98 protein-coding genes and 1 riboswitch (1 of these 99 running past the window's edge) are annotated in these 115343 nt (G+C 64.8%); of the genes, 42 read left to right on the forward strand and 56 right to left on the reverse strand.

The window, feature by feature from the left end:
* Positions 1-313: 313 nt before the first annotated feature.
* The 4 genes from DK366_RS09640 to DK366_RS09655 form a co-directional block, all read right to left on the reverse strand.
* Positions 314-1489, reverse strand: a complete 1176-nt coding sequence (locus tag DK366_RS09640) for a class I SAM-dependent rRNA methyltransferase (protein ID WP_109125341.1) — start codon at positions 1487-1489, stop codon at positions 314-316.
* A gap of 139 nt (positions 1490-1628) precedes the next feature.
* The gene (locus tag DK366_RS09645; protein ID WP_109125342.1) at positions 1629-2063 is read right to left on the reverse strand and encodes a hypothetical protein; all 435 of its coding nucleotides are present in this window, start codon (positions 2061-2063) and stop codon (positions 1629-1631) included.
* A 205-nt stretch (positions 2064-2268) separates the two neighbouring features.
* The gene (locus DK366_RS09650; RefSeq protein ID WP_109125343.1) at positions 2269-3216 is read right to left on the reverse strand and encodes a serine/threonine protein kinase; all 948 of its coding nucleotides are present in this window, start codon (positions 3214-3216) and stop codon (positions 2269-2271) included.
* Positions 3213-3653 carry a hotdog fold thioesterase gene (locus DK366_RS09655; protein ID WP_109125344.1) on the reverse strand — a complete coding sequence of 147 codons (441 nt, stop codon included), beginning with the start codon at positions 3651-3653 and terminating at the stop codon, positions 3213-3215. Before DK366_RS09655 ends, DK366_RS09650 begins: the two co-directional genes overlap by 4 nt.
* Positions 3654-3734: 81 nt before the next feature.
* Here DK366_RS09655 and DK366_RS09660 point away from each other — a divergent pair, with 81 nt between their 5' ends.
* A complete protein-coding gene (locus DK366_RS09660; RefSeq protein ID WP_109125426.1) occupies positions 3735-4793 on the forward strand; it encodes a 2Fe-2S iron-sulfur cluster-binding protein in 1059 nt (352 codons plus the stop codon).
* Positions 4794-4845: 52 nt separating this feature from the next.
* Here the strand turns inward: DK366_RS09660 and DK366_RS09665 are convergent, their stop codons facing one another.
* The 3 genes from DK366_RS09665 to DK366_RS09675 form a co-directional block, all read right to left on the reverse strand.
* A complete protein-coding gene (locus DK366_RS09665) occupies positions 4846-5298 on the reverse strand; it encodes a rhodanese-like domain-containing protein (protein WP_109125345.1) in 453 nt (150 codons plus the stop codon).
* A 153-nt stretch (positions 5299-5451) separates the two neighbouring features.
* Positions 5452-5865 carry a hypothetical protein gene (locus DK366_RS09670; protein ID WP_109125346.1) on the reverse strand — a complete coding sequence of 138 codons (414 nt, stop codon included), beginning with the start codon at positions 5863-5865 and terminating at the stop codon, positions 5452-5454.
* A 52-nt stretch (positions 5866-5917) separates the two neighbouring features.
* Positions 5918-6400, reverse strand: a complete 483-nt coding sequence (locus tag DK366_RS09675) for a YiiD C-terminal domain-containing protein (RefSeq protein WP_109125347.1) — start codon at positions 6398-6400, stop codon at positions 5918-5920.
* A 117-nt stretch (positions 6401-6517) separates the two neighbouring features.
* Here DK366_RS09675 and DK366_RS09680 point away from each other — a divergent pair, with 117 nt between their 5' ends.
* The 3 genes from DK366_RS09680 (at position 6518) to DK366_RS09690 (ending at position 9711) form a co-directional block, all read left to right on the forward strand.
* A complete protein-coding gene (locus DK366_RS09680; protein ID WP_109125348.1) occupies positions 6518-7285 on the forward strand; it encodes a uroporphyrinogen-III synthase in 768 nt (255 codons plus the stop codon).
* 72 nt (positions 7286-7357) lie between these two features.
* The gene (locus DK366_RS09685) at positions 7358-8458 is read left to right on the forward strand and encodes a uroporphyrinogen-III C-methyltransferase (RefSeq protein ID WP_109125427.1); all 1101 of its coding nucleotides are present in this window, start codon (positions 7358-7360) and stop codon (positions 8456-8458) included.
* Positions 8455-9711, forward strand: coding sequence for a heme biosynthesis HemY N-terminal domain-containing protein (locus tag DK366_RS09690; protein WP_109125349.1), 1257 nt, complete (start codon positions 8455-8457; stop codon positions 9709-9711). Before DK366_RS09685 ends, DK366_RS09690 begins: the two co-directional genes overlap by 4 nt.
* Before the next feature lie 43 nt (positions 9712-9754).
* Here the strand turns inward: DK366_RS09690 and DK366_RS09695 are convergent, their stop codons facing one another.
* From DK366_RS09695 to DK366_RS09725, 7 genes are all read right to left on the reverse strand, one after another.
* Complete coding sequence (locus tag DK366_RS09695; protein WP_109125350.1) at positions 9755-10105, reverse strand: hypothetical protein; 351 nt, start codon at positions 10103-10105, stop codon at positions 9755-9757.
* 111 nt (positions 10106-10216) lie between these two features.
* Positions 10217-10786: an FUSC family protein gene (locus DK366_RS09700; protein ID WP_109125351.1), complete on the reverse strand. Its 570-nt coding sequence runs from the start codon at positions 10784-10786 to the stop codon at positions 10217-10219.
* 7 nt (positions 10787-10793) lie between these two features.
* A complete protein-coding gene (uvrD, locus tag DK366_RS09705) occupies positions 10794-12989 on the reverse strand; it encodes a DNA helicase II (RefSeq protein ID WP_109125352.1) in 2196 nt (731 codons plus the stop codon).
* Positions 12990-13146: 157 nt separating this feature from the next.
* Positions 13147-15099 carry a serine hydrolase domain-containing protein gene (locus tag DK366_RS09710; protein WP_109125353.1) on the reverse strand — a complete coding sequence of 651 codons (1953 nt, stop codon included), beginning with the start codon at positions 15097-15099 and terminating at the stop codon, positions 13147-13149.
* 99 nt (positions 15100-15198) lie between these two features.
* Positions 15199-16383, reverse strand: a complete 1185-nt coding sequence (locus DK366_RS09715) for an FAD-dependent oxidoreductase (protein WP_109125354.1) — start codon at positions 16381-16383, stop codon at positions 15199-15201.
* Positions 16384-16474: 91 nt separating this feature from the next.
* Entirely contained in the window at positions 16475-16693 is a 219-nt protein-coding gene (locus tag DK366_RS09720; RefSeq protein WP_109125355.1) for a hypothetical protein, read from the reverse strand.
* Positions 16694-16859: 166 nt separating this feature from the next.
* Positions 16860-18473 (reverse strand): alpha-glucosidase family protein, encoded by a 1614-nt coding sequence (locus DK366_RS09725; protein ID WP_109125356.1) that lies wholly within the window; start codon positions 18471-18473, stop codon positions 16860-16862.
* Between the two features lie 508 nt (positions 18474-18981).
* Here DK366_RS09725 and DK366_RS09730 point away from each other — a divergent pair.
* From DK366_RS09730 to DK366_RS09750, 5 genes are all read left to right on the forward strand, one after another.
* Positions 18982-21870 carry a TonB-dependent receptor gene (locus DK366_RS09730; RefSeq protein WP_157956491.1) on the forward strand — a complete coding sequence of 963 codons (2889 nt, stop codon included), beginning with the start codon at positions 18982-18984 and terminating at the stop codon, positions 21868-21870.
* Positions 21871-22047: 177 nt separating this feature from the next.
* Positions 22048-23619 (forward strand): alpha-amylase family glycosyl hydrolase, encoded by a 1572-nt coding sequence (locus DK366_RS09735; protein WP_109125358.1) that lies wholly within the window; start codon positions 22048-22050, stop codon positions 23617-23619.
* Positions 23619-25976 (forward strand): TIM-barrel domain-containing protein, encoded by a 2358-nt coding sequence (locus tag DK366_RS09740; RefSeq protein ID WP_109125359.1) that lies wholly within the window; start codon positions 23619-23621, stop codon positions 25974-25976. Before DK366_RS09735 ends, DK366_RS09740 begins: the two co-directional genes overlap by 1 nt.
* On the forward strand, positions 25973-28177 hold the full coding sequence (locus DK366_RS09745) for a Six-hairpin glycosidase-like protein (protein ID WP_109125360.1): 2205 nt from the start codon (positions 25973-25975) through the stop codon (positions 28175-28177). Before DK366_RS09740 ends, DK366_RS09745 begins: the two co-directional genes overlap by 4 nt.
* Positions 28174-29661, forward strand: a complete 1488-nt coding sequence (locus DK366_RS09750) for an MFS transporter (protein ID WP_109125361.1) — start codon at positions 28174-28176, stop codon at positions 29659-29661. Before DK366_RS09745 ends, DK366_RS09750 begins: the two co-directional genes overlap by 4 nt.
* 149 nt (positions 29662-29810) lie before the next feature.
* On the opposite strand, the gene DK366_RS09755 is transcribed toward DK366_RS09750, so the two are convergent.
* Together DK366_RS09755 and polA are read right to left on the reverse strand one after the other, a co-directional pair.
* Entirely contained in the window at positions 29811-30836 is a 1026-nt protein-coding gene (locus DK366_RS09755) for a LacI family DNA-binding transcriptional regulator (protein ID WP_109125428.1), read from the reverse strand.
* A 458-nt stretch (positions 30837-31294) separates the two neighbouring features.
* Complete coding sequence (gene polA, locus DK366_RS09760) at positions 31295-34075, reverse strand: DNA polymerase I (protein WP_109125429.1); 2781 nt, start codon at positions 34073-34075, stop codon at positions 31295-31297.
* A gap of 170 nt (positions 34076-34245) precedes the next feature.
* Here polA and DK366_RS09765 point away from each other — a divergent pair, with 170 nt between their 5' ends.
* Both DK366_RS09765 and DK366_RS09770 read left to right on the forward strand, forming a co-directional pair.
* The gene (locus tag DK366_RS09765) at positions 34246-34782 is read left to right on the forward strand and encodes a DUF2782 domain-containing protein (protein ID WP_109125430.1); all 537 of its coding nucleotides are present in this window, start codon (positions 34246-34248) and stop codon (positions 34780-34782) included.
* Positions 34783-34812: 30 nt separating this feature from the next.
* Positions 34813-35244, forward strand: a complete 432-nt coding sequence (locus DK366_RS09770; RefSeq protein ID WP_109125362.1) for an EamA family transporter — start codon at positions 34813-34815, stop codon at positions 35242-35244.
* Here the strand turns inward: DK366_RS09770 and DK366_RS09775 are convergent.
* Positions 35228-35968, reverse strand: coding sequence for a glutathione S-transferase (locus DK366_RS09775; protein WP_109125363.1), 741 nt, complete (start codon positions 35966-35968; stop codon positions 35228-35230). The two genes, DK366_RS09770 and DK366_RS09775, sit on opposite strands and share 17 nt — an antisense overlap.
* Before the next feature lie 245 nt (positions 35969-36213).
* Positions 36214-37095, reverse strand: a complete 882-nt coding sequence (locus tag DK366_RS09780) for a LysR family transcriptional regulator (RefSeq protein WP_109125364.1) — start codon at positions 37093-37095, stop codon at positions 36214-36216.
* A gap of 96 nt (positions 37096-37191) precedes the next feature.
* Here DK366_RS09780 and DK366_RS09785 point away from each other — a divergent pair, with 96 nt between their 5' ends.
* A complete protein-coding gene (locus tag DK366_RS09785; RefSeq protein WP_109125365.1) occupies positions 37192-38202 on the forward strand; it encodes a bile acid:sodium symporter family protein in 1011 nt (336 codons plus the stop codon).
* 188 nt (positions 38203-38390) lie between these two features.
* Here DK366_RS09785 and purH read toward each other — a convergent pair whose 3' ends face one another.
* The 13 genes from purH to DK366_RS09850 form a co-directional block, all read right to left on the reverse strand.
* Complete coding sequence (purH, locus tag DK366_RS09790) at positions 38391-40001, reverse strand: bifunctional phosphoribosylaminoimidazolecarboxamide formyltransferase/IMP cyclohydrolase (protein ID WP_109125366.1); 1611 nt, start codon at positions 39999-40001, stop codon at positions 38391-38393.
* A 68-nt stretch (positions 40002-40069) separates the two neighbouring features.
* Positions 40070-40522 (reverse strand): GNAT family N-acetyltransferase, encoded by a 453-nt coding sequence (locus tag DK366_RS09795; protein ID WP_109125367.1) that lies wholly within the window; start codon positions 40520-40522, stop codon positions 40070-40072.
* Positions 40523-40571: 49 nt separating this feature from the next.
* Positions 40572-40859, reverse strand: a complete 288-nt coding sequence (locus DK366_RS09800; RefSeq protein ID WP_046970233.1) for a helix-turn-helix domain-containing protein — start codon at positions 40857-40859, stop codon at positions 40572-40574.
* A gap of 289 nt (positions 40860-41148) precedes the next feature.
* Positions 41149-41934, reverse strand: coding sequence for a zinc-ribbon and DUF3426 domain-containing protein (locus DK366_RS09805; protein ID WP_109125368.1), 786 nt, complete (start codon positions 41932-41934; stop codon positions 41149-41151).
* A gap of 87 nt (positions 41935-42021) precedes the next feature.
* On the reverse strand, positions 42022-42969 hold the full coding sequence (gene prmA, locus DK366_RS09810) for a 50S ribosomal protein L11 methyltransferase (RefSeq protein ID WP_109125369.1): 948 nt from the start codon (positions 42967-42969) through the stop codon (positions 42022-42024).
* A 245-nt stretch (positions 42970-43214) separates the two neighbouring features.
* Positions 43215-43580 carry a hypothetical protein gene (locus tag DK366_RS09815; RefSeq protein WP_109125370.1) on the reverse strand — a complete coding sequence of 122 codons (366 nt, stop codon included), beginning with the start codon at positions 43578-43580 and terminating at the stop codon, positions 43215-43217.
* 48 nt (positions 43581-43628) lie between these two features.
* Positions 43629-44996, reverse strand: a complete 1368-nt coding sequence (gene accC / locus DK366_RS09820; RefSeq protein ID WP_109125431.1) for an acetyl-CoA carboxylase biotin carboxylase subunit — start codon at positions 44994-44996, stop codon at positions 43629-43631.
* Between the two features lie 18 nt (positions 44997-45014).
* The gene (gene accB, locus DK366_RS09825; RefSeq protein WP_109125371.1) at positions 45015-45476 is read right to left on the reverse strand and encodes an acetyl-CoA carboxylase biotin carboxyl carrier protein; all 462 of its coding nucleotides are present in this window, start codon (positions 45474-45476) and stop codon (positions 45015-45017) included.
* Positions 45477-45544: 68 nt separating this feature from the next.
* On the reverse strand, positions 45545-46003 hold the full coding sequence (gene aroQ, locus DK366_RS09830; RefSeq protein ID WP_109125372.1) for a type II 3-dehydroquinate dehydratase: 459 nt from the start codon (positions 46001-46003) through the stop codon (positions 45545-45547).
* A 150-nt stretch (positions 46004-46153) separates the two neighbouring features.
* Positions 46154-46708: a TlpA disulfide reductase family protein gene (locus DK366_RS09835; protein WP_109125373.1), complete on the reverse strand. Its 555-nt coding sequence runs from the start codon at positions 46706-46708 to the stop codon at positions 46154-46156.
* Complete coding sequence (locus DK366_RS09840) at positions 46705-48915, reverse strand: protein-disulfide reductase DsbD (RefSeq protein WP_109125374.1); 2211 nt, start codon at positions 48913-48915, stop codon at positions 46705-46707. Before DK366_RS09840 ends, DK366_RS09835 begins: the two co-directional genes overlap by 4 nt.
* Before the next feature lie 100 nt (positions 48916-49015).
* Positions 49016-49930, reverse strand: a complete 915-nt coding sequence (locus DK366_RS09845) for a DMT family transporter (RefSeq protein WP_109125375.1) — start codon at positions 49928-49930, stop codon at positions 49016-49018.
* Between the two features lie 185 nt (positions 49931-50115).
* A complete protein-coding gene (locus tag DK366_RS09850) occupies positions 50116-50814 on the reverse strand; it encodes a glutathione binding-like protein (RefSeq protein ID WP_109125376.1) in 699 nt (232 codons plus the stop codon).
* Between the two features lie 64 nt (positions 50815-50878).
* Between DK366_RS09850 and DK366_RS09855 the strand changes: the two genes are divergently transcribed.
* Entirely contained in the window at positions 50879-52228 is a 1350-nt protein-coding gene (locus DK366_RS09855) for a PLP-dependent aminotransferase family protein (protein WP_232820993.1), read from the forward strand.
* Here DK366_RS09855 and DK366_RS09860 read toward each other — a convergent pair whose 3' ends face one another.
* The 3 genes from DK366_RS09860 to DK366_RS09870 form a co-directional block, all read right to left on the reverse strand.
* Positions 52229-54247: a tetratricopeptide repeat-containing sulfotransferase family protein gene (locus tag DK366_RS09860; protein ID WP_232820994.1), complete on the reverse strand. Its 2019-nt coding sequence runs from the start codon at positions 54245-54247 to the stop codon at positions 52229-52231.
* Between the two features lie 147 nt (positions 54248-54394).
* Positions 54395-57079 carry a TonB-dependent receptor gene (locus DK366_RS09865; RefSeq protein ID WP_109125377.1) on the reverse strand — a complete coding sequence of 895 codons (2685 nt, stop codon included), beginning with the start codon at positions 57077-57079 and terminating at the stop codon, positions 54395-54397.
* A gap of 197 nt (positions 57080-57276) precedes the next feature.
* The gene (locus DK366_RS09870; RefSeq protein ID WP_343125621.1) at positions 57277-58458 is read right to left on the reverse strand and encodes an alpha-D-ribose 1-methylphosphonate 5-triphosphate diphosphatase; all 1182 of its coding nucleotides are present in this window, start codon (positions 58456-58458) and stop codon (positions 57277-57279) included.
* 55 nt (positions 58459-58513) lie between these two features.
* Between DK366_RS09870 and phnF the strand changes: the two genes are divergently transcribed.
* Positions 58514-59263 carry a phosphonate metabolism transcriptional regulator PhnF gene (phnF, locus tag DK366_RS09875; protein WP_157956492.1) on the forward strand — a complete coding sequence of 250 codons (750 nt, stop codon included), beginning with the start codon at positions 58514-58516 and terminating at the stop codon, positions 59261-59263.
* Between the two features lie 3 nt (positions 59264-59266).
* On the opposite strand, the gene DK366_RS09880 is transcribed toward phnF, so the two are convergent.
* The 5 genes from DK366_RS09880 to DK366_RS09900 form a co-directional block, all read right to left on the reverse strand.
* Entirely contained in the window at positions 59267-60448 is a 1182-nt protein-coding gene (locus DK366_RS09880; protein WP_109125379.1) for a TIGR03364 family FAD-dependent oxidoreductase, read from the reverse strand.
* A complete protein-coding gene (locus tag DK366_RS09885) occupies positions 60445-61770 on the reverse strand; it encodes a DUF5690 family protein (protein ID WP_109125380.1) in 1326 nt (441 codons plus the stop codon). Before DK366_RS09885 ends, DK366_RS09880 begins: the two co-directional genes overlap by 4 nt.
* Before the next feature lie 7 nt (positions 61771-61777).
* Complete coding sequence (locus DK366_RS09890; protein ID WP_109125381.1) at positions 61778-62476, reverse strand: HAD family hydrolase; 699 nt, start codon at positions 62474-62476, stop codon at positions 61778-61780.
* A gap of 129 nt (positions 62477-62605) precedes the next feature.
* Entirely contained in the window at positions 62606-62923 is a 318-nt protein-coding gene (gene cutA / locus DK366_RS09895) for a divalent-cation tolerance protein CutA (protein ID WP_109125382.1), read from the reverse strand.
* Complete coding sequence (locus DK366_RS09900) at positions 62923-63570, reverse strand: class II aldolase/adducin family protein (protein ID WP_109125383.1); 648 nt, start codon at positions 63568-63570, stop codon at positions 62923-62925. The genes cutA and DK366_RS09900 overlap by 1 nt, the downstream gene beginning before the upstream one ends.
* Before the next feature lie 272 nt (positions 63571-63842).
* Here DK366_RS09900 and groES point away from each other — a divergent pair, with 272 nt between their 5' ends.
* The 6 genes from groES to DK366_RS09930 all read left to right on the forward strand — a co-directional run bounded on the left by groES (position 63843) and on the right by DK366_RS09930 (position 71239).
* Positions 63843-64136, forward strand: coding sequence for a co-chaperone GroES (groES, locus tag DK366_RS09905; RefSeq protein ID WP_038623202.1), 294 nt, complete (start codon positions 63843-63845; stop codon positions 64134-64136).
* Between the two features lie 105 nt (positions 64137-64241).
* Positions 64242-65885 carry a chaperonin GroEL gene (gene groL, locus DK366_RS09910; RefSeq protein ID WP_109125384.1) on the forward strand — a complete coding sequence of 548 codons (1644 nt, stop codon included), beginning with the start codon at positions 64242-64244 and terminating at the stop codon, positions 65883-65885.
* 391 nt (positions 65886-66276) lie between these two features.
* Positions 66277-67182 (forward strand): DUF535 family protein, encoded by a 906-nt coding sequence (locus tag DK366_RS09915; RefSeq protein WP_157956493.1) that lies wholly within the window; start codon positions 66277-66279, stop codon positions 67180-67182.
* The gene (locus tag DK366_RS09920; protein ID WP_232820996.1) at positions 67182-67736 is read left to right on the forward strand and encodes a sigma-70 family RNA polymerase sigma factor; all 555 of its coding nucleotides are present in this window, start codon (positions 67182-67184) and stop codon (positions 67734-67736) included. The genes DK366_RS09915 and DK366_RS09920 overlap by 1 nt, the downstream gene beginning before the upstream one ends.
* Complete coding sequence (locus DK366_RS09925) at positions 67733-68719, forward strand: FecR domain-containing protein (protein WP_109125386.1); 987 nt, start codon at positions 67733-67735, stop codon at positions 68717-68719. The genes DK366_RS09920 and DK366_RS09925 overlap by 4 nt, the downstream gene beginning before the upstream one ends.
* A gap of 117 nt (positions 68720-68836) precedes the next feature.
* Complete coding sequence (locus DK366_RS09930; RefSeq protein WP_232820997.1) at positions 68837-71239, forward strand: TonB-dependent receptor; 2403 nt, start codon at positions 68837-68839, stop codon at positions 71237-71239.
* Between the two features lie 62 nt (positions 71240-71301).
* On the opposite strand, the gene DK366_RS09935 is transcribed toward DK366_RS09930, so the two are convergent.
* Together DK366_RS09935 and DK366_RS09940 are read right to left on the reverse strand one after the other, a co-directional pair.
* Positions 71302-71595 (reverse strand): hypothetical protein, encoded by a 294-nt coding sequence (locus DK366_RS09935; protein ID WP_109125387.1) that lies wholly within the window; start codon positions 71593-71595, stop codon positions 71302-71304.
* Between the two features lie 243 nt (positions 71596-71838).
* A complete protein-coding gene (locus DK366_RS09940) occupies positions 71839-73695 on the reverse strand; it encodes an LTA synthase family protein (RefSeq protein ID WP_109125388.1) in 1857 nt (618 codons plus the stop codon).
* A 299-nt stretch (positions 73696-73994) separates the two neighbouring features.
* Between DK366_RS09940 and glnE the strand changes: the two genes are divergently transcribed.
* The gene (gene glnE / locus DK366_RS09945) at positions 73995-76847 is read left to right on the forward strand and encodes a bifunctional [glutamate--ammonia ligase]-adenylyl-L-tyrosine phosphorylase/[glutamate--ammonia-ligase] adenylyltransferase (RefSeq protein WP_109125389.1); all 2853 of its coding nucleotides are present in this window, start codon (positions 73995-73997) and stop codon (positions 76845-76847) included.
* 6 nt (positions 76848-76853) lie between these two features.
* Here glnE and DK366_RS09950 read toward each other — a convergent pair whose 3' ends face one another.
* A complete protein-coding gene (locus DK366_RS09950) occupies positions 76854-77834 on the reverse strand; it encodes a mitochondrial fission ELM1 family protein (RefSeq protein ID WP_109125390.1) in 981 nt (326 codons plus the stop codon).
* Positions 77835-77965: 131 nt separating this feature from the next.
* On the opposite strand from DK366_RS09950, the gene DK366_RS09955 reads away from it, so the two are divergent.
* The gene (locus DK366_RS09955; protein WP_109125391.1) at positions 77966-78559 is read left to right on the forward strand and encodes a malonic semialdehyde reductase; all 594 of its coding nucleotides are present in this window, start codon (positions 77966-77968) and stop codon (positions 78557-78559) included.
* A 46-nt stretch (positions 78560-78605) separates the two neighbouring features.
* Positions 78606-79199 (forward strand): YceI family protein, encoded by a 594-nt coding sequence (locus DK366_RS09960; RefSeq protein WP_109125392.1) that lies wholly within the window; start codon positions 78606-78608, stop codon positions 79197-79199.
* Between the two features lie 63 nt (positions 79200-79262).
* Here the strand turns inward: DK366_RS09960 and DK366_RS09965 are convergent, their stop codons facing one another.
* The gene (locus DK366_RS09965) at positions 79263-80519 is read right to left on the reverse strand and encodes a Yip1 family protein (protein WP_109125393.1); all 1257 of its coding nucleotides are present in this window, start codon (positions 80517-80519) and stop codon (positions 79263-79265) included.
* 233 nt (positions 80520-80752) lie between these two features.
* Here DK366_RS09965 and DK366_RS09970 point away from each other — a divergent pair, with 233 nt between their 5' ends.
* The 5 genes from DK366_RS09970 (at position 80753) to DK366_RS09990 (ending at position 87110) form a co-directional block, all read left to right on the forward strand.
* Entirely contained in the window at positions 80753-80959 is a 207-nt protein-coding gene (locus DK366_RS09970) for a zinc-finger domain-containing protein (RefSeq protein WP_109125394.1), read from the forward strand.
* Between the two features lie 97 nt (positions 80960-81056).
* A complete protein-coding gene (locus DK366_RS09975; protein WP_109125437.1) occupies positions 81057-82184 on the forward strand; it encodes a glycosyltransferase in 1128 nt (375 codons plus the stop codon).
* A gap of 60 nt (positions 82185-82244) precedes the next feature.
* Complete coding sequence (locus DK366_RS09980; RefSeq protein ID WP_109125395.1) at positions 82245-83513, forward strand: O-antigen ligase family protein; 1269 nt, start codon at positions 82245-82247, stop codon at positions 83511-83513.
* Positions 83510-84289, forward strand: coding sequence for a glycosyltransferase family 2 protein (locus DK366_RS09985; protein WP_109125396.1), 780 nt, complete (start codon positions 83510-83512; stop codon positions 84287-84289). The genes DK366_RS09980 and DK366_RS09985 overlap by 4 nt, the downstream gene beginning before the upstream one ends.
* Positions 84290-84821: 532 nt before the next feature.
* Complete coding sequence (locus DK366_RS09990) at positions 84822-87110, forward strand: S53 family peptidase (RefSeq protein ID WP_198651498.1); 2289 nt, start codon at positions 84822-84824, stop codon at positions 87108-87110.
* A 51-nt stretch (positions 87111-87161) separates the two neighbouring features.
* On the opposite strand, the gene DK366_RS09995 is transcribed toward DK366_RS09990, so the two are convergent.
* On the reverse strand, positions 87162-88079 hold the full coding sequence (locus DK366_RS09995) for a DUF535 family protein (RefSeq protein ID WP_109125398.1): 918 nt from the start codon (positions 88077-88079) through the stop codon (positions 87162-87164).
* Positions 88080-88171: 92 nt separating this feature from the next.
* The gene (gene lpxL, locus DK366_RS10000) at positions 88172-89089 is read right to left on the reverse strand and encodes an LpxL/LpxP family Kdo(2)-lipid IV(A) lauroyl/palmitoleoyl acyltransferase (RefSeq protein WP_232820998.1); all 918 of its coding nucleotides are present in this window, start codon (positions 89087-89089) and stop codon (positions 88172-88174) included.
* A 126-nt stretch (positions 89090-89215) separates the two neighbouring features.
* Here lpxL and waaA point away from each other — a divergent pair, with 126 nt between their 5' ends.
* Complete coding sequence (gene waaA / locus DK366_RS10005; RefSeq protein ID WP_198651499.1) at positions 89216-90493, forward strand: lipid IV(A) 3-deoxy-D-manno-octulosonic acid transferase; 1278 nt, start codon at positions 89216-89218, stop codon at positions 90491-90493.
* Between the two features lie 81 nt (positions 90494-90574).
* On the opposite strand, the gene DK366_RS10010 is transcribed toward waaA, so the two are convergent.
* The 3 genes from DK366_RS10010 to DK366_RS10020 all read right to left on the reverse strand — a co-directional run bounded on the left by DK366_RS10010 (position 90575) and on the right by DK366_RS10020 (position 93133).
* Positions 90575-91924 carry a TolC family outer membrane protein gene (locus tag DK366_RS10010; protein WP_109125400.1) on the reverse strand — a complete coding sequence of 450 codons (1350 nt, stop codon included), beginning with the start codon at positions 91922-91924 and terminating at the stop codon, positions 90575-90577.
* Between the two features lie 29 nt (positions 91925-91953).
* A complete protein-coding gene (locus tag DK366_RS10015) occupies positions 91954-92613 on the reverse strand; it encodes a protein-L-isoaspartate O-methyltransferase (protein WP_109125439.1) in 660 nt (219 codons plus the stop codon).
* Positions 92614-92797: 184 nt separating this feature from the next.
* A complete protein-coding gene (locus tag DK366_RS10020) occupies positions 92798-93133 on the reverse strand; it encodes a hypothetical protein (protein ID WP_109125401.1) in 336 nt (111 codons plus the stop codon).
* Positions 93134-93231: 98 nt separating this feature from the next.
* On the opposite strand from DK366_RS10020, the gene DK366_RS10025 reads away from it, so the two are divergent.
* Together DK366_RS10025 and thiC are read left to right on the forward strand one after the other, a co-directional pair.
* Complete coding sequence (locus DK366_RS10025) at positions 93232-93882, forward strand: TetR/AcrR family transcriptional regulator (RefSeq protein WP_109125402.1); 651 nt, start codon at positions 93232-93234, stop codon at positions 93880-93882.
* 55 nt (positions 93883-93937) lie between these two features.
* A riboswitch (TPP riboswitch) is annotated at positions 93938-94030 on the forward strand.
* A gap of 134 nt (positions 94031-94164) precedes the next feature.
* Positions 94165-96042 carry a phosphomethylpyrimidine synthase ThiC gene (thiC, locus tag DK366_RS10030; protein ID WP_109125403.1) on the forward strand — a complete coding sequence of 626 codons (1878 nt, stop codon included), beginning with the start codon at positions 94165-94167 and terminating at the stop codon, positions 96040-96042.
* Positions 96043-96292: 250 nt separating this feature from the next.
* Here thiC and DK366_RS10035 read toward each other — a convergent pair whose 3' ends face one another.
* Complete coding sequence (locus DK366_RS10035; RefSeq protein ID WP_109125404.1) at positions 96293-96763, reverse strand: GNAT family N-acetyltransferase; 471 nt, start codon at positions 96761-96763, stop codon at positions 96293-96295.
* A 221-nt stretch (positions 96764-96984) separates the two neighbouring features.
* On the opposite strand from DK366_RS10035, the gene DK366_RS10040 reads away from it, so the two are divergent.
* Both DK366_RS10040 and DK366_RS21195 read left to right on the forward strand, forming a co-directional pair.
* Positions 96985-97572, forward strand: coding sequence for a DUF892 family protein (locus DK366_RS10040; RefSeq protein WP_109125405.1), 588 nt, complete (start codon positions 96985-96987; stop codon positions 97570-97572).
* 64 nt (positions 97573-97636) lie between these two features.
* Complete coding sequence (locus DK366_RS21195) at positions 97637-97813, forward strand: hypothetical protein (RefSeq protein WP_157956494.1); 177 nt, start codon at positions 97637-97639, stop codon at positions 97811-97813.
* A gap of 60 nt (positions 97814-97873) precedes the next feature.
* Here the strand turns inward: DK366_RS21195 and ppa are convergent, their stop codons facing one another.
* The 5 genes from ppa to DK366_RS10065 form a co-directional block, all read right to left on the reverse strand.
* Positions 97874-98413 (reverse strand): inorganic diphosphatase, encoded by a 540-nt coding sequence (gene ppa, locus DK366_RS10045; protein WP_109125406.1) that lies wholly within the window; start codon positions 98411-98413, stop codon positions 97874-97876.
* Between the two features lie 127 nt (positions 98414-98540).
* Positions 98541-99377, reverse strand: a complete 837-nt coding sequence (locus tag DK366_RS10050; RefSeq protein ID WP_109125407.1) for a 2OG-Fe(II) oxygenase — start codon at positions 99375-99377, stop codon at positions 98541-98543.
* 57 nt (positions 99378-99434) lie between these two features.
* Positions 99435-101486 (reverse strand): prolyl oligopeptidase family serine peptidase, encoded by a 2052-nt coding sequence (locus DK366_RS10055; RefSeq protein ID WP_109125440.1) that lies wholly within the window; start codon positions 101484-101486, stop codon positions 99435-99437.
* Between the two features lie 334 nt (positions 101487-101820).
* Positions 101821-103869, reverse strand: a complete 2049-nt coding sequence (locus DK366_RS10060) for a sodium-translocating pyrophosphatase (protein ID WP_109125408.1) — start codon at positions 103867-103869, stop codon at positions 101821-101823.
* Between the two features lie 190 nt (positions 103870-104059).
* Entirely contained in the window at positions 104060-104449 is a 390-nt protein-coding gene (locus DK366_RS10065; RefSeq protein ID WP_109125409.1) for an RcnB family protein, read from the reverse strand.
* A gap of 173 nt (positions 104450-104622) precedes the next feature.
* On the opposite strand from DK366_RS10065, the gene DK366_RS10070 reads away from it, so the two are divergent.
* Positions 104623-105390 (forward strand): alpha/beta hydrolase, encoded by a 768-nt coding sequence (locus DK366_RS10070; RefSeq protein ID WP_232820999.1) that lies wholly within the window; start codon positions 104623-104625, stop codon positions 105388-105390.
* Between the two features lie 3 nt (positions 105391-105393).
* Here DK366_RS10070 and DK366_RS10075 read toward each other — a convergent pair whose 3' ends face one another.
* Both DK366_RS10075 and DK366_RS10080 read right to left on the reverse strand, forming a co-directional pair.
* Positions 105394-106662 (reverse strand): 6-phosphofructokinase, encoded by a 1269-nt coding sequence (locus tag DK366_RS10075; protein ID WP_109125410.1) that lies wholly within the window; start codon positions 106660-106662, stop codon positions 105394-105396.
* A gap of 7 nt (positions 106663-106669) precedes the next feature.
* The gene (locus DK366_RS10080; protein ID WP_109125442.1) at positions 106670-107098 is read right to left on the reverse strand and encodes a VOC family protein; all 429 of its coding nucleotides are present in this window, start codon (positions 107096-107098) and stop codon (positions 106670-106672) included.
* 223 nt (positions 107099-107321) lie between these two features.
* Between DK366_RS10080 and DK366_RS10085 the strand changes: the two genes are divergently transcribed.
* From DK366_RS10085 to DK366_RS10120, 8 genes are all read left to right on the forward strand, one after another.
* The gene (locus DK366_RS10085; protein WP_109125411.1) at positions 107322-107906 is read left to right on the forward strand and encodes an adenylate kinase; all 585 of its coding nucleotides are present in this window, start codon (positions 107322-107324) and stop codon (positions 107904-107906) included.
* A gap of 77 nt (positions 107907-107983) precedes the next feature.
* Positions 107984-109336 (forward strand): UDP-N-acetylmuramate:L-alanyl-gamma-D-glutamyl-meso-diaminopimelate ligase, encoded by a 1353-nt coding sequence (mpl, locus tag DK366_RS10090; RefSeq protein ID WP_109125412.1) that lies wholly within the window; start codon positions 107984-107986, stop codon positions 109334-109336.
* A gap of 44 nt (positions 109337-109380) precedes the next feature.
* Positions 109381-109983, forward strand: a complete 603-nt coding sequence (locus tag DK366_RS10095) for an LON peptidase substrate-binding domain-containing protein (protein WP_109125413.1) — start codon at positions 109381-109383, stop codon at positions 109981-109983.
* A gap of 103 nt (positions 109984-110086) precedes the next feature.
* Positions 110087-110905 carry an NAD(P)-dependent oxidoreductase gene (locus tag DK366_RS10100; RefSeq protein ID WP_109125414.1) on the forward strand — a complete coding sequence of 273 codons (819 nt, stop codon included), beginning with the start codon at positions 110087-110089 and terminating at the stop codon, positions 110903-110905.
* Complete coding sequence (locus DK366_RS10105) at positions 110905-111366, forward strand: HIT family protein (RefSeq protein WP_109125415.1); 462 nt, start codon at positions 110905-110907, stop codon at positions 111364-111366. The genes DK366_RS10100 and DK366_RS10105 overlap by 1 nt, the downstream gene beginning before the upstream one ends.
* The gene (locus tag DK366_RS10110) at positions 111363-111782 is read left to right on the forward strand and encodes a VOC family protein (RefSeq protein ID WP_109125416.1); all 420 of its coding nucleotides are present in this window, start codon (positions 111363-111365) and stop codon (positions 111780-111782) included. The genes DK366_RS10105 and DK366_RS10110 overlap by 4 nt, the downstream gene beginning before the upstream one ends.
* A 293-nt stretch (positions 111783-112075) precedes the next feature.
* On the forward strand, positions 112076-113416 hold the full coding sequence (locus tag DK366_RS10115; protein ID WP_109125417.1) for a sigma-54 dependent transcriptional regulator: 1341 nt from the start codon (positions 112076-112078) through the stop codon (positions 113414-113416).
* Positions 113417-114316: 900 nt separating this feature from the next.
* Positions 114317-115343, forward strand: the 5' portion of a protein-coding gene (locus DK366_RS10120; RefSeq protein ID WP_109125418.1) for an acetylornithine transaminase. 209 nt of this gene lie beyond the right edge of the window; the window shows 1027 of its 1236 coding nt (coding positions 1-1027); its start codon is at positions 114317-114319; the stop codon falls past the right edge of the window.

Raw genomic sequence — 115343 nt, forward strand, 5'->3', positions numbered from 1 at the left:
GGCATCACCCAGCGGTACAAGGTGCCAAGTGTACGCGCTGGCGTCTCAGGTGCTGGGATCGCGTGGCTTGGTGGGCTTACAGGTCCCGCCGCAAGGTTCGTTCGCCCTCACCGTCATTCCCGCGAAGGCGGGAGGCGCTTTTCAACGGCCGAAGGGCCGGTCATCCAGCGCCTTTCGCCTTTCGCTCTAAGCGCGTGCATGGAAGAGCAAAGTCACTGGATTCCCGCTTTCGCGGGAATGACGGTGAGGAATTAAGGGGCCGCTCCTGCGATCTTGTGAGGCTCTTACGTCATCCAGCGGACTTGAACGGCTCTTACATCACCCGGCAGAACACCGCCTTCAGGTAACGCCCTTCCGGCACATCGCTGCGGAACGGGTGGTCAGCCCCCGCACCGGCCGTGTGCAGCACCTGGATTTCACGCCCGGCGTTGAGCGCCACGCGGCGCAGCATCTCCAGGAAATCCTCTTCGCTCACCAGGCCCGTGCACGAGCAGGTGAGCAGCAGGCCGCCGGGCGGAATCACGTCCAGCGCGAGGCGGTTCATGGCGAAGTATTTCTTCAGCGCATCGACCACCTTGTTGCGGTCGCGCGTGAGCTTGGCGGGGTCAAGGATCACCGCGTCGTACTGCTCGCCACGTGCGATCGCCCCACGCAGCCAGTCGAAGATGTCGGCGGCTTCGAATTTCACCGGCACATCGTTGGCGGCGGCGTTGGCGCGGGCGATTTCCAGGATGCCCGGGTCCATGTCCACGCCGGTGGCCGACTCCGCACCGGCCGCGAGGGCGTGCACCGCGAAACCACCAGCGTTGCAGCACAGGTCGAGCACGCGACGGCCCTTGGCCAGGCGAGCGAAGTGATGACGGTTTTCGCGCTGGTCGGCAAAGAAACCGGTCTTGTGGCCATAGCCCGGCGCGGCGTGGAAGCGCAGGCCGTGCTCATGCACTTCGACCGGTGCCGGCGCCTCGGGCGAGCGGCAGTCGAAGGATTCCTGCTTCTGCACGTGGTTCTCGGCGAACCAGTACAGGCGCGCTCCCGGGAAATGACGCAGCAGCGCCGCGTGGATCGCTTCGCGAAAGCGCCACATGCCCGCGGCGAAGTATTCAATGACGATGATGTCGGCGTAGCGGTCCACCACCAGGCCCGAGAGTCCGTCGCCTTCGCTGTGCACCACGCGCCACGCGTCACTGACGCGGTCCAGCTGCAGCAGATCGCTGCGCAACGCGACGGCGCGGTCGATGCGGGCGGCGATCCAGTCGGCGTCGATGGCCTCGTCCGGATCGTTGGTCAGCAGGCGCAGCGCGATGCGCGCGTGGCCGTTCCAGAAGGCGCGGCCGACGAAGCGGCCCTTGGCATCCTCCACATCGACCACGCTGCCGGGCGGCACGCGGGTCTCCGGCTTGTGCACCTGTGCGGACCACACCCAGGGGTGGCCGGGCGTGCGATCGGACTTGAGGCGGATGACGGGGAGGGGAGAGGCGGGGGTATTCATCCGCCCATGATACCCGGTGAAACCCGCGCCCCGGCCCATTTTCTGCGGGGCGCGGGCTGCACGTGGCTTGCCGCGTGAGGGGCGGGCTACGTCGCGTCGCCCACAGGGTGCGCTCTCACAAGTCCAGATCCGGGCTTTTTTACCGGATGCGAAGCGCCAGCCAGGAACGCAGGGCCAGCAGGTTGATGCCGATGCGGGACAGCGATGGACCCGCAACGGCCAACACGAAACCTTCGCTCGCCACGTGCCAGTCCAGGCCCAGCTGGGCCGGCAAGTGCAGGGTGGCCCACACGTTCACGAAGGCACCGCAATGAAAGCCGTAGCTGAAGACCGGCGTGGCAATCAGTGGCAGCTGCAGCAGCTGGGCCCAGCCGGAGAACGTCACGCCGCGTTCGCTGTTTTCCAGCAGCAGCACGCCGGCAATCAGCACGAACGCATAGAACGCCAGCCCGATCACGGCCACGATGGAATCGTGCGAGCCGAACGGCAGCAATCGCCGCAGCATGCTCACCATGCCGAAGAAGCCGCCGGCGACTTCAAGGATGCCGATCAATCGGAAAAGGAAATTGCGCACGAGCGATGCCCTGGGTCGAAAGCCGCGAGCTTAGCCGATCGTGATGGCGGCGTTGCTGGTGCGGGTTGGCGGTTTGTGCCTGCGGTTGGCGGCCGGTCAGCGTGGTGCAGGAATCTACAAGCCCACGGTGCCAGTCACTGTAGGAGCGCACTTGTGCGCGACCGTTTCGTTGCAGCGATGTCGCCGGCCGCGCACGAGTGCGCTCCTACAAAAGGTCTTCGGCCATTTCGTGCAGGTCGGTGATGTGCTGTTCCCACCAGCGCGGTTCCGCCGCGAACGGGAAGGCGATGGGAAACGCCGGATCGTGCCAGCGCGCGGCGATCCAGCCGGCGTAATGCAGCTGGCGCATGGCGCGCAATGCCGGCACCAGCGCGAGCTCGCTGAAGTCGAAGTCGCGCATCTGCTGGTAGCCATCCAGCAATGCCGTCATCGACTTGTCGTCGTTGGCGAGCATCCACAGGTCCTGCACCGCAGGGCCCATGCGCGCGTCGTCGAGGTCCACGAAATGCGGGCCGGCGTCGGTCCAGAGCACGTTGCCGGGATGGCAATCGCCATGCAGGCGCAGCTGTCGCACCGGGCCTACAGCGTCGAAGCGATTGGCCACGGCTTGGTCCACGCGTTCGGCGGCCGAGCGATAGGACGCATGCAGCGATGGCGGCAGCAACGATGACGACAGCACCGCGCCCATCGGCTGTTCGATCAATGTTGCGCGATCAATGCGGCCACGATGTTCAAACGATGCACGTGCGCCCACGGCATGGATGCGGGCGATCAAACGCCCCAGCCATTCCAGCTGTTCCTTCGATTCCAGCGAAGGAGCGCGCCCACCGCGACGCGACGTGAGCGCGTAACGGAAACCATCGTGATGAAGCAGCGTGCGCCCGCCGAAAACCAGCGGCGCCACGAGCGGCACTTCCGCATCGGCCAGTTCCTGCGCGAATGCGTGCTCCTCGAGAATCGCTGCATCGCTCCAGCGGTGTGGTCGATAGAACTTGGCGATGACGGGTGAAGCATCTTCGATACCTACCTGCCATACGCGATTTTCATAGCTGTTGAGTGCGAGCAGGCGACCATCGGGCCAGAGCCCGCACGCGGTTACAGCGTCGAGCACGCGATCGGGGTCAAGCGATGCGTAGGGGGCGTCGATACTCAACGCGGCGCAACCACGCGTGCGGGAATCACCGCCATGGTGATGCGCGAGATGCACACCAGTTCGCCGGCCTCCGTTTCGATGCGGATTTCCCACACCTGCGTGGTGCGGCCGATATGCACCATGCGCGCCGTGCCCGTGACAATGCCGCTGCGCGCACCGCGGATGTGGTTGGCGTTGATGTCCAGGCCCACGGCGACTTCCTGTGCGGGATCGAGCGTGAGCATGGCCGCGGTGCTGCCAAGCGTTTCGGCCAACGCCACGGAGGCGCCGCCGTGCAGCAGGCCGTACGGCTGGTGCGTGCGGTGGTCCACCGGCATGGTGCCGCGAATCCAGTCATCGCCGAATTCGGTGATGCGGATGCCCAGTGTCTCCATCATGGTGTTGGCGCTCCAGCCGTTGATGCGCTCAAGCGAGATGTCCTGTTTCCAGATGGCCATGGCCGTGTTCTCCGCGAAAACTTGTGATTGGGCGAGGGGGCCCTCATTGTCGACTCACGCTTCCCCCGCGACAATGTGCCCGTGTTCAAAGTCACCATCTCCTCCACCGGCCGCCATTTTCCGGTAGCGCCGGGCGAAACCGTGCTGGAAGCCGCGCAGCGGGCCGGCATCGCGTTGCCGTATTCGTGCCGCGCCGGCGTGTGCGGCAGCTGCAAGGCCACGCTCATCAACGGCCATTGCGACTACCCGCGCAATCCGCCGGTGGCGCTGGCGGGCACGTCGCCCGCGCAGCACGCCATCCTGCTTTGCCAGGCGGTACCGCGCAGCGACCTGCTCATCGAGGCGCGCGAAGTCACGTCGGTGGAAGACATCGCCAGGCGACAGGTGGACGTGGTGGCATCGCGCAAGTGGATGCTCGCACCCGATGTGATCGGCCTGCACCTGAAGCCGGTATCGGCAGATGCGCGGCTCAACTGGCTGCCGGGGCAGTACCTCGATGTGCTGCTGGACGATGGGCGTCGTCGTCCGTTCTCCATCGCCAACCATCCCGAGGCGGACGGCACCATCGAACTGCATGTGCGCCATGTGGCGGGTGGTGGCTTCACGTCGTGGGTCAGCGACACGCTGAAAGTGGGCGATGCGATGCGTATCGAAGGCCCGCTCGGCACCTTTGTGCCGCGCGAGGATTCGGAACGCCCGATGATCTTCATGGCAGGCGGCACGGGTTTCGCGCCGGTCAAGGCCATCGTGGAGCACTTCATTGCGTTGGGTACGCGTCGACCCATGCATGTGTATTGGGGCGCGCGCCAGGCAGCGGACCTGTACATGCGCGAACAGGCGCAGCAATGGACCGCGAAGGCGCACGATCTTCGCTTCCACGCCGTGATTTCCGATGCGGAGCAGGCACTGGCCAGCGGCATTCGCATGGGCCTGGTGCATGAAGCCCTGCTTGCCGATCACCCCGACCTGAGCGGCTACGACGTCTACATGAGCGGTCCGCCGGCCATGATCGATGCCGGGCGCCAGTTGTTCCTTGGCGCGGGCCTGCCGGAAGACCGGCTTTACTACGATTCGTTCGACTACGCGCCGGATGTGCTGGCGCAGATCCTGGGTAATCGCGCAGGGATCGTGGGGCTTTGAGCCTGCGTGGATGCAGGGCAGGCGAGGGCGTTGCGCCCTCGCCTTGAAACGATCAGCCCGGGTTCTTGCCCTTGGCCACCGGCAGCTGCGCACCCTGCCAGCCCAGTACGCCGCCACCGAGGGTGTACACCTTGGCGAAGCCGGCCTTCACCAGACGCTGGGCAGCCTTTTCGCTGGCACCGCGGCCGTCCTTGTCGATCAGCACGACCGGCACGTCCTTCGCCTTGGCGATGTCCTTGTGCTCGGGGTCGAACTGGCTCATGGCGACGTGGCGCGAGCCCGGCACGTGGGCCTTTTCGTAGTCCGCGTACGCGGAAAGGTCGATCAGCAGCGGACCTTCGCGGTTGATCAGCAAGGTGAGCCCGGCCGGCGTCAGTTCCTTGTACTTGCGCAGCAGCATCAGCAGCTGCGTGCCGATCAGGCCCAGCAGCAGGACCAGGAACAGGGCGGCGAGCGCCAGGTGGTTGCCGAAGAATTCCGGCAGCTTGTGCAGTACATCGCTCATTCGTAGGGCTTCCGCAGGCGCGGCGCAGGGGCCGCGCGGATTGAAGAGAACGGGCGATTATAGGGGATAGGGGTCAGGGGCGAGGGTTTACGGACAAGCGTGCCTGCACAAGGCACCAGCTCGCCATTCATCCCTGGCCCCATGCCCCTCGAATCACTGCTGGCTGATGTCCGGCAGGCCGCTTTCCAGGTACCAGTGCTTGGACTGCTCGTCGTAGCGCCAAGTCTGGTGGTCCGTCACGGTACGCTCGGACTGCGTGTTCACGTTCACCATGTTGATCTTCACCGTCTGGTGCACTTCGAACTGGCCAGCCGGTACCGGGCCGTTACCCTCGTCATAGCCGCTGACCTTGTATTGCTGGTAGCGGGACATTTCCAGCGGGGCGATGGGGTGTTCCTCGCGCACTTTCGGGTCCACGAACTCCAGCGCCGACTTGAAATCGCCCCAGCGCACCGTGCTGGCGTAGGCATTCAACGTGGTGGTGAGCGAGTCGTCGCGCTGGCTGGTGGCACAACCACCGAGCGCGAGCACGGACACCGTGACGAGCGGGATCAGGATGCGGCGCATGAAGCTTTCCCCTTGGGCAGTGCCGGCATTGTGCCCAAGGAACGCCGCGTTTTCATACGGCGTCGGGTGAGCGCTTCTTGGCCACGAAACGGGCTTCCAGCGTGGCGGCCGGCTTCTCGCCGGTACCCGGCACGCGGCAGGCCACCTCGACGCGGGCGCGGCCGCGCGCATCGAGCGTGTCGAAAAAGGTGACCCAGTCCGCACCTTCGGCCAGCTGGGCTTCGCTGAGGAAATCGCCCCACACCGGCTCCAGGTAGCGCACGGTGGATTCACCCACGAACACATCGCACTCGATGCCGCGCATGCGCAGTTCCAGTTCCACCAGTCCCCAGCCATTGAGTGTCATCACGCTCACCAGGCTGCCACCGAAGGCGCAGCCCTTGTCGTTGATGTTCGGTCCCAGCGGGGCGGCCAGGGACAGTCGTCCTTCATCGCAGTCGTGCAGGGCCAGGTCCATGGTCTGCGCCAGGGGGATTTCATCGCGCATGAAGGTGACCATCTTGCGCGCGAGGGTATGCCGTTCGGTGGTGCTCATCGTGGTGGGGTAGTCGAGGTGGGGTAAACGAGGGGGAAAGCGTAGTTTACGCACCCGGCGGGGACACGACCCGTTTTGTCCGGGCCGCTACACTCCTTGCGGTTCCCGGAGAGGCCCATGACCACGCGATCCCCGACCCCTGACGAGCCAGCGCTGCACGGACGCGTGGTGGTCATCACGCGCCCGGCCGGCACCGGCTCGCCGCTGGCGCGGCAGGTGCGGCGCCGGGGTGGCGAGCCCCTGCTGTTGCCCGGGCTGGCGCTGCACGGCGTGGAAAGCGCGGACACCGTCGCATCGCTGCGGGCGGCGCTGGATGACGACCTGCTCATTTTCACCAGCCCCGCGGCCGTTCGTTTCGCCGCGCGACAGGTGCCGCTGCAAACCCGCGCCACCGTGCTCGGCGTGGGGCAGGGAACGGCGCGGTCGTTGAAGCGGCACGGTGTGTCGGCGCTGGCGCCAGTGCAACGGCAGGACAGCGAAGGGGTGCTTGAACACCCGGCGCTGGCGCCATTGCAGGGGCGTCGCGTCGCCCTCATCGGCGCACCTGGCGGCCGTGGCGTGCTTCGTGACGCATTGGCGGAGCGCGGCGCGGCGTTGCGCGAGGTCCATGTCTACCGGCGCGGCGAGCCACGCTGGCAGCGTCGCCAGATCGACGCTGTCATGCGGTTGTCTTCCGATGCACGTGTGCTGTTGTCCAGCGCCGAGGCTTTGGAAAACCTCCGGCTGCGCCTGCCGGTGGACGCCTTCGCGCGACTGCACCATGCCGTCGCCGTGGTCAGCAGCGAGCGCCTTGCCGCCGCCGCGCGTGACGCGGGCTTCGAGCGCATCGAGGTCGCATCGTCTGCGCTGTCTGCCCACTTGCTGTCCGCCGCCGAACGCCTGTAGCCACGGTCTCGAGGCGCTCCTTCACGCCTGTTTGATGCGAGCCCCCTGCCACGGGCTGCTAGCATGTCGCGCATGAGCCAAGACGACTCCTTCCTTGATAGCGGCGCACCTGCGGGTGCGCGTCCCGAGACCTCTGCGCGCGCGCCGCGGAGCACGCCGCCGGCACGCCGTGGCAGTGGCACCCTGGGCGTGGCCCTGCTGCTGTCATTGGTCGCCATCGGTGGCGCCGGCTACGTGGGCTGGCAGCAGTGGCAACAGGAACAAGGCAATGCGGCAGGCAGCGCCGCACTGAACACCTTGCAGCAACGCGTGGACACGCTGGAAAGCGGCATCCGCGCCAGCGACAGCGAACGCAACCTGCTGCGTCAACGCCTGGGCGACGCCGACCAGGTCAACCGTTCCCTGCGCGAAGAAGTACTGAGCCAGGCCGAGCGCACGCGCAACCTCGAAGACGCGGTGGCCAAGCTGTCGGAGAAAACGCTTTCCGGCCACGACGCCATGCTGCTCGACGAAACCGAATCGCTGCTGCGCATGGCCAAGGAACGCTACGACCTGTTCCACGATGCGCAAGGCGCCATGGCCGCCTATGGCCTGGCCGACCAGGCATTGGCTGCCGTGAACGACGGCGCGTTTTCCGGCCTGCGCCAGAGCATTGGCGCGGAACGCGAAGCGCTGGGCAAGAGCCAGACGGTGAATCTGGATACCTCGCTGACCACGCTGAGCAACCTGCGTGCGTCGATGATGGAACTGCCGCTCAAGCCGCTGGACTCCGCAACCACCGGCGCCGTTTCCAGTGGCTGGTCGCGCATCACCAGCGCACTCAACGACGTGGTGAAGGTGCAACGCACGAATGGCGCACCGCTGTCCGTGGCCGACGCGCGCTTTGCGCGTGAGCTGGCATCGATCGACCTTGCACAGGCACAGGCTGCCTTGCTTGCCTCGGATCGCGATGCCTACATCGCCGCGCTCAAGCGCGCCGATGCCGGTGTGGCTGCGCAGTTCGACACCAACGCTGCGCCCGTACAGCAGGTGCGCGCGCAGCTCGCCACGTTGATGACCCATTCGCCGGGTGAAGCCGTGCAGTTGGGTGCCGCGCTCAGCGAACTGCGCAACCTGCGCGCCGTGCATGCGCTCAAGCCCGCTTCCGCCAGCACGGCCGGAGCCAAGCCATGAAGTTGTGGCGCTGGATTCTGTTGCTGGTGATCGTCGCGGCACTGGCCGCGTTCGGCTGGCACTGGGTTGCTGAAGACCCGGGCTACGTGATGGTGCAACTGCGTGGCTGGCAGGCCGAGACCACGGTGGTTGCCGCACTCGTCATCCTGTTGCTGGCCTGGGCGGTGCTCAGTGCCGTGTGGTTCGCGGTGCGCTGGCCGTTTGGTGCGCTCACGCGCCGTCACCGTCGGCTGAGCCGCAAGAAGATGGGCGAAGGTCTGCTGGCGCTGATGGAAGGTCGGCACGGCGACGCCGAGCGCGATCTGCATCGCGCATCGCGCCTTGATGCCCTGCGCGGTCCGGCATTACTGGCCGCGGCGGAGGCCGCGTCCCGTCGCGGTGAAAACAGCCGGGCGCTTACCACGCTCGACGAAGCCGCCCAGGTGGCACCGCGTCCCGCGCGTGTCTTGCGCGCACGCGTGCTGCGCCGCGAAGGTCGTCCGTCCGAAGCGGTCAACCTGCTCGCCGCCGATGCCGATGCCGGCAACCTCACGCCCGGTGGCTGGCGCGAACTGGCGCTTGCAGGGCTCGCCAGCGGCGACACGCGCCGTGCGCGGCAGTCGCTGGAACCCCTTCAGAAAAGCGGTGCGCTGGGCTCGAAAAGTTTCGCTGCCCTGGAAGCACAGGTGCTCGCCGCGTCGCTGCGCAGCGCACCGGATGCCGCCGCGCTCAACACGCTGTGGTCGCAATTGCCCAAGACCCAACGCCGGGTTCCGGCGGCCATCGACGCGTACGCACGACAGGCCGCCGCCTTCGGCATGGTGTTGCCGGCCATGGACGAAGTGGAATCGGCGGTACGCCGCGAATGGTCGCCACTGCTGGTCGAAACCTACGGCGCGCTCGGCGGCGAAGACATCGAAGCGCGGCTGCGTCGTGCCGAGTCGTGGCTGGACGCGCATCCCAACGATGCCGCGCTGCTGTTGACGCTCGGTCGCATGTGCGTGCGGCAGGGCTTGTGGGGCAAGGCCGCGCAATACCTGGAACGTTCGCTGGCGCTCGTGCCCAGCAGCGGCGCGTGGGAAGCGTTGGGCGATGTGCATGCCGGTCAGGGCGACGCCGCGCTGGCCCAGCGTTGCTATCGCAATGCGCTGGCGCTTGCACGCGGCGAGGCCGTCGAACCGCTGCCGCAGAACGCGCGTTCCACGCGCCTGGATACGCGTCCCATCGCCGTGGAAGAGCGCAGCGAGCACGGCGTGCCGCGCCTGCCGGAATAAAGCCGCGCTCCCGCCATCCCCGGCGCCTTGGCCGGGGTGGCGATCAGCTGGCCGATATCGCCCAGGTGATGAATCCGGCATTGACCGCCGTGAACACCAGCGACACCAGGAAGATGGCGTCGGCGGTTCGTTCCAGCCGGTGATTGCGCTTCTGGTTGCGTGTGCGCAAGGCCCAGTAGGAAAGCAGGCAGGAAGCCAGATACAGCATGGAGTTGACGGCCAGCAGGTCGTCGCCCAGCAAATCCTCCTTGCGCAGCGAGATCACCACGCGAAGGATGCCGATGACGGTGAGGCATACGCCCACCATCGCGGCCGACGCGGTGAAGATGTGCACGCAGATGTCGTGGTCCAGGCGCGCGCGGCTGTTGGTTTCGGTGGTGGTGTCGGTCGTCATGACTGAAGGCCTGCATCGAAAGCCGTTGGATGGCTGAAGATTGGGAGAACCCTGCGAAGCCGCTGGTTCCCGTCGAACCTTCCTGCGTTTAGCGGCCAGATGATAAGCGGCTCAGTCCGTCGGCCGCACCCACCAGCGCTGCACGCGCTCGGCGGCGACGACCACCACCAGTGCGCAAGCGATGCCCAGCGCCACCTGGCCCACGCGTTCCAGCGCAATCAGCCAGAACGAGCCCGCGTGCGGAACCAGCATGATGATGGTGGTGGTGACGCCGCTCAGTCGCGCAGCCACGCCCAGCCCAACGGCCCAGCAGACCGTGACGGCCACGACGATGGCGATTGCATACGAACCGTATTGTTCGCCCAGTGCCAGGGTGGCGCTGAAGCCGGCGACGCTGCCGACGAACGCGCCGATGATCTGGTCGCGTGATGAAGTGCGTGTATCCAGATAGCTCTGTTGCGTCACCGCGATGGCGGTAAGCGCGGCCCAGAAGGCTTGCTGCGCGTGCAGCAGCAGCCCCAGGCCGTAAGCGGCGCTGGCGGCGATGAGCGCCAACGACGCCAGCCACAACCCCTGCATCAATCGATGCGTCAAGGGCAGCTGGCGATACATCGTGGCCAGCCCCTGCTGCACGTCGAGCAATCGACGCAGATTTTCGCGCAGGGACGGCCGTTCGCTCATGGTCGGCTCACAACGGTGTCAGGTTGGCATACGCGTAAACCAGCCACTTGCTGCCGCTGCTGGAGAAGTTCACCTGGATGCGCATGTGCGCACCGCTGCCTTCCGCACTCACCACCGTGCCTTCGCCGAAACTCGGGTGGCTTACGCGCTGGCCAAGCTTCAACGGCATGCTTTCTTCCAGCGAGATCGAGCCGCTGTTCGGGCGTGCGCCGTACAGCGGTCGGCTCACCTGCACGCGCGGGCGGACTTCGTCGATGAGTTCCGGGGGAATTTCCGCCAGGAATCGCGACGGCCGCGCCAGCATTTCCACGCCGTGCATGCGGCGCGATTCGGCGTGGGTAATGAACAGGCGTTCGCGCGCACGCGTGATGCCCACATAGGCAAGGCGACGCTCTTCTTCCAGGCGGCCTTCGTCTTCCACGGAGCGCTGGCTCGGGAACAGGCCTTCTTCCATGCCCACCAGGAACACCACCGGGAATTCCAGGCCCTTGGCCGAGTGCAGCGTCATCAACTGCACGCAGTCGTCCCAGGCTTCGCCCTGGCCTTCGCCGGCTTCCAGCGCGGCGTGCGAAAGGAACGCCGCCAGTTCGCTCAAGCCCGCTTCTTCGTCATCGGGCGTCAGCTCGAAACGGCTGGCCACGTTGACCAGTTCGTCCAGGTTTTCCACGCGCGATTCGGCGTTGCCGCGGCTGTCCTTCTCGTAGAAGTCGCGCAGGCCCGTGTGGCTGATGGCGTGGTCGATCTGTTCGGCCAGGGCCAGTGCATCGCCCACGCCCGTGCCGGCAAAGGCGCGCGCCATGTCCTCGATCATGGTGAGGAAGGCCTTTACCGCGTTCTTTGCGCGGCCGGCCAGTTCACTGCCACCGCTAAGTTCGCTCAGCGCCGCTTCCCACATCGAGCTGCTTTCGGCGCGCGCGCGACGACGCAGCACGTCGAGCGTGCGGTCGCCGATGCCGCGCGGTGGCGTGTTCACGGCGCGCTCGAACGCGGCATCGTCCTGGCGGTTGGACGAGAGGCGCAGATACGCCAGCGCATCCTTGATTTCCGCGCGATCGAAGAAGCGCTGTCCGCCGTACACGCGAAAGCGGATGTCCCGCTGCATCAGCTGTTCTTCGAAGTTGCGCGACTGCGCGTTGGAGCGATAGAGAATGGCGATGTCGCGCGCTTCGCCATGTTCGGCGACGTACTCGCGGATGCGTTCCACCACGAAACGCGCTTCGTCCTGCTCGTTGTACGCGGCGTACAGCGCGATGCGCTCGCCTTCGCCGCCATCGGTCCACAACTGTTTGCCCAGGCGTCCGCCGTTGCGCGCGATCACGCTGTTGGCGGCCTTGAGGATGGTCGAAGTGGAGCGGTAGTTCTGTTCCAGCTTGATGGTCTTGGCGCCCGGGAAATCGCGCAGGAACTGCTGCACGTTTTCCACTTTTGCGCCGCGCCAGCCGTAGATGGCCTGGTCGTCGTCGCCCACCACGAACACCTGGCCGGTCTGGCCGGCGAGCACGCGAATCCACGCGTACTGCAACGTGTTGGTGTCCTGGAACTCGTCGATCAGCAGGTAGCGCCAGCGGTCGCGGTAGTGCTCGAGAATCGCCGGGTTGTGCAGCCACAGTTCGTGCGCGCGCAGCAGCAGTTCGGCGAAGTCGACCAGGCCCGCGCGGCGGCAGGCTTCTTCATACGCCTGGTAGATCTGCACCATGGTGCGCGTCATCGGATGATCGCGATGCTCGATGCTGTCCGCGCGCTTGCCTTCATCCTTCCACTGGTTGATCTGCCAGGTGGCCTGGCGCGGCGGAAAGCGCGCTTCGTCCAGGCCGAGGCCGGCGATTACGCGCTTGATGATGCGCTGCTGGTCGTCGGCATCGAGAATCTGGAACGCTTCCGGCAGGCCGGCTTCACGCCAGTGACGACGCAGCAGGCGATGCGCGATGCCGTGGAACGTGCCCACGGTCAGGCCTTGCGTGCCGCCGGGAATCAGCTGGTCCAGTCGCGCGCGCATTTCGCCCGCGGCCTTGTTGGTGAAGGTGACGGCGAGAATCGACCATGGCGACAGGCCCATGACCTGCGTGAGCCAGCCGATGCGGTGGGTGAGGACGCGCGTCTTGCCGGAGCCGGCGCCTGCGAGCACGAGGTAGTTGCCGGGCGGGGCGCAGACGGCTTCGCGCTGCGCGTCGTTGAGCTTGTCGATCAGGTGGGAGACATCCATCCTGCCTATTGTAGCGGGCAGGGCTGTGCAGGTCCTGAGACCCGCCGCATCCCCTGTAGGAGCGCACTTGTGCGCGACCACTGCGCCACGGTGGTGCCAAGGCCCGCTCGCCTTGCCGGTCGCGCACAAGTGCGCTCCTACAGGGTCCTGGTGGTGGCTAGTAGTGGAGTCCGGGGCTCAACAGGTGCCAGCAGGCGATGAACGCGATGGCCAAAAGGCACGCCAGCAACAGGATCGAACCGCTGAGGCGGCGCCACCAGCTGCCACTGCGCCATGCCCGCCAGGTTTCCACGGCCACGGCCACCGAGCCCAGTACGGCGAGGATGCCGATCAGGTGCAGCAGGCGCAGGCGCGTATCCAACTCAGGCATGCCCAGGCGCGGCAGCATCAGGCACCAGCCACCGGCAAACATCAGGAACAGCACCGCCGTAAGGCGACTCAGGCGATACCAGCGTGCTTCCGCGTCGACCAGCGCTGGCGATGCGGGGCGGCGCTGCAGCAACGCAACGATGGGCCACGACAACGCGATCAGCGCGAACACCACCAGCAGTGCGAGCACGAACGTGCCGATCTGGGCGGGCGTCCAACCGGTCGCGGGCAGGTAGACGCGCACAGGCGCCAGCGCGTCGGTGGACAGCATGCTCACCTTGCCGTCGTGCACGACGGCGCCAAGCTGGCGGCCGGTGGCGTCGTCGAGCCACACGTACGGCTTGATCTCGCGCCAGTGCGCCGCGCCGAACATCGGCGTGACCAGTGAACCGTCGGCAGCCATGCTGATGGACGAGGTCGCCAGCGCGTCGCGCAGGGCAAGCACATTGCTGCGCGAGGTGACGCTGGGCATATAGCGGCCAACGAGTTGCGCGGAGTGCGCCTTGTCCGTGGCCAGCGTTGCCGGCTTCAGCTGCGGCAGCGGCGGAAAATAGCGATCCGCAAAGCCCGTCACGATGGTCCGCAACAGCGGCGAAGCGTTGCCACCGCCCGTGGCGATGAAGATGCCGGTGTGATGATCGGGGAAGAGCGCAAGCAGACTGTGGAAGCCGTCGATGTCGCCGCCGTGGCCTAGGATCGGCTGACCGTTCCAGTCCATGCGCACAAAGCCCAGCGCCATGCCCGGCAACCCGGGAATGATGGCCCGCTGGTAGTCCTGCATCTGCTTCACCGTGGCCTGTTCAAGCAATTGCGCATTGCCCGATCGCCCGTACTGCAGATGCGCCACCATGAAACGCGCCATGTCCTCGCCACTGCTCGACAACGCGCCTGCGGGCACCGCGGTGCGCAGCTCGAAAGCATGCGGTGGCGTGCCGGGCTTGCCGTAGAAAGGCATCACGTCGGCTTGTAGCGTTGATGGCAGCGGCTGGCGGAAGCTGGCGTGCTTCATCTCCAGCGGTTCAAGGATGTGCCGCGCCATGTAGTCGTTGAATGGCTGTCCGGATACGCGCTGCACGATGTAACCCGCCAACGCCGCGCCGTAACTGGAATACGCGGGCACGGTGCCTGCCGGATAGATGCGCTCCGGCACCCACGACTTCACCCAGGCGTCGTACGGCATCAATCCGGCGGGCGAGAGTGCGTAGCGGTTCTTCTCCACGTCTTCAAAGCCCGCGGTGTGCGTCATCAGGTCACGCAGCGTCACCGGCTTGCCGTCACGTGGTGGCACGATGAAGTCGAGATAGCGGTTGATGTCCGCATCAAGGTCAAGCTTGTGCTTCTCGACCAGCTGCATCACCGCCGTCCAGGTGAATAGCTTGGAGATGGAGGCCACGCGGAACAGGGTGGTGGCGGGAGCGACCGGCTTCTTCGCCTCCGCATCGGCGTAGCCGTAGCCTTTGGACAGCACGATCTCACCGTCCTTCACCACCACCACGACGGCTCCGGTCACGGCGCCCTTCTGCATCACGCCGCCCATCTCGCCATCGAGCCACGTTTGCACGTCGCTGGCGCTGAGGTCAGCAGCACCGAGTTGGGTGACCGTCGCGTGCTTGGTTTCCGGCAGCGGCTTGATCTCAATGGGCGCCTGCGCCCAAAGCAGGGCGGGAAGCAGCATCAAGGCAACGGTCGCTGCGCGAATACGCCATGGGAACCGGCTCGCGTTGGATGCGGCGGCAAGCATGCAGAACTCCTTGAAGCAGTGACAGCGTGGCGGACGACAAGTATGACGCGCGCCACTTTGCCCGGCGTCTGCGTCGCGTCAACGCGCGTCAGGTGCCTTTCAGCTCGAACCGTGGGTTGCGTCGCGTTTCATCCGGGCCATCACGTCCGCCAGCTCACGCACGGCAGCCTCGGAAACCTCGCGGTGTGGCGTGACGTCGGCATTGTTGAAATTGCCGGGATCGCCGGTGACCTGCACCATGATGCCGTCGCTACGCGGCACCACGCTCAGGTTGTCCAGGCGCAATCCATAGGTGACTTCCGGCTGCGGGATCAGCCGTGCCGTCTGGCCGCGCACGGGAATCACCGACTCGTCGCCGAACAACGCACGTGAGCCGTAACCGGTGGCATTGACCAGCGTGTGTTCGGGCAATTGTTGCAGTTGCTCGACGTGCTCGAACTCGCGGATGTCGATCTTGCCGCCCGCCGCCTGATACTCGTTCATCAGGTAATTGGCGTAGCTGGAAATGTTGAACATCAGCGTGGTGTAGCGGCGCACATGCGGCTCGGGGAACGGATGATTGCCCGGCGACAGCTCCACCGGGCGCGGCGTGAGATCGCGCACGCGGCTGGCAAAGTCGCCGTATTCGGGTTCATCCGGCACATCGCCGTGGAACTTGCCGAAAGGCATGTCCGACAGCGAATAGCCGTCGATCCATTCGATCGGTTGCCCCGGCAGGCCGAGCAGGCTCTGGTAACGCGCGTAGGAAATGCGCGTCATCATTTCCCAGCGGTCGGCGAGCGCCGGTGCATGGGCGGCATCGCAGATGCGCGAGTCGGGCGTCCACAGTCCGGACGCACGCATGGAGAACACATCCGGCGGCAGCGCCTTGGCGTAGATGCGGGTCTGCAAGCCGGCGCGTTGCGCCAGCAGCGCCGTGGTGAGGCCGATGGCACCGCAGCCGATCACGCCGAGGTCTTTGGCGCCTGATGCTTGCACCATCTGCAGCGCCAGCGTTCCCGAACCCCACGACAGCGACCAGCCGCTGCCACCGTGCCCGTAGTTGTGCACGATGGTCTTGTTGCCGAGCTTCTGCGTTTCGATGCGCGGGCCTTCCGCGCGGAACGGACGCGTGCACACGTACACGCCGGTGATGCGGTCGGTGCTGGCGCGGATGGGCGCCAGCGACAACCCCTGCGTCGCCGTCGCCGTCCGTGGCGGTTGCGCCGCGCATCCGGCAAGCCCTGCGGTGGAGGCCACGGCGAGCGTGGCACCAGCCTGGCGCAGGAATTGGCGTCGTTCCATGGTGATCCCGGGGAAGGGTGAGGCCCGGGAAGCTTACACGCTCGTCATTCCTGCTCGTCACTCCGGCCAGCGCCGGAATGACGAAAGGGCATCAGCCCTTCTTGAGGAATCCACCCAGTGCCAGCAGCGCGCCGACCACCACGCCGGCAATACCCACCCACTGCGGCAACGCCTTGTCGTGCGTGGCGCTGACCTTGGCCGAGCCGATCTGCACGAGGGTGTCGGTGGTCTGGTAGCTGCCATGGCCTGCCAGCACGTAGATGCCGCCGGCCAGCAGAAGGACACCGAGAATGATCAGCACTGCACGCATGGAAAGCTCCTTGGATGAATGGACAGGGCGAAGAATCGCAGGGACGCGTCACGCCGTTGTGAAATCGCGCCAAGTCATTGACGCGCCATCATGGGAGCAGGGGTAAAGAAAAGTCGACGGCGGCGCGAGGGGAGTGCGACCGCCGTCGAGGGAGATAACCGGGAATTCAGTCCACGCGCGCGAACAGCGCGCCGTGGCCGGGCAGTTGGATGCCTGAATCGGTGGCGGAGCCCTGGCTCAGGCCGTGGCCATTCACCAGCGTGAGCTTGCCCGTGGCCAGCGGCAGTTCCACCGCCTGCCTGGACAGGTTGAACGCCACCAGCAAGGTGTCGTCGCCATGCTTGCGGGTGAAGGCGAGCACGGGTTCGGGCGTGTCGATGAACTGGATGTCGCCCCAGCGCAGCGCCGGCTGCGTCTTGCGCCAGGCCATGAAGTGGCGGAAGCCATTGAGCGCGGAATCGGGCGTGGCGTCCTGCAGGGTCACAGCCAGTGCGCGGTGTTCCGCAGGTACGGGAAGCCACGGTTCGCCCACGCTGAAGCCGGCGTTGATGCCGCCGCTCCAGGGCATCGGCGTGCGGCATCCGTCGCGACCCTTGAAGGTCGGCCAGAAGGTGATGCCGTACGGATCCTGCAGCGATTCGAACGGCACGTCCGCTTCGGTGAGGCCCAGTTCTTCGCCCTGGTACACGCACACGGAACCACGCAGCGAGCACACCATCGCGCTCAGCAGGTTGGCCAGCTTGCCCGACGCATCGCCATTGCCCCAGCGGGTGAGCACCCGCGACACGTCGTGATTGGAAATGGCCCAGCACGGCCAGCCTTCCAGCATCTGCGCTTCAAGGTTGCGCACCGTGCCGCGGATGTAGTCCGCGCTGAAATCGTCGGTGAGCAGCTCGAAGCTGTAGCCCATGTGCAGGCGGCCGTGCTGCGTGTATTCGGCCGTGGTGGCAAGCGAGTCTTCCGACGAGATTTCGCCGATGGCAGCGACGTCTTCGTACTGGTCCATCAACGCACGCAGGTCTTCCAGGAACGCGATGTTCTCGGGCTGCGTGTTGTTGTAGTAGTGGTACTGGAACGCGTACGGATTGTCCGGGCTGAAGCCGCGACCCACGCGCTTGTCTTCCGGCTTGGGCGGGTTGTCGCGCAGCTGAAGGTCGTGGAAACAGAAGTTGATGGCGTCCAGGCGCAGGCCGTTGACGCCCTTGTCCAGCCAGAACTTCACCTCGTCGAGCACCGCACGGCGCACGTCGGGGTTGTGATAGTTCAGATCCGGCTGCGAGGTCAGGAAGTTGTGCAGGTAGTACTGGCCGCGGCGCGGCTCCCACTGCCACGCGCAACCGCCGAACAGCGACAGCCAATTGTTGGGCGGCGTGCCGTCGTCCTTGGCGTCGGCCCACACGTACCAGTCGGCCTTGGGATTGTCGCGGCTCTCGCGGCTTTCCTTGAACCATGCGTGCTCCACCGAGGTGTGGCTGAGCACCTGGTCGATCATTACCTTCAGCCCAAGCTTGTGAGCCTTGGCCAGCAGGCGGTCGAAATCGTCGTTGGTGCCGAACATGGGGTCGACTTCGCGGTAATCCGCAATGTCGTAACCGAAGTCGGCCATGGGCGAGCGGAAGAACGGCGAGATCCAGATGGCGTCCACGCCCAGGCTCGAGACGTAGTCGAGCCTGTCCACGATGCCCGGCAGGTCACCGACGCCATCGCCATTGGTGTCCATGAAGCTGCGTGGATAGATCTGGTAGGTGACGGCTCCGCGCCACCACGGTGCTTCACTCATTTGCTCGATTCCCGTTCCCGCCCGTTATGCGCACGCGTCGAAGGCTCAAGGCCGAGCAAAGCGCGGGGGCAGCTTAAAGGCAGAGTGCGAAGCGGACGCTTCGTTTGCATACGTATTCAAAAAATCGCGATATTGCGATGCAGCAGCGCGCAGGAACACTCGTTTGCCACGAGGGAAACTTGCGGCGCACAACCTGCGTCGATGGGTGGAAAACCGCGACGCCATCCGCTTTCCCCTGAAAAAGGCGCGCAGCCGGCATGCGGATGCGATACGAAGCCGTGAGACGCGCACCCATTAGAATTTTGTCAAAGGTGCACAAAAAAACGCCCCTATGAATACGTATGCATAGGCGTGTCCGGCATTTTTTGCAGCCCTACCATGGCCGCCACGCGACGGGGCCCTCCGAACTATTCGGCTTGCACTGGCGCGTAGCCCGCAGCGTCTGTGGGGACGACTGCGGCAACTACAAAACCAAAGATGAAGTGCAAACCCGTGGGAGGGGAAGACGGTGGAACTGAAACGTAATGTGCTGGCCTTGGCGCTGGCTTCCGGTCTGTGTTTCACGGCCGGTATTCAAGCGATGCCGACCGATGCGGGCGCGAACGCGAACGCCACGCCTGCCACCGCCGACGGCGCTGCGCAGGACACGACTGCCCAGCAGGCGCAGCCGACCGACGCGAACGGCAAGCCCAAGCAGACGCAGGATCAGCAGCTGGCCAAGAGCCTCTCCACCATCACGGTGACGGGCTACAACCAGAGCGTGGAAAAGTCGGTTGACTACCAGCGCTACTCGGACACCATCACCAACGTCATCACCTCCGCTGATATCGGCGGCCTGCCGGACCAGTCCATCGCCGACGCGCTGACGCGTCTGCCGGGCGTGTCGGCCGAGCGCATCGCCGGTCAGGCGTCGCAGATCAACATCCGCGGCCTCTCGGGCAACTTCATCCAGACGACCCTCGACGGTCGTGAGCAGCCGTCCACCAGCGGCAGCAACTACATCCAGTTCGACCAGTACCCGTCCGAGCTGATCAACATGGCGACGGTGTACAAGTCGTCCCAGGCGTCCTTGGTCACCGGCGGCGTGGGCGGCACCATCGCGATGGAAACGGCGAATCCGCTGAACGCGCCGAAGGACCAGAACCTCAATATCGACGCGCGCGGCAGCTACGACGGCCAGGCGCACGACGTGAGCGGCGCCAATGCACTGGGCTACCGCCTGAGCGCGGCCTACCAGGGCAAGTTCCTCGACAACACGCTGGGCATCGGCCTGGGCGTGGCGCAGATGTACCAGCCGCATGTGTCCGAGCAGTTCGTGGGCGAAGCCTCCGACGGCAACCTGTACACGGTTGCCAACGGCCAGCAGGGTTACCTGCCGGAAGGCATCCAGCTGCAGCAGAACGGCGGTGAAGAACGTCGCACCGGCGAGATCGCCACCATCGTGTGGAAGCCGACCGACGAACTGCAGATCACTGGCGACGGTTTCTACTCGAAGTTCAAGAACGAGTCGTTCGGCTACGGCTTCCGCTCGCAGAACATGTATGGCAACCAGGCCACCATCACCAATCCGGTGTGGAGTTCGCTGGGCACGCTGATCGGCGGTACGGTGAGCGGCGATGGCACCACGCAGTTCTCCAACGAAACCACGGCCGACAACTACTCCACCACCACCAGCATTTTCTCCGGTGGCCTGAACGCCAAGTGGAACCACGACAACTGGCACGTCGAGGCCGACGCCTCGCTGTCGCACGCTTCCAGCAACGAGATCAACGTGGACACCACGGCTGATCCGTACACGGGTCTTGGCACGGCCAACCCGCAGCTGATGGCGCAGTCGATGAATTTCCAGCTGCGCGGCACGCAGATCGGTACGGCGCAGTTCGCCAACCCGGGCCTGTACACCAACCTCAACGACATGGGCCTGTCGCGCTACGGTGTGTATCCGTACATCTACCACGACAAGATGAAGGCCTTCCGTACCAGCGTGAAGTACGACCTGCCCAACAGCTCGTGGCTGTCGGCGATCGAAGCTGGTTTCTACATGAACAACCACACGTACAACGCCGATCGCGAGGCGTACGTGTACGGTTCGGAGTGGAACACCTCGCCGGTCGCGGGCGAGCCGCCGCTGTCCATCCCGGCCAGCGCCGCCAAGGTCACATGCTGGAAGGGCAAGTTCTCCGGCTTCCCGTGCTTCCTGACGCTCAATGGTCCGGCCATCCTGGCGGCCCATGGCATTACCGCCAACCCGGTGAAGAACATCACCGACCAGAGCTGGACGTACATCCAGAGCGGCGAAGTCGACGAGAAGACGCGTGACATCTTCCTGATGGGCGATATCGACGCGCAGAACGTGTTCGGTCACGAACTGACCGGCAACTTCGGCATCCGCGTGTCGCACCAGTCGCAGTACAGCACGGGCCTGCAGCAGGTCGGCAACGGTGCGGGCATCCCGATCACCGACGGCAACGGCAACACCAGCTCCGACTACGCGCCGCAGACCATCGGCAAGACCTACACCGACTACCTGCCGTCGGTGAACCTGGTCTATCACCTGACCGATGACGACCAGATGCGCTTCTCGGCCGCCAAGGTGCTGTCGCGTCCGCCGATCGACAAGATGCTCGCGGGCTCCGGCTCGTGGGTGTCCGACGGCCAGTACAACGTGTGGGGCGGTACCAGCCCGCTGCTCGATCCGCTGCGCGCCACGCAGTACGACCTGGACTACGAACACTACTTCGACGATTCCACCGGTGCCCTCACGGCCGGCGTGTTCTTCAAGGACGTGAAGTCGTTCATCCAGCAGGTGACGTACAACAACTACGACTTCGCCAACGCCGGCATCACGGTGCCGATCGATCCGACCACCGGCAAGCCGTACCTCAACGGCGAATTCCAGACGGCGTACAACGCCAAGGGTGGCCTGGTGAAGGGCCTGGAACTGTCCGGCACGAAGACCAAGTTCCTGCCGGGCATCTGGTCGGGCCTGGGCGTGCAGGCGAACTTCGCGCTGACCGACAGCACCGTGCGCAACCCGACCAACCTCGGTGGCCCGACCACCTATGTCGGCCTGCCGGGCTTGTCCAAGCGGGTGGCCAGTGCGGCCGTGTTCTACGACTACGGTCCGTTCTCGGCACGTCTGTCGGGCAACTACCGCTCGTCGTTCCTGTCCGACACGCAGATCGCCGTATCGAACCAGCTGGTGACGTTCGCCGCCGAAACGGTGTACGACTTCCAGGCTTCGTACAACATCACCGATCAGTTCAAGGTGGTGTACCAGATGCTCAACCTGACGAACCAGCCGACCAAGACGTACTTCGGCGGTAACCCGCAGCAGACCGGTACGATCCAGTACTTCGGACGCACCAGCTACCTCGGCGTCGAGTTCAAGCTGTAAACCACGAATCGCGCCGGCTTCCGCAAGGAGCCGGCGCGATGCTTTTGGGTGTCGCGCTTTCCGCGTGACGCTCGCACACCGCGAGGCCCGGCGTGGCGGTCACCGGTCCGAAGCGATGTCCGCATCATTCGGTGTACCGTCTCCACCTGGGTCTTGCGCCCCTGCATGGAGAACGGCATGTCGCGGAACCGTCTGTTCAAACCCCTCACTCTTCTTGTCGCCCTGGCCCTGGGCACCAGCACGATCGCTGACGCGCGCGCAGACGCCGCAGCGGCTGCTCCCGTTGCACCGCAGTCCTCGGGCGTCTACTACGAAATCTTCGTGCGCGCCTGGTACGACACCAACGGCGACGGCATCGGCGATCTCAACGGCGTCATCGCCAAGCTCGATTATCTGAAGCAGCTGGGCATCAGCGGCATCTGGCTGATGCCGATCAACAGCTCGCCGAGCTACCACGGCTACGACATTACCGATTACTACGGCATCAATCCGCAGTACGGCACCACGGCGGATCTCGAAAAGCTTGTTGCCGAAGCGCACAAGCGAGGCATCGCCGTGACCATGGACATGGTGATCAACCACACCGCCAAGGAACACCCGTGGTTTGAGGCCGCGCAGAACCCCAGCGACGCGCATCGCGACTGGTACACCTGGACGTCCAGACAGCCGAACCTCAAGACGCTGAGCGCCACCGACACACCCGTGTGGCATGCCGGCAACGAGGGTTGGTACATCGGCGTGTTCGGGGGGCACATGCCCGATCTCAATTACGATAATCCCGCCGTGCGCGAGGAGATGATCAAGGTGGGGCAGTACTGGCTGGACAAGGGCGTGGATGGTTTCCGCCTGGATGCGGCCAAGCACATCTACGTCGACTTCCAGACCGACGTGCACAACCCCAAGGCGCTGGCGAAGAACGTGGCGTGGTGGGCGCAATACCACGATGCGCTGGCCAAGACGCATCCCAACGTCACGCTGGTGGGCGAGGTGAGCGCGACCTCGCCGACGGAGCTTGCGCCGTATCTCAAGCCGCTGGGTTCGATCTTCGATTTCCCGCTGGCCGAACAGATGATCCTCAGCGCGAAGAGCGAGAACGCCACGCCGCTGGCGAAGCTGCTCAAGGCCACGGTCGATGCGTACAAGGTGGCGGGCGATACGCCGCACATCGATTCCACGTTCCTGTCCAATCACGATCAGGAACGCGTGATGAGCCGCTTGAACGGCAATCTCGATCACATGCGCGTGGCGGCGGCCATGCTGCTGACGCTGCCCGGTCGCCCGTACATCTACTACGGCGAAGAACTGGGCATGGAAGGCAAGAAGCCCGATGAAAACCTGCGCGAGCCGATGCGCTGGACACGCGAGGCCGGCCCGGGCGAATCGCGCTGGAAGCCGTCCAGCGTGAACCAGGGTCAGGCGGTTTCGGTGCAGGCCGAACAGGACGATCCGAATTCGCTGTACAACACCTATCGCACGCTGATCGGCTGGCGCGCGCAGAACGGCGCGCTGCGCGACGGGGACCTCACGGTGCTCGCTACTGGCAGGCCTGGCCTGCTCGCCTATTGGCGCAACGACGGTAAACAGAGGGTTCTGGTGGTGCACAACCTTTCCGGCAAGGACGCAGTGTGGAAACCTAAGGGGGATCTCCTTCCCAAGGACGCCGCCGTGCTGATGACCACCAAGACGCAAGCCACGCTGGATAAGGGCAGCCTCAAGCTTCCCGCCTACGGCACCGTGGTGATCCGCTGATGCGTGCAAGGCTGCTTGCGATGGCCATTCTTGGCGCCATGGCGACCACGCCAACCGCCAACTTTGCGGCGCCCGTCAGCCCGGCGCACAGCGATGCCGGCGCCGATCGCATGGAACTGGTATTGCCCAAGGGCAAGCTGGAACTGCGGCTGCTGGAGACGGGTGTCATCCAGCTCCGCACGGAAGGCACCCACGAACCCGCCACGCCGGTCATCGACGATCAGGCCCATTTCGGTCCGGTCGACGTGAGCCGCTACACGCAGGGCGCGGATCAGGTGATGCGTTCCAGCGGACTCATCGTCCGCTGGAATCCTGCAACGCATTCGCTGCGCGTGGATGATCCCTCCGAGCATCAGCTGATGGAGGTCGATCTTTCCCAGGCGCTTGATGGTCGCTGGACCGTTCGCCACGCCAAGGACGATCCGCAGTACGGCGTCGGCGGCCTGAATGCATTCGATGCGAAGACCGGCAACCTGTTGCGCCAGGGCAAGCAGGTCGCCACGGCCGGCAACCAGGGTCATACCGGTGCGCCGTTCGTGTGGAGTACCGCGGGCTACGGCGTGCTGGCCGATGCCGAACCCGCGCGTTTCGATCTTTCCGCTACGGATATTCGCGTCCAGGCAACGCCGAATGCGGTGCGCACGCTATACCTGTTCGTGGGATCGCCGGCCGATGTGTTTGGCCAGCTGCACGACATCAGCGGTGCCTCGCCGATGTTCCCCAAATGGGCCATGGGCTTCACCAACAGCCAGTGGGGCATCGACCAGAAGGAAGCGCTGACGCTGGTGGATACCTACCGTGCCAAGCACATCCCCATCGACAACTTCACCTTCGACTTCGACTGGAAGGCGTGGGGCGAGGACATGGGCGAGTTCCGCTGGAACACCGACAAATTCCCGGACGGTCCGGACGGCAAGCTGAAGCAGCAGATGGACCAGCGCGGCATGCACATGACCGGCATCATGAAGCCGCGCGTGCACGTGAACACCGTGGAAGGCCGCGAAGCCACCGAGCGCGGCTACTGGCTGGCCCAGTCGAAAGAGGCGCCGGACTATTTCTCGCACAAGCCCGTGCGTGACGTGGACTTCGACAAGCCCGAAGTGCGCGCGTGGTTCTTCAACGATGCATTGAAGCATTCGTACGAAACAGGCATCGTGGGCTGGTGGAACGACGAAGCCGATGACAGCGGCGTCGACACGCAATTCCTAAACATGCAGCGCGCCCTGTACGACGGCCAGCGCGGCATCAGCGACCAGCGCGTGTGGTCGATCAACCGCAATTTCTACCTGGGTTCGCAGCGCTACGCCTACGGCGTGTGGTCGGGCGACATCCAGAGCGGCTTCGCCAGCATGGCGGCGCAGCGCCAGCGTATGCTTGCCGCGTTCGACGTGGGTGCCATGCACTGGGGCATGGACGGCGGCGGCTTCAAGGCGCCCATGCCGGTGCCGGAAAACTACGCGCGATGGATCCAGTTCGGCGCTTTCACGCCGGTGTTCCGCGTGCACGCGGACTTTGGCCAGAAGCGTCAGCCGTGGGTCTACGGGCCCATTGCCGAGAAGGCCGCGACCGATGCGATTCGCCTGCGCTACTCGCTGATTCCGTACATCTACAGCTACGAGAACTTCGCGCACAGGTACGGTGTGGGCCTAGTGCGTCCGCTGCAGTTCGTTTATCCGAACGATCCGGCGCAGCGCGACCGTATCGATGCGTGGATGTTCGGCGACTACCTGCTGGTGTCGCCCATCGTGGACCAGGGCCAGACGGTGAAGCATCTTCAGCTGCCGAAGGGGCGCTGGATCAATTGGTTCGATGGCAAGGTTTACGACGGCGATCGCGAGATCACCCTCAACGTCGATGCGGCCAACTGGAGCGACATTCCCCTGTTCGTCCGCGAGGGCGCCATCATTCCGCAGCAGGCGGTGATGGATTTCGTCAGTCAGCATCCGGTGACGACGCTGGACGTCCAGGTGTTTCCGTCCGCTTCGCTGACCACGTTCAATGTCTACGATGACGACGGCGAAACCTACGCTTACGAGAAGGGCGCCTTTTTCCAGCAGATGCTTTCCACAAGGCGCGATGGAAATGGCGTGACGCTGGGCCTCGGCGCCGCGGTGCAGGGCTTCAAGCCGGCGTTGCACGACTACGTGTTCGCCATCCACGGCGACGCCGGCAAGGCCGTGACGGAGCTGCATGGCAAGCCGCTGCAGGATCTGGGCACCATCGACGCCTTGCGCGCTTCCCCGTCGGAAGGATGGGCGCGCGGGCATGATCGTTTTGGAGAGGTGACGTACGTGAAGCTGCTGCTATCGGGTCCGGCCAGGGAATTCCACATCGATACTGCGACGGTGACGCCATGAGTGCGCGCAAGCGGTTGGCGTTCGCCTGCGCCTTGCTGCTGGCGGGCGGTGCGCAAGCCAGCGCAATTGGTGCGCACGACGACATCCAATGGAACGGCCGCTCGGCCAGCATGAGTGCGCAAGGCGACGGCGGTTTCGTGCTGCATTCACCGTCAGGTGATCGCGCCATCGCTGCGCAGCCGCTAACCGTGCATACCGCGAGCCCGCTGTTCGATGGCCTGTTCGCCATGGCGCAGGACGACCTGGGCCACGATGCCGTGTCCGCCATCAAGGACGGCGCTTACGACCACGGGCAGGAGATTCCCTGCGTCTGCTACGCCACGGGCGAGAAATGGCCTTACGTGTGGACACGCGACGTGTCGTACTCCATCGACCTGGCGCTGGCGCGCGTCGATGCCGACCGCGCGCGCAACACGCTGCGTTTCAAGCTGTCCGGCGTGCGCGAACCCTCCGTGCCGCAGGGCCTGTATGTGATGCAGGACACCGGTTCGGGCGGCAGCTGGCCGATCAGTACCGACCGCGTGGTGTGGTTCCTCGCTGCGCGCCACCTGCTGGACGACAAGGCCTTCGCCGACGACACGTGGAAGGCGGTGAAGGACACGCTGGCCCAGGATCGCCTGTACGTGTTCGACAGTCACCTTGGACTTTATCGTGGCGAGACCTCGTTCCTCGACTGGCGCGAGCAGACCTATCCCGCGTGGACGGAAAAGGACGTGCGCTACATCGGCGAAACGTTCGCGCTGTCCACCAATGTGCTGCACTATCAGGCGCTGACGTTGGCCGCGGAACTGGCTGACAAGAAGCACGATGCCTCCGCCAAGGATTTCCACGTGCAGGCTGAGGCCTTGAAGCAGGCGATCAACGCGCATTTCTGGCGCGCCGATCGCGGCATGTACATGAGTTATGTCGGTCCGCATGCGATGCCCATCGACAGCTATGACTTGCTGGGCATCGCGCTTGCCGTGACGACAGGCGTGGCGGATACGGCGAAGGCGAAGCAGTCGCTGGCGAGTTATCCCACGTGGGACGCCGGCAGTCCGGTGATCTGGCCTGAGCGCAAGGATCAGCCGATCTACCACAACCGCGCGATCTGGCCGTTTGTCAGCGCCTATTCGCTGCGCGCCGCGCGCGTGGTGAACGATGCGCCGCGCATCGCGCACGAGATGGATTCCATCCTGCGTGGTGCCGCGCTGGCGTCCTCCAACATGGAAAACTACGAGCTGGTCTCGCAGGCGGTGCATGTCGACGAAGGCAAGCTCAGCGGGCCTGTGGTGAATTCACCGCGCCAGTTGTGGTCGGTCGCGGGTTATCTCGACATGGTCATCAGCGGCGTGTTCGGTGTGACCGACGACGGCAGTATCGATCCGAAGCTGCCTGCCACCTGGGTGAAACCGCTGTTTGGCGATACGCAGCAGATCACGCTGGATTTGAAGGGCCAGCACGTCACCCTCGTGCGCCCGGCGAACATCGATGGCGATCTGCTCGTGGCGCAGTCCCAGCGTCGCGACGGCGAAACCACCGTTGTCCAGTTGAAGGCCATCCACTCCGGCGCCAAGGCGCTGCGCATGGATGTACCGCAGTTCGGTCCGGAGATGCCGGATGCGCCCACGGTTGTCGACGCCCCCAAGGGTTGGCAGGTGAGTGCTGCGGCGAAGGGCGTGCTGTATCTGGACGGCCATCGCATCGGCCCGATCGAAGGCAGCCTGGTGGTGCCGAAAGGCCATACGCGCCAGTGCTTCCAGCTCACGCGTGTGGATGGTGCCCTGGAGTCCCTGCCGAGCCTGCCCACGTGCAAGGGCGAGGAAGCCCGGATCAGCGGTGGTGGCCCGTGGGAGTGGAAGTCGACGAAGGCCGGCAGTTACGACGTTTCGTTTGACTACGTGAATAACCACGGCCCGATCAACACCGGCGTCACTGCCGCGGTGAAGCTGCTCGATGTGTCCTGCGATGGTGCAGCGCCACAGCGCGTGCCCGTGGTGATGCCGCATAGTCTGGGCACGCAGCGCTCCACCACGGTCGCATTCACGGCACCGGCGGGGGCGACGTGTCGCTTCCGCATGGACCAGGGGTTCAACATGAGTGACCTGAGCCACAACGCGCATTACACGGGCGAGCAGGGCGGCGCGAGCGGCCCGGTGAACGATGCCGGTGTCCAGGCCATGCTGGTGTCGCCGTCGCCGCGCGGAACGTCCGCACCATGACGCGCAAGCCCGAACTGTCGTTCTGGCAGATCTGGAACATGTGCTTTGGATTCCTGGGCATCCAGTTCGGCTTTGCGCTGCAGAACGCCAACGTCAGCCGCATCTTCCAGACGCTGGGCGCCGACGTGGGTGATATCCCGGCGTTGTGGATCGCAGCTCCGTTCTCCGGCCTGCTGGTGCAGCCGATCATCGGCTACCTGTCCGATCGCACGTGGACACGGCTGGGGCGCCGTCGCCCGTACTTCCTGGTCGGCGCGGTGCTCACCACGCTGGCCTTGCTGTGCATGCCCAATTCGCCGGTGTTGTGGGTGGCAGCGGGCCTGCTGTGGATCATGGACGCGTCCATCAATATTTCGATGGAGCCGTTCCGCGCGTTCGTCGGCGATCAGTTGCCGCCGCGTCAGCGTCCGCAGGGCTACGCCAGGCAGAGCTTCTTCATCGGCGTGGGCTCGGTGGTGGCGTCGTTGTTGCCCTGGTTGCTCGCCAAGCTGGGCGTGAGCAACGTGGCTGGCGAGGGTGCCATTCCCGATACGGTGAAATACGCGTTCTACCTCGGCGGCGTGGTGTTGCTGGTTTCGGTGCTATGGACCGTGCTGAGCACGCGCGAATACCCGCCGGCTGAACTGGAAGCCTTCACCGACAATCCCGTGGAAGTCAGCGAAACGGATGCGTCGGGCGCCTGGCGTTTCGGCGTGGTGCTGATCGTGGCGGGCGCTGCGCTGCTGGTGGCCATCGGCCACTACGCACTGGAAAAGGAGCTGTACCTGCTTGCCGGTGGCCTGGTGCTGTTTGGCGCGTTGTTCTCGTGGTTATCGCTGACCCGCACGCGCGGCATGTTGCGTCAGGTGATGGGCGCTCTCTACGGCATGCCCGAATCCATGCGCCGGCTGGCGGGGGTGCAGTTCTTCTCATGGTTTGCGTTGTTCGCGCTGTGGATCTACACCACGGCGTCCGTGACGTCGGTGCACTACGGCACCACCGACACGCATTCGGCCGCCTATAACGATGGCGCGAATTGGGTGGGCGTGCTGTTCGCCGCCTACAACGCCTTTGCCGCGATTGCCGCGGCGACCATTCCTTGGATGGTCCGTCGGTGGGGCTTGCGCGCCAGCCATCTGGTCAATTGCTGCCTGGGTGGCGCGGGTTTGCTGTCGTTCCTGGTCATTCGCGATCCGCAATGGCTGCTGCTGTCGATGGTGGGCGTGGGTTTTGCGTGGGCATCGATCTTGTCGCTGCCGTACGCGCTGCTGTCGGACAACCTGCCGGCGACGAAGATGGGCGTCTACATGGGCATCTTCAATTTCTTCATCGTCATCCCGCAGCTGTTGGCGGCCAGCGTGCTCGGCTTGCTGTTGCGCCTGTTCTTCCACGGCCAGCCGATCTGGGCGCTGGCGATGGGCGGCGCGAGCCTGGTGATCGCGGGGCTGTGCACGCTGCGCGTGGCGGAGCCGTCCGCGGGGCTGATGGCAGCAGAAGCACGGTGATGACCCGCCGCTTTTGTGGGAGCGCACCCTGTGCGCGACCGCGGAGCGGAGGGTCGCCTCTTCGTTGGGTTGTCGCGCACAGGGTGCGCTCCCACAAAAAAGCGACTCGGCAGCGCACAAGTGCGCTCCTACAGGAATGACGGCCCGTTTCAGCGGCGGACGCTGGATTTCCGCACGATCAGTTTCGCCGGCATCATCGCGCTTTCCGCCGGTTCGCCGCGAATCAGCGCAAGCAGGTTGTCCACCAGGATCTCGCCCGCCAGCTTGGTGTCCTGCAGGACGGTGGTCAGCGGCGGGTTCATGAAGCTGGCCATGGGAATGTCGTCGAAGCCGGCAAGGGCAACATCGTCGGGAACGCGTAGCCCGTGGTCGGCGAGGGCGCGCATGGCGCCGATGGCGATGAGATCACTGGCGGCGAACACGGCATCGAACATCACGCCGCGCGCCAGCAGCGTTTCCAGCGCGTCGTAACCCGACTGCTCGGTGCTTTCGGCGTTCACCTGCAGCAACGGTTCCGCATCGAGGCTGGCATCGGCCAGGGCACGCGAATAGCCGCGGTAGCGGTCGAAGAATTCCGGGTAATGACTGGACGCGTCGCCGAGGAAGGCGATGCGCTGGCAGCCCTGCGCCAGCAGGTGCGCCGTCACCTCACGACCGCCGCTGACGTTGTCGCAGCCCACCGAGACATCGGGCTGGTCGGGCAGCACGGCGCCCCAGCGCACGCAGCGCGTGCCCTGGTCCACCAGCTTCTGCAACTTGTCGCGCGTGGCCAGGTAATCGCCGTAGCCGAGCAGGATGATGCCGTCGGCCTTCTTGCTGTCCGCGTAGTCGGCGTGCCAGTCGCGCGAGAACTGCTGGAAGGAAATCAGCAGGTCGTAGCCGCGCTGGGCGCTGGCGCGCGTGATCGATCCCAGCATGGAAAGGAAGAACGGATTGATGTGCGACTCGTCGGCCGTCGGATCCTCGAACAGCAGCAATGCCAGCGGGCCCGTGTGCTTGGCGCGCAGTCCGGAGGCGTTCTTGTCGACCTTGTAGTTCAGCTCGTCAACCGCAGCCTGGATGCGCCGCCGTGTCTCCTCGTTGACCAGCTTGCTGCCGCGCAAGGCGCGCGACACCGTCGACTGGGAGACCCCGGCCAGGTGAGCGATGTCGAACGAAGTGACTTTTCCCTTGATCTGCACGCAGCGATGACCCGCGCCGGTTGGTAGGCGCAAATCCTAGCGGCTTGAGTGCTCGCTGTCCTTTCCTGACGAAACCCGCATGCCGGGCATAAAAAAGCCCCGAGGATTAGGGGGGAATCCTCGGGGCCGGGGTGGCAGCGAAGCCCAGGGGAGAGGTTCGCTGACCAGGTGGGTTCGTCCAGGGAGGTGGCGAACCCCTGGATGCCGTTGCGTGCACCCGAGGATTAAGAACGCGCCAGCACGGAAAAGTTGCACCGCCGCATTTGATTTTGGTCAGGGGACGTTCATTTGACAAAAAATCAAACGTTTAGCCGTGACTGCGCCGCAATGTGGGAGCCCCCCCTGAGCGACGCGGATCCAGGACGGCTTCCGTCAGGATGACCCGTCGTCGCGCACTGGGTGCGCGCCCCCACAGTCATTCCCTTACGAGTGGGCCCTGAGGGATCTCAGCCTCAGTGCGCCTCGCCCCAGTTCTTGCCCACGCCGGCTTCGACCAGCAGCGGCACGGAAAGCGTCGCCGCGCCGGACATGCGTTCGACCACGCCGGCACGCACGTCGTCCACCACGTCCTTGCGCACCTCGAACACCAGTTCGTCGTGCACCTGCATGAGCATGTGCGCGTCGTCCTGGCGTTCCAGCAGCCAGGCGTGCACGGCGATCATGGCGCGCTTGATGATGTCGGCCGCCGTGCCCTGCATGGGGGCGTTCACGGCCGCGCGCTCCGCGCCCGCCCGCAGCGCCTGGGTTCGCGATTGCAGGTTTTCCAGGTACAGGCGTCGGCCGAACAGCGTTTCCACGTAACCATCGCGGTGCGCCTGCTGGCGCGTGGCTTCCATGAAGGCGTGCACGCCGGGATACCGGGCGAAGTAGCGGGCCATGTAGTCGCTGGCTTCGCCGCGATCCACGCCCAGCTGTCGGGCAAGGCCGAACGCGCTCATGCCGTACATCAGGCCAAAGTTGATCGCCTTCGCCGCGCGGCGCTGGTTGGCGCTCACCTCTTCAGGCTTGAGGCCGAACACTTCCGCCGCCGTGGCGCGATGCACGTCGCCGCCTTCCTGGAACGCCTTTACCAGGCCCTCGTCGCCGGACAGGTGCGCCATGATGCGCAGCTCGATCTGCGAGTAGTCCGCCGCAAGTACCACCCAGCCTTCCGGTGCCACGAACGCCTCGCGGATGCGCCGGCCTTCCTCGGTGCGGATGGGGATGTTCTGCAGGTTCGGATCGGACGACGACACGCGCCCCGTGGCCACCGAGCCCTGGTGATAGCTGGTGTGCACGCGGCCGGTGCGCGGATTCACCATCTCCGCGAGTTTGTCCGTGTAGGTGGAGCGCAGCTTGGCCAGGCCGCGGTAGTCGAGGATGAGTCGCGGCAGGGCGTGATCATCCGCGATGGCTTCCAGTGCCTCTTCGTTGGTCGAAGGCTGGCCCGTCGGCGTCTTCACCTTGATCGGCAGGCCCAGTTCGTCGAACAGCACGGCCTGCAACTGCTTGGGCGAATCGAGGTTGAACTCGTGGCCTGCGCCTTTCCAGGCTTGCTGCTGCAATTCCAGCATGCGCTTGCCCAGCTGCTGGCTCTGCATGCGCAGCTCGCTGACGTCGATGAGCACGCCGCGCTGTTCCATGGATGCCAGCACGGGAATCAGCGGAATTTCGATGTTCTCGTAGACGGAGCGCAGCGATGCTTCGCTTTCCAGCTTTGGCCAAAGCGCGTGATGCAGGCGCAACGTGATGTCGGCATCTTCCGCGGCGTAACGGCACGCGGTATCCAGGTCCACGTGCGAGAACGGAATCTGTTTCGCGCCTTTGCCGGCTACCTGTTCGTACTTGATGGTGTCGACGTCGAGGTATTTCTTCGCCAGCGAATCCATGTCGTGACGCGTGGCCGTGGCGTTCCACACGTATGACTCGAGCATGGAATCGTGCTTCAGTCCCTGCAGGTGGATGCCGTAGTTCGACAGGATGTTGATGTCGTACTTGGCGTGCTGGCCCATCTTCGGACGGCTGGCGTCTTCGAAGAACGGCTTGAGCGTGGCCAGCACCTGGTCACGGTTGAGCTGTGCGGGAGCGCCGGGATAATCGTGTGCGAGCGGCACGTAGCAGGCATAGCCGGGTTCCACCGACAGGCTCAGGCCCACGATATCCGCCTGCATCGAGTCGATGGAGGTGGTCTCGGTATCGAACGAAACGAGTGGCGCGGTGGCGATCTTCGCCAGCCAGCCGTCGAACTGTTCCTGCGTGGTGACCAGTTCATAGTGGCCGGCCATGGACAGGTCCCGACCTGCGTGCGCCTCACCCTGTGGGAGCGCACCCTGTGCGCGACTGGGCGTGGACTCACCGCCCGGCATCTGCGCGTCGCGCACAAGGTGCGCTCCCACAGCAGCGGCGCCGGTTTCGGCATCGAGATCTTTCAGCGCCGCCTTGAACTCATAGCGCACGTACAACTCGCGCAGCTGTTCGATATGGCGTTCGCGCATCTTCAGATGATCGACGGGCTCATCCAGCGGCACGTCGAGCTTGATGGTCACCAGGTCGCGTGACAGCGGCAGCTGGGGCAGCGCGGCGCGCAGGCTCTCGCCGATCTTGCCGCCTACCTTGTCCGCGTTCGCCATCAGGTTGTCGAGCGAACCGTATTCGGCCAGCCATTTGGCGGCGGTCTTCGGGCCGCACTTGGGCACGCCGGGCACGTTGTCGACCGTGTCGCCAGTGAGCGAGAGGAAGTCGACGATCTGCGACGGCTCGACGCCAAATTTTTCCATCACGCCCGCGCTGTCGGTCGTGGTGTTGGTCATGGTGTTGACCAGGGTCACGCCGGGTCGCACCAGCTGGGCGAGGTCCTTGTCGCCGGTGGAAATCTCCACCTCGATGCCTTGCGCGTGCGCCTGCTCGGTAAGCGTGCCGATCACGTCGTCCGCTTCCACCCCGCTAACGCGCAGGATCGGGAAACCCAGCGCGCCGACGATGGCGAGCATGGGGTCCACCTGTGCACGCAAGTCGTCCGGCATCGGCGGCCGGTTGGCCTTGTACTGGTCGTAGAGCTGGTTGCGGAAGGTGGGGCCCGGCGCATCGCTCACGAACGCCACGTAATCAGGCTTCGCCTTGATGGTGGCGCGCAGCATGTTCACCACGCCGAACAGGGCGCCGGTGGGTTCGCCGTGCGAATTGGTAAGCGGAGGAAGCGCGTGGAAAGCGCGGTAGAGGTAGGAGGAACCGTCAATCAGGATGAGCTTGGCCATGCCCGCCATTGTCGCATGGGGTCGTGAAAGGTTTGGGTTCGCCGCGGGAGAAAAGGGCGGCCACCGGCAAGGCTCGCGCGGTGCCTTGCGACACCGTTTTCGCCCGGCTTCATTCACGAGGTGCATGGCGGCCCGCTGCTATGCTCAACGCCCCACAGGAGGCCATCATCATGAAACCCGTTGCCCTGCTTGCCGTTCTTGGTGTGGCCATGGCGTCGAGTGCGTTTGCGCAGACGTCAGCCAGTCAGTTTCCGCCGGCCCCGCCGCCGCCGGGCATGAACGATCCGGGCGTCAAGGCCACCCCGGTGCCGGCACCCGCGCCAGCGCCGAAAGCGACCACCAAATCCTCCGGTGCGTCCTCGTCGAAATCCGGCCAGGTGTCTGCCGATACCGAAGCGACGCTGAGCCAGCCGGCCACCTCCACGCCGGCCACGTCCGACGCCCAGCCACGCGATGCGAACGGCAACACGCCGCCGCAGGTGAAGGTGGTGACGCAGGGCGACCAGACCATCCAGGAATACAGCCGCAGCGGCCAGGTCTACATGGTGGTGGTGACGCCGAAGGGCGGCATCCCGCAGACCTACATGGTCGACCAGAAGGGCGCCTGGTCCAATCAGGCGGGCGAACCGGTGAAGCCGGTGATGTACAAGGTCATGTCGTGGGGCAACAGCAAGTCGGCCCAGGACCAGGACAACGGCGGCCAGTAAGTCCGTGCCCTCATCACGAACGAGGCAGCCATGAATTTTCGCGAAAGCTGGCTGCTCTTCGCGCTGGGCTCGGCGTTTTTTGCAGCGCTGACGGCGCTGTTCGGCAAGCTGGGCGTGGCGGGCATCAATTCCAATCTCGCCACGTTCATTCGCACCATCGTGATCCTGCTGGTGACGGCCGGCATCCTCAGCCTTCGCCATGAATGGGCGCGTCCCTCGGGCTTGCCCGCGAGCAGTTGGGTCTTTCTTGTCCTGTCAGGCGTCGCCACGGGCTTGTCGTGGCTTTGCTATTACCGCGCGCTGCAACTGGGCCCGGTGAGCAAGGTGGCTCCCATCGACAAGCTCAGCGTGGCTATCGCCATCGCGCTTGGCGTACTGCTGCTGGGCGAACAGGTGAGCTGGTCGCTGGCGATTGGTGGCGGGCTGATCGTGGCCGGCGCCATCGTCATCGCGATTTTCTGAGCATCCGCGTCGCCTGGCTTTCGTCCAGTTCCGGGTAGTGGCGGAAGATGCCGTCTTCGTTGAATGGGATGCGCCGCCCGGAGGCGAGATAAGCGGCGATGTTGGGGCGTTCTGCCACGCGGTCGCGCAACGCGCGCAAGTGCGGGGTTCGGCGCTGCACCTTCTTCAGGGTTTTGGGAAAGGCGTAATCAAGCCCGGACATCAGCTGGAACAGCGACAGGTCCACGTACGAATGTCGCCGTCCCACGGCATGCCTGCCGTCGCCATGCTCAAGCACGTGCTCAAAGTAATCGAGGAATTTCGGGATGCGTTGCTCGCAAAAAGCCTTTGAGCGCTTACGCGCCTCGGGGCGTTGATCCTCGAAATACAGGTCATTCGAAATCGGATGATGCGTGTCGTGCACCTCCGCGACGATGTCGGTGATGGTCAGCTGCAGCTGCATGGCATACAGGCGACCGGCCTCCGATGCCGGTGCCAGCCCGTGGCGAGGTCCGAGAAACGCGAGGATGTTCGCCACTTGTGCCACCACCAGTCGCCCCGCGCGCAGGAATGGCGGTGCGAACGGTCGCGCGCCGGAACGTTCGCCACGCAGGAAGGGCATCATCACCTGGTCGCCTTCGACGCGCGCGACGTCGATGTAAGTGGCGCCCGCGTCTTCCAGTGCAAGGCGCACGAATTCGCCGCGGCCCTGGATGCCGGTCCAGTAATAGAGCTCGTAGCGCATAAGAGAAGCCTTTGGCGAGAATGAAGCCGAGGCTAGGTGTCGGGTGTTCTACAAGGTGTGAGTGCGGCATGCGGGTGGCCGTCACCACTGTGTTGCCTCTTGCCTGTGGGAGCGCACCCTGTGCGCGACTGGGTTTGCGTCAGTGTCACCGATATGGCGAAGAACCTTGGTGTTCCATGAGCCGTTGCGGCCAAGTCGCGCACAGGGTGCGCTCCCACACACAACACTTCGTTGGCGGCTTGTGGCTACATGCCGCGGGTCAGCTCACGCAGTTGATCCCACACCAGCGTGGCCAGTGGCGATAGCGAGCGCTGTTTGCGCTTGATCAACACCACGTCGCGACTTTCCTGCGGCGTCAGCGGACGCGTCACGAGCGTGGGTGGCGGTGGCGACAACGCGGGACTCACGCTGATGCCCAGCCCTGCCTCCACCATGCGGAACGTGGTGAATGTGTGCCCCGTCTGTTGCACGATATTCGCCTCGATGGTTCGACTGGCGAGCGCGTGATCGATCAGGCGCCGGCTGCCTGAGGAATAGTCGAGCAGGATCAGTGGCTCGCCCTGCAGCTTGCGCCACGGCACACGGTCAAGCCGCGCCAGCGGATGGTCGGGGCGACACACCAGCACGAAGGGGTCGCGCAACAGCAGCTCGCTGTCGAATTCGCCCGTGAGTGGCGGATCGATGGCCACGCCGAAATCCACCTCGCCGCCACGCACGCTGTCCAGCACCATCGTCTGCGCCTGATCATGCAGCTGGATGGTGAGTTCCGGATAACGCGCGGCGCAGTTGGCGATGCATTGAGGCATCAAACCGGCGGACAGCGTGGGCACCGCGGCCACGTGCACCTTGCCGCGCTTGCGCTCGCTTTCGGAGTGCACGTGCGACAGCACGCCTTCCAGCTCATCGAGCACGCGGCCGATGGCGCTTTCCAGGTAGCGACCGGCGTCCGTGGGCACGACTTCCCGCGTGGTGCGATCGAACAGGCGAATGCCAAGCTCGGCTTCGAGGTCGGCGATGTAGCGACTCACCGCGGGCTGACTCAGGTGCAGGCTTTCCGCCGCCCGGCGGAAATGCTGCTGGCGGGCTACGGCAAGGAAGGCGCGAAGCTGGCGCAGGCTGATATTCATGTCAATACTGTATCAGTAGATAAGATAAAACGATTTGATTAATCAATAGGATGGCAGTCCAATAGCGCCATTCCCCGACAGACGTTGCCCCCGGCCATGTTCCTGCGTCGCTTCCTGCCCGACCGTTTTACCTGCGCCCTGATCGTCACCGTGACGCTGGCCAGCCTGTTGCCGTGCCGCGGCACCACCGCCAGCGTGTTCAACGTGCTGACCGATCTGGCCATTGGACTATTGTTCTTCCTGCATGGCGCCAAGCTCTCGCGCGAGGCCGTGGTGGCCGGCATGACGCATTGGCGGCTGCATCTGACCGTGCTGGCCAGCACTTTCGTGCTGTTCCCGGTGCTGGGTCTGCTGCTGCGCCCCGTGCTGTCACCGCTGGTGACGCCGTCGCTGTATCTGGGTGTGCTGTTTCTTTGCACCTTGCCGTCCACCGTGCAGTCGTCGATCGCCTTCACCTCGATGGCGCGCGGCAACGTGCCGGCCGCGATCTGCTCGGCCTCCGCCTCCAGCCTGCTCGGCATCTTCATCACCCCGCTGCTGGTGGGGGTAATGCTGGAGTCGCACGGGCAGGGCGGCATGAATTGGGATTCCATCGGCGCCATCGTGCTGCAGCTGCTGGTGCCGTTCGTGGCTGGCCAGGTGGCGCAGCGCTGGATTGGCCGCTGGGTGGAACGCAACCGCGCGCTGCTGTCATACGTAGACCAGGGCTCGATCCTGCTGGTGGTCTATACGGCCTTCAGTGCTGCCGTGCTGCAGGGACTGTGGAAACAGATTCCGCTGCCCGTGCTGGGCGGCCTGCTGGTGGTCAACGCGGTGCTGCTGGCCATCGCACTGCTGATCACGCGCTACGGTGCACGTGCACTGGGCTTCAATCGCGAAGACGAAATCACCATCGTGTTCTGCGGCTCCAAGAAGAGCCTCGCCAGTGGCGTGCCGATGGCGAAGGTGCTTTTTGCAGGGCACCCGTTGGGCACGATCGTGTTGCCGATCATGCTGTTTCATCAGATCCAGCTGATGACGTGCGCGGTGTTGGCGAAGAAGTATGCGGCACGGCCGGTGGAGCACCGCAGCGCAAATGCGGCTGAGGCAACACAAGCACTGCGCTGACCTCTGGCTCGTCATTCCGGCGCAGGCCGGAATCCAGATGCGACAAGATTCGACTGTCGCGGAAGAGCTGATCAGCGTTCTCACGAGAACCTGTCGCCGTCGCCACTGGATTCCGGCCTGCGCCGGAATGACGAGCAAAGAAAAAGGCGCCCCAACGGGCGCCTTTTTTCCGGGCGTTGATGGCCAGCTCAATGCCTGAAATGGCGAATGCCCGTGAACACCATCGCGATGTCGTGCTCATCCGCCGCAGCGATCACTTCCGCATCGCGCATCGAGCCGCCCGGCTGGATCACCGCGCTGATACCGGCGGCAGCGGCGGCATCGATGCCATCGCGGAACGGGAAGAACGCATCCGATGCCATCACCGAGCCGGCCACTTCCAGCTTTTCATCGGCAGCCTTGATGCCGGCGATCTTCGCGCTGTACACGCGGCTCATCTGGCCGGCGCCCACGCCGATGGTCTGGCGGTTCTTCGCGTACACGATGGCATTGCTCTTGACGTACTTAGCCACCTTCCACGCGAAGATCAGGTCGTCGATCTGCGCCGGCGTCGGCGCGCGCTTGGTGACGATCTTCAGGTCTTCCGGCTTCACCATCGCGCGGTCGGCGGTCTGGATCAGCAGGCCCGAGCCCACGCGGCGCGAATCGTTGCCCGGATGCGCCTTGGTCAGGTCGCCATCGGCCGGCGGCGGAATTTCCAGCACGCGGACGTTGGTCTTCTTGGCGAACACCTTGAGCGCGTCATCCTCGTAGCCCGGTGCCAGCACCACTTCCACGAACTGGCGGTCCACGATGGCCTTGGCCGTCGCGGCATCCACGATGCGGTTGAAGGCGATGATGCCGCCGAAGGCCGAGGTGGGGTCGGTCTGGTAGGCCAGGTCATACGCGCGACCGATGCCGTCCAGGCTCACGGCGACGCCGCACGGATTGGCGTGCTTCACGATCACGCAGGCCGGCTTGGTGAAGCTGCGCACGCATTCCCACGCGGCGTCCGAATCGGCGATGTTGTTGAACGACAGTTCCTTGCCCTGCAGCTGGCGGAACGTGGCCAGCGTGCCCGGCGCCGGGTACAGGTCGCGGTAGAACGCGGCCTGCTGGTGCGGATTTTCGCCGTAGCGAAGATCCATCAGCTTCACGAAGCGGCCGTTCGCCTGCGCGGGGAAGGCGTCGTGCCCGGCGATGGCGGTGTAGTCGTCGTTGAGCTTCAGCGCGGACAGGTAATCGCTGATCGCGCCGTCGTAGTTGGACACGCGATTGAACGCGGCGACAGCGAGCTTGAAGCGCGTGGCGCGCGACAGGCCGCCGTGTGCTTCGATTTCCGCCAGCGCTTCCTCGTACTGGTCCGGCGAGGTGAGCACGCCGACATCGTTCCAGTTCTTGGCCGCCGAACGCAGCATGGCCGGGCCGCCGATGTCGATGTTCTCGATGGCGTCTTCCAGCGTGCAGTCGGCGCGCGCCACGGTCTGCTCGAACGGGTACAGGTTGAGCACCAGCAGGTCAATCGGCGCGATGTCGAGCTCGGTCATCACCGCCGCATCGGTGCCGCGGCGACCCAGCAGGCCACCATGCACTTTCGGGTGCAGCGTCTTGACGCGGCCGTCCATGATTTCCGGAAAGCCGGTGAGTTCGCTCACGTCCTTGACCGGAATGCCTGCGTCGCGCAGCGCCTTGGCGCTACCACCCGTGGAAAGCAGCTCCACGCCCTTGGCGGACAGGCGGCGGGCGAGATCGAGCAAGCCCTGTTTATCGGAGACGCTAAGCAAGGCACGGCGGACCGGTGCCGGGGAGGCGGCGGACATGAGGCAAATTCCTTGGGGGAAAGGATCAATTATAGACCCTGTCGCCCGACGGCGTGGTTTGGCCGTCTTTAAGCCCGTAATACCAGGTGCAGCAAGGGGAAGGGGCGTCCGCTGGCGTCGCGTTCGGAGCGGCCCATGTCCACGAAGCCGTAGCGCCGGTAAAAGCGCACGGCCTGCGGGTTTTGCTCATTCACGTCCGTGGTCCAGGCGGGGTGCGAGGGCGCCTCGTTGATCACTTCGTCGAGCAGGCGCCGGCCCAGGCCCTGGCCGTGCAGCGCGGGGTTCACGAACAACGCCTCCACGTGATGTGCCTGGGTGGCGATGAAACCTTCCACGCGTCCATCGCGTTCGATGACGCGCACGTTTAGCCGTCCAAACACGCTCGGCAGGAATGAACGGAAGAAGACGATGTCTTTTTCGGCAAGGAAATGATGCGTGGCGCGGACCGCGGCTTCCCACACTTCCGTCATGCGGGGTTCGTCGGCCGTGGTGGCGGCGCGAATCGAAGCAGGCGAGGTCATGACATTCCATCCCGTCGCGCGAATCCTTGCGCGAACGTGCGGTGTTTCCTCAGAGCAGGCCGTGGGCGGCGAGCTTCTTGCGCAGCGTGGCGCGATTGATGCCGAGCACGGCCGCGGCACGGCTCTGGTTGCCGTCGTGCCAGGCCAGCACTTCGCGCAGGAGGGGGCCTTCGACTTCGCGAATGACGAGCGCGTGCAAACCTTCGTCGCACTCCGTATCGCCGATGTCGGCGAGGTAGCGGCGTACGGTGCGGCTGACGCATTCGCTCAAGGCGCTCTGCGACGAGGTCTCTTTCGGAGACTCGCTGGCAGGCAGTCTTACGGCGTTCACGGGCATTTCCCCTCACGTTCTAACGCGGCGGCTACGTGGGCCGCTGCAATGTTTATGGCAATACCGCGGGCGGCGGCTCGCATGGAACGCCGGGTGCAGCAGAGACGAAGGAGCGAGTTTACCCTCGCGTGCCGAGAATTTTAAGTACCCGATACGTAAGAAGGTCTTTAGGCCACGAAACCAAAATGTCCTATGGACATTCACTTGCATTGGTGGCACGACCTGTGCCTGCGTCAGTGCGGCGCTAGCGGCAAAGACCGCACCTGCCTGCCCGTGACCCTCATCAAATAGACGTCTATTCGAAACCGAACTCGAACGCCACGGCCTTGCCGCCCGGGTCTTCCACTTCAAGCATCAGTGCAGCGCTGCCGCCGGCGGCGATGCCTTTTTGCATGGTGGCGTTGTCGCCGAGGTATTCGCTGGGGCGCAGGCGCCGCATGGCAAGCTTGTTGCCGTTGGCGTCGGAGAGCGTGATCGATACCACGGGATAAGGCTGCGCGAACGAAGCGTCGTTGCGCAGGTTGGCCGTGATCAGCAGCGCGCCCGGTACCGAGGGATGGGCCTGCACGTCGCGCGCCACCAGGGTCAGGCGCGAAATATCCTGCACCAGCGGCAACTGGCAACCCAGGGTGGCGCACGCGTCGCGCAGCACCGGGCCCAGCGTATCGTCGGCGATCAGTGCGTCGCGCTTGGCCCAGGCCACCTGGGCGCCGAGTCCAAGCAACAGCAGCGTGCACGCGGTAATCCACGGCCAGCGGTGCTTCTTTTCCGGTTGTCGGGCAAAGCGTGGCGCGATCACCAGGTCGGCGAATTCGTCGAGTACATCGCGCTGCGTCGGGCCTTCGGCAACGGCGGGCATCTCGGCCGGCGGGCGATAGACCGCCGAGTCCAGCCGTGGCGGCAGATCCGTCTTGCGAGGCGGCAGATGCTGGAAAGGCTCAGGCGGCAGCTGGTCGCTGAGGCTGGCCAGGGCGTCGAACACGTTGTCGCAATGCCCGCACACGACTTCGCCCCGCGCCAGCGCGAGGATGTCCGTGTTCAACGAAAACACGGTGAGGCAGTCGGGACATTGGGCGTACATGCGGACCGTGGTGGCCAGTTCAGGGCAAGCCTAGTGCAGCGCGCGGTACAAATCACCCGCGCACGGGCTGATACCGTGAACCGCCACTCAGCTCCGGCGCTTGCCGCTGATGCGCACCCAGTCTTCCAGCGTGTCCACGCGCAGTTCGTCGAACCACTCGGCATAGCGCGCCAGCAGTTCGTCTTCCTGGCCCTGCAGGATGCCGGAGATGGCAAACGGCGCGCCGGGCTTGGCGGCAGCCGCGAACGTGGGCGCCAGTTCGCCGAGCGGGCCGGCCAGGATGTTGGCGATGAAGACATCGGCAGGCGACGCGCATGGATGCGCCAGTGCCGCCGGCGCAGGATGCGCAGGAGCGGCCGAGGCAAACTCTTCCGGCAGATAGACCGTGAGGCGATCGGCCACTTGGTTGCGCTCGGCGTTATCCGCCGATGCGGTGAGTGCCTGCGGATCGTTGTCCACGCCCACCGCGCTCGCCGCACCGAGCTTGAGCGCGGCGATGGCGAGGATGCCGGAGCCGCAGCCGAAGTCGGTCACGGTCTTGCCTTTCAGGTCCAGGCTGTCGAGCCAGGCCAGGCAAAGCGCCGTGGTGGGATGCGTGCCGCTGCCGAAGGCGAGGCCGGGATCGAGGCGAACGACCACGATGTCCTCGTCGGCCGGCGGTTCGATGTTCCACGGATAGATCCACAGCCGGCGACCGAACGGCATCGGCTTGAACTGGTCCATCCACGCGCGCTCCCAGTCCTCGTCGGCCACGTCGCGGAACTGGATCTGGTCGGGCTCCAGCCAGGGCAGCAGGTCACCCAGGGCTTCCGCCAGGCCGCGCCGGTCGGTATCGGCCTCGAACAGCGCGTTGAGTGTGATCGTCGGCCACAACGGCAGCTCGCCCACACCGGGCTCGAAGATGGCCTGCTCATCCGGCGTTTCCGCATCGGCGTCCTGCAGCGTCACGGAGAGTGAGCCCAGGTCGTCCAGCGCTTCTTCGACGCGCGGCTGCTGCTCGGCGCGGATGGTGAGGGAAAGTTCGAGCCAGGGCATGGGGTGGTCCTGCGGAATCAGGTTGGTATTGTCGCCGATGTGGGGTGTGTGTGCGGACGCGCACGCCAGCGAATGATGTGGGAGCGCACCCTGTGCGCGACCGCGGCCTGTCAGCCGGACTCATGACGTGGTTGTCGCGTGTTGTCGATCCAGGTGCGACAACCTGTTTCTGATCGCGGAGGGTCGGGCAAATGTCGCGCACAGGGTGCGCTCCCACAGTGTCTGCGGGGCGGCAGCCAGCCTGCTTACGGCGTCTCGATCGGCACGCCGAGGAAACTGTCGTGCTTGCGGTAATGGTCGAGCGCGCGGGCGAAGTGTTCCAGCGTCGAGGTGGGATGGCGCCGCCGCTGCACGAACACCACTTCGGCGAAATCCGCCGCTTCCAGGAAATGGCGCAGGTCGTGCTGCGCGGCAAACTCGGGCAACGCTTCGCCATGGTCGGCGATCAATGCATCGTCTTCGTCGGCCACATGCGAGAGATACAGCCGGCACGATGGCTCGGTGATCCGGCCACGGATATAGACCCAGCTGTAGCGATCCCAGCCGTCGCCTTCGTCGAACGCCGCGGTGATGGCGTCGATGGCTTCTTCAAGTGTGATCAGGTCGGACATCGTCAAAAGCAAACCGGCGAGCCGCGTGGCGACTCGCCGGTGTATGCATCAGCCGCCGTGGGCGGCCTTTTCCTTCTGCTCGGCCATGCGCTTTTCCAGGTAGTGGATGTTCTGTCCACCATGCTGGAAGCCGGCGTCGGCCATGATGCGCTGCTGCAGCGGAATGTTGCACTTCACGCCTTCGATCACCGTTTCGGCGAGTGCCAGGCGCATGCGCGCAATGGCGGTTTCGCGATCCGGGCCGTGCACGATCAGCTTGCCGATCATCGAGTCGTAGTTCGGCGGAATGCGGTAGCCGTCGTACAGGTGCGTGTCCACGCGCACGCCCGGGCCACCCGGCGCCTCGAAGCGCTTCACCGTACCCGGCGAAGGCAGGAAGGAATCGGGATCTTCCGCGTTGATGCGGCACTCGATGGCGTGGCCGTTGATCTTGATGTCCGACTGCTTGATCGAGAGCTTCTCGCCGCCGGCGATCAGCAACTGCTCGCGCACAAGGTCGATGCCGGTGATCAGCTCGGTTACCGGATGCTCCACCTGGATGCGGGTGTTCATCTCGATGAAGTAGAAGCGGCCGTCTTCGAACAGGAATTCGAAGGTGCCGGCACCGCGATAGCCGATGCGGATGCACGCGTCCACGCAGACCTTGCCGATCTGCTCGCGCAGTTCCGGCGTGATGCCCGGCGCGGGCGCTTCTTCCACCACCTTCTGGTGACGGCGCTGCATGGAGCAGTCGCGCTCGCCGAGATGGATGGCGTTGCCCTGGCCATCGGCCAGCACCTGGATTTCCACGTGGCGCGGATTTTCCAGGAACTTCTCCATGTACACCTGATCGTTGCCGAAAGCGGATTTCGCTTCCTGCTTGGTCATGGTGATGGCGTTGCCCAGATGCGCCTCGGTGCGCACCACGCGCATGCCGCGACCACCACCGCCACCGGCGGCCTTGATGATCACCGGGTAGCCGATGTCACGCGCAATGCGGATGTTTTCCTCGACGTTGTCGCCGAGCGGACCACCCGAACCCGGCACGCACGGCACGCCGGCAGCCTTCATGGCGCGAATGGCTTCCACCTTGTCGCCCATCAGGCGGATCACGTCCGCGGTCGGGCCGATGAAGATGAAGCCCGACTGCTCCACCTGTTCGGCGAAGTCGGCGCGCTCGGAGAGGAAGCCGTAACCCGGGTGGATGGCCTGGGCGTCGGTGATTTCCGCCGCGGCGATGATGCGCGGGATATTGAGGTAGCTGTCGACCGACGGCGCAGGGCCGATGCAGATCGCCTCGTCGGCCAGGCCGACGTGCTTGAGGTTGCGGTCGGCGGTGGAGTGCACCGCCACGGTTTTAATGCCAAGGCTGTGGCAGGCGCGCAGCACGCGCAGCGCGATCTCACCACGGTTGGCAATGACGACTTTTTCTAGCATGGGCATGGGAGTCGGCCTTTAGCCGATCACGAACATCGGCTGGTCGAATTCCACCGGCTGGCCGTTCTCGAGCAGGATGGCCTTCACGGTGCCGGCTACGTCGGCCTCGATCTGGTTGAACATCTTCATCGCTTCGATGATGCCCAGCGTCTCGCCGGCCTTGACCTGCTGGCCGACCTTGACGAACGCGGCAGCGCCCGGGCTGGCCGAGGCGTAGAAGGTGCCGACCATCGGCGCCTTCACCACATGGCCCGGCGGCAGCGCGGATTCGGCCGGAGCAGCTTCAGCGGGGGCGGCAGCGGCAGCCACCGGAGCGGCGGCGACCGGAGCGGCCTGCACGGCCATCGGCTGCGCAACGGTGACGGTACCCTTGGGCACGCGCGACAGGCGAACGACTTCTTCGCCTTCCTTGATCTCAAGTTCCGCGAGGTTGGATTCCTCGAGCAGGTCGATGAGCTTCTTGATCTTGCGCAGGTCCATGTTTCAAACCTTTTCGTTGGGGTCGCCACGGCGACCGAAATGGAAATATGTGGGCACAGGCCCGGAATTCAGGAGGCGGACGCGCCAGCGCGGTCCAGCCGGGTCAAGGCGGCATCCAATGCCAGACGGTAGCTGTCTGCGCCGAAGCCGCAGATCACGCCTGTCGCGATGTCCGAGAGGTACGAATGCCGGCGGAACGCCTCGCGGGCGTGCACGTTCGACAGGTGCAGCTCGATGAACGGGATCGCCACGCCTGCCAGCGCGTCGCGCAGGGCGATGCTGGTGTGGGTGAAGGCGCCCGGATTGATCAGGATGATGGCCGTGCCGTCCAGGCGTGCCTGGTGGATGCGGTCGATCAGCGCGTGCTCGGCGTTCGACTGGAACGCCTCCAGCGTGTGGCCCACGGCCTGCGCGCGCTGCGCGAGGAGGGCGTCGATGTCGGCCAGCGTGTCGCGGCCGTAGACGTCCGGCTCGCGTGTGCCCAGCAGATTGAGATTGGGTCCGTTGAGGACCAGGATCTTCGCCACGCTGCTACCTGGATTGGGCCGGCAGGGGCCGGCGTCCGGCGCGGAGTGTGCGCGCCCTGGCGGATGTTGTCCAGTTCGACGCAGTTCGGCGATGTTTGAAGGAGAAGTTACGCGTTAACCGTGCGCCGACGTATGGCGGCGCAAACCGCATCAGGGCGCGGCTGGCGACGACCAGGCCTTCAGGTCATCGGCATCCAGCACGCCGCGACGGCTGAACACGACGCGGCCGTTCTCGTCCAGAAGCACGCTGTATGGCAGCACTTCGCCGACGTTCCCCAGCCGAAGCGAGGTACTGGGGCTGTCCAGGCTACCCAGCAGGATCGGGTAGTTCACCGGGTGCGCCGCCCGGAAGGCCCGAACCTGGGCCGGGTCGTCCATCGCCACGCCGACGATGAGGGGCCCGGCGTTGCCGGCGTGTTCGCCGACGTTGGCCTGCGCCTGCACCAGCGAGGGCATTTCCTTGAGGCAGGGCCCGCACCAGCTCGCCCAGAAATTGAGCAGCACCCGCCGGCCCCGGTAGTCCGACAGGCGATGTTCCTTGCCGTCCAGTCCGGCCAGGGCCAGATCGGGGACGATGTCGCCCTTTTCCGCGATCTGCAGGCCAGCCGGCACGCGGGCGCGCTGGCTGGCGTGTTGCAGCCAGCCGCCACCGGCAGCGGCGAGTACGGCGGCGCCGAGGATGATCCAGTTGCTGCGGCTCATCATGGGTTGCGCGCAACCTGCGTGCCGGCCGCCTTGGTCAGGGCATCTTCCACCAGGGAAGATGTGAGCACGGTTGGCAGCTTCTGGCCGTCGCCGCCATCCTTCGGGAACACCACGTAGAGCGGCACGCCCGGCGAGTGGTACTGCTGCAGGAACTCGGAAATGGTCGGGTTCACGTCGGTCCAGTCGCCTTTCATGTAGACGGCACCGGTCTTCTTGAGCAGCTCGCGGAAGGCATCGGTGTCGAGCACGGCGTGTTCGTTGGCCTTGCAGGTGACGCACCAGTCGGCCGTCATGTCCACGAACACCGGCGTGCCGGCCTTGCGCAATTCGGCGAGCTTCTCCGGCGAATAGGCCACCACGCCATCCGTGGCCAGCACGGCCTGCGTTGGCGCCTGCACCTTCGACAGGTAATAGAGCGGCACGATGGTGAGCGCGGCCAGCAGCACCACGAACACGCGGCTCACCGCGCCCCGCGAGCGGCTGCGCTCGAACCACCACAGCGTGGCGGCCAGCAGCACGGCGGCCACCAGCACCAGGCCCACGGCATCGGCGCCACGCTGGTGCGCCAGCACCCACACCAGCCACACGGCGGTGAGGTACATCGGGAAGGCCAGCACCTGCTTGAGCGTTTCCATCCACGCACCCGGGCGCGGCAGGCGACGGGCCAGCGCCGGTATGAAGCCCACCAGCAGGAACGGCAGCGCCAGGCCAATGCCCAGCATCAGGAACACCAGCAGCGCATTGATCATCGGCGCGGCGAAGGCATAAGCCAGCGCGCTGCCCATGAACGGCGCGGTGCACGGGCTGGCGACGGCGACAGCCAGCACGCCGGTGAAGAAATCACCGGCGTGGCCCGAACGCGAAGCGAGACCCGAGCCGACGTTGCCCAGCGAGGTGCCGAACTGCACCACGCCCGACATGGAAAGGCCCACCGCCAGCATCACGCAGGCCAGCACGCCCACCACCACCGGCTGCTGCAGCTGCGCGCCCCAGCCCAGCGCATGGCCGGCCGAGCGCAGTGCGACGATGGCGATGCCGATAAGCGCAAACGTGCTCAGCACGCCGGCCGTATAGAAGAGCGCATGCGAACGCGCCTTGGCGTGGCTCTCGCCACTTTCCAGCAGGCCGATGGCCTTGATGGAAAGCACCGGCAGCACGCAGGGCATCAGGTTCAACACCAGGCCGCCGCCCAAGGCCAGCAGCAGTGCGGTGAGCAGGCTCACTTCCAGCGGGCCCTGGCCGAGGTTGGCCGGTGGCATTTCCGGCGCGGGTTCGGCGGCCGAACCACTGGTCGGCGCCGCACTGGCCAAGTCAATGGTGAGCGCACGCGTCATCAGCGGGTAGCACAGGCCGTTGTCCTGGCAGCCCTGGAAGCTGGCCTCCAGGTTCACGCTGCTGCGGCCCGTGGTGTCGCCCTGGATGGCCACCGGCAGTTCCACCTGGTCGAAGTAGACGGTGGTCTTGCCGAAGTGCGCATCGTCGTGTTCCACGCCGGCCGGCCACTCGGGCTGGGCCAGCGACAGGCCATCGGCGCCGTTGAGCTTCAGCGCGGTCTGGTCCTTGTAGAGGTAGTAGCCCTTGGGCATGGTCCAGCGCAGCAGCAGGTGCTGACGGTCCTTGGCGAGGGCTTCGAGCTTGAACGCCTGCTCGGCCGGCAGCGCGGCGCCGTCGCTGCTGCGGTTGGAGCCCAGCTTGCCCAGCGCGGCGCCCAGCGAATCGCCGTTGCCGGCGGATGCGCCGCCAGCGCCGGCCGGCATCGGCAGCGACAGCTGCTCGGTATGCGGTGGATAGCAGATCTTGGGCGTCACTTCGTGGCAGCCCTGGTACTGCACGCTGAGCTTCAGCTCGGTCGTACCTGCGGCCACGGTGTAGGGAACGGTGGCGTCGATGCTGTGGTGGTACGTCTCCACATCGCCCAGGTATTCGTCGTGGTGCTTCTCGCCATCCGGCAGCTGCGCGTCGCCCAGCGTCACCCCGTCGCCGGCCTTGAACTTCATGCGGCCGCGATAGAGGTAGTAATCAGGCGCGATGGTCCAGTGCAGCTTCACCACGCCGGGCGTGGAGGCATCGGCGGTGAGCTTGTAGGCCTCGGTAACCGGCAGCAGGCCGTCGAGATCGTCCTGCGCCATCGCGGGAAGCGCGCCCAGGAACAGGCAGAGCAGGGTGAGGAAACGTGCGGCCACACGGCCGGGATGGATCAGACGCATTTCGGCTCCAGCAAGGAGAAACCCACGCCAAGGCGCGGGTGAACCGGGATTATCGCTCAGCTTGACGATCCGGGGCCGATTCCAGGGGAGACGCGCGGATTCAAGGCTGTTCGGTAATGACTTCGCCCAAGGCCGCGTTGCGGTTACGCATGCGCAGCAGGCCCGTGGTGAGTGCCACGCCGAACAGGAGCACGATGCATCCGCCCGCCCTCGCCAGCGTCGCCGGTTCATGCAGGAACCCCAGGCCCCACAGCACCCCGAAGACCGGGATAAGGAACATCACCACCATGCTGCGCGAAGGACCCACGCGGGCCATCAGGCCATAGAACAGCACGTAGGCGAGCGAGGTGCACAGGGCGGCCAGGCCGAGCACGGCCAGCCACGACGTCCAGCCCGGCGTGTGCGTGGGCCACATCCAGACCGTGAAAGGCAGCAACAGCACCGCGGCGGCCAGCTGGCTGCCGGTGGCGACGCTGAGCGGCGTGACGCCACTGCGCAGGCGGCGATGGCTGTAGTGGGCACCGAAGGCGTAGCAGATGTTGGCGCCCAGGCAAGCGGCCATGGCCCAGCCCGCCGCATGCGCACCGCCGCTGAAACCCACCGTGCCGGCCACCAGCCACACTACGCCGGTGAAACCGACCACCAGGCCACTGGCCTGCGTGGCGCTCAGCTTCTCGCCCAGCAGCATCCAGCCCGACAGCGCCACCAGCAGCGGCGCGATGGCATCGGAAATGGCCGAGACACCCGCCGGCAGGGTCTTCGCCGCGAAGGAGAACAGCACGAAGGGCAGCGCCGAATTGGCGATGCCGACGATGGCGATATCGCGCCAATGCGTGCGCATCTCCGTCAGTCGCGCGCGCGTCAGCAACGGGATCGAGCAGATCGCCGCGCCAATGGCACGCATGCCCGCCAGCGCCATGCCGCCGAACTCATCCGCACCCATGCGCATGAACAGGACCGAGGCGCCCCAGATGGCTCCCAGCAACAGCAATGCGGTGATGTCGGAGGTTTTCATGGCGTTTGTTCTTGGCTTTTGCCCGTCATTCCTGCGTAGGCAGGAATCCAGTGACTTTGCTCTTGGTGCGATGAGGGCACTCGAAAAGGTCCTGGATCCCTGCCTGCGCCGGAATGACGGAAGCAGGAGGTGGCTGTCGATATGGAAGGCTAGCCGCCCATAGTGTCAGAACCTGTCAGCAGACTTCACTCTTTCGATTTCGTGTTCTGGCCAAACAACACCCGGCGTTCCTCGTCGGAAAGCGGCTGCTTGGGCTGGTAGGCGTTCTCCACGCCTTCATAGGTCTTGATCGTGGCGGGCCGCTGCGAGATGGCGATGAACCAGCGTTCCAGGTTCGGGAAATCGGCAAGGTTCTGGCCGTGCGCCTCGTGCGGAACGATCCACGGATAGCAGGCGATGTCCGCGATGGAAAACTCCCCCGCGATGAACTCGCGCCCCGCCAGCCGGCGATCGAGCACGCCATACAGACGTGCCACTTCGTGCGTGTAGCGTTCGATGGCGTAGGGCACCTTCTCCGGCGCATACACCAGGAAATGCCCGGCCTGCCCGGCCATCGGGCCCAGCCCCGCCACCTGCCAGAACAGCCATTCCAGCGCTTCCACCCGTGCGGTGGTGTCCTTGGGGATGAGGCGGCCGATCTTCTCGGCGAGGTAAAGCATGATCGCGCCCGATTCGAACACCGGTAACGGCGCACCGCCGCCGGCCGGCGCGTGGTCCACGATGGCCGGGATCTTGTTGTTCGGCGACACCGCCAGGAACGCCGGCTTGAACTGCTCGCCCTTGCTCAGGGCCACCGGGGTGATGAAGTAGGGCAGGCCGGCTTCTTCGAGGAACAGCTTGAGCTTCAGTCCGTTCGGCGTGGCGGCGAAATACAGCTCGATCATGGCGGTTCTCCGGGGTGATGGGTGTAGTGTGCGGTGCTCACTGGTCTTGAAAAAGAACCAGATCATGGGAATTCTTCAGTACCAGTTGACCGGCTCGGACACCGTGATGGACCAACCGCTGGCCTTCCCGTTGAATATTCCCCTGCGCGGCCGGTTGCAGGCCCTGCATGGGCAATTGCGGGCCGCGATTCTTGACGGACGGCTGCGCAACGGTGTGACGTTGCCTTCCACCCGCATGCTGGCCACGTCGCTGGGCATCTCGCGCAACACCGTCGTGGCGGCATACGACCTGCTGCTCAGTGAAGGGTACGTGGTGTCCCGCCAGGGGGCGGGGTACGTCGTGGCGCACGCCGGCCCGACCACGCCAGGCACACCCAGGACCGTGGCTGGCGGCGACATGCGGTTGCAACCGCGATGGCGTGATGCCACGTCGCCATCCCCCGTGATCGCATTGCCACCCGCACGCTACGACTTCCGCGTAGGGCTGCCCGACGCCTCGCGCTTCCCGTTCGAGGCATGGCGAAAACTGTCCGCCCGCGCGCTGCGAGCATTCACGCGTGTGCCGCTGGCCTACGAGCCGGTGGCGGGGCGCGACGCGTTGCGCGAGGCCATTGCGGGGCACGTGTCGTTCACGCGTGCGGTCATCTGCAGCGCTTCCGACATCATGGTCACGGGTGGTGCGCAACAGGCTTTCGATCTGCTGGCACGCATCCTGGTCAGGCCGGGCCGCATCTACACGACACCCTCGCATCAGTTTCCCGCCGGCATGGCGATGTCGCACGCGCGTCGCGTCGCGCTGCTCGCGTTTGCGCGCGAGCACGGTGCGGTGATCATCGAAGACGACTACGACGGCGAGTTTCGCTACGGCGGCCGTCCGCTCGATGCACTGCAGACGCTGGATCGCGACGGTTCGGTGTTCTATGTCGGCACTTTTTCCAAGAGCCTGTTTCCCGCGTTACGGCTGGGCTATCTGGTCGCGCCCGTCTGGGCGATGCCGGCACTGAGCCGCGTGCGCGAGCTGGGCGACCGGCACAGCGACTTGCTGGCGCAGGACACGCTGGCGTTGTTCATCGCCGAAGGACATCTCGCACGACACGTGCGCAAGATGCGACGCATCTATGCGGAGCGTCGCGACGCGCTGCTGGAAGGCTTGTCGCGCCACGCAGGGGAGGCTTTGCAGCCCGTGGCTTCCGATGCCGGCCTGCATCTTGCCGTGCGTCTTCGCCTGTCGGTTGCTGCCAGCCGGCTGGTCGAAGAAGCTGCGGCCAAGGACATGCGCATCGAAGCGCTGGACGGCTATGCCATCGGTGCGGATAGACCCAACGGACTCGTGTTCGGTCTTGGCGGCACGCCCGCCACGCGCATGGATGAAGCCGCGCGCGTGCTGGCCGCGTTGCTTGAGCCGTACCGATGATCAGTGGTTCGTGCGGTAACGCACCAGCGCATCACCCAGCTGTTCGCGCAGCGGTGCCAGGTGCATCGCGTAATGCGTCCACTGGTCGATACCGTCGCGGAAGATCGGCTGCCGCACCTGTTCGGAGCTGGCCGTGCGCACGCTTCGGCGCGTTTCGTGGAACGCCAGGCAGGCGGCGTCGAACGGCAACCCACAGAAATCCAGGATGCGCCGCACATTGCCTTCCAGGTCATCCACCACGTCTTCGTGATGCACGCGCAGGATGCGGCCCGGCAGTACGCGATCCCAGTGTTCCATCACATCGAGATAGGTGCGGTAGTAACGCGCAATGTCCTCGATGCTGTACGTGAACTCCTGGCCCGACGCAAAAAGCTGCTTGAGGTTGCTGAAACAGCACGCCATGGGCTCGCGCCGTGCGTCGATGATCTTCGCGTTGGGAAACATCAGGTGGATCAAGCCAAGATGCCGGAAATTGTTGGGCATCTTGTCGATGAAATACGGCGCCGTGCCGCGGAAGCTGTGGGTGTCGCGCAGGTAACGCTCGCCCAGGGCGCGGAAATCCTCGGTCGCCATCTGGGTGAGGATGCGCGGATAGCGTGGATCGTCAAGGTTGGGTTCGCGACCCTGCAGTTCGAGCACGATGCGCGGAATGTCGGCCAGTTCCTGCGTGCCGTCCACCAGCGGATGCGAGGCCAGGATCTGTTCGAGCAGCGTGGAGCCCGAACGTGGCAGGCCCACGATGAAGATGGGGTCCGGGCGCGGATCACCCGCATCGGCGCGTTCGGCAAAAAACTCTCGGGTGCAGGTCTCGATCTGCAGGCGCGTGTTGGTTTCGATGATCTCGGGCCGGTAACGGCTTTCCTCGCGCTTGAGCGCGTTGCCTCCGGCGTAATGGCGCCACGAGCCGGCGTAGTCGCCGCGATCTTCGAACGCTTTGCCCAATGCAAAGTTGAGGTGATAGCGATCGACCAGTGAGGTGGCGGGCATCGCTTCGTGCGCGAGCATGCCGGCGATTTCCTCGTTGGTGAACCGATAGGTCTTGAGGTTCGCCATGCTCCAGTACGCATCGCCGAAATCGGGGCGGGCAGCGACGGCGGCACGGTAGGCGTCGATGGATTCGCCCTGGCGACCTTGCGTCTTCAGCGAGTGCGCGAGCGAAAGGTGCAGGTCGGCCGCGTGAGGCACGTCGCGCAGAAGATCTCGATACAGATCGATGGCACGGTCATGTTCACCCAGCCCCACGCAGGCACTCGCGTACAACGCGCGGTAGTCGGGATGCTGCGGGTCGATGGCCAGCAGTCGCTCCATCTGCTCGCGCGCTTCCTTGTACTTGTGGCGATCGAACAACACCTTGGCATGGTCGAAACGGGCGGCGTGATGATCGGGCGCGAGCTGGAGCACGGCTGCCAGCAGGATGTCCGCGTCGTCCAGCACGTCACGCGCCACGGCGACGCGTGCAAGCAGGCGCATGCCTTCGACGTCGTTGCCCGCGCGCTGCAAATGGCCGCGAATGACGTGTTCCGCCTGCACCAGGTCGCCGTCGCTCAACAGGCTGGTGGCCTGCACCACCTCGGGTGCAAGGCGCTTGAGCGTGGCGACATGGTCGGCGGCCATCTGCGCATTCGCGCTGTCGCCACCCATGCGGTAAAGACCTTCCAGCAGGTTCCAGCTGGAAGGGAGCGCGGGGTTGATGTTCACCGCGCGCAGCAAGGCATCGATGGCCTGAGGGGCGTCACGCCGTACCACGTGGCAGTGGCCGCGTTCTTCGTGCAGGCGGCTGAAAGCGGGGTGATGGCGTTCCAGTATCGCCAAGGTTTCCAGTGCTTCGCTGATCTGGCCCAGGTGTCGCTGGCTTCGTGCGATGAGGTACAGCACATCGCGGTTTTCCGGCACATCGCGTGAGAGCGCCGCCGCCAACGGCAGAACCTCGCCGTGCTTTCCATCCCTTTGCAACAGCCGCAAGTGGGCAACCTGCTGTTCCACGGACATCACGGCGGGTTCGTTGAGAGCGGCATTCATGGCGGATCTGCAAAATGAAGAGAGGGAGGGCTCGCGCCCACACCGTGCCAACAAGATGGGGTGGGCTTAACGCCCACCGCGTGCCAACAAGATGGGGTGGGCTTAACGCCCACCCCATGCTAACGACCGATCTGCGACGGGCAGATGTCAGAACTTGTAGCCGAACTTGATGCCCACCACGCGCGGACGAAGCGGCACTTCCGACTTGATGAACTCCGCCGACGAGGTGAACACGCTGGCGTGGCTGTTGCTCAGGTTGGTGCCATAGAGCGACAGGTCCCAGGCGTCCTTGGCGATACCCAGCGAGGCGTCATACGTGGTGTAGGCTTCCTGCAGGTAGCGCAGGTCCACCGTGGTGGGATACACCACGCCTTCGCCGCTGGGGTAGGTGGCCGGCTGGTTGTACATGGAACCCATGTGGCTGGCGCCGGCCATCGCGAACGCCTTGTAGCCGCCGTTGAACGACCAGTCGTAACGGGCACGCAGGTTGAACTGCGAACGCGGCGAGAAGGCCGGCGTGCTGCCCGCTTCGCCGAACGGATTGGCGAACGGCTGCAGGCCCTGGCCGGCGATGACCACTTCCGTAATGCACGCGCCATACGACGGCGTGCCCGGGATGTTGCCCACCAGGCACGGCGAGTTGGTCTGCTTGGAGCGGTTGAACGAACCCGAACCCATCAGCGAGAAGCCGTCGGTGATGCGGGCGTCGAACTGCAGCTCCACGCCGTCCACCTTGTAGTTGGGGCCGTTCACGCCGAAGGTGGTGTTGCCCAGCACCAGCGGGTTGAAGAACTGCATCTGCACGTTGTTCCACTGCATGTGGTACAGCGAGCCGTTGAGCAGCAGGTGGTTGTCGAAGAACTCGGTCTTGAAGCCGATTTCGTTGTTGGTGAGCGAGTCGGGCGCGTAGCTGAGCGGCTTCTTGTACTGCGCGCCATCGGGTCCGACGGCCACGGCCTTGGTGGTGCGGTTGTACGCGCCAGGGCGGAAACCCTGCGAGAACGTGTAGTACACCATCGCATCAGGCGAGATGTGCCACACCAGGTTCGCGCGGCTCTTGAAGCCGTGGTACGAGCCGTTGAGGCCTTCGGCCGTCATGCTGGTGGCGTCGCCACCCTTGCACTCGCCGTTGGGTACATTCACGCAGTTGGAGCCCGTGCCGTACTGCGAGCCACGCTGGTATTCGGAGTAGTGGTAGTAGCGCGTGCCGGCGGTGGCCGTGAGCACGTCGGCAATGATGTCGTACGACACCGAACCGAACGCCGCCACCTGGCGATAGCCGCGCTGCTCGTCTTCACCGAACGCCGTGCTGTCGCTGCGCTGGCCCGGGTCCATCTGCGCCGTGCCCGGATACGGCACCACGTTCGCCACGCACGGCGCGCCACCGGCCAGCGCGCTGGCGAGGTTGGCCGGCGTACAGGAGGGGATGGTCTTGTAGTTGAAGTTCATGTCGTCGAGGATCTTGAAGTCCTCGAAGTACAAACCGCCGATGGCGCGCAGGCGGCTGTCGTCCGGCGTGCTGAAGCGCAGCTCGTGGCTCTGGTGCGTGCTCTTGACCTGGTCGTTCCAGTAGCCGATGGGCGAATAGCAGCGCGGCGTGGTGCCGGCGCCCAGGCCCGTGCCGCCGGTGCAGCTGTAGTACCAGCCACCCGCGGCACGCGAGTAGTTGGTGTAGTCCTGCTGTTCGCTGATGTGGCGGTCGGTATAGCCGCCGGTGTAGACCATGGAGATGTCGCCGATCTTGCCGTTCACCGTCCACGCGGTGTTCGAGTAGCGATCCTTGTCCCAGGCCGGCACGAAGGCGGTGGTCTGCAGCGGCTGCAGCGTCTGGCCGTCCGAACCGATGGGATAGGTGGACGACTGCCCTTCCGCATCCATCTCCTGGTAGCTCTGCGCGATCAGCACATCCCAGTCGTCGTTGAACTTGTAGAGGCCGGAAATGCGCGCGCCCTGGTAATCGACCGGGTTCCAGTCGCTGCGGGCAGCGGCGTGGTTGTTGGCGACCGGGCTGCCCGGCACCGCGCAGTAGCCGGTGCTGGTGGGCTGGCCATTGGGGCACAGGCCGCCAGTGGGCTTGATGTTGGCGTAGAAGTTGCCGCCATCGTTGTTGCTGCGCGTGAACGTGCTCGGCACGTTGTCGATGTAGCCACCGCGGTGATCGTTGTAGATCACGCCGCGCAGGGCGAACGTGCCGGGGATGATCGGCAGGTTGAGCACGGCGTTGGCCGAATTGTTCGGACCGCCACCGGCGGTGACGCCGGTGCTGGCCTCCACGTTGCCGCCCACCTTGTCCAGGTTCGGCTTGTTGGTGATGTAGCGCACGGCGCCGGCCTGCGCGCCACCGCCGAACAGCGTGCCCTGCGGGCCTTCCAGCACTTCCACGCGTTCCATGTCCACCATGTAGATGTCCATGTTGCGCGCCGGGAACTGCATCGACTGGTCGTCGAGGTAGACGGCCACGTTCGGGAACGGCGCAATCGACGCGCTCGACTGGTTGCCCAGGAAGCCCGTGCTCAGGCCACGCATGTAGATGTTGCCCTGGCCCGGGCCGTTCTCGGCGAACGTCACGTTGGGCAGGTACTTGATCAGGTCGTCGAACGAGCTCACGTTCAGCTGCTGCAACGTGTTGCCCGTGAAGGCTTGCATGGTGATCGGTACGTCCTGCATGTCTTCGTTGGTGTGCTGCGCCGTGACCGTGATGGCGCCCAGCGTGGACACCGTCGAGGCCTGCGCTGCCGGAGCCGGTGCTGCCGGCGCCGCATCGTCGGCATAGGACACGCGAGTGACCGCAAGCGCGGCTAGCACCGCGCAAGTGATGGCATTGATCTTCAAGACGCTTTCCCCACAGGTTGGTGTCGCCGATCTCCGTCGGCAGGCTTATGGCTACGCGGATGGGGAGGCTAGGGTGGGGCGATGAAATGCCCGTGACTCGGACTAGGCAACTTTTGCCTGCTGTCTATGCTTTCGATGCGACAGCGCTAACGCGTTTGGGCGTCCAGATGGCGACGTTGTGATGCCCGTCGCATCCGTCATAGTCGTTGCGTGCCGGCCACCCACGCCGAACGCACCACGGGTTCGTCGCGGTGCAGGCGTACGCGAAGAAGATCGGCACGCAAGCCTTCGGCAAGGTATCCACGATCGTGAAAGCCCAGCGCCGATGCAGGCGTGCGGGTGACCGTGGCCATGGCTGCGGGCAATGTCCATCCCGCTTGCTGATGCAGGATGAATGCGCCGGGCAGCAGGCTGGTGGGCATGTAGTCGGACGAAAGGATGTCCAGACATCCATCACGCGCCAGCGTCATGGCGGCCACGTTGCCGGCATGCGAGCCGCCGCGAACCAGGTTGCTGGCGCCGGCGACGATGGTGAGTCCGTGTTGGCGGGCGGCGCGCGCTGCGGCCAACGTGGTGGGGAACTCGCTGATGCGCGCACCAATGGCGACCGCTTCGTCCACGTGTTCCACGTCGGTGTCGTCGTGGCTGGCCACCAGCACGCCGTGTCGGCGCGCCAGCGTCATCACGCCGCTCAATTGCAGGTCGCGATGGCGGCCCTGTTGCACGCGGCGCTCTTCAAGAACGGCGGTGAATTCCTCATCGCTCCACGTGATGCCGCTGCGGCCGTAGTACGTGCGGTACTGGCGCACATCGTGGTATTGGCGCTGGCCGGGCGTGTGGTCCATCAGCGACAACAGGCGCAAGTCCTTGCGAGCGACCAGCGGTTCGGCAAGGTCAAGCAGGCCGGGCCAGCTCAGCTCGCAGCGCAGATGCAGATAGTGTTCGCAACGCAGCAGGTCGTGATCGCGCGTTTCGTCCAAGGCTTTCAGCGCGCGGCGCAGGGTTTCCGTGCGTCCGCCGTCTTCTTCCAGGTCGCCCAGCGACATGGCATCGAGCACGGTGGTGATGCCGGCCGCTACCAGTTGGGCGTCGTGCGCGAGCATGGCGGGCAGGGCAGGCCACGCGGCGCCGGCACGTGGAAGCAGGTGTTTTTCGAGGTTGTCGGTATGCAGCTCGATCAGGCCGGGCAGCAGGAAATCGCCGCCGAAATCGATGGCGCCTTCCGGGCATTCCTCGCCCAGCCACAGGCGTTTGATACGTTTGCCGTCGATCTCGGCGCCGCCGATGGCCACGCGGTCAGGCAGGACCATTCGTGCGCGTGCAATAAACCATGCATCGTTTCGCCGGGATGTCATGTCTGCGAAAACTGGGTTGCCCATACTTGTCACTTGGTCTGTACACCACCCATGCAGTCTGTGTCAGGAACATGCAGGAATGATGGCAAACCTTTTCGAGCCGCTGGACCGATCGTGCGATGTGCCCGTGTGGCGGCAGATCGAGCAGCAGGTGCTGCAGCAGATCCGCAGCGGGGGGTTGCGCGGCGGCGCAAAACTTCCCTCCGCACTGGAGCTGGCACGCCGGCTCAACGTGAATCGACACACGGTGCGTCGCGCGCTCGATTCGCTGGAACAACGCGGCGCCATCCTCGCCGATCCGGGCCGTGGCCTGCGCGTGCGCGAGGAGTGCTACGACTATCCCATCGGCCGGCGCACCAGCTTCAGCCGCAACATGCACAACCTCAATGTGAATGCCGGCAACAAGGTGCTGGGCACGGCGCTGGTGATGCCGCCCAAGCGCGTGGCCGATTCGCTGGCGCTGGCGCGCGGCGAGCGCGCATGGTGGATCGAATCGTCCGCGCACGCCGAAGGCCGCGTGCTCGATCACGGCCAGGCATGGTTTCCGGCAACGCGTTTCCCGCGGCTGGATGAAGTGTTCAAGCGCACCGGCTCGGTGAGCCGCACGCTGGCGGAATTCGGCATTGCCGACTACTTCCGCAGCTACACGCGCGTGACCGCGCGCCTTGCCGGCAACACCACGGCCGGCGTGCTCGATCAGTCGCCGGATCTACCGGTGCTGGAAGTGGAGTCACTCAATGTGGACGGACAGAATCAGCCCGTGCAGTACGGGCTGACCTGTTTCGCGGCGGAACGCGTGCAGCTGGTGCTTTCCACCGCGGATCACTGAGAGTCAGCGGACGACGGCCGTGGCCGGCGTGCCGGTTTCGGCGCGAAGCGTGCCATTGACCACTTCTTCCGCCAGGCCAAACGACAGCGTCATGCCAAGGCCGCCGCCGCCCACACCATTGACGATGGTGACGCCGGGTTCCGCTTCGATCACCAGTTCGCTGCGGTGGCCATCGGTGAGCTTGGCGTAGGTGCCGTGCCAGCTCTGGCGCACATTCCAGTTCGGAAGGTCCAGCACGGTGCGCAGGTAGTCGACGATCTTGCTGTTGATGGCGCTTTCGTCGAAGGGCTCGTGCGTATGGCCGTATTCATGCGAATCGCCAATGGTGATTTCACCACGACCGTTCTGCGCCGCCATCACATGGATGCCCAATGCGATCAGGTCGGCATACTGCTCGGACAATCGCTGGCGCAGCGCGCCGATGCTCGGCGTGGCGTGGAACCCGCTGTAGTGCGCCATGGTCAGGCCGCCGCAGACCACGGGGCCCAGCTGGAACGTGGGCTGCGCTTCCAGCCTCAGCATCTGCAGCTTGCACTTGGTGATGGCGGTGCGCTCGAACAGTTCCGGATACAGCGTTTCGAAATCGGTGCCACCGGCGACGTAGATGACGTCCGCGGCATAGCGGCGACGCCCGCTCCACACGTAAGGGTGCTCCACGCGCGTGATGGCCTGTCGCCAGTGGAACTCCACGCCGTAGCGCTCCGTCAGCCAGGCCGGCAGGTTGCGGATCGCTTCGCGCGGATCTACTACGAGCTCGTCGGTGCTCATCAGCGCGCCGAGCAAACCTTTCGAAACCACGCCCGGGGCATGTTCGCGCACCTGGGCCGCCGACAGCGTGCGGGAGGGACGGATGCCTTCGTTCATGGCGGCGTATTCGTTCATCACCGCCCATTCGTCGTCGTGGAATGCGGCGATCAGGCTGCCGCTCTGCGCATACCAGGTACCCGTGGCGTCGCAGAAATCACGCCAGATCTCGCGCGAACGCAGTGCGCGCGCATAGAGCGGGCCGTTGGGCACGCCAATGGGCCAGATGGTGCCGAAGTTGCGTATCGATGCGCCCACGGCACGTTCGTGACGATCGAACACGGTGACGCGATAACCCGCTTCCGCCAGTGCGCGCGCCATGGCGAGCCCGACAATGCCTGCACCGATCACGATCGCGGTACGTGTTTCCGACTTGCTCATAAACGGCTGCTTTCCATCTCAAGAGGTGACAACGATGCCGGCGCGTGCCCGTTCTGGCGCCCGTGTCGCCAGAACCAGCGCGCGGCCAGCGCAATCAGTACGAGGCCCAGCAGGCTGCAGGCGAGCACGGCGCGTTCGAAGAACTGCGTCCAGTTGAGCTGCAGGGCGAGAAACTGGCGGATCAGCAACACGGCCACGCTGCCGATGTAGCCGGAGGCGTCGGCGATATACATCACGAACGACGCCGTGCCGCTGATGCGGAACGTGGCCATCAAGCGTTCGAAGAACATGCCATTGAGCGGGATGTAGCCGAGGTAAAGCCCGAAGCCCACCAGCGTCATCCACAGCAGCGGCGGCAGTTCGCCGTGCGCAAACAGCAGCGTGCTCAGTCCGGCGCAGCACAGGCCGCCGGCGATCAGCACGTGGTTGAGCATGAAGGCCCGCATGTTGTCGCGTACCAGCGTCAGCGAGGCGGTGAGCATCAACACGCCGATGCCGATGGGCGTATCCACTTCGCCGAACACCACGGCGCTTCGGCCAAAGCCCAGGTCGCGAAAGATCTCCGTATCGAAGTTCTCGCGGAAGTCGCGCAACACGGTAAGCAGTACATACAGCGGCACGATCAGCAGCAGACCGGGAAGAAAGCGGCGTACGAAGGCGTGGCGCGCGTCGCGGTCCATGCGTCCGCGTGGCGCGCGTGCGGCAACGTCTTCAGCAGTGGGTGGCGGTAAACGCGTGAGCACGTGCAGCGACAGCAGCAGCGGCGGCACGAAGACAAGACCGGTGAGAAAGGGCATCCAGTGCTCGCTCACGCCCGCCAGCAGCATCGCCTTGCCGACGCCTTTGACCAGCCCCGACGCGAAGATGAAGCTGGAGGCGAGGATGGCGCCCATCAGCTCGGTCGCCTGTCGTCCTTCGATGTAGCCGAACACCAGGCCCCACACCATGCCCAGCGGCAGGCCGTTGAGGAACAGGAACACGATGCCCGGTACCGGCGGCATGAGCGCAAAGCCCAGCAGTGCGAGCCACGACAAACCGATCAGCGAAAGAATCGCCACGGCGCGGCGCGAGGTCTGAAGCTCCGGCACCAGTCGAATGCCCCATACCTTGCTCGCGGCGTAGCCCATGACCTGGGCAATCACCAGCCAGATCTTGTAATCCACGCCCAGCCAGCTCATGCCCTCGTAGCTGCCCGCGCTGAACGGCTTGCGGAAGGCGTACATGCACGAATAGGTGCAGAACGCGGCAAAGCCCGCCACCAGCGGAAGCATGGATGGCGACCAGAACCAGGACGACGTGTTCGAACGCGGCGAGTGACGCATCACGTGCTCAGGCCACGTTCGTCTGATCGAGACGGCCAAGCAACGCCGGCAGTTCGTGCAGGCTGTCGAGGATGGCGTCAGGCTTGTAGTCGGCAAGCTCGGCGCGCGTATAGGCGCCGGTGGTGACGGAGACGACCAGCCCGCAGTGCGCCTCGCGTCCCTCCCGCACATCGACTTCGGTATCGCCGATCTTCATCACGCGCGAAGCATCGGCGACGCCGCATTCGGCCATCAGCGCGCGGATCATGTCCGGCGCGGGCCGGCCGTGCGCAACCAGATCGGCCGAGATCGATGCATCGATCAAACCACGCGTGCGCCAGCCGAAACGTTCGATCAGGCATTCGGCGATGTCCTGCGAAAACGCCGTATTGAGCGCCACCTTGATGCCGCGATGACGCAGCCAAGCGAAGACTTCTTCGGCGCCGTCCATCGGGCGCACGGCATCGTGCGTGCGGTAGCAGTCGAGCATGCGCGACACGAAGTCGGCGTGCACTTGCGTCACGTGGGCATCGCTGGCGGGCAGGTCGTGCGCGGCGAGCATGCTGCGGATGGCGGCGGGCTTGGTGTAGCCCATCAGCGCGCGCAACTCGGCGAGCGGCGCGTGGCAGCCAGCCTGCGTCAGTGCTTCCCGCAGTGCCAGCGCGACCAGGTCCGGATCGTGGACCGTGGTGCCCGCCATATCGAAAACCGCCAGTTCGAACGTCATGATGCCTCCCGTGTTGGCGAGGCATGCTGACCAGCGGCGATGGCGCGCCCGTGACGCGGGCATCGACAGTCCAGGCGGACTGTCTAGTCAATCGCGCGGGGTGCGAATCGCATCACGCGTGGCGATGAATCAACCCGGGTCGCGCACCCAGTCGAGGTAGGGGACATGGCCGTCCGTCACCGGCACGGCAATCAGTTCCGGCAACTCGTACGGATGAAGCGCCAGCAGGCGCTCCTTCAATGCGGGAAGTTGCGCGGCCGTCGTCTTGATCAGCAACAGCTCTTCGCTGTCCGTCACCACCTCGCCCTTCCAGCGATAGGTGGAGGCAATGGCCGGGATGCGGTTCACGCAGGCGGCCAGCCGTTCCCCTACCAGGGCTTCGGCCAGCTTCTGCGCGCTGGCGACGTCAGGGCAGGTGCAGTAGCAGAGCAGCACGGCATCGGACATCACGACCTCGACATCAGCCCGTAGTTGGCGAACTTGGCCAGCACGTCGGCCACTTCATCCTGGGTAAGCAGCGTCGGCGTGCCCACCTGCAACGCCAGCGCATATTGGCGTGCCAGGTTTTCCACCTCCACCGCACGCCACATGGCCTGCGCCAGCGAGCTGCCCAGCGCGACCATGCCGTGGTTGGCCATCAGGCAGGCGAGGCGGTCTTCCAGCGCGGCGACCACGGCATCGGACAGCGCCTGCGTGCCGTAGGTGGTGTAGCCGGCGCAGCGGATCGAATCCCCGCCGCCCACGGCGATCATGTAATGGGCCGGCGGAATGTCCCGGCGGCACATGGCCAGGGCGGTGGCGTAGGGCGGATGGACGTGGACGATGGCCCCGGCGTCGGGACGGGCGAGGTAGATGTCCCGGTGGAACCGCCATTCGCTGGAGGGCTTCTGCCCCTGGGGCCAGCCGCCGTCCCGGTCGATCCGCACGATGCCTGCGGGCGTGATCTCCTCATACGGCGTGCCGCTCGGCGTGATCAGGAAACCTTCGTCGCAACGGGCACTTAGGTTGCCGGAGGTGCCTTGGCTCAGGCCCGAGGCGGCCAGCCGGGCGCCTTGGGTGACCAGTTCCTGGCGGAGTGTCAGCTCATCGCTCACGGGCGGTAGTCGGCGGGGGACAGGCCGGCATGGTCGTCCGTCCAAGGGCGGCTGTCGATAGAAAAAAGGGCGCGATTGACTGCCAAAGTGCCTTGAAAGCCCCGAACCCGTCCCCCATTGGAGAAGTCAGCCATCGGACCGGCGCCTCTTGCGGGGGGCTTCTGCGTCGTTAGAATTGGCACTCACCTCTCGGGAGTGCTAACAGCGCCACCAGGCGCCGCTCCGGGGTCCGAATCCGTGTTCACCCATCCAACAAAAGCTGGAGCCCACCCATGAGCAAACTGCGTCCGCTGCACGATCGCGTCATCGTCAAGCGCCTCGAAGAAGAGCGCGTCTCCGCTGGCGGCATCGTCATCCCCGACAGCGCCACCGAAAAGCCGACCCGCGGCAAGGTCATCGCTGCCGGTGCCGGCCGCATCCTGGAAGACGGCAAGGTCCGCCCGATGTCTGTGAAGGAAGGCGACACCGTGCTGTTCGGCAAGTACGCCGGCCAGGAAATCAAGATCGACGGCGAAGAGCTGGTCTTCCTGAAGGAAGACGACATCGTGGCTGTCATCGAAGGCTGATCTCGACAAGCGGGCACGGCTGTAGCGCGATAGCCGCGCTTGTTGGCCCGAAAGATCAAGATCAAATCCCCATTCTTATTTCAAAATTTTTGAGGCAAAAATTTTATGGCAGCTAAAGAAGTCCGCTTCGGCGAAGACGTCCGCGCCCGCATGCTCAAGGGTGTGAACACCCTGGCTAACGCCGTGAAGGTCACCCTGGGTCCGAAGGGCCGCAATGTCGTGCTCGAGAAGAGCTTCGGCGCCCCGACCGTGACCAAGGACGGCGTGTCCGTGGCCAAGGAAATCGAACTGGCCGACAAGTACGAAAACATCGGCGCGCAGATCGTCAAGGAAGCCGCTTCCAAGACCTCCGACGTCGCCGGCGACGGCACCACCACCGCCACCGTGCTGGCCCAGGCGTTCATCCAGGAAGGCCTCAAGGCCGTTGCCGCCGGCATGAACCCGATGGACCTCAAGCGCGGTATCGACCAGGCCGTCGTGGCTGCCGTGGGCGAGCTGAAGAAGCTCTCCAACCCCACCGCTGACGACAAGGCCATTGCCCAGGTCGGCACCATCTCCGCCAACTCCGATTCCGCCATCGGCGAAATCATCGCCACGGCGATGAAGAAGGTCGGCAAGGAAGGCGTGATCACGGTGGAAGAAGGTTCGGGTCTGGAGAACGAACTGGACGTCGTCGAAGGCATGCAGTTCGACCGCGGCTACCTGTCGCCGTACTTCATCAACAACCAGCAGTCGCAGCAGGTTGAACTGGACGACCCGTTCATCCTCATCCACGACAAGAAGGTCTCCAACGTCCGTGAGCTGCTCCCGGTGCTGGAAGCCGTCGCCAAGGCTGGCAAGCCGCTGCTGATCGTGGCCGAAGAAGTCGAAGGCGAAGCCCTCGCCACCCTCGTGGTCAACACCATCCGCGGCATCGTCAAGGTTGCCGCCGTGAAGGCGCCGGGCTTCGGCGACCGCCGCAAGGCCATCCTGGAAGACATCGCCATCCTCACCAATGGCCAGGTCATCTCCGAGGAAGTGGGCCTGCAGCTTGAGAAGGCCACGATCAACGATCTGGGCCGCGCCAAGCGCGTGGTGATCACCAAGGAAAACACCACCATCATCGACGGTGCCGGCGAAGCCGAGCGCATCCAGTCGCGCATCGGCCAGATCAAGGCGCAGATCGAAGAGACCTCTTCGGACTACGACCGCGAGAAGCTGCAGGAGCGCGTGGCCAAGCTGGCTGGCGGCGTGGCCGTCATCAAGGTTGGCGCTGCCACCGAAGTCGAGATGAAGGAAAAGAAGGCCCGCGTCGAAGACGCCCTGCACGCCACGCGCGCAGCCGTTGAAGAAGGCGTGGTCCCGGGCGGCGGCGTCGCCCTGATCCGTTCGCTCAAGGCCGTCGAAGGCCTGAAGGGTGGCAACGCTGACCAGGACCTGGGCATCGCCATCACTCGTCGCGCCCTGGAAGCTCCGCTGCGCGCCATCGTGGCCAACGCTGGCGAAGAGCCGTCCGTCGTCCTGAACAAGGTGAAGGAAGGCAACGGCAACTTCGGCTACAACGCTGCCACCGGTGAATTCGGCGACATGATTGCCTTCGGCATCCTGGACCCGACCAAGGTGACCCGTTCGGCCCTGCAGTTCGCAGCCTCGGTTGCCGGCTCGATCATCACGACCGAAGCGGCCGTGACCGAAGTGCCGAAGAAGGACGAAGGCCATTCGCACGGCGCGCCGGGCGGCATGGGCGGCATGGGTGGCATGGACTTCTAAGTCCACGCCTTCCAGGCACCGCAACACCCGAAAACCCCGCCTTGTGCGGGGTTTTCTTTTTCCTGCGAAAAAACCTCAAGAAATATCGCCGGATCATTTCCGTTTTCGCCCGGTGGCACGTCTTAACTCTTGTCACAGTCACCATGCGGGTCGGCACGCCTTGAACGAACGGAATCTTCAGCCCGGGGAGGAACCCCTGGATGCCGATCTGGTGTTCGCAGCTAGCGGCTGCGCCTATGCGGCGCAACGCTCCCTGGAGCGCGAACTTCGGATGGCAGGGTCACCGGCCCCGCATGTGTCTGGACAACGGGAGAGAAGCGCCAGGGACGGCAAACCCTTTTTTTCCCTGTGGTGGCGATCCATTCGTCATCGCACCGACTGGACCGGGCCGATGGGTCAGCGCATGTGGATGGGCATGAAGTACGCCGCGCGCGCGCTGGGTAGCCCGGTGCGTCATCACGCGTATCTGTCCTTCCTCGATTCGCACCCGCTGTTGCGCGCCTGCGTAATGCATGACCCTCGCTTGCAGGAGCGTTACCAGCATCGTTTCGTGAATCGCCGCTGGCATCGCACGGATCGCCTGGGCGCCCTGCAGTCGCACTACCGCCTGTTGCTGGAACGCTGGCCGCCGGCCCTGTTCGAAGCCGTGTACGCGCAGGGCAACGCCATGCTTGGCACGCTGCATCTTCGTGATGGCAGCCGCCTGCGTCTTCGCATGCGGCCTTCCATCGCCATGGGTTGCGAAGGCGAGCTGGCCATCGAACTGACGGACGCGCAGGACGTCATGCTCTATCGCATGGTGATGACCCTGGTGGACGACGACACCCTGGCCATTGGCTGCATGCAGGGCCCCAACGGCGTCGACGCCCGCGAACGCGTGCGCGAACTCACCCGCAACATGCACGGCATGCGCCCGAAGCACCTGCTGCTCGTGCTGGCGTATGCCTTTGCCGGCCAGTGCGGCCTGCGTCGCATCGTGGCGGTGGGCAACGTTGCCCACCCCTTGCAGGGCCGTACGCGCCTGTTTTCCGACTACGATGCGTACTGGATGGAGCAGGGCGGCATGCTTACCGCCGAAGGCTGGTTTGCGCTGCCGAACGCGCTGCATCACCGGCGCGAAGAGGAATGGGAAAGCAAGCGCCGCGCACAGTTCCGCCGGCGTGCCGACCTGCGCTGGGAGGCCGTGCAGATGTTGAACGAGGCCATGCGTCCGGTGCCATGGTGGCGCGACATGGTTCAGGCGCAGGCGGAGATAGAATCATCGCCGCCGCTCCCCGACGTCACCAGGGCAGCCTAGTGGACAAACCCATCCGTGCGCCCGCTCCGGCAGGCGTGAACATCGACCCGGCGTACGCCATGCGCATCGCGGATTTGTTCCGCGACCACAATCGCGCGCTCGTGGCGTTCCTCCAGTGCCGCCTGAACTCGCTGTCCGATGCTCAGGAAGTGGCGCAGGAGGCCTATGTGCGCCTGGTGACGATGGACAAGCCCGAGCAGGTGGAGTCGCTGCGCGCGTACCTGTTCCGCATTGCGTCGAACCTGGCCGTGGACCGCCTGCGCGCGCGCCAGGTGCGTGCGGACAACCCGCTCGACATACCCGACGATGACCTGCACCTGGCGCCGATCCCCGAGCGCCACGTGCACGCCACCGGGCAATTGCAGGCGCTGGTTGCCGCCGTGCGCGAACTGCCGGCCAAGACTGCCCGCGCGTTTGTCATGCACGTCATCGACGGCTGCGAAGTAAGTGCGATTGCACGGGCCATGAAGATCAGCGAGCGCATGGTGCGCTATCACGTCGCCCACGCCCTGGCGCATTGCCGGGCGCGGGTGGACGAACCGGAGATGCCATGATGGCCAAGAACGAACAGAACCTGCGCGTCGCCGCCGACTGGTGGATGCGATTGCGCGATCCCGCTGCCACGAAACGGACGACCCAGCAGTGGCTTGCCTGGACCGACGAAGACGCCAGTCACCTCGATGCCTTCGAACGCGTGACCGAACTGGCCACCCGCCTGCATTCGCTGGGTGACGTGACGCGTGAACGCTTGCTGGCGGAATTCGCGCCAGCGCAGATCCGCTCCCGCCGGGCATGGCTGCCGATGGCCGCTGCGGCAGCGGCGGTACTGGTGATTGCGGGCTACGTGGGCTGGCACGCCATGTCGAACCCTGCAACGTCGCAAAGCTACGCCAGCGCCGTCGGTGCGCAGCGCAGCGTGACGCTGGATGACGGCACCCGCGTGACGCTGGGCGGCGCCACGCGCCTTGTCACCCACTACAGCCGGAACCGGCGCCAGGTGGAGCTGGCCGATGGCGAAGCGTATTTCGAAGTGGTGCACGACGCGTCGCGTCCCTTCGAAGTGCGCGCGGGTGATGTGACCATCGAGGACATCGGCACCGCCTTCAATGTTCGCCGCACCGGGCAGTACGTCACCGTCGCCATGGCCGAAGGCCGGGTGCGTGTGGCCGACAACAAGGGCGGAGCGAACAACAGCCTCGAAGCGGTGGCAGGCCAGTCGGTGATCTTCGATCCATCGCGCTCGATCATGAACGTGGTGACCAGTGACCCCGCCAGCGCGGCCGCGTGGCGCAATGCGCGGCTGGAATTCGACAACGAGCCGCTCTCGGTGGTGGTGGCGAATATCAACCGCTATCGTGCCCAGCCGCTGCGCATTGCCGACAACGACCTGCGCTCGCTCACCTTCACCGGCACCGTGAAGACCGATGCCATCGACGACTGGCTGCATGCGTTGCCGCAGGTGCTGCCCTTGCAGGTGAGCGAGGCGGGCGGCCAGACCGTGTTGTCGGACGCACGACGCACACCGGAGCCGCGTTGATCGGCCTGATGCCAGGGAAGGCCTGCCGACAGAAATCGTTTACACAGTGCGGGTGACGACACAACCCGCGTCCCGCATGTCACACTCGCGGTTTTCGCTCGGGGCGACGCGAATGCCATGAGGAAGGGTGCGAAGCTGCTGCTGTCGGGCGGCCTGTCGATGTCGGTTTGCCTGGCGGTGCCGGGCAGCTGTGTCGCGGCTGCGCGCCTGGTGCAGGATGCTTCCGCCGAATCCTCGCGCTTCGATTTCGCCATTCCCGCGCAGCCCCTCGCCACGGCACTGATTGCCTTCGGCAAGCAGGCCAACGTGCAGGTGCTTACCGCCGGCTGCACCATCGTGCGTTTTCGTTCGCTCGGGGCCACCGGCAACCTTACCGCGCCGGCAGCGTTGTCCAGGCTGCTGGAAGGTACGGGACTGGTCTACGAGTTCACCGAAAAGGGCACGGTCGTGGTGACGCTGCCCGAGCGGCCGGCGAAAAACGGCGCACCTCCCGCGCCACGCCCGGACGTGAAGGAGCTGACGGCCGTGGAGGCCAATGCGTTGCTGGGACGCGACGTGGGCTTCAAGGCGTCGCTCACCAGCGTGGGCTCGCGCAACGACGCCGAACTCATCGACGTGCCGCAGTCGGTCAGCGTGGTGACACGCGAGCTGATGGATTCGCAGCAGGCGCTGTCGGTGGAAGACGCCGTGCGCAATGTGGCGGGCGTGGCCTTTGTCGAAGGGTCCGACGGCTTGCCGTTGTTCCAGATCCGCGGCTTCTACACCGGCAATGGCTTGATCGACGGCATGCCCAACAGCAGCGCCGGTTCGGGCGATTTTCCGCCGCTGATCGGGCTGGAGCGCGTGGAAGTGATCAAGGGGCCTCAGTCCATCCTTGGCGACTCCACCGGCAACAGCTTCGGCGGGCTCGTCAACGTCACCACCAAGCAGCCGCAAAGCACGCCCGTCCGCGAGATCAGTTACTCGGTGGGCGAACAAGGCCAGGCGCAGGCCGGCCTGGACATGACGGGCCCGCTCGGCCACGTGTCCGGGCTCACCTATCGCCTGGTCGTGTCGGGTGACTACGCCGACCGCACGCCGCAGGGCTACCGCAATCGTCGCAGCGGCTACCTGGCGCCGTCGGTGGGCTGGTATGGCACGAGCACGCAACTGGTGGTGGGCGTGCAGCGCATCCTCAATCGCCTGCCGATGCCCGATCACGTGGTGCTGCTGGGCGACACGTTGTCCACCGCCACGCCGTTCGGGCTGCTGACCGGCAACGAATACGACTACGCCAACTACCAGACCAACCGTCTCTACTACCTGCTCGACCAGCAGCTGGGCGATGCGTGGACATGGCGCAGCCGCGGCCAGTACGTGCAGCAGCAGAACGACATGCAGAGCTGGACGCTCTACAACCCCACCCTCATGGGCAACGTGTCGCCGTACGCGGAGGCTTACCGCTATAGCGATACGTACTACTCGTTCCAGAACGACTTCATCCGCGTGTTCGGCACGGGCCCGGTGACGCACACGGTGACGCTTGGCATGGACTACTCGCGGTCGCGCGTGGGCCACACCGACGACTACTGGCACGAGTACAACAACGGCGTCTACAACGTGTTCAGCGATGCCGCGTTGCCGAGGGTGTCGGCGGTGGTGCAGCCGGCGGACAACGTGCCGCTGTCGGGCACGCCGTGGTCGGTGGACAACGGACTGTTCCTGCAGGATCAGCTGTCACTTGGCGAGCGCTGGGACATGCTGCTTGCGCTGCGCCGTTCGGCGTATGAAGTGTCGACCACCGATGCCCAGGGCAACCCATGGGCACCCCGTCGAAACAAGTGGGTGCCCAACGCCGGTATCGTCTACAAGCTTACGTCGGACATCGCGTTGTACAGCGGCACCAGCAACGGCTTCCAGCCGCTGTCGTATCTCGGTGAGAACGGCAGGCCGCTCGTGCCTGCCTTGTCGCGCCAGGTGGAAGCCGGGGCCAAGTTCAACCTGCTGCAGGAGCAGGCGTGGCTGACGGTATCGCTGTACCGCATCATGCTCGACCACAGTTATCTGTTTCTGGAAGAACTGCCCAACTTCGCCAGCCTTGGGCCGGGGCAGACCAACCGGGGCGTGGAAGTGGAGTTCGCCGGGCGCGTGGCACCGGGCCTGGATATCACCAGCAGCTACACCAACGCGCAGATCAGCAATCACGACGGTACGCAGCCCACCGGCGCGCCGCGCCAGCGATTCAACCTTTGGGCGAGTTACTGGTTCCAGGGGAACGCGCTTCAAGGGTGGGGCGTTGCCGGTGGCATACAGGCACGCAGCCGTTCACTCGGCCAGAGCGTGGACTACTCCACGTATTACCCGTCGCCGGGCCAGGCGGAAATCGATGCCAACGTGTCGTACCGCGCCGATCGCTGGCGCATGACACTGGGCGTGAAGAACCTGCTGGGACGCGATTTGTACGCCAGCGACTTCAACGAGACTTTCGTGCCGCTGCGCACGCGCCGCAGCGTGATGCTCTCGGGCACCTACGATTTCTGACGGGCATGAAAAACCCCGGGAGTTGCCTCCCGGGGTTGCAGGTTCACGTCGTGCGTTGCGTTTTACTGCTTGGGCGTGGCCGGTGCGCCGGCATCCGTCTTGGTCGCGTCGGTCTTGGTGGCGTCAGTGGCGCCTGCCTTGGCCTTGTGGCTGCTGTGCTTGGTCGCCTTGTGCGCCGTATCGCCGGCCTTGGTGGCGGCGGTGTCGGTCGCCTTGGTCGCGTCCTTCGCTGCCGTACCCGTCGTGGTCGCGCTGGCTTCGGCCTTGGCGGCTGGCGCGGCGTCCTGCGCAAAAACCGGGGCGGCGAGCACGGAAGCAGCGGTGACGAAGAGAGCGGCAAGCATGGTCTTACGCATGAGGTAAACCTCCAGTGTGGGAATGCCAGCGAAGGCGTTGCTTCGTGGCTGGGATCCACGCTAAGCGCACATCGCCTTACCGAACCTGAACGAAACCGGCTCGCTTTAGCGCGCAGTTAGGACGCTGAATCCACGTTATTTCGTCCCCGCGAAAACGCTTTCGTGCCGCTTGAAAACCTTCGCAACCGGCGCCCGTGCTCATTCTGTTTGGACGTCCATTTGCTTCGACAGCGCCGGAGTGCGTCACTGATGGGCGCCGGTGTATTCGGCTTCACCCGTGGGAACAAGCGGCGCGTCATCCAGCACGCCGGCCGTTTGCACCGCCGCCTTGGGCAGCAGGCCATCGAGTTTGCCCTTCATGCGGAGCAGGGCGATGTTGGCCAAGTCGTCGTCTTCCTGCTGTTCGGAGTTGTCCTCCGCTTCCGGTGCGGCGCCGGGCGCGCGGGTGAGTGCGGCGAGCTGCGGCGCTATCACCTGGGTGAGCGCGAAGTACGCGTCGTCATGCACGCCGGCCTGTTCCAGCAGGCGGCCCGGCAGCATCCACGACGCCAGCGACTCCCGCTTCGCCGTCATGGGATTGCGCGGGTCCACCAGCAGCCACGTGCCCGCCTGGCTCAACATGCCTTTGCCGTCCACGAAACCGGTGGTGTTGTAGGTATCGGTGAGTGCGGGCAGGTGATCGCCGTAGAACAGCAGCAAGGTGGGCCGTTCGCGGTGCGACAGCAGCTCGGCGAGCCGGCCCAGTTCCTGATCGGCGTGGCGCATGTGGTACAGGTAGTTTTGCAGTTCCAGCTTGTTCTTGCCGGTGACGCCGTCGGGCACGGCAATGGCATCGCGTTCGGCGGCGTTGGCGGGCGGCACATCGTAAGGGCCGTGCGCTTCGATGCTGATCGCGAACAGGAACTGCGGAGGTCCCGCGTTCTTCAGCTGCGCCATGATTTCATCGGTCATGGCGCTGTCGGCCATGTACTGGCCGTCCATGGGTGCGTTCGCGGGAAACGATGCGCGCGACACGAAGCGATCGAAGCCGATGGCACGGAACGCCGTGGTGCGGTTCCAGAAACCCGGGTCGTTGCCATGCAGCGCAATGGTTTCGTACCCATGCGAACGCAGCACGCGCACCATGCTTGGCACGACCTTGTGGTTCATCTGCAGATACGGAAATTGCAGGTCGTCGAAGTAACGCAGCGACAATCCCGTCAGCACCTCGAATTCGGTGCGGATGGTGCCGCCGCCGTAGGTGGGTACGTGCAGCGGTCCGCTTTCGCCCTGCGCGGCGAGTCGATGCAGGTTCGGCGTGAGATCGGCGTGCTCGTAGCCTTTCATGATCGACGGATCGAAGAACGACTCGCTCTGCACCACCACGATGTCCGGTTCCTCGCCACCGCGCGCCGGCCCCTGGAGACGTTCGCGCAGCGCGGCATCCGACCGGTCGATCAGCTGCTGCGCCGCCGCGGTATCCGGCTTCTTGCGGCCGTGGCCCTGGTTGAGATGAAACATCATCAGAGAGCTCACCAGCCCTGAATGCTCGGCGGTGGCGCTGGCCGACCACGGTTCCAGCCACAAATGGTGACCGCCGTAGATCTTCATCCAGCCCGGCATGCCGACCAGCAGGGTGCCGATCAGTGCCATCAAGGCGATGCCGGAAACCAGCCGCTTGCCGCGCGTGCGTCGTGCGAACATGGGCGGTTCCAAGCGCCAGGCGAGCACGATGATGGCCACGCCCGTTGCCAGCGCGAGATACGGCCAAGGGCTGGAGGGAAGATAGCTGCCGAGCAGGGGCAGGCCGCCGCGGCGCAATTGGCCGAGCATGCGGAAGTCCGCGGGCATCAGCGGGGTGTTGAGGTTGCTTACCTTCAGCGCATTGACGGCATACACCAGCGTCTGCAGCAGAAAGGCCAGGCCAAACGAGAGAAGCACGCGCCGACTCAGCACCAGCAGCAATGCCGCGAGCAGCAGGCCGGGCAATGCGTTGGCAATCAGGAACGTGGGCTGGCTGAGCGCCTGCAACGGGCTCACGCCCATGCCGCCATCGACCATCCCGGTCAACAGCGTGAATGCGATGCCCAGCGCGAGAATCAGCGCAAGACGGACGGACATGGAACGCGCGCGCGGCGCGGGTGGAGTCGCTGACATGGTCATGGCACCCTGACGACGATGGCTGTCATGGCTCGGACACCGGACTGTAAAGACCGGGATCTGAACCAACCGTTGCGTGAGCCTGTTTTTCAGACGGGCGCGCGCTACCCGATGGCACCACCATGGCAACGCGTGGTGCGTCACGGCGGTGCACGGCCGCGGTAAAGAACCCGGTATCCGGTCATGTACCGGTCATACTCGAACGAAGGGAAACATGTGCGAACGCAGCAGGCAGGCCGCCACTACGGCACAATGATTCGATGACTGTCACTCAACGGCCGACGGAATCCCCTGCGCTGCGCGCGCTGATCGACGATCGCTATCGCGAGCTGATCGCGCGCTGCCGCCAGATGGGCGTTCCTCTTCATGATGATGCGGGTGTTGCCGAACGCATTCGTCGCACCTTGCTGGCGAGCGACTTCGCCTTCGACACCTGGTTTCGCCAGCCGCAGCTGCTTGCGCCGCAAGGACTTGAGCGCTTGCGCTCGGGCAGCGACGCCAGTGCACGCATCGATGCGTTGAAGTTGTCGGACGATGAAGCCGTGTGCCTGACGGAGCTTCGCCGTTTTCGTCATGCCGAAGCACTTCGCCTGGTGTTCCGCGACGTGAACGGCCTGGACGAATTGCCGGAAACACTGTCGGCCACCAGCGTGTTGTACGAGGTGCTGCTTGCATCCGCCTTGAGCTGGTCCGAGCGTGCCATGGCGACACGCTACGGCCACAGTCGCAGTCGCGATGGTGAGCTGCAACGCATGGTGGTGGTGGGCTTCGGCAAGCTGGGTGGCAGCGAGCTGAAGTTTTCGTCCGATATCGATCTCGTCTTCGCCTACCCGCATGGGGGCGAAAGCGACGGCACGCGCACGCTCGACAACAGCGAATACTTCGTGCGCCTCGGGCGGCAACTGGTGCGCCTGCTCAACGAGCCCACGGTCGATGGCATCTGCGCGCGCGTGGACATGCGCCTTCGTCCGTTCGGCAATGCGGGTCGGCTCGCGCTGCCGTTTTCGGCCATGGAGCAGTACTACCAGAGCGAAGGCCGCGACTGGGAGCGTTATGCCTGGATCAAGGCGCGCCCGGTGGCTGGCGATCGCCATGCCGGCAAGCAACTGCAGGATCTGCTGCGTCCCTTCGTGTATCGCAAGTACCTCGACTACACCGCGTTTGCCGGATTGCGCGAAATGAAGTCGCTGATCGACGCCGAAGTGGCGCGCAAGGACCTGGCGGACAACCTGAAGCTCGGCCCCGGTGGCATCCGCGAGATCGAATTCGTGGTGCAGCTGATGCAGCTGATCCGCGGCGGCCGCGAACCCAGCCTGCGCGTGCGTGGCTTGTTGCCCGCGCTGACGGCGTGCGAGGCGCGTGGCCACATCAGCGCGGCACGTGCCCGCGAATTGCGCGAGGCTTATGTGTTTCTTCGTCGCGTGGAGAATCGCGTGCAGATGCTGCGCGACGCGCAGACGCATGACATTCCGGAAGATGCACTCAGCCGCGAACGCATCGCGCTGGGCCTGGGCCACGCGTCGTGGGAGGAACTGGAAGAACAGCTGGCGCACCATCGCGCCAAGGTCAGCGAGGAATTCGCCGAAGTGCTGATGCCGCAGGGCGGGCGCTCCGCGTCGGCGCCCGTTGCCGATGTCGCGCTCTGGCAACACGCCTGCACGGAAACACTCGATGCGGGCGTGGTGGAGTCGTCCGGTTTCGTGCCCGGCGCGGATGTGGCGGAGGCGCTGCAGAAGCTCTCGCAGGCCGCCTCGGTGCGCGCCATGTCGCAGCGCACGCGCGAGCAGCTCGATCGCCTCATGCCGCAACTGCTCGCGGTGGCGCGCAACAGCGTGGCGCCGGTGCCGTGCATGTTGCGGCTGTGTCGCCTGGTGCAGGCGGTGGCGCGACGGTCTTCGTATCTCGCCCTTCTGGAAGAGCAGCCCGCGGCGCGCCTGCGCCTGGCCAAGCTGTTCGCGGAGAGCGCCTTCCTGGCGGAGCGCGTGATTTCGCAGCCCCTGCTGCTGGATGACGTGCTCGATCCGCGCATCGATCAACTGCCGCTCAAGCGCGCGGATATCAGCGCGGAAATCACCCGTGTTCTCGCCACGCTCGACGAGCGCGAAGCGGAGGCGGAGCTGGAGCGCCTCAACGAATTCAAGGCAAGCGTCGCGTTTCGCCTGGGCCTGGCTTTCAGCGATGGCCGCGCCGATGCCGTCGCCACGGCGCGCCGCCTCGCCGTACTCGCTGAATCCATCGTGCTGGCGGTGACGGCGCTTGCCGAGCGCGAGCTGGTGGCGCAGCACGGGCGATTGCCAGGCGAGGGAACGGGTTTTGCCGTGCTGGGCTATGGCAGCCTGGGCGGCGAAGAGCTGGGCTTCGCCTCCGACCTCGACCTGGTGTTCGTCTACGACGGCAAGCGCGCCCACGCGATGAGCGATGGCGCACGCCCCATGGAAGGATCACGCTGGTATCAGCGTCTGGCGCAGCGCGTGATGAACTGGCTGACGGTGCTTACGCGCGCGGGTCGTTTGTACGAAGTGGATACGCGCCTGCGTCCCGATGGTTCCAAGGGCCTGCTGGTGAGCAGCCTCGATGCGTTCGAGGCTTACCAGAAGAGCCGCGCGTGGACGTGGGAGCACCAGGCCTTGTTGCGCGCTCGCCCGATGGCAGGCGATGTGGCGTTGCATGCCGATCTTTCGGCCGTGCGTCGCGAGGTGCTTGCGGTGCCTCGTGATCGCACGTCCGTCCTGCAGGAAGTCAGCAGCATGCGTCAACGCTGGCGCGCCGAACGCGATCGTTCGGATGCGCGGCAGTTTGATCTGAAGCAAGGCCACGGCGGCTTGCTTGACATCGAATTCGCGCTGCAGGGGCTGGTGCTGGCGCACGCTGCGGATCGTCCGGCCTTGCTCAACATCACCGCCAATGCGGGATTGATCGAAGCCTGTCGCAACGCCGGCCTGCTCGATGGACATCAGGCAGGCGTGTTCGCCGAAGCACATGCGGAGCTGTTGCATCGTGCCCTGGCCTGCACGCTCGATCTGCGTTCGCGCATAGCCCCGCGTGACGAGGAATTGGAACGGCTCAGCGGCAACGTGCAGGAAGTGACGGCAGCACTCGGCTTTCTGTTCTGAGTGCCCTCACGGCGCTTCGCGTTGGCGTAGCGCAATGAGGTCGCGAAGCGTGGCGGCGATGACGGCGGTTTCCCGCAAAGGGGGAACCGGCCGCGTTTCCACGGCATCGAGCGAATGCAGCAGGCCTGCACTGCGCAGTGCCTGATGGAAACGCTCCAGCTTGTCCGGCAGCGTGCCCAGCACGAAGGTGTGCACGGGGCAGCCGACGGCGCAGGCTTCGGACAGCATGTTGACGGAGTCGGGCGTGACCACGAGGCGATCCGCCCAGCCCAGCACGCCGGGATACGGGTTGCTGCCATCGTCGTTGCCGGCCCAGACAAGGCCCGGCACGTCGCCCAGGCCCTGGCGCATGCGCTCCACCAGCGCCGGCGGCGTGCGTCGCGAGGCCATCACCAGCAGGCTGCCGCCTTCCTGGCGGCGGCGTGCGTGCAGCCCGCTGATCAGTTGATCGATATACGCCTCGTTGAACGTGACGCCCTTGCGCGGGCCGCCCAGCAGCACACCGATGCGTGGACGAGGCAGGGAGGCGAAAGCCGGATCGGCCTCGCGGCCGTCCTGCAGCCAGGTGTCGTCCACTGGGTTGAGCGAACCCAGCGGGTTGATCACGTTGCGGCCGGTGAGCTGGTCGTGCTTCGGCGCAATGACCGTGTCCCAGTGCGCCGGGTTCGCGCGTGGATCGAGAATCTGCACCGTGTAGCACTCGCCCCGGCTCAGCGTGCGCAGCAGGCGGGTGTACAACGCGGAGGTTCGTCCGCAGCCAATGGCCACCGCTGGCCAAGGCGCGGCGTACTGATTGCGCTGGATGGCGTTGAGGCCCAGCCTGGCGCCCAGCGTCAGGTGCGGCGCCAGCCACGACCAGGGTGCCCCTGGTTCGAGCTGCAGGTGACGGATGGGCATCCCCAGCAGCTGCGCCAGCGCCAGCGCCTGGCGCTGGTTGCCGGCCGCGCCATCGGTGATGACCCAGCAGTCGCCGAGTGGCTTCACCATGCGCCTGCCTGCCGGATTGTTTCCCTGGACGGCACAGTTCGTTTCATTGGGCTGGGTCCTGTTTGTCGGCGACCGCGCTTACACTGCATGGCGTTGCGCCGGTGGCGGCGCCCCACGACCACAGGATACCCATGAGCGAGAAGCTTTCCGAGGCCACGTTCGACCAGTTGTTCCGAACGGCCCGCACGTACAACGCATGGCTGCCGAAAGAAGTGGCGGACGAGCAGTTGCACCACATCTACGAACTCGCCAAGTTCGGTCCGACCAGCGCCAATTCCTCGCCGATGCGCGTGATCTTCGTGAAGTCGAAGGAGGCGAAGGAAAAGCTCGCGCCGTTCCTCTCCGAAGGCAACCGCGCCAAGACCATGGCTGCGCCGGTCACGGCCATCATCGGCACCGACCACGCCTTCTATGAAAAGCTGCCGCAGCTGTTCCCGCATGCCGATGCGCGCAGCTGGTTCGTCGGCAACCAGCCGCTGATCGACGTCACCGCTTTTCGCAACAGTTCGCTGCAGGGCGCCTACCTGATGATGGCCGCACGTGCGGTCGGCCTGGATTGCGGCCCGATGTCCGGTTTCGACACTGCCGGTGTGGACGCGGCTTTCTTCGCGGGCACCACGGTGAAGTCCAATTTCCTGGTCAACCTCGGCTATGGCGATGCCAGCCGCGACCTGTTCCCGCGCAGCCCGCGCCTTTCGTTCGACGAAGCCTGCCGGATCGACTGATTCCATCAGCGTTCTGCTAGCCCCCAACCCAATGGAGATTCAACCCATGCGTGCACTTCGTTACCTCGTTCTCGCCGGCCTCATTGGCGCCGCCGTGTCGGCCCAGGCTGCTCCCGTGACCTACAAGATGGACCCGGGCCACACCATGGTCCTGTTCAGCTGGAACCACTTCGGCTTCTCCAACCCCACCGCGAACCTCGGCCTTGGCCAGGGCACCCTGGTGTTCGACGACAAGGACCCGTCCAAGTCCTCCGTCGACGTGACGCTGCCGCTGTCCGACCTGGATACGCACGTCTCCGCGCTCGACGAGCACCTGAAGAAGCCGGACTTCTTCGACGCCGACAAGTACCCGACCGTCACCTTCAAGAGCACCAAGGTGCAGGCTGCTGGTGGCAACAAGTACAAGGTGACCGGTGATCTCACCGTGCACGGCGTGACCAAGCCGGTGACGCTGGGCGCCACGCTCAACAAGAGCGGCGAGCATCCGATGATGAAGACGCAGACGGTGGGCTTCGATGCCACCACCACGCTGAAGCGTTCCGACTTCGGCATGGGCGCTTACGTGCCGAACGTGAGCGACGAGATCAAGGTGCACATCACCACCGAGGCTTCGGTGCCGAAGGCCGACGCCGCCAAGTAAGCCCAACGCTGGGCATGAAGGGGTCCGCGCTTCACGGCGCGGGCCTTTTCTTTGGGCGCGGTTTCAGTTGCTGCTGATGCCTTCGTCTTTCAGTGAAGCCAGCTTGTCCAGGTCCATGTCGTTCACGGCCTGCCTGAGCTGGTCGATGTCCTGCGCATTGCCGCTTGCCTTGACCGAGAAACGGTTGGCCACGATGACGCCGAACTCGCCGCTCTTGGTCTGCGTGTTCCACGACTCGTGCACCAGGCGGCCGTGGTCGGTGTAGGTCTTGTCGTAACCGTGGTCGCTTTGTTCTTCGGTGGCAGGTGCCATGTTGCTGGCCACGGCCATCATGCCTCGCATGTTGCCGGTGTCGGCCACTTCCAGCTGCATGGTGCGGATGCGGCCATCGCTGTAGGTGGCCCGCGCAGTGGAGATCTGCATGCCCATGGCGCCGGAACGCTGGGCGTTGAAGTCGCTGCGCTTCATGCCGTCCAGTTCGTCGGGAAGAAAGCCACGCAACGTATCGGGCGACAGCGACACGGCCACCGTCTTGCCGTCGCCGCTCATCAGCTTGCCCATGGCCGCCTGTTGCGCGGCGACATCGCCGGATTTCTGCGCGTTTTCCAGATCCTTGGCGGCACTCGCCGTGTTGGCGCCGACAGCGGAGAGCCTGGCCAGTGCGCTGTCCGGATCGACCGTAACCTCGGAGCCGTCCCGCGTGACATGCGTGCCTGCCATCGATGCGCCGGACATGGCGGCCGTACCGACGATGCCCGCAACGATGAGTGCCACGATCCAGCTCAGCACGAAGGCGATGATCACCGCGACAGCCGTATAGCCGCCCGCACGATCGGCCGGGCAACGCATGGTGTGGGGCAGGCCCAGATAGAGCAGGTAGATGCCGTAGATGGCGCCCGCGATGGCAATCAGCCAGCCGATCCACGGAATGATCACGGCGATGCCGGCGACCCAGCCGGCGGTCCACGCGTAGGCGACCGTCTTGAGCGCTTGCACCAGGTCTTTGCTGCCGCCGAAGGTGGGCGCCAAGGCGTCGATGATGATCGCCATCACATAGACCAGGCCCAGCGTCAGCAGGTAGTGCACGATCATGCCGGCCACGCCAATGCCGACCAGCGTGTGCATGTGCACGCCGAGGCCGCCATAGCCGATCAGGCTGCCCTTGATGAAGCTTGCCAGCACCGGCAGCGCGGCGACGATGCAGATGTAGTGGCGATACAGCCCGCCAACGGTGGCGGGTTCCGCGGCGATGACGGGCCACTCGGTTTGTGGCGACCCGAGAATGGCCTTGATGCGGGCGAAGATCTTTCCGAAGTCCATGACGTTCCCTGCAGCAGGATGAGCGCGTCCCGCCCTCCGTCGCCGTGCGCGAATGGCGTTTCCTGCGATTCCCCCTGCCCAGGTCGGGCCCTGGCATTGTCAGCTGCCAGGGATGGCCCCGACATTGGTCGCAAGCTCTATGCACTACGACGAAGAAGCGGATCTCGCGCCGCCGCGCGGTGGGGTCCGCCTGCTAACATGGTGGGTCTGGTGTCCTGATGGAGTTTGACCCCATGTCGCGTTCCCCTGCGGCTGCCCCGCTGATCCCGGCGAATGCCGAAAATCGTTATGAAGTGACGCGCTCGGACCTTCCGCTGTCCTGCCCGATGCCCGGCATGGAGCTGTGGAACTCCCATCCGAAGGTCTATTTGCCGGTGGTCGAGGACGGTGGTGAGTCCACATGTCCTTATTGCGGCGCGCATTACGTGCTCCGCGACTGATCCAGACTTAGAAAGTTACAACTGAAACAATCCTCGTCGCCGGTTTAGGCACGATTGCTGCTTGCCTCTAGGAATGAAGGCACCTTTCGAACAAATCATGTCAGCAGTCGCCACGCCAGCGAGGTCTCTGACCGTCGTTCAGCTGATCCCCGCCCTGCAATCGGGCGGGGCAGAGCGTTCTGCGCTTGAAATTGCTCGTGCCCTCGTGAAGGCCGGCCACCAGTCCATCGTCATTTCCGCCGGTGGTCGCATGGTGTCCCAGCTGGAAGCCGAAGGTAGCCGTCACATCACGCTGGATATCGGTCGCAAGTCGCTAGGCACGCTGATGAAGGTCGGCGCGCTGCGCAAGCTGCTGCGCGAGCTCAAGCCCGACATCGTCCACGCGCGTTCGCGCCTGCCGGCCTGGCTGGGCTGGTGGGCCATCAAGGGCATGAAGCCCGCGCCGCATTTCGTAACGACGGTGCACGGGCTGAATTCGCCCGGTCGTTACAGCGCCATCCTGCTGCGCGGCGAGCGCGTGATTGCGGTGTCGCAGACGCTGCGCGACTTCATGCTCAGCCATTACTCGTGGCTGGAGCCGGGCCGCGTACGCGTGATTCCGCGCGGCATCGACCCGGACGCCTTCCCGTACGGCCATCGCCCGGACGACAACTGGCAGAAGGCCTTCTTCGCCGAATTCCCGGCCCTGGCCGGTGCACCGCTGCTGACCCTGCCGGGTCGTGGCACGCGCCTGAAGGGTCATCACGATGCCGTCGAACTGCTGGCCGAACTCAAGCGCCGCGGTATCGATGCCCGCCTGTTGCTGCTGGGCGTGATCGAGCCCGGCCGCGAAGCCTACGTGGAAGAGCTGCGCAGCCTGGTCCGCGCGCGGGGACTGGAATCGCAGGTGGTGATGACGCCGCCGCGTGCCGACGTACGCGATATCTACGCGGTGTCCTCGTTGATCCTGCAGCTGTCGAACAAGCCCGAATCGTTCGGCCGCACCGTGATCGAGGCGCTCTCGCTGTGCCGCCCCGTGCTTGGCTATGCCCACGGCGGCGTTGGCGAGCTGCTGGCCGAGCTGTATCCGGCCGGGCGCGTGCCGCCGTCCGATCGCGAACGATTGGTGGAGCGCGCCGCTGAGCTGTTGCGCGTGGCGCCGCCCATTCCCATGTTGCAGAGCTACCGCTTGAGCGACATGCAGCAGGCCACGCTGGCCCTGTACGACGAGATCGCCGCGACCTGATGCGGCCGCCCGGCGCGGCGGCTCACCTACAATGCGCGGATCGCCCTTGTTGACCGACGCATGAGTCCCATCGCCGCATTCCTGAAGGCCGCCCTGCGTTCCCCACTGTTGCCGTTCTGGCTGGTGATCGCCCTGTTGCCGTTCGGGCGCAGCGCCGAGCTGGGTACTTTTCTCTGCCTGATTGGCGCCGTGCTGCTGTTCGTGCGCCATCCGGCCGCGTTGCGCGACCACGCCGGTGCACGCCTGTTGCTGTGGCTGCTGGCGGCCTATGTCGGTGCGGCGGTGATTTCCTCGGTGGATTCGCTGGCGCCCGGCAAGAGTTGGGGCACGGTCGTTTCCCTGTTGCGCTATGTGCCGCTGGGCCTTTACGCGTGCTTTGCCATTCGACGCGAAGACAAGCTGGCCGTGCTGTACCAGGCCGTTGCGGTCGTCCTGGCGTTCTGGGCGCTGGATGCCTGGGTGCAGATGCTTACCGGCTGGAGCCTGGGCGGGCATGCCGAGCCCGAGCGCATCTCCGGCATTTTTGGCGCGGGCAACCTGAAGCTTGGCCCGAGCCTTTCCGTGCTGGCGCCGTTCGCGCTGTGGTCCGCCCAGCGCCGCTGGGGAACCAAGGGCGTGCTGATCGCCTTCGTCTTCCTGCTGGGGCCCGTGTTGATGTCCGGATCGCGCGCCTCATGGCTGTGTTACGCGCTGGTGGCCGTGGGCTTTGCCTGGCATCTCGCGCGCACGCCGGCGCGGTTCCTCGCCGTATCCGCCGGTTTGATCGCCGTGGTGCTGATCGCCGGCAGCGTGGCGTGGAAAACCTCGGAACGATTCCAGCTGCGCATGGACCGCACGATGCAGGCATTGGGCGGCTCCGGCCAGTCGCTGGACACGGCATTGACCGGCCGCCTGGATATCTGGCGTACCAGCGTGGCCATGTTCGAAGCGCATCCCGTCAACGGTGTCGGCGTGCGTGCCTACCGATACGCCTATCCAAGCTTTGCGCCAGCGAACGATCATTTCCTTACCGCTGAACCCTGCGGGCCGGGCGAGGGCGCTTGCCATGCGCATCAATGGATACTCGAAGTGCTCACCGAAACGGGTGTGATCGGCTTGTTGTGCTGGCTCGCGGCCATTGGGCTGGCGGTGGTCACATGGCGACGCGTCGGTGCGTTGGCACGCGAGCATGCGTTCCCCGCGACGCTCGCGCTGGTGGCCATGCTGTTCCCGCTCAATACGCACCTGGCCTTCTATTCGGCCTGGTGGGGCCTGTTGTTCGCCTGGTTGATGGGTCTGTGGTGCGCGGCGCTCTATGTATTCCCTTCGCCACGGGGAGAGACCGCATGACGCGTGAACCGCTGTCGGTGGTGGTCATTACCTACAACAACGCGGACACGCTGGATGCCTGCCTGAGCCTGGTGGACTGGGCCGACGAGATCGTCGTGCTCGACTCCGGTTCCACGGACGAAACCGTGGCCATTGCGCTCAAGCACGGCGCACGCGTGGCCGTGCACCCGTTCGACGACTACGGCCCGCAGAAGCAGCGCGCGTACGACATGGCCAGCCACGACTGGATTCTCAACCTGGATGCCGACGAGATCCTCTCGCCGGGCACGCGGGAGGAAATCGAGCGCGCCCTGGTGCAGCCACGACATGCCGGTTTCCGATTGCCTCGACGCGAGCGGATGTTCTGGACCGTGCAGCATCGCCTGAGCTGGCGCAACGGCCACCTGCGCCTGTTCGACCGCCGCCGCGGTGGCATGAACGATGTGGATGTCCATTCGGCGGTCGAAGTGCGCGGCCCGGTGAAGACGCTCTGGCGAGCCGATTTCATCAATGACGGTGATGGCGACATCGCCACCCGCGTGGAAAAGATCAATCGCTACACCACCGGCATGGTGGTCTACAAACTTCGCAGGCAGCAGCGCTTCACGGGTTTGCGCATGGTGTTCTACCCGCCGGTGTTCTTTCTTCGGCAGTACATCGGCAAGCGCTATTTTCTCAATGGCTGGGCGGGCTTCATCGCCAGCGTCACCGGCGCGTTCTACGCGTTTCTCAAGTACGCGAAGCTGCATGAGGCGCGCGAAAACGCGCGGCGTCGCGAGCGTAAAACGTCACGCTGAACGGCTTTATTCATCGCATGTTTAGCTCGCCGCAGGGCGAGACGCAAACACTTGCCTGAACGGAATTTCCTGCCTATGTCTTCCGTGGCGACACCACGCCATTCGTGCGTGAATCGTCCGTCAAATGCGCGATTTGGACGAATGAAACTGCGTTCGCACGGTCATGCTCTCGGTGCTTTTGATACAACGTGAGAGTACGGCGCAACCGTCTGATTTGAATCATCAAGACAAGGTCGTCACGCGCCAGTGCACGTTTTTGCCGTGATCTTGTTGCGACTCGTTTGCACGGCTACCTACACTCCCTGCGAATTTGTGGGGTGTCATTCGTGGGCGGACGCCGGTCACCGTTCTCCCGCATCGCTTGGGGTTCTTCACTGCAATGGAAACGCGTCACCTGCATGGCGACGCGACGGGCGTGTTTGTCTTCGACGCAGCGCGAGCAGGACAGGAGGGCAGGAGGGAAAAACCGAGGGGTCACCGAATCAGGGGGAGCTTCGCTTGTTCTCAATGGATCGCATCAGGGAGACATTGCATGAAACTCGAGCACCTGAACCTGCTGGGCGCCACGGCGCTGGCTCTCGCAGGCGTGCCGGTCGTTGCATCGGCACAAACAGACACGACGCAAAGCACCGCCTTGGCGGGAATCAACACGGCCGAAGCGTCCCGGGTGACGCAGACCGTCGATGGTCGCGCTACTGCAACGCTGCAGCGTAGCCATCTGGGATTGGTGGACAGCACCGCACCCACCAAGGCCGTGGACGATGCCACGCCCATGAACCACATGAATCTCGTCCTGCAGCGCAGCGCCAGGCGGCAAGCCGCGCTCGATGCGCTGATCAGCGCGCAGCATGACCCGACCTCGGCGAAGTTTCGCCAGTGGGTGACGCCGGCGCAGTTCGGCCAGACCTTCGGCGTGTCGGACGCGGACATCGCTGCCGTCAGCGCCTGGCTCAAATCGCAGGGCTTCACGGTCAACGGCGTGTACGCGAACAAGATGCAGATCGACTTCAGCGGCAACGCGGGTCAGGTCAAGCGCGCGTTCCACACGCAGATGAACCACTACACGATCAACAGCGCCGCGCACGTGGCCAATGCCAGCGACATCAGCATTCCGCAGGCATTGCAGGCGGTGGTTGCCGGTGTGGCCGGGCTCAACGATGTGCATCCGCTGGCACAGCACACGGCGCCGAAACTGGGCCAGTACAACAAGAGCACGCAACGGTTCGTGGTGCAGCAGCCCAAGACCAGTGCAGCGGGCGCAACGCCGCAAGCGGTGAATTTCACCAATGGCTCGCGCGGTCTGGTGCCGTACGACATGGCAACCATCTACGGCACGGACAAGCTCTATGCGAGCGGACTGACCGGTGCGGGCATCACCATCGCGCTGGTGGAAGACAGTTCGATGGTGCCTGACGACTGGACCAACTTCGTGACCCAGTTCGGTCTCACCAGTTATGGCGGCACGTTCAAGCAGATCCAGCCGCAAGCGACGGGCTTTACGAACTGCATCGATCCGACCATTGCTTATCCCGGCGAGGACGACTTCGAAGCCTTGCTGGATGCCGAGTGGTCCACCGCGATGGCACCGGGCGCCAACATCTGGCTGGCCAGCTGCGATGACTCCAACTCCACCAATTTCTTCGGTGGCGTGGTGACGGCAGCCACCAACCTGATCAATGGCACGGATCGTCCCAACATCATCAGCGCGAGCTACGGTTACGGCGAGGGCTATGTCGACGCCCCGAGCAAGACGGCCATCGACCTGATGTGGGCGCAGGCAGATGCGGAAGGCATCTCCGTGTTCGTGTCCAGTGGCGATTCGGGTTCCAACCCGAGCTTCAACGGCTTCTTCATCAACGATGCCGGCATCGATGCCAATGCCTTTGGCACATCACCGAATGACACGGTGGTGGGCGGAACGGATACAGCCGACATCCTGGATGGCACGACGAAGAAGTACTTCAGTTCCACGTTCAACGCGCAGTACGGCTCGGCGCTGTCTTACGTGCCGGAAATTCCGTGGAACGAGTCGTGTGGCAACGAAGTGGCGGCGAAGTCGCTGGGCTATGCCTCGTCGCTGGCGTTCTGCAAGGCGTACCTGAACTTTGATCCGTACGGCTACTACATCACCTCGGAAGCAGGCAGTGGTGGTCCGTCATCGGTGGATGCGAAGCCGGCATGGCAGCGACTGGTCTACAACACCGCGAAGGACCAGTCGCGCGACGTGCCTGATGTTGCCCTGTTCGGCGGTTCGTACGGCGGCTCGACCTGGGTGATCGTCTGCTCGTACTACTACCCGTGCACACCGGGTTTCACCGGCGACACGGCGCTGATCGGCGGCACGTCGTTGTCATCGCCGATGTTCGCGGGCATCCAGGCCTTGATCGACCAGGGTCTTGCAGCAAAGGGCCTGTCGCCCAACCAGGGCAATGCTGCGCCGACCTTGTACACGCTGGCGGCCGACGAATACGGTGGTCCCAAGGGCACGCCGCCCGCCACGCTGTCCACCTGCAATTCGGACAACGGCGCGAAGGGCACGGGGAAGTGCGTGTTCCACAACGTCACGCGCGGCAGCATCGCCACGCAATGCGTGCAGCAGTTGCCTGACGTGGTGACGCCGGATTGCTACTACTACGGCAACTTGCCCAACTCGTACCTGGGTGCGATCCAGGTGGGCCTGACGTCGAGCAATGCCAGCAAGTACAACGCGAACACGGAAGCGTTCGCGGCGCAGCCGGGCTGGAGCTTCGCGTCAGGACTTGGCTCAGTGGATGCCAACAACTTGCTGAAGGCCTGGAAGTCCTTCGTCAACGTGAAGTAACGGGAACCTCGACATCCCCGGCGTTGCGCCGGGGATGTCGTTTACATCCGGTCAGGCCGCGGCGCGCGACGCGGGCAGCGGCTGGTCACGCAATGCGGCAAGCAATTGCGCGCAGGCTTCGCGGCGAAGCATTTCGCGGCGGCGGAAGGCAGAGCGGTGCTTGCTTTCAACCTGCGCTTCATCTCGTACGGGTTCAATGACCGGCAGGGCGAAGAAGCCGTCGGGCTGCAGCACGCCCTGGCATTCTTCCCAGAAACTGTCGTAGTCAGCCTTGATCTTGTCGGCCTGGCCAGCGAACGGATGCGCCAGGTTGCTCACGCCACGAATCTGCGTGGTACCCGCAAATGATCCAAATGCGAGCAGCAGCGAAAACAGCAGATTCTTGGGTCGCAATCCATAGCTCTGCTTGGTGAGCTCACGCACGGCCTCGCGACCAAGATCAGCCGCCGCACCCTGCAGGCAACCGATAAGCAGTGTCTGCCCTTCGTCAGCGATGCTGAAGATGGCCGACGACAGCAGCTGACCCTGCGCGTTGGCAAGGCAGAGCGCGAGTTCGCCTTCGCGGCTGCGACCGGTGGGGCGACGCAATTCCAGCAGCAGCTCGCTGCCATCCTTCAGCAGCACCGTGCCAAGCGTGTGGCGGCCGCGCAGGTAGACGTCGTCCATCATTTCCGTCGGCAGCTGGCGGAACGCAAAGCGGTAGTGCTGGCTGATGATGGCCATGCGCTGCGCGCGGCCCACGCGACGATTGATGTAGTGGTGATGCCAGCGCTCGTGCAGGCGCGGATCGTGCGCAAGGATCGACGCAAGTCGCGGTGACCCATACAGCTCGCTCAGCCACGCGGATTGGCGGCGCGCCATGCGCGCGCTACGGGCAATGTATTTCAGGCCGGCGGCGAGTCGCTTGGAAGGCGAACCACGCCAATCGCGGCGTTCGCGCAGTGAGCGCAGAAAAAGCCGGAAAGTCATGTAAGGGCGGTCGTTGGGGAAAACGCAGGCCTGTTCTACGCGAAGTCACTGACATCCAGCTGTCAGCGACGTGGGCTGCTTCCACGAGTCTTTCAGTAGACTGACGGACTGCCTGCAGGACGCGTCTTGAAACGCTTGTGCACCCACAGGTATTGCTCGGGTGCGGCGCGAACCATGTCTTCGATGCAGACATTGACGCGTGCAGTGTCGTCGAGCGTGTCCTTGCTGGGAAAATCCTCCAGCGGCGCCCCGAGCTTCAGCGCATAACCGCCATTGCCGGGCAGGCGACGATGGTAGAAGGGAATCACCTGCGCGCCCGACAGGCGCGCCAGATGATGCGTGGCGGTGATGGTGGCTGCCGGGATGCCGAAGAACGGCACGAACACGTTGTCCTTGCTGCGCATGTCCTGGTCAGGCGCGTACCAGAGCGTGCCGCCGTTGCGCAGATGCTTCACGGTGCCGCGGATGTCGTCCTTCTCGAACATCGCCTCGGCGTAATCCAGTCGCGCGCGCAGCACGACGAATTCGAACACCGACGAATCCATTTTTCGGTACATGCCCGAAATGCGGATGCGTTGAGAGACAAGTCGCGCGCAGAGCTCAAGGTGCGAGAAATGGCCGCCCACCAGCAGCACGCCCTTGCCCTGCGCGCGCGCCGCTTCGAGATGTTCAAGGCCTTCGATGGTCACCGGCACGTTGGCGATGGCGCGTTCGCTGCCCATCCAGCCCAGCGCGAACTCGGCCATCATCAGTCCGATGTCGCGAAGGTGCGCGTCGACCAGCGCGGCCTGGTCTTGCTTGGACAGTTCGGGAAAGCACAAGGCAATGTTGGCCTCCGCCACATGCCGGCGCGGCGAGGGCACGCGCTGTACCAGCCAGCCCATGGCACGACCCCACGCCATCAGCCACGTGCGCGGCAGGCGCGCGACAAGCCAGATCACGCCTGCGCCCAACCAGGCAGGCCAGTGCGTGGGAGCGAGCAGGGAGCGGGAAAACGTGGGACGAGGCATGCCGGGCATCGCCCGCATTGTAGGGAACAAGCCAAAACGAGGCGAGTCGAGGCACGTGTTTGCGTCGACATCCCTGTCCGGGACGGGCCGAGAGGCGCGAGCCGATATACTGGCGCACCGCCTTCGATGAGCCTTCCGTTGCGTTACATCTACACCCTTGCCATGTACCTGGTGACGCCGCTGATCGTATTGCGGCTGCTGGCGCGCGGCGTGCGCTATCGCGACTACCACAAGCGCTGGCGCGAGCGTTTCGGCTTTTTCGAGGCCGGTGGCATCAAGGGCAGCCTTTGGGTGCATGCGGTGTCAGTGGGCGAGGTCAATGCTGCCGAGCCGCTGATCAAGGCCTTGCAGGCGGATTATCCGAATGCCCCGCTGGTGGTGACGACGGTGACGCCCACGGGTTCCGAGCGCGTGCGTCAGTTGTTCGGCGACAGCGTGTTCCACGTCTACCTGCCTTACGACCTGCCGTTTTCCGTGTCGCGTTTCCTCAAGCGCGTGCGTCCGCGCCTGGCCATCATCGTGGAAACCGAGATCTGGCCGAACCTGTATTTCGCGTGCCGGAATCGCCGCATCCCGCTGATGATCGTCAACGCGCGCCTTTCCGAGCGCTCGCTGCGTGGCTACAAGCCGCTCGGCAGCCTGGTGGCGCAGGCGTTGGGGTCCGTGTTCCAGATTGCCGCGCAGTCGCGCACCGATGCCGAGCGCTATCGCTCGCTCGGCGCGGACCCGGACAAGATCGTGGTGACCGGCAACCTCAAGTTCGACATGCCTGTGCCTTACGACGCCGAACGCAAGGGCGAGGAGCTTCGCCAACAATGGGGCAGGCTGCGTCCCGTATGGATCGCCGGCAGCACGCACGAAGGCGAGGAGCTGCCTGTGCTGGAGGCTCACCTGGAAGTGCTTACGCGCTGGCCCGACGCGCTGCTGCTGATCGCGCCGCGCCATCCCGAGCGCTTCAAGCTGGTGGAAAACTCCGCGCGCAGCCTGGGCTTCATGGTGGGCACGCGCAGCGCCGATCGCGTGCCGTCAGCCGCGCACCAGGTCTTCGTGATCGATGCCATGGGCGAGCTGATGCCGTTCTACGCCGCCTCGGATCTCGCCTTTGTCGGTGGCAGCCTGGTGCCCATCGGCGGCCACAACGTGCTGGAGCCGGCGGCGTTGTCCACGCCGGTCATCGTGGGGCCGCACACCTTCAATTTCGAGGAAATCACGCTGACGCTCATCCAGGAAGGCGGTGCATCCCGCGTGCACAGCGCCGAGGAGCTCGGCCCCGTGGTGCTCCAGCTGCTCCGCGATCCGCCTCAGCGCGAACGCATGGGTGAGGCCGCTCGCCGGGTCTTCGACAGCGAGCGCGGCGCCGTGAAGCGCGTGATGACCATGATCGACAACCTGCTGCAGGAATAGACGTCCAGACGTCTCCGAGCACAAAGAAAAAGGCCGGGCAAATGCCCGGCCTTTTTTGCATGCAACGGCGCCGAATGCGGCTTACTGCAGCATCGCGTTGACCATCTCCACGTCCTTCACGTCGATCGAGCCAGCCGCTTCCTTCAGTTCCAGCTGGTCGAGCACCAGCTGGTGGCGCGACTGCGAGTAGCTGCTCTCGGCCTGGGTCAGGGTCTGAATCGCGTTCAACACGTTCAGCATGGTCTGCGTGCCCACGTCGAAGCCGGCGCGGGTGGCCTCAAGGGCCTTCTGGCCCGACTCCACCGACGCCTTGTTGGCTTCCACCTGGCTGATGCCGGCAAGCACCGAGCGGTAGAAGTTCAGCGTGTTGCGCACCACCTGGCGACGCGTGGATTCCAGCGAATCCTGCGCTTCGTCACGCTGGTAGATCGACTGGCGCACGCGCGACTGCGTGGCGCCGCCCGAGAAGATCGGGATGCTCATGGTCAGGCCCACGGTGGTGCCGTACGCACCGTTGCCCGCCGGGTTGTAGCTGCCGTGCTCAAGCCAGGTGGTGTCCTTGCCGCGCGACACCGAGGCGTTGATGGTCGGCAGGTGGCCGGCACGCGCCGAGTCGATGTTGTGCTCGGCCGCCTGCACGCTGTACTGGCCGGCCTGCACGGTGGCGTTGGACTGCAGTGCAGCCTGCACCCACGCGTTCGGATCGGCGGGCGTGGGCGGGGTCAGCGGCAGGTCTTCGCGCAGCTTCTTCAGCTCCAGCACCGGCTTGCCGGTGATCTGGGTGAGCGCTTCCTTCGCATCGTTGAGCGTGTTCTGGGCGGCGATGGTCTGCGCCTTCGCCAGCTCGTAGTACGACTTGGCCTGATAGACGTCCGTGATGGCAGACAGGCCAACCTTGAAGCGCTGGTCGGCCTGGTCATAGGCCTCCTTGTAGGCGTCTTCGTTGGCCTTGGCGAACACCAGCGCATCCTGGCTGGTGAGCACGCCGAAATAGGCCGTCGTCACGCGCACGTAGAGGTCCTGCGCGGCGGCTTCATAGGTGGCGTCCTGCGAATGCGCGGTGGAACGCGCCGCCGCCAGGTTCGCCCACTGGCTGAGGTCGACTACCGACTGCGTCAGCGTGGCCGACAGGTCACGCGTCCGGGAATGGCCATAGTCGGTGGTTACGGGCAGACCAGTGGTGGGATCAGTAACGGTGGTGTTCCGGCTGGCGGACTGCTGCGTCAAGCCATAGCTGCCATTGAGCTGCGGCAGCATCAACGCACGCGCCTGGGTTACGCCTTCACCGGTGGCCAGGCGGGTAGCTTCCGCCTGCGACAGCACCGGGTCATTGGCGCGTGCTTCTCGGTATGCATCCAGCAAGTCCTCGCTGTGACCGGCCAGCGGCAGCGCCGACAAGGCCAGGGCGAGGGTCAGAAGCTTCAAGCGCATGGGTTGCCTCATGTATGGGGAAATGGGGATCAGAAAACGAAGCGGCGCGGCGGCTCGGCGTGCGTCAGGTACGGCAGGTCGGTTTCGAACAGCGACTCTTCGCGGTAGCGGCCGTTGCCTTCGTGCGTCAGCAGAAGCACGTGCTGCACAGGCGATTCACCACGCACCACCAGCAGGCGGCCGCCCGGCTTGAGCCAGCCCAGGAAACGCTGCGGGATCTGGTACACGGCGCCCGTCACCACCAGTACGTCGAACTGACCGTTTGGCTGCCAGGCGTTGACGGCTTCGCCCACTTCAAGTTTCACGTTGGACACGCCCGCTGCAGCCAGGCGCTGGCCGGCGGCAGTGACGAAATCGGCGTGAATATCCAGGCTGGTCACATGGGCAGCAAGCTTGGCCATGCAGGCGGTGAGGAAACCCGAACCCGTGCCGATTTCCAGCACCTGGTCGTTCGGGGTGAGTTCCAGTGCCTGCAGCACGCGGCCCTCGACCACCGGCTTCATCATCACTTCGCCATGTCCCAGCGGCAGGCACAGGTCGGCGAAGGCCAGCTTGCGGTGCTCCGGGGCAACGAAGTCCTCGCGGCGCACGGTGCCCAGCACGTCAAGTACGCGGGCATCCAGCACCTCCCAGGGGCGCACCTGGTTTTCCACCATGTTCACTCGCGCCTGTTCGAAGTTCATCGCCATGTTGCTTACGTCCCAGTTCGGATCGGAAAAAAGGCTAAAAAGCATAAGCGCTTAGCCATCTTCCGACAATGTGCAAAGCCTGCGGCCTCATGCATACGGCACGAAGTGCCGGAAGTCATCGCGCTTGGTTGACGGAAGTCATGCGTGGCGCGGTGTCCGCGGACACTTCGCGCCGAACACGCTTTCAGGCACTGCGCCTATGGTTCCCCAGATTGGCGACACCGGTCTGACCCGGCAGTCGCGCCAGTGCATCTTGCATGGCCAGATGCAAGGTTGCGTCAAGGCGCTGCACGCGTGCCTCGGGCGAGACCATGCCCTGGCTCCTTGCGGCCACCTCCAGCCAGGCCAGCCAGCGGGCCAGTCGGCTGCGTTCGGTGGCATCCAGCCCGGACAGCGCCGCGCGGGCTGCAAACGCGGCCTGGCGCGCCCCGGACGGCCCACGCTCAAGCCAGAAGGCGAGCGCACGCTGTGCGAGACGGTAGGCGGGGCTTAACGAAAGTTCGGCGATAGTGGTGGACATAGGGCAAGCCGTGTATCTTGGCCATGGAAAATAACTAAACCGCCGCGTATACTAAACGGGCGTTATCCAATTGTGAAGCCATTTTTGAAGGTGTACCCATGAGCACGATCCCGCAAACCAAACCTCAGGGGCCCGGCCGTCCCAAGGACATGGAAAAGCGCGCGGCGATCCTTGAGGCCGCCAAGGCCCTGTTCATCCGCAACGCCTTCGCCGGCACCAGCATGGACGCCGTGGCGGCCGAGGCGGGCGTGTCCAAGCTCACCGTCTACAGTCACTTCGGCGACAAGGACAACCTGTTCCGCGAGGTCATCCGCTCGCGCATCCAGGATCTCCTGCCGGAAGACACCTACCAGTACGTCCCGGGCGAAGACATCCGCGACACCCTCGAACGCATCGCGCTGCATCACGTGCGGCTGGATTGCGACGTACAGAACGTGGGCACCTTCCGCGCCATCCTCAGCGACTGCCGCCAGGGCAACCCCCGCTACGGCAAGCTGCTGTGGGAAGAAGGCCCGGAGCGTGGCCACGGTCTGATGAAACGCCTGCTGCAACAGGCGGTTGACCACGGCAAGCTGGACATCCCCAACGTGGGGCGCGCCGCCGGCCAGCTGATTTCCCTGATCAAGGGCGAAATGCTCATGCGCCGCATGTTCGGCTGCGAGGAGTGCGCCCAGTCCTACGCCGTCGAGCTGGAACAGACCGCCCGCGACGGCGTGGACATGTTCCTGCGGGCGTATCTGCCCCGCTGAGCCAGGCCGCCCAGCCTCCGGGCTCGCCCCGCACCCCGCTTCGTGCTCAAATAGCCCTTTGAAGCGGGGGTGCCGGAATATCGGCTGAGAGAGTCCCTTCGAACCTGATGCGGCTAGTACCGCTGTAGGGAGCTTCGCTGGATGCCCGTAAGGCATCTCGCCTGGCACCGTCCGCTTTTGTTGATATGCGAAGCCATTCGCAAAGCCCCGCCCATCCCTTGGGCGGACACTCGCAAAAGCACGTCCCTTCGGGGACACGCCGTGACCCCGGACGGACTGCCCATGAATGCTCTGCCCAACGACCTGACGCGCGCCGCGCAGGAACTCTCCGAAGCCGTGACGCGCCCGATCCCGGGCTCGCGCAAGATCCATGTGCAGGGCAGCCGCCCGGACCTGAAGGTGCCGCTGCGCGAAGTTTGCCAGGCGAAGACGCCGACCCTGTTTGGCGGTGAGGACAACCCGCCGATCACCGTGTACGACACCTCCGGCCCTTACACCGACCCCGACTACAAGGTGGACCTGGTCACCGGCCTGCCGGCCCTGCGCGCCGCCTGGATCGCCGAGCGTGGCGACACCGAACAATTGTCGGGCCTCAGCTCGTCCTTCGGCCGCCAGCGCGCCGCCGACCCCAAGCTCGACGCGTTCCGCTTTCCGGCCACGCACGCGCCGCGTCGCGCCAAGGCCGGCGCCAACGTCACGCAGATGCACTACGCGCGCCAGGGCATCATCACGCCGGAGATGGAATACATCGCCATCCGCGAGAACCAGCGCATCGAAGCGCTGCAGGGCAGTGCATTGCGCACGCAGCATCCGGGCGAATCCTTCGGCGCGTCGCTGCCGAAGCTGATCACGCCGGAATTCGTGCGTGATGAAGTGGCCCGTGGCCGCGCCATCATCCCGGCGAACATCAATCACCCGGAAGCGGAGCCGATGATCATCGGCCGCAACTTCCTCACCAAGATCAACGCGAACATCGGCAACTCCGCCGTGTCCTCCGGCATCGCCGAGGAAGTGGAGAAGCTGGTGTGGTCAATCCGCTGGGGCGGCGACACGGTGATGGACCTGTCCACCGGCAAGCACATCCACGAAACGCGCGAGTGGATCATCCGCAATTCGCCGGTGCCGATCGGCACGGTGCCGATCTACCAGGCGCTGGAGAAGGTCGGCGGCGTGGCCGAAGACCTCACCTGGGAGATCTTCCGCGACACGCTGATCGAGCAGGCGGAGCAGGGCGTCGACTACTTCACCATCCATGCCGGCGTGCTGCTGCGCTTCGTGCCGCTCACCGCCAAGCGCGTGACCGGCATCGTGTCGCGCGGTGGTTCGATCATGGCGAAGTGGTGCCTGGCACATCACAAGGAAAACTTCCTCTACACGCACTTCGAAGACATCTGCGAGATCATGAAGGCGTACGACGTGTCCTTCAGTCTCGGCGACGGCCTGCGCCCGGGTTCGATCGCTGATGCGAACGACGCCGCGCAGTTCGGCGAACTCGACACGCTGGGCGAGCTCACGCAGATCGCGTGGAAGCACGACGTGCAGGTGATGATCGAAGGCCCCGGCCATGTGCCCATGCAGCTCATCAAGGAGAACATGGAGCGCCAGCTGGAGAAGTGCCACGAGGCGCCGTTCTACACGCTGGGGCCGCTGACCACCGACATCGCGCCGGGCTACGACCACATCACGTCCGCCATTGGCGCGGCCATGATCGGCTGGTTCGGCACCGCCATGCTCTGCTACGTGACGCCGAAGGAGCACCTGGGCCTGCCCAACAAGCAGGACGTGCGCGACGGCATCATCGCCTACAAGATCGCTGCGCACGCTGCGGATCTTGCCAAGGGTCATCCGGGCGCCCAGGTGCGTGACAACGCGCTGTCCAAGGCGCGTTTCGAGTTCCGTTGGGAAGACCAGTTCAACCTTGGCCTCGATCCGGAAAAGGCGCAGGAATTCCACGACGAGACGATGCCGAAGGATGCGCACAAGAGCGCGCACTTCTGCTCGATGTGCGGTCCGAAGTTCTGCTCGATGAAGATCACGCAGGACGTGCGTGATTACGCTGCCGAGCATGGCACCGGTGAAGATGGCGCACTGGAAGCGGGCATGGCGGAGAAGTCTGCCGAGTTCCGCCAGCAGGGTTCCGAGGTTTATCACAAGGCGTGATGTTTTGCGGTGTCGCGCGGCTTTGGTTGCGCGGCACCGCATTGCACGGTGCCTTGTTGTAGGAGCGCACTTGTGCGCGACAAACCAAACGCACGATGTGGAGTCGGTCGCGCGCAAGCGCGCTCCTACAGTGTTTTCGCTGAATTGAGAGGCTGACTGTGTGGGAGCGCACCCTGTGCGCGACAAGCCGACGAAGCCGTGCACTGGCGGCCGCCGTCGCGCACAGGGTGCGCTCCCACAACATTCGGTTCTATCGGTGAGTGCGTTTGAGTTCGTAGCGCATGATCGGCCGTCCCTCCTGGCGTCGTGCTGCTTCCTTGAATCCCGCGTTGACGAACGTCGAGGTAAACCCGGTGAAAGCGCCCACGGTGTGTTTTGCCGCATCGCGTGGATACGCTTCCAGCGCAGGCACGCCGGCTCGCTTCGCCGCCGCAATGGCGGCCTTGATCAACGCTGCAGTCACACCTTGTCCGCGATAGCCGTGTCGCACGTAGAAGCATGAGATCGACCACACCGGGCGACCATCAACAGGTGCCGTCATGCGCGAGCGTTCAAGCCATGCGAGATCGCTGCGCGGCGTCAGTTGGCACCAGCCTGCGGCGACATCGCCATCCATGGCCAGCAGGCCGGGTGGTGGCCCGTGCTGCACGATGGCTTCGAGTGCATCGCGGTTTTCGCTGCGCTCGCGCTGCCGATACAGGCTGCCGATGCGCCAGTACATGCACCAGCAGCCATTGCAAGCCCCGTTCCTGCCGAACAGGTCCTCCAGCGCAGGCCAGAGGTCGGGTGTGACCGGGCGAATGACGAGAGGCATGCAGTCAGTGTAACGCCACGCCGCAAGCGACTTGATGCGCAAAATCGCGGCGCTTTTTTCACCTGCGTTTCGCGTGTCGCCGCCTACGGTTCAGGCCATTGCCCAGCCAGCCTGATGGAGGCACGCCAATGGCATCGAAGCCGTTTCTTACCGATATCGAAACCATCCGCAAGCGCGCCCGTGAGCACATCGACAAAGGTGCGATTACCGAGGGATATGCCGCCGATCGGCAGACGGTGATCAAGCTGCTGAACGAAGCTTTGGCGACGGAAATCGTCTGCGTGCTGCGTTACAAGTTTCACTACTACATGGCCAAGGGCATCCACGCCAAGAGCGTAGCGGCCGAGTTCCTGGAACATGCGACCGAGGAACAACAACACGCGGATCAAATCGCCCAGCGCATTACGCAGCTCGACGGCGTGCCTGATTTTTCGCCCGAAGGTTTGCTTTCGCGCAGTCATGCCGACTACGTCGAGGGCGACGATATCGTGGACATGATCAAGGAAGATCTGGTTGCCGAGCGTATCGCCATCGACAGCTATCGGGAGATCATCAATTACATCGGCGCCGGGGATCCCACCACGCGCCGCATGATGGAAGAGATTCTCGCGATGGAAGAGGAGCATGCGGAGGATCTTGCGACACTGCTCGACAATCTTGGCAAGAAGGGCGAGCCCGCCAAGCAGCGATCCGAGAAGCGGCCCACCAAGCACTGACGTCGGTCATCGCACGGGCCACCTCGCGCGTTGGAAAGATCACATCGCCACCAGGAGATGCGTCATGCCGACAACGGACAGCGCCCGCCAGGGACATGTGATTCTCTGCACGGTGCTCGCCACCCTCGCGCTGGGCGTGTTGCTTGCCAGTGCCGTCATGGGATGGTGGGTGCACGAAGCAGGTGACACTGCGGTCACCGGACAGACGGCCTCCATCAGCGAACCCGCATCGCAGAGCTGACGCAGGCACAAAAAAACGCGCCGCCCGAGGGCGGCGCGTTTCGTCATGCAACGTCGGGCCTCAGGCCTTCTTGTCAGCCTGGTAGCGTTCGATGCCCGCCAGGATTTCGGCCTTGGCTTCGTCGGCGCCGACCCAGCCTTCCACCTTGACCCACTTGCCCTTCTCGAGATCCTTGTAGTGCTCGAAGAAGTGGCCGATGCGCTCCAGCCAATGGCCCGAGACGGACTTGATGTCCTTGATGTGCGCGTAGCCTGCGAAGATCTTCTCCACCGGCACCACCACCAGCTTTTCGTCGGCGCCGGCTTCGTCGGTCATCTTCAGCATGCCGACCGGATGGCAGCGGATCACCGAGCCCGGCACCAGCGGCAGCGGCAGGATCACCAGCGCGTCCAGCGGATCGCCGTCGCCGCCCAGCGTGCCCGGCACGTAGCCGTAGTTGCACGGGTAGCGCATCGGCGTGGACAGGATGCGGTCGACGAAGATCGCGCCGCTTTCCTTCTCCACCTCGTACTTGACGGGCTCGGCATCCTTGGGGATTTCGATGATGACGTTGATTTCGTCCGGAACCTTGCGGCCGGCGGGTACGAGATGCAGACCCATGTGCGTGTCCTTGAGCTTCAGTCAGTGCAAAGACTTGAAAGGATACGGCAAAAGGTGGTGCATCGCAGCAGCCTGGACGGCCCGCGCCCGGTTGCAGTTCAGTGTGAGACGGCTACGCCAGCGCGGCTCAGGATTGGTACGGGCGTTCGCGTAACCATTTGGTGGCGATCCATTTTTCGCCCTTGAGTACGGGCAGGCCGGCGTGCAGCGAGGCTTCGTCGCCGGTGTCGTAGGCGAAATAGACGGCTGAACCACGCATGGCCGTCACGGTCAGGCCGATCCGCGGGAAGGCCGTGCCGCCGCCTTCCTCGGGCGTGTTGAGGTACATCACCACGCTGGCGATTCGCTGCCCGCCCCGGGCCGTTACCGCCGAGAAACCCGGCTGATCGGGGTTGAACCAATCGAAGTGCGGCTCGTATTCCTGGCCTGGCTGGTAATGCAGGATCTGCAGCCCTTCGCCATGGCCGACGGGAATGGCGAGCAAGTCAGCAATACGCTGCTCGATACGTGCCACCAGCGGCGTCTCGCCAATGGCGAAGAACATGCCCTGGCTGGTGCGGCGATGGTCGACCTGGTGGGAGCCATCGGTATTCACCGTCATCGCGCGTGCCAGGCGTGGCGATGCCTGAGCGATGAGTTCATCGCACTCCTCGCCCGTGAGTATGTTTTCCAGCGTGCGCACCACGGGGGCGTCGGTGCTCACCGTCACGCGTACCGGATGGCCAGCAGCCATCTGCACCGGCCCTTGCGGATGTCGCGTGCGCACGGCCACCACCTTGTTCTTCGCGGCGGCAACCACCGTGGCGAGCGGCAGGTTCAGCACGCGCGCCACGATCTGCCGACTCTGTTCGCCACCGTAGCCCGCGTCCTTCAGCATCCTCAGCAGGTCGCCGAGGCTGCAGCCGGAGCGGCTGGTGGAGAGAATCCATTCACGCAGTTCGGGGCGGATCGTGTGGTTGCTCATGCGAAGTCATGGGTGCGCCGGCTTATGCCAGCGCACCATGTTACGCGCGCCCGTGGCCTACTTCACGTGATCCCACAGGTAGGTGTAGCCCAGTGCGCTCATGAAGGCCGCCTGCTTGTTGTCCGCCGCCGCGCCGTGGCCGCCCTCGATGTTTTCGTAGAAGCTGGTGTCGTAACCGAGCGACTCGAGCTTCGCCGTCATCTTGCGCGCATGCACCGGGCCCACGCGGTCATCGCGGGTCGAGGTGGTGAACAGCACGGGCGGGTATTTCTGGCCAGCCCTGGCGTTGTAGTAGGGCGAGAACGTCTTGATCCATGCCCATTCCGCCGGCTTGTCCGGATCGCCGTATTCCGCGATCCACGACGCGCCCGCCGACAAATGCGTGTAACGCTGCATGTCCAGCAACGCCACCTGGCTGACGATGGCGCCGTAGTACTGCGGATAGAGCGTGAGCATGTTGCCCATCAGCAGGCCGCCATTGCTGCCGCCCATGGCGCCCAGGTGCTGCGGCGAGGTGATCTTGCGGGTGATGAGGTCTTGCGAGACCGCCGCGAAATCCTCGTACGCACGCAGTCGATCGGCCTTCAACGCGGCCTTGTGCCAGCGCGGTCCGTACTCGCCGCCGCCGCGGATATTGGCGATGACGTACACGCCGCCTTTCTCCAGCCATGCTCGCCCGACGCTGCCGCTGTACGCGGGCTGCAGCGAGACTTCGAAGCCGCCGTAGCCGTATTGCAGGGTCGGGTTCTTGCCGTCGGCCTTGAGGTTCTTCGGCGCGATCTCGAAGTAGGGCACGCGCGTGCCGTCCTTCGACGTGGCGAAGTGCTGGCTCACGTCGTACTTCGACGCATCGAAGAAACTCGGACTGTGCTTGATGGCCTGCGCATCGCCCTGGCCCAGCGTGCCGTAGTAGAGCGTGGTGGGCTGCAGGAAGCCGGACACGGTAAGGAAGTAGTCGTCGCTGGTGTCGTCATCCACACCGCCTGCGGCGATGGTGGAAAGTGCAGGCGCGCCGCCCAGCGGTGTGCGCTTCCAGTCGCCCGAGCCCGGCGTCAGCACTTCCAGGCGATTCACCACGTTGTCCATCACGTTGAGGATCAACTGGTGGCGCGTCCACGAATACGCATCGAGCGCCGTGGTGTCGGTGGGTTCGAACAGCACGGTGATGTCGCGCTTGCCCGCCATGTAGTCGTCGAATTTCGTGGCCAGCAGCGAGCCCGACTTGTAGCTCTTGCCGCCGACGCTCCAGTCGCTGCGGGGCTCGATCAGCAGCCATTCGCGATGGACGTCCACATTCGCATCGGTCGGCACATCGATCCTGGTGAGCTTGCCGTCGTTGCCGCGAAGGAATGTTTCGCTGTCGTAGAACGCGATCTGGCGCGTCACGAAGTCACGCACGAAGCCTGGCGTGTTGTCGCGGGTGGCGGAGACGGACATGTCGTCGGCCTTCACCTCGTACACCATCGTGGCGCTGGACAGCGGCGTGCCGCGCTTCCACTCCTTGACGATGCGCGGATAGCTGGACTTGGTCATCGAGCCGGGGCCGAAATCGGTGGCCACGTAGAGATGGTCCATGTCCTTCCAGTTGACGCTCAACTTGGCTTCCGGCAATTCGAAGCCGCCCTTCACGAACTGCTTGTCCTTGATGTCGAACTCGCGCATCACGCTGGCATCCGCACCACCGCGCGAGAGGAACACGGTGCAACGGCGATAGTCCGGCTTCAGGCAGTCAGCGCCGTGCCACACCCAGTTTTCCTTCTCGGCTGCGGAGAGCGCATCCAGGTCGATCACCGTTTCCCAGGCCGGGTTGTCCTTGCGGTATTCGTCCAGCGTCGTACGACGCCACAGGCCCTTGGGGTGATCCTTGTCGCGCCAGAAGTTGTAGAAGTAGTCGCCGATCTTGCTGACCATGGGAATGCGGTCGTGCGAGTCGAGCACTTCCAGCAGTCGTGCATCCAGCTGCTTGAACTCGGCACTGTCGGCGTATTTCTTCACCGTGGCCGCGTTCTGCTGCTTGACCCAGTCGAGTTGCTGGGTGCCATCGATGTTCTCAAGCCAGAGATTAGGGTCTTTGGCGGCGGGGGTGATGTTGTCGGCGGCGTGCGTCATGCCGCCTAGTGTGATGCCCAGCGCCAATGCCAGCCAGAGCGGTGTCTTGGAAGTCATGCGGTGTCCTTGGGGTTTGGTGGCCGAAAGTTCGAGTGTGGTGGGATTAAGAGGCTCGCGCGCGTGACTAAAGTCGTGTACGCGCTTACCTCTCTCCCCTGAGAGAGAAGCTGGGGAGTGCGAATGAGTTGCTTTAAGCGAGCTCTGCTCGCACGGAGAAAGGCCGAGGCCAGCGTGGCCCCTCACCCCAACCCTCTCCCCGGAGGGGAGAGGGGGCGAACGCGTTGGGCGGGTTCGCCCGGTCAACGTCGAGTCGACCGGGCGCTAATTCGCACAGTCACAGGAGTGGGATAAGTAGAAGCGCCACGATATTGATGATCTTGATCAGCGGATTCACCGCCGGACCCGCAGTGTCCTTGTACGGGTCGCCCACCGTGTCACCCGTGACCGCCGCCTTGTGCGCGTCCGAACCCTTGCCGCCAAAGTGGTTGTCTTCGATGTACTTCTTGGCGTTGTCCCAGGCGCCACCACCCGTGGTCATGGAAATGGCCACGAACAGGCCCGTGACGATGGTGCCGATCAGCACGCCACCCAGCGCCTGCGCGCCCGCTTCCGGGCCGCCGAGCCACTTGAAGCCGAACACCACGACCACCGGCACCAGCACGGGCAGCAGCGAGGGAATCAGCATTTCGCGGATGGCCGAACGCGTGAGCAGATCCACGGCGCGGGAGTAATCCGGCCGCGTGGTGCCTTCCATGATGCCCTTGATCTCGCGGAACTGGCGGCGCACTTCTTCCACCACGGCACCGGCCGAACGACCCACCGCTTCCATCGCCATCGCACCGAACAGGTACGGAATCAGGCCGCCGATAAGCAAGCCGATGATCACGTAGGGATTGGACAGGTCGAAGCGGAAGTCGGTGACGTTGAGGTGCTGGTTGAGGTTGTGCGTGTAGTCGGCGAACAACACCAGCGCCGCAAGGCCCGCCGAACCAATGGCGTAGCCCTTGGTCACGGCCTTGGTCGTATTGCCCACGGCATCGAGCGGATCGGTGACGGCGCGCACTTCCGGTGGCAGTTCGGACATCTCGGCGATGCCGCCCGCGTTGTCGGTGATCGGGCCATAAGCGTCCAGTGCCACGATCATGCCGGTCATGCTGAGCATGGCCGTCGCGGCGATGGCGATGCCGTAGAGCTCGGCGAGCTGGTACGCACCCCAGATGGACGCGCACACCGCCAGCACCGGCAGTGCGGTGGATTTCATCGACACGCCAATGCCCGCGATGATGTTGGTGGCGTGGCCGGTGGTGGAAGCCTGTGCCACGTGCTGCACCGGCTTGTATTCCGTCGCGGTGTAGTACTCGGTGATCACCACCATCGCACCGGTCAGCACCAGGCCGATGATGGCGCAGCCGTAGAGGCGGCCAACGCCGTACGCCGATGAACCCATCAGCTGGCTGGTGATCGGCCAGAAGGCGATGGCGGCAAGTACCGCGGACACTGCCACGCCCGCATACAGCGCATTCATGATCTTGGTGCTGCGGGCCTTCACGAAGAAGGTGCCGATGATCGACGCGATGATGGACGCGCCGCCCAGCACCAGCGGATACAGCACGCCGTTGCTACCGGTCTGCTCGGCCATCACGCCGCCCAGCAACATCGTGGCGATCAGCGTCACCGCGTAGGTTTCGAAAAGGTCTGCCGCCATGCCGGCGCAGTCACCCACGTTGTCGCCCACGTTGTCGGCGATGACGGCCGGGTTGCGCGGATCGTCTTCCGGAATGCCGGCTTCCACCTTGCCCACCAGGTCGGCGCCGACGTCGGCGCCCTTGGTGAAGATGCCGCCGCCCAGGCGCGCGAAGATCGAGATCAGTGACGAACCGAAAGCCAGGCCTACCAGTGCATGCAAGGCATGCATGGTCTCGTAGCCCATGTGGCCGAGCACCACGTAGTAGCCGGTGACGCCGAGCAGTGCCAGGCCCACCACCAGCATGCCGGTGATGGCACCGCCGCGGAACGCGACGTTCAAGGCCGACGCCAGGCCGTGGCGGGCGGCCTCGGCGGTGCGGACGTTGGCCCGCACCGAAACATTCATGCCGATATAGCCGGTGGCACCGGACAGGATGGCACCCACGGCAAAACCGATGCCCGTGCCCCAATCCAGCGCAAAACCGATGACGAGAAACAACAGGACGCCCACGATGCCGATGGTGGTGTACTGGCGGTTGAGATACGCCTTCGCACCTTCCTGGATCGCGGCGGCGATCTCCTGCATGCGTGTATTACCGGGCGATTTCGCCAAGATCCAGCGCACCGACAGCGCGCCGTAGAGAACCGCCAGAACCGCACAAGCCAGCACGATCCACAATCCATACTGCTGAAGCATCGGAGCCTCCCCAGGAGTGGTAGCGATTTGCACCGGGACCACCCATCGGCACCCCGATACGGCAGCCGCCCTGAAAAGGGCGGTCACCCGGAGTATAGACAGACGCTGACGACAGTCGTGTTGTGCGACGCAACGCGGGCAAAAAAAGCGGCGCCACAACGGCGCCGCTGGTGACCTTGGTGGCGGACGGTCAGCGGATGACCATGTCCAGGATCATGTTGTCGCCAATGGAGACGAGCAGGAAGTTGCCGTCGTTGCGCACCCAGCGATAGCCATACGGCGGCGGCGCGAGTCGATAGCCGCGATAGTCGTTCACGATGTACATGGGACCGTCGTAGCGATATCCGCGATCCCAGTGGTGTGGGCGACCGTAATAGCCGCGATCGCTGTAATAGCGATGATCCCAGTGATCGTTGCGCCCACGGTCGCGCCAACCGTCGCGATCGTGCCCCCGATCATGATGGTCATCGCGCTGATCATGGCCACGTCCACGGTCATGGTCATGCCACGGGTCGGCCAGGGCCGCACCGCTGCCAGCGAGCAACGCCAGCGCCACCAACACGTTGGAAAGGGTTTTCATCGCTTCCTCCTGGGAAGCCCGCCGGCGCCACGGGTGCCGGACTCATCGGGCAGGATCAGCGTAAAAATCTGCGCCTGAACGCCGGGCGTGCTTTTTTGAAAGCACCGTGCAAGCTTTCAGCCATGGCTTAATCATCTGAACCACCGTACAGAAACGACTTGGGGGAGATCGGCATGGTTTTGCGCGTGATGCTGGTGCTGGTCGCAGTGGCCGCGGTGTTGTACGGCGGCATTTGCCTGTCGATGTACTTCGGGCAACGGCAGGAGATCTATCACCCCGAAGCGACCTGGCGCGTCGCGCAGAAGCCGGACTTCGAACTGGTCAACGATGGCGTGCATTTGCGTGGCTGGGTGATGAATCCCGACCGCCCGAAGGCGCTGCTTTATTTCGGGGGCAACGGTGAGCGCGTGGAAGATGCTCGCGAGGAACTTGCGCGATGGTTTCCTGATCGGGCGATTTACCTGCTGCCTTATCGCGGTTACGGCGCCAGTGACGGCAAGCCGGGGGAAGCTGCGCTGATGGCGGATGCCATGGCGCTCTTTGACCAGGTGGCGCGTACGCATCCGGAAGTGGCGGTCATCGGGCGCAGCCTGGGAAGTGGCGTGGCCGCGCAACTGGCGGCGAAACGACCGGTGGAGCGCGTTGTGCTGGTGACGCCGTTCGACAGCCTGGTGCGCGTGGCGGCCGGCTATTTTCCCTGGTTGCCTGTGAATGCGTTGATGCAGGATCGCTTTGAGTCGTGGCGCTATGCCAACGACATTCACTGTCCCGTGCTGGTGATTCGTGCGGCGGACGATGAAGTCGTTCCCGCTGCGCGTACGCTGGCCTTGATCGCCGCATTCAGGCAGCCACCGACGGTGCAAGTAGTGCCCGACGCCGGTCACAACGACATCCAGGACCACGCGGATTACCGCGTGAGCCTGGAGCGCTTCCTGCGCTGACGATCAGCGCGCGAACGGTTCGAGCTTGCGTGGCACCAAGGTGTTCTTCAGCGTCACGTACTGCGGCAAGCCATTCTTGCCATAGGGCGGCGGTGCCTCGCCCTGGATGAGTGGCGCAAGATAGCGGCGCGCTGCCGCGGTGATGCCAAAACCGTCGCGGGCAATGAAGTTGGCCGGCATCTTCTTCTCGCGATTGGCGATCTTCGACAACGGTGCGGATTCAACTTTCCAGCGATAGGGCGCATCGCTGGTGCGCACGATGACCGGCATCACCGCGTTCATGCCGGCAAGCGCGTAGTCCACGGCGGCCTTGCCTACGGCGTAGGCCTGGTCGGCATCCGTTTTCGACGCGAGGTGGCGCGCGGAACGCTGCAGGTAGTCGGGCAATGCCCAGTGATATTTGTAGCCGAGCTTTTCCTTCACCAGCGCGGCCAGCACGGGGGCCACGCCGCCAAGCTGGCTGTGGCCGAAGGCATCGCGCGTGCCGGCCTCGGCAAGGAATTTGCCTTCGGCGTTAAGCAGGCCTTCGGAGGCAACCACGGTGCACCAGCCGACGCGCTCGACCGTGGCCTTCACCTTCGCAAGGAAGGCGGCTTCGTCAAACGGACGCTCCGGGAACAGGATGATGTGCGGCGGTGCGTCCGCGCCTTCGCCGGCAAGGCCTGCCGCGGCGGCGATCCAGCCGGCATGGCGGCCCATCACCTCGACGATGAAAACCTTGGTTGAGGTATCGGCCATCGAGGCGACGTCGAGGCTTGCCTCCAGCGTGGAAACCGCCGTGTATTTCGCCACCGAACCGAAGCCCGGGCAGCAGTCGGTAAGGGCCAGGTCGTTGTCCACCGTCTTCGGCACGCCGATGCAGCGGATGTCGTAGTTCATGGCCTTGCCGAGCTGCGAGATCTTCAGCGCCGTGTCGGCCGAATCATTGCCGCCGTTGTAGAGGAACCAGCGAATATCGTGGGCGCGGAACACATCGATCAGCCGCTCGTACTCGGCACGGTTGTCATCGATTGACTTGAGCTTGTAGCGGCATGAACCAAACGCGCCGCCCGGCGTGTGTCGTAACGCGGCGATGGCGGATTTCGATTCCTTCGTGGTGTCGACCAGCTCTTCGCGCAGCGCGCCAAGAATGCCGTTGTGCGCGGCATAGACCGTCACACCTTTTGCGCGCGCCGCCTCGATGACGCCCGCGGCGGTGGCATTGATGACGGCGGTGACGCCGCCGGACTGCGCGTAGAGCAAACGACCTGCGGGCTTGGATTTGGCGGCCATGGTGTTCTCAATCCGGAAGGGCGAGGTTGCCGTGTTCATCAAACACGAAGTACGGGTTGAATGCGAATTCCCAGAGGTGGCCATCCGGATCGGCGAGATAGCCGGAGTAGCCGCCCCAGAAGGCTTCCTCGGGCGTCTTCAGCTCGCGGGCGCCATTCGCAAGGGCCGTGGCGAACCACGCATCCACCTCGTCCTTGGACGTCGCGTTGCGCGCCAGCGTGACGGCCGCGAAACCGCAGGGCAGGTCTTCGACGAGGGCGTCTTCGGCCAGGGCCTCGCGGCCATACAGCGCGAGCACGCCGGCTCCGCCCTTGAGAAACACGATGCTGTCGTTGCTCGCGGAGGAGGCCTTCCAGCCCCAGGCTTCGTAGAACTGGCGTGAACGCGCCAGGTCGCTGACGCCAAGGGTGACGATGTGGATTCGGGGAACGGGCACGGCGATCTCCTCCATCAGGACCTTGAGAGCTTAATTCGGGCCGCCGGCGCTGTCCCTGTGACATTCGTGTGTCACGGTTAACCCTTTTGACAACAATTACTTGCCGTTTTCCGGCCGCTTTGTCAGTTTGACGTTGTTGCCCGCAGAAGCTAATTTGGACGCCAATTTTCTTGCATCCTCCGGGCCTCGCAGCGTGCGTGGTCCGCGGATACCTTGGAGCACTATGCGACTCGTCCTACTCGGTCCGCCCGGTTCGGGCAAAGGCACCCAGGCTGCGCGTCTGAAGGTGGAACTCGGCGTACCGCACATCTCGACCGGCGACATGCTTCGCGCGGCCGTGGCGGCTGGCACGCCCACGGGCCTGAAAGCGAAAGAGGTGATGGACGCGGGCAAGCTCGTTTCCGACGACATCCTGCTTGCCATGCTCGAAGAGCGCCTTTCGCAGGATGACGTGAAAAACGGCTTCATCCTGGATGGCTATCCGCGCAACCTGGCCCAGGCCGATGCGATGGATCACCTGCTGGCCAAGATCGGCCAGCCGCTGGACGCCGTGGTGAAGCTGGAAGTCCCGAACGAAGTGATCATCGGTCGCTGCGAAATCCGCTTCGCCGCCGAGCACCGCAAGGACGACGATCCGGTGGTGGTGCGCGATCGCCTGAAGGTCTACGCCGAGCAGACGGCGCCGGTTGCCGACTTCTTCTCCCGCCGCGGCAAGCTGCAGGTGGTGGATGGCGTGGGCGAACTCGATGAGGTCACCGCTCGCGTGAAGCGCGCGCTGGCTTCCGAATCGGCCGCCGCCAACGGTTGACACTCCGGGCCGCCGCAAGGCGGCCCGATGCTTTTGGGCGGCCATTCGCGTCGCCGGCTTCATCGAACGGGTTACTCATGCGTCTGCATATCCTCGGCATCTGCGGCACCTTCATGGGCGGCGTCGCCGCGTTGGCGCGCGAGCTCGGCCTCACCGTCGAAGGCTCCGACGCCAACGTCTATCCGCCCATGAGCACGCAGCTCGAAGGGCTGGGCATTCGTTTGATGGACGGTTACAAGGCCGAGTATCTGAAGCCCGCGCCCGATCTGGTGGTGGTGGGCAACGCGATGTCGCGCGGCAACCCGGCCGTGGAATACATGCTCGACGAGCAATTGCGTTACGTCTCCGGCCCGCAATGGCTGGGCGAAACGCTGCTGCCGGGGCGCGAAGTGCTGGCGGTGGCCGGCACGCACGGCAAGACGACCACCACGAGCCTGCTCGCGCACCTGCTGGAAAGCGCGGGCCTGTCGCCCGGTTTCCTGATTGGCGGTGTACCCGGCAATTTCGATGTGTCGGCGCGCGCCGGCAGCGGCAAGCCGTTCGTGATCGAAGCCGATGAGTACGACAGCGCATTCTTCGACAAACGCTCGAAGTTCGTGCACTACCGTCCACGCGTCGCCATCCTCAACAACCTGGAATACGACCACGCGGATATTTTCCCCGACGTGGCGGCGATCCAGCGCCAGTTCCATCATCTGGTGCGCACCGTGCCGGGCAATGGGCGATTGATCGTCAACGCGCATGATCATCACCTTGCCGAAGTGCTGGCGATGGGCTGCTGGACGCCGGTCGAAACCTTCGGCATCGGGCAGGGCGACTGGCAGGCGGAGCTGATCGAGGCCGATGGTTCGGCGTTCACCGTTCGTCGTGGTGGTGAGGTTATCGGCGATATCCGCTGGTCCCTGCTGGGCAACCACAGCGTGATGAACGCCTTGGCGGCTCTTGCGGCGGCGACGGCGGCGGGTGCCGATCCGCATGCCTTGCTGCCGGCCTTTGCCGATTTCCTCAGCGTGAAACGCCGCATGGAAATCGTGGGTGAGGCGAACGGCATTCGCGTGTACGACGATTTCGCGCATCACCCCACGGCCATCGCCACGACACTCGCCGGCCTGCGTGCCAAGGTGGGCGATGCGCGCATCGTGGTGGCGCTGGAACCGCGGTCCAACTCGATGCGCCTGGGCGCGCACGCGGAAGCGCTTGCGCCGTCCCTGGCAGATGCCGACGCGGTGGTGTTCCTGCATCGACCGGAACTGCCCTGGGATGCAGGGCGTGTCATCGGTGCGTTGAACGGGCGCGGCAGCGCCGTGCCCACCGTTGATGCGTTGATCCAGGCCTTGCGCAACGATGTACGCGTGGGCGACCACGTGGTCTTCATGTCCAACGGTGGCTTCGAAGGTGCGCCGCGCCGTTTTGCCGAGGTCATCAAGTAAACCGCACACGCTGGAGTCACTCGCCGCACGGTTAGACTTCCCGCATGGCTGCCACGTCTCCGCACTCCGATCTTCCGTTGTTCCCGCTGGGTACCGTGTTGTATCCGGGCGGCCAATTGACCTTGCGCATCTTCGAGCCGCGCTATCTGGACATGGTTCGCGAATGCGCGCGCACGGGCGGTTCGTTCGGCGTGTGCCTGATCCTGCAGGGCCAGGAAGCCGGAGCCCCAGCGCTGCCGGCCGCCGTCGGCACGCTGGCGCACATTGTCGATTTCCACAATCGCGAGGACGGCCTGCTGGGCATTCTTGCCGAAGGCGGCGACCGTTTTCGCGTCACGCGCACACGCGTGCGATCGGATGGCCTGGTACGGGGCGACATTGAACCCTGGGCAAAGGAAACTGCGCACGAGGTGCCGGTGGAACTAGCGTTGCTGCCGTCCATTCTCGAGCGCCTGATCGAAAACCTGGCGCCGCACTGGAAACATGCGCCGCGCCATCTCTATGACGACGCCAGCTGGGTAGGGTTCCGATTGGCCGAGTTGCTGCCGTTGCAGACCGACGAGCAGCAGCGCCTGCTTGAGCTCACCGACCCGGTGCAGCGCCTGGCGGAATTGCGTGACATTCTTCCGCGATTCCAGCGCGACTGACGGCGTCGTTTCCTGGAAAAACGCGCGAGCGTGATGGCGCGGGCTTTCCGGGCAGATCGCGCGCTTTTACACTGGCTCATCCACATCTTGAGGTCCTGTGTCCATGAGCAGCCTGGCGGGCAAGACCCTATTCATCACCGGTGCGTCGCGTGGCATTGGCCTGGCCATTGCGCTACGCGCCGCGCGCGATGGCGCCAACATTGTCATCGCGGCCAAGAGCAGCGTGCCCAATCCCCGTTTGCCCGGCACCATCCACACGGCGGCAGCGGAGATCGAGGCCGCCGGTGGCAAGGCCCTGGCGATCAAGTGCGACATCCGCGAAGGAGACGAAGTGCAGGCCGCCGTGGCCGCGGCAGTCGAGCGATTCGGTGGCATCGACATTCTCGTGAACAACGCCAGCGCAATCTGGCTGGCTGGCGTCGAAGACACGCCGATGAAGCGTTTCGACCTGATGCAGCAGGTGAATTCGCGCGGCAGCTTCCTGTGTGCACAGGCGTGCCTCCCGCATCTGCTCAAGTCCGCGAATCCGCACATCCTGACGCTGGCACCACCGCCGTCGCTCGACGTGAAATGGTGGGCACCGCACACCGGTTACACGCTGGCGAAGATGGGCATGAGTTTCGTCACGCTGGGCCTGGCGGGCGAGCTGGGCAGCAAGGGCATTGCTGTGAATGCGCTGTGGCCGCGCACTATCGTGGCCACGGATGCGCTCAACATGATCCCGGGTGTACCGATGGAGCGCTGCCGCAAGCCGGCCATCGTCGCCGATGCCGCGCATGCCGTGCTTACGCGCCCGGCCAAGGGTTTCGCCGGTCACTTCCTCATCGATGAGGAAGTGCTTCGCGAAGAAGGCGTCACCGACTTTTCCGCGTATGCGGTGGATCCGTCGCAGTCGTTGCTGCCGGATCTGTTTCTCGACTGATGACTCCGCACTGTCCGTTCTGCGACATCGTCGCGGGCCGCCTGGCCGCGAGCGTGGTCGCAGAAACGGAAAGGGTGCTGGCGTTCCTCGATCTTCGCCAGGCGGTACCGGGTCATGTGCTGGTGATCCCCAAGGCTCATGTCGAAGACATTCATGCGATCACGCCCGCGCTTGCCGGTGAGGTGATGCAGTTGGGTGTGCGAGTGGCGCATGCCTTGCGCGAGGCGTTGCATCCACCGGGCATCAACCTGTGGCAGTCCAACGGCGCGGCGGCCGGGCAAGAGGTGCCGCACTTTCATTTGCATGTGCAGCCGCGGCGTGTCGCTGATGGCTTGATGCGCGTGTACCCGCACGGCGTGCCTGTGCCTTCGTCACGCGATGCTCTCGATGAGCTTGCCGCGCGCATCCGGCCATGTCTTTCCCCTGATGACGGCGTCCCCACGCCAAGGAGTTCCCCATGAAATATCTGCACACCATGATCCGCGTGCGCGACATCGACGCGAGCCTGCGTTTTTTCTGCGAGGGCCTTGGCCTGAAGGAAATGCGTCGCACGGAGAATGCCAACGGCAAGTTCACCCTGGTGTTTCTTGCGGCGCCGGATTCGCCCGACGCGGAGATCGAGCTCACCTATAACTGGGGCTCCACCGAGGATTACGGCAGTGCCCGTAATTTCGGCCACCTCGCGTTCCGCGTCGACGACATCTACAAGACCTGTGCGCATCTTGAATCGATGGGTTACGTCATCAACCGACCGCCACGCGACGGACACATGGCTTTCGTACGCTCGCCAGACCTGATTTCCGTGGAATTGCTGCAGGACGGTCATCTCCCGCCGCAGGAACCGTGGGCGTCGATGCCCAACACCGGTGTCTGGTAAGCGGGTTGCTGTCGCGAGGCTTGCCACTGGATTTGGCGGTGGCGGACATGGGTCCAACGACCCTAGGCCATAGGTGCTAGCCAGTCTCCAGGCCTCCGGCTTCCGTTCGACGGTTTTGCCCCATTTGTAGGGTGACTGCGGCAGGCATAGTTGTATATTGTGTGACCCATATCACATTTTTGTAGCGGTCGCGGGTTAGCTTGGCGCGACGGGCGTGGTAACAGGGGGGTAGCCACAGGATGTGGCAACGACCGGCCGAAACCTGTGACCCTGAGGGGATGGGGGAGGGAACCATGGCTGTACTGAGGGAGGAAGCCAGGCGATGCGTCGTCTGGTTTGGTCAGCCGGCCGGCGAGGAGCGGGCTGGGCTGGCCGAGGCGGGATGGATTGTCCGCGTGGCCGATGCCGGTACCCAAGGCGGTGTCGGCATGCGAAACAACGATACGGTGGTGGCGCTGGCCGACCTCAGGCACGGTGACCCTGCTTCCGCGCATGCCATGGCCCAGCTCATGGCCGATCATCCATGGTTGCCGTGGGTGGCACTCATTCCGCCGGCCATGTCGGTGCACGAGCCGCTGATCGATCGTGTCCTTGAAGCCAGCATCGAATATTTCGCCACGCCCGTGGACGTGGATCGACTCGTCGAAGCCCTCGCACGCATCGGTGGTGATCAGCCGCTGATGGCGGAGCCGGGCGATGTCGGCGTCACCGGCCGCAGCGCGGCCATTGGTGCGGTGGTTGCCAGCGTGCGCAAGTACGCGCCGGTGGAATTGCCGGTGCTGATCACCGGCGAAACCGGTACGGGCAAGGAAGTGGCCGCGCGCGCGTTGCACAGCCTTTCCGCGCGCGCCGATCGGCCGTTTGCGGCCATCAATTGCGGCGCGCTGCCGCCGAACCTGGTGCAATCCGAATTGTTCGGCCACGAGCGTGGCGCCTTCACCGGTGCCAATGCCCGCCGCATCGGCCATTTCGAAACCGCGGCCGGTGGCACCGTGTTTCTCGACGAAGTGGGCGATCTTCCCCTCGACGCGCAAACCAGCCTGCTGCGTTTCCTGCAGGAAGGCACGCTGGAACGCGTCGGCAGCAGCCAGCTGATCAAGCTCGACGTGCGCGTGCTGGCGGCTACGCACGTGGATCTGGAAAAAGCGGTGGAGCAGGGTCGTTTCCGCGAAGACCTGTATTACCGGCTCAACGTGTTGCGCCTGCGCATGCCGCCCTTGCGCGAGCGCGAAGATGACGTGGTGGTGCTGGCGCAGAAATTCCTCGATGCGTTCCGTGAACAGCACGCCAGCCGTGCGCGTGCGTTCAGCGCGAGTGCGCGTCGCGCCATGCTCGATTTCAGTTGGCCGGGTAATGTGCGTGAGTTGCTTAACCGCGTGCAGCGCGCCGCCGTGGTCGCGGAAGACGCGCTCATCAGCGTGAACGATCTGGATCTCGCCGATGTGCTGACCAAGCAGGCCGCGCGTACCAGCCTCGGCAGCACGCGCGTGGCGGCGGAGCGCGACGCGGTGATTGCATGCCTGCGCGAAAGCCGTTTCAACGTGAGCGAATGCGCGCGCCGACTGAAGGTGTCGCGCGTGACCATCTACCGCCTGTGCAAGAAACATCAGCTCGCGCTGGACGAGCTGCGCTGACCGACCGCTTCGGCGCCCGCAAGGACCATCCCCGAAAAAGCGAACGCACGCCAACCCGCCGGGGTGGGCGGCGGATGCTCGCTCTTGCGTGGCTGGTTGGGCGCCAGCCCAGCCACCTGACTGCAAGCACCCGCCGCCCACTCCGGTCGCGGTTGGCTGACCGTGGGGAAAGCTGTCGTGGGTAAACGTGGGTTCGCTGAAGAGGAAGGCCCCCGACCCGCAGGGGTCGGGTCGGGGGCTTCCATTGGTGCCCCGGCCACAGGGGTTGCCGGGTTACCGCCCTCATGACCGCCTTGCGGCGGAATGCTTTTGCGATGACTTCCCACCCACATGAGTGACGGGAGAGGGGAGTCCGGTTGCCAGCTGCGATGCTCGTGCCGACGTTGCCCTGGGCCACCCAAGAGCGTCGCCTTCCTGTCGTCGCGAGCATCCGTGTCGCGGCGTTCGGCGCGTTGTCGCAGCTGGCATTGCCCCCTTCCCGCCTGTACGACTGAAAGGGAGCAAACGCCGTGCCAACCTGCCCTGATGGCTGGAAAACGCGCCCTGTAGCCATCTGGCAATGATGGGCGTGGTTTTGAACCGTGCTAAAGGCGTTACATGCGCTGGCCCACAACCCTGTCGCCAGCCCCGCTTAACACCCGTGGTTATGCGGTTTCGTCGAAGGTGTTTCAGCGGGTTAACAGCGGACAGGGGAAATGTCACACCTGTCGCGGGGCCGCGGGGTCGTGAACCGGTAGCCGGGCTTTCCTTTGCCCTGCTCGCCGCTTCGCAGGCCTGCCTTCGTGCAAAGCCTGCCCCCAGGGCTTAGGATTCAGGTTCGCCGCCGCGGGTGGCGACCATCCCCATCCCCGTTTTCCCCTCAAGCAATGGTGTCGTCGTCGACGATGCCCGGAGCACGACATGCACGCGCAAGACCCGTCCGCCCAGTCCCTGATCGATCTTGGCAAGCGCTACTGGCTGCCGGTGTATCGACCGCGCGATGTGGTGCTGGATCACGGCAAGGGCGCGCGCGTGTGGGACACGCAGGGCCGCGATTACGTGGATTTCGGTGCGGGCATCGCGGTGAACGCGCTGGGCCACCAGGATCCCGACCTGCTCGAGGCGTTGACCACGCAGGCACACAAACTCTGGCACACCAGCAACGTGTTCTACAGCGAGCCGCCGCTGCGCCTGGCCGAAGAATTGGTGTCAGCGTCCGGTTTCGCCGAGCGCGTGTTCCTCTGCAACTCGGGCACCGAGGCCAACGAAGCGGCCATCAAGCTGGTGCGCAAATGGGCCGCGTCGCAGGGCCGCGAGGCCGACAAGCGCGTCATCATCACCTTCCGTGGCTCGTTCCATGGCCGCACGCTGGCCGCTGTCACCGCGACGGCGCAGCCGAAATACCAGGAAGGCTACGAGCCGTTGCCGGGCGGTTTCCGCTATCTCGACTTCAACGACGTGCCCGCACTGGAAGCCGCGTTCGCGCTCGGTGACGTGGCCGCCGTGATGCTCGAACCCGTGCAGGGCGAAGGTGGCGTGCTGCCGGCGGCGCCAGGTTTCGTCCAGAAAGTGCGCGAGTTGTGCGACAAGCACAACGCCCTGCTGGTGCTGGACGAAATCCAGAGCGGCATGGGTCGCACCGGCACGCTGTTCGCGTATGTGCAGGACGGCGCCAAGCCCGACATCGTCACGCTGGCCAAGGCCCTGGGCAGTGGCTTCCCCATTGGCGCCATGCTGGCTGGCCCGAAGGTGGCGGAAGCGATGCAGTTCGGTGCTCACGGCACCACGTTCGGCGGTAACCCGCTGGCGGCCGCGGTGGCACGCGTGGCGCTGCGCAAGCTGTCGTCCGCTGAGGTGCTCGCCAACGTGGCCCGTCAGTCGCAGGCATTGCGTGATGGCCTGCAGCGCATCAACGCGGAACTGCACCTGTTCGACGAAGTGCGCGGTC

It is taken from the genome of Dyella sp. C11 (assembly GCF_003121485.1).
GTDB lineage: Bacteria > Pseudomonadota > Gammaproteobacteria > Xanthomonadales > Rhodanobacteraceae > Dyella.

What these genes read in the sequence shown, in the direction of transcription:
- DK366_RS09955 (WP_109125391.1), top strand. Translation starts at nt 77,966, where the DNA reads ATGAGCGAGAAGCTTTCCGAGGCCACGTTCGACCAGTTGTTCCGAACG.
- DK366_RS09720 (WP_109125355.1), bottom strand. Translation starts at nt 16,693, where the DNA reads ATGCGTGCAGTGCTGATCATTCTCGGTGTCCTTCTGCTGGCCGGCGGC.
- DK366_RS10040 (WP_109125405.1), top strand. Translation starts at nt 96,985, where the DNA reads ATGGCATCGAAGCCGTTTCTTACCGATATCGAAACCATCCGCAAGCGC.
- DK366_RS09670 (WP_109125346.1), bottom strand. Translation starts at nt 5,865, where the DNA reads ATGCGCCGCATCCTGATCCCGCTCGTCACGGTGTCCGTGCTCGCGCTC.
- groES (WP_038623202.1), top strand. Translation starts at nt 63,843, where the DNA reads ATGAGCAAACTGCGTCCGCTGCACGATCGCGTCATCGTCAAGCGCCTC.
- DK366_RS09665 (WP_109125345.1), bottom strand. Translation starts at nt 5,298, where the DNA reads ATGAGCGATGTACTGCACAAGCTGCCGGAATTCTTCGGCAACCACCTG.
- polA (WP_109125429.1), bottom strand. Translation starts at nt 34,075, where the DNA reads ATGGCCAAGCTCATCCTGATTGACGGTTCCTCCTACCTCTACCGCGCT.
- phnF (WP_157956492.1), top strand. Translation starts at nt 58,514, where the DNA reads ATGATGGCAAACCTTTTCGAGCCGCTGGACCGATCGTGCGATGTGCCC.
- DK366_RS09655 (WP_109125344.1), bottom strand. Translation starts at nt 3,653, where the DNA reads ATGGCCATCTGGAAACAGGACATCTCGCTTGAGCGCATCAACGGCTGG.
- DK366_RS10075 (WP_109125410.1), bottom strand. Translation starts at nt 106,662, where the DNA reads ATGGCCGCCAAATCCAAGCCCGCAGGTCGTTTGCTCTACGCGCAGTCC.
- DK366_RS10015 (WP_109125439.1), bottom strand. Translation starts at nt 92,613, where the DNA reads ATGGCGATGAACTTCGAACAGGCGCGAGTGAACATGGTGGAAAACCAG.
- DK366_RS09880 (WP_109125379.1), bottom strand. Translation starts at nt 60,448, where the DNA reads ATGAGCAAGTCGGAAACACGTACCGCGATCGTGATCGGTGCAGGCATT.
- DK366_RS10065 (WP_109125409.1), bottom strand. Translation starts at nt 104,449, where the DNA reads ATGAAAACCCTTTCCAACGTGTTGGTGGCGCTGGCGTTGCTCGCTGGC.
- DK366_RS09680 (WP_109125348.1), top strand. Translation starts at nt 6,518, where the DNA reads ATGACCACGCGATCCCCGACCCCTGACGAGCCAGCGCTGCACGGACGC.
- DK366_RS09835 (WP_109125373.1), bottom strand. Translation starts at nt 46,708, where the DNA reads ATGATGAGCCGCAGCAACTGGATCATCCTCGGCGCCGCCGTACTCGCC.
- DK366_RS09890 (WP_109125381.1), bottom strand. Translation starts at nt 62,476, where the DNA reads ATGACGTTCGAACTGGCGGTTTTCGATATGGCGGGCACCACGGTCCAC.
- DK366_RS10055 (WP_109125440.1), bottom strand. Translation starts at nt 101,486, where the DNA reads ATGACGCACGCCGCCGACAACATCACCCCCGCCGCCAAAGACCCTAAT.
- purH (WP_109125366.1), bottom strand. Translation starts at nt 40,001, where the DNA reads ATGTCCGCCGCCTCCCCGGCACCGGTCCGCCGTGCCTTGCTTAGCGTC.
- cutA (WP_109125382.1), bottom strand. Translation starts at nt 62,923, where the DNA reads ATGTCCGATGCCGTGCTGCTCTGCTACTGCACCTGCCCTGACGTCGCC.
- DK366_RS09850 (WP_109125376.1), bottom strand. Translation starts at nt 50,814, where the DNA reads ATGATCGAGCTGTATTTCGCCGCCACGCCGAACGGACTGAAGCTCAAG.
- DK366_RS09700 (WP_109125351.1), bottom strand. Translation starts at nt 10,786, where the DNA reads ATGAGCGAACGGCCGTCCCTGCGCGAAAATCTGCGTCGATTGCTCGAC.
- DK366_RS09725 (WP_109125356.1), bottom strand. Translation starts at nt 18,473, where the DNA reads ATGAGTGAAGCACCGTGGTGGCGCGGAGCCGTCACCTACCAGATCTAT.
- DK366_RS21195 (WP_157956494.1), top strand. Translation starts at nt 97,637, where the DNA reads ATGCCGACAACGGACAGCGCCCGCCAGGGACATGTGATTCTCTGCACG.
- DK366_RS09795 (WP_109125367.1), bottom strand. Translation starts at nt 40,522, where the DNA reads ATGACCTCGCCTGCTTCGATTCGCGCCGCCACCACGGCCGACGAACCC.
- DK366_RS09675 (WP_109125347.1), bottom strand. Translation starts at nt 6,400, where the DNA reads ATGAGCACCACCGAACGGCATACCCTCGCGCGCAAGATGGTCACCTTC.
- DK366_RS09695 (WP_109125350.1), bottom strand. Translation starts at nt 10,105, where the DNA reads ATGACGACCGACACCACCACCGAAACCAACAGCCGCGCGCGCCTGGAC.
- DK366_RS10100 (WP_109125414.1), top strand. Translation starts at nt 110,087, where the DNA reads ATGAGCAGCCTGGCGGGCAAGACCCTATTCATCACCGGTGCGTCGCGT.
- groL (WP_109125384.1), top strand. Translation starts at nt 64,242, where the DNA reads ATGGCAGCTAAAGAAGTCCGCTTCGGCGAAGACGTCCGCGCCCGCATG.
- DK366_RS09930 (WP_232820997.1), top strand. Translation starts at nt 68,837, where the DNA reads ATGAGGAAGGGTGCGAAGCTGCTGCTGTCGGGCGGCCTGTCGATGTCG.
- DK366_RS09815 (WP_109125370.1), bottom strand. Translation starts at nt 43,580, where the DNA reads ATGTCCGACCTGATCACACTTGAAGAAGCCATCGACGCCATCACCGCG.
- DK366_RS09970 (WP_109125394.1), top strand. Translation starts at nt 80,753, where the DNA reads ATGTCGCGTTCCCCTGCGGCTGCCCCGCTGATCCCGGCGAATGCCGAA.
- accC (WP_109125431.1), bottom strand. Translation starts at nt 44,996, where the DNA reads ATGCTAGAAAAAGTCGTCATTGCCAACCGTGGTGAGATCGCGCTGCGC.
- DK366_RS09685 (WP_109125427.1), top strand. Translation starts at nt 7,358, where the DNA reads ATGAGCCAAGACGACTCCTTCCTTGATAGCGGCGCACCTGCGGGTGCG.
- DK366_RS09715 (WP_109125354.1), bottom strand. Translation starts at nt 16,383, where the DNA reads ATGGAACGACGCCAATTCCTGCGCCAGGCTGGTGCCACGCTCGCCGTG.
- lpxL (WP_232820998.1), bottom strand. Translation starts at nt 89,089, where the DNA reads ATGCCTCGTCCCACGTTTTCCCGCTCCCTGCTCGCTCCCACGCACTGG.
- DK366_RS09870 (WP_343125621.1), bottom strand. Translation starts at nt 58,458, where the DNA reads ATGGGCAACCCAGTTTTCGCAGACATGACATCCCGGCGAAACGATGCA.
- DK366_RS10105 (WP_109125415.1), top strand. Translation starts at nt 110,905, where the DNA reads ATGACTCCGCACTGTCCGTTCTGCGACATCGTCGCGGGCCGCCTGGCC.
- DK366_RS09800 (WP_046970233.1), bottom strand. Translation starts at nt 40,859, where the DNA reads ATGCCCGTGAACGCCGTAAGACTGCCTGCCAGCGAGTCTCCGAAAGAG.
- DK366_RS10070 (WP_232820999.1), top strand. Translation starts at nt 104,623, where the DNA reads ATGGTTTTGCGCGTGATGCTGGTGCTGGTCGCAGTGGCCGCGGTGTTG.
- DK366_RS09990 (WP_198651498.1), top strand. Translation starts at nt 84,822, where the DNA reads ATGAAACTCGAGCACCTGAACCTGCTGGGCGCCACGGCGCTGGCTCTC.
- DK366_RS09995 (WP_109125398.1), bottom strand. Translation starts at nt 88,079, where the DNA reads ATGACTTTCCGGCTTTTTCTGCGCTCACTGCGCGAACGCCGCGATTGG.
- DK366_RS09855 (WP_232820993.1), top strand. Translation starts at nt 50,879, where the DNA reads ATGGGAATTCTTCAGTACCAGTTGACCGGCTCGGACACCGTGATGGAC.
- prmA (WP_109125369.1), bottom strand. Translation starts at nt 42,969, where the DNA reads ATGCCCTGGCTCGAACTTTCCCTCACCATCCGCGCCGAGCAGCAGCCG.
- DK366_RS09735 (WP_109125358.1), top strand. Translation starts at nt 22,048, where the DNA reads ATGTCGCGGAACCGTCTGTTCAAACCCCTCACTCTTCTTGTCGCCCTG.
- DK366_RS10115 (WP_109125417.1), top strand. Translation starts at nt 112,076, where the DNA reads ATGGCTGTACTGAGGGAGGAAGCCAGGCGATGCGTCGTCTGGTTTGGT.
- DK366_RS09710 (WP_109125353.1), bottom strand. Translation starts at nt 15,099, where the DNA reads ATGCTTGCCGCCGCATCCAACGCGAGCCGGTTCCCATGGCGTATTCGC.
- DK366_RS09950 (WP_109125390.1), bottom strand. Translation starts at nt 77,834, where the DNA reads ATGGTGAAGCCACTCGGCGACTGCTGGGTCATCACCGATGGCGCGGCC.
- DK366_RS10050 (WP_109125407.1), bottom strand. Translation starts at nt 99,377, where the DNA reads ATGAGCAACCACACGATCCGCCCCGAACTGCGTGAATGGATTCTCTCC.
- DK366_RS10095 (WP_109125413.1), top strand. Translation starts at nt 109,381, where the DNA reads ATGGCTGCCACGTCTCCGCACTCCGATCTTCCGTTGTTCCCGCTGGGT.
- DK366_RS09750 (WP_109125361.1), top strand. Translation starts at nt 28,174, where the DNA reads ATGACGCGCAAGCCCGAACTGTCGTTCTGGCAGATCTGGAACATGTGC.
- DK366_RS09845 (WP_109125375.1), bottom strand. Translation starts at nt 49,930, where the DNA reads ATGAAAACCTCCGACATCACCGCATTGCTGTTGCTGGGAGCCATCTGG.
- DK366_RS09785 (WP_109125365.1), top strand. Translation starts at nt 37,192, where the DNA reads ATGTTCCTGCGTCGCTTCCTGCCCGACCGTTTTACCTGCGCCCTGATC.
- DK366_RS09940 (WP_109125388.1), bottom strand. Translation starts at nt 73,695, where the DNA reads ATGTCCGTCCGTCTTGCGCTGATTCTCGCGCTGGGCATCGCATTCACG.
- accB (WP_109125371.1), bottom strand. Translation starts at nt 45,476, where the DNA reads ATGGACCTGCGCAAGATCAAGAAGCTCATCGACCTGCTCGAGGAATCC.
- DK366_RS09780 (WP_109125364.1), bottom strand. Translation starts at nt 37,095, where the DNA reads ATGAATATCAGCCTGCGCCAGCTTCGCGCCTTCCTTGCCGTAGCCCGC.
- DK366_RS10025 (WP_109125402.1), top strand. Translation starts at nt 93,232, where the DNA reads ATGAGCACGATCCCGCAAACCAAACCTCAGGGGCCCGGCCGTCCCAAG.
- DK366_RS09985 (WP_109125396.1), top strand. Translation starts at nt 83,510, where the DNA reads ATGACGCGTGAACCGCTGTCGGTGGTGGTCATTACCTACAACAACGCG.
- DK366_RS09770 (WP_109125362.1), top strand. Translation starts at nt 34,813, where the DNA reads ATGAATTTTCGCGAAAGCTGGCTGCTCTTCGCGCTGGGCTCGGCGTTT.
- DK366_RS10020 (WP_109125401.1), bottom strand. Translation starts at nt 93,133, where the DNA reads ATGTCCACCACTATCGCCGAACTTTCGTTAAGCCCCGCCTACCGTCTC.
- DK366_RS09965 (WP_109125393.1), bottom strand. Translation starts at nt 80,519, where the DNA reads ATGGACTTCGGAAAGATCTTCGCCCGCATCAAGGCCATTCTCGGGTCG.
- thiC (WP_109125403.1), top strand. Translation starts at nt 94,165, where the DNA reads ATGAATGCTCTGCCCAACGACCTGACGCGCGCCGCGCAGGAACTCTCC.
- DK366_RS10035 (WP_109125404.1), bottom strand. Translation starts at nt 96,763, where the DNA reads ATGTACTGGCGCATCGGCAGCCTGTATCGGCAGCGCGAGCGCAGCGAA.
- DK366_RS10085 (WP_109125411.1), top strand. Translation starts at nt 107,322, where the DNA reads ATGCGACTCGTCCTACTCGGTCCGCCCGGTTCGGGCAAAGGCACCCAG.
- DK366_RS09935 (WP_109125387.1), bottom strand. Translation starts at nt 71,595, where the DNA reads ATGCGTAAGACCATGCTTGCCGCTCTCTTCGTCACCGCTGCTTCCGTG.
- DK366_RS09805 (WP_109125368.1), bottom strand. Translation starts at nt 41,934, where the DNA reads ATGTACGCCCAATGTCCCGACTGCCTCACCGTGTTTTCGTTGAACACG.
- glnE (WP_109125389.1), top strand. Translation starts at nt 73,995, where the DNA reads ATGACTGTCACTCAACGGCCGACGGAATCCCCTGCGCTGCGCGCGCTG.
- DK366_RS09915 (WP_157956493.1), top strand. Translation starts at nt 66,277, where the DNA reads ATGGGTCAGCGCATGTGGATGGGCATGAAGTACGCCGCGCGCGCGCTG.
- DK366_RS10110 (WP_109125416.1), top strand. Translation starts at nt 111,363, where the DNA reads ATGAAATATCTGCACACCATGATCCGCGTGCGCGACATCGACGCGAGC.
- DK366_RS09690 (WP_109125349.1), top strand. Translation starts at nt 8,455, where the DNA reads ATGAAGTTGTGGCGCTGGATTCTGTTGCTGGTGATCGTCGCGGCACTG.
- DK366_RS09885 (WP_109125380.1), bottom strand. Translation starts at nt 61,770, where the DNA reads ATGCGTCACTCGCCGCGTTCGAACACGTCGTCCTGGTTCTGGTCGCCA.
- DK366_RS09840 (WP_109125374.1), bottom strand. Translation starts at nt 48,915, where the DNA reads ATGCGTCTGATCCATCCCGGCCGTGTGGCCGCACGTTTCCTCACCCTG.
- DK366_RS09980 (WP_109125395.1), top strand. Translation starts at nt 82,245, where the DNA reads ATGAGTCCCATCGCCGCATTCCTGAAGGCCGCCCTGCGTTCCCCACTG.
- DK366_RS09925 (WP_109125386.1), top strand. Translation starts at nt 67,733, where the DNA reads ATGATGGCCAAGAACGAACAGAACCTGCGCGTCGCCGCCGACTGGTGG.
- uvrD (WP_109125352.1), bottom strand. Translation starts at nt 12,989, where the DNA reads ATGGATGTCTCCCACCTGATCGACAAGCTCAACGACGCGCAGCGCGAA.
- DK366_RS10060 (WP_109125408.1), bottom strand. Translation starts at nt 103,869, where the DNA reads ATGCTTCAGCAGTATGGATTGTGGATCGTGCTGGCTTGTGCGGTTCTG.
- DK366_RS09640 (WP_109125341.1), bottom strand. Translation starts at nt 1,489, where the DNA reads ATGAATACCCCCGCCTCTCCCCTCCCCGTCATCCGCCTCAAGTCCGAT.
- DK366_RS10010 (WP_109125400.1), bottom strand. Translation starts at nt 91,924, where the DNA reads ATGCGCTTGAAGCTTCTGACCCTCGCCCTGGCCTTGTCGGCGCTGCCG.
- DK366_RS09765 (WP_109125430.1), top strand. Translation starts at nt 34,246, where the DNA reads ATGAAACCCGTTGCCCTGCTTGCCGTTCTTGGTGTGGCCATGGCGTCG.
- DK366_RS09960 (WP_109125392.1), top strand. Translation starts at nt 78,606, where the DNA reads ATGCGTGCACTTCGTTACCTCGTTCTCGCCGGCCTCATTGGCGCCGCC.
- DK366_RS09745 (WP_109125360.1), top strand. Translation starts at nt 25,973, where the DNA reads ATGAGTGCGCGCAAGCGGTTGGCGTTCGCCTGCGCCTTGCTGCTGGCG.
- DK366_RS09860 (WP_232820994.1), bottom strand. Translation starts at nt 54,247, where the DNA reads ATGAATGCCGCTCTCAACGAACCCGCCGTGATGTCCGTGGAACAGCAG.
- DK366_RS09975 (WP_109125437.1), top strand. Translation starts at nt 81,057, where the DNA reads ATGTCAGCAGTCGCCACGCCAGCGAGGTCTCTGACCGTCGTTCAGCTG.
- mpl (WP_109125412.1), top strand. Translation starts at nt 107,984, where the DNA reads ATGCGTCTGCATATCCTCGGCATCTGCGGCACCTTCATGGGCGGCGTC.
- DK366_RS09775 (WP_109125363.1), bottom strand. Translation starts at nt 35,968, where the DNA reads ATGCGCTACGAGCTCTATTACTGGACCGGCATCCAGGGCCGCGGCGAA.
- DK366_RS09740 (WP_109125359.1), top strand. Translation starts at nt 23,619, where the DNA reads ATGCGTGCAAGGCTGCTTGCGATGGCCATTCTTGGCGCCATGGCGACC.
- ppa (WP_109125406.1), bottom strand. Translation starts at nt 98,413, where the DNA reads ATGGGTCTGCATCTCGTACCCGCCGGCCGCAAGGTTCCGGACGAAATC.
- waaA (WP_198651499.1), top strand. Translation starts at nt 89,216, where the DNA reads ATGAGCCTTCCGTTGCGTTACATCTACACCCTTGCCATGTACCTGGTG.